90 protein-coding genes, 3 tRNA genes and 1 pseudogene are annotated in these 87,148 nt (G+C 35.7%); 69 read left to right on the plus strand and 25 right to left on the minus strand.

The annotated features are described in order from the left end of the window. Positions 1–302: 302 nt before the first annotated feature. Entirely contained in the window at positions 303–3,443 is a 3,141-nt protein-coding gene (locus Q0Y61_RS02550; RefSeq protein WP_297810870.1) for a galactosyltransferase-related protein, read from the plus strand. A 66-nt stretch (positions 3,444–3,509) separates the two neighbouring features. Here the strand turns inward: Q0Y61_RS02550 and dcd are convergent, their stop codons facing one another. Continuing rightward, the gene (dcd, locus tag Q0Y61_RS02555) at positions 3,510–4,070 is read right to left on the minus strand and encodes a dCTP deaminase (protein ID WP_297810873.1); all 561 of its coding nucleotides are present in this window, start codon (positions 4,068–4,070) and stop codon (positions 3,510–3,512) included. 119 nt (positions 4,071–4,189) lie between these two features. Here dcd and accB point away from each other — a divergent pair, with 119 nt between their 5' ends. The 17 genes from accB (at position 4,190) to Q0Y61_RS02640 (ending at position 20,165) form a co-directional block, all read left to right on the plus strand. Then, on the plus strand, positions 4,190–4,654 hold the full coding sequence (gene accB / locus Q0Y61_RS02560) for an acetyl-CoA carboxylase biotin carboxyl carrier protein (RefSeq protein ID WP_297810876.1): 465 nt from the start codon (positions 4,190–4,192) through the stop codon (positions 4,652–4,654). Continuing rightward, complete coding sequence (locus Q0Y61_RS02565) at positions 4,654–6,024, plus strand: acetyl-CoA carboxylase biotin carboxylase subunit (RefSeq protein ID WP_297810879.1); 1,371 nt, start codon at positions 4,654–4,656, stop codon at positions 6,022–6,024. The genes accB and Q0Y61_RS02565 overlap by 1 nt, the downstream gene beginning before the upstream one ends. A 71-nt stretch (positions 6,025–6,095) precedes the next feature. Then, positions 6,096–6,851 (plus strand): flagellin, encoded by a 756-nt coding sequence (locus Q0Y61_RS02570; RefSeq protein WP_297810882.1) that lies wholly within the window; start codon positions 6,096–6,098, stop codon positions 6,849–6,851. A 210-nt stretch (positions 6,852–7,061) separates the two neighbouring features. After that, entirely contained in the window at positions 7,062–7,805 is a 744-nt protein-coding gene (gene dapF, locus Q0Y61_RS02575; RefSeq protein ID WP_297810885.1) for a diaminopimelate epimerase, read from the plus strand. Between the two features lie 80 nt (positions 7,806–7,885). Further along, positions 7,886–8,923 carry a D-alanine--D-alanine ligase gene (locus tag Q0Y61_RS02580; RefSeq protein WP_297810888.1) on the plus strand — a complete coding sequence of 346 codons (1,038 nt, stop codon included), beginning with the start codon at positions 7,886–7,888 and terminating at the stop codon, positions 8,921–8,923. Next, the gene (locus Q0Y61_RS02585; protein WP_297810891.1) at positions 8,923–9,666 is read left to right on the plus strand and encodes an alpha/beta hydrolase; all 744 of its coding nucleotides are present in this window, start codon (positions 8,923–8,925) and stop codon (positions 9,664–9,666) included. The genes Q0Y61_RS02580 and Q0Y61_RS02585 overlap by 1 nt, the downstream gene beginning before the upstream one ends. Positions 9,667–9,720: 54 nt before the next feature. Then, positions 9,721–11,181: a UDP-N-acetylmuramoyl-tripeptide--D-alanyl-D-alanine ligase gene (gene murF, locus Q0Y61_RS02590; protein WP_297810894.1), complete on the plus strand. Its 1,461-nt coding sequence runs from the start codon at positions 9,721–9,723 to the stop codon at positions 11,179–11,181. A 27-nt stretch (positions 11,182–11,208) separates the two neighbouring features. After that, positions 11,209–11,799: an HIT domain-containing protein gene (locus tag Q0Y61_RS02595; RefSeq protein WP_297810896.1), complete on the plus strand. Its 591-nt coding sequence runs from the start codon at positions 11,209–11,211 to the stop codon at positions 11,797–11,799. Positions 11,800–11,933: 134 nt separating this feature from the next. Further along, positions 11,934–12,638: an SIMPL domain-containing protein gene (locus tag Q0Y61_RS02600; protein ID WP_297810900.1), complete on the plus strand. Its 705-nt coding sequence runs from the start codon at positions 11,934–11,936 to the stop codon at positions 12,636–12,638. Between the two features lie 59 nt (positions 12,639–12,697). Beyond that, positions 12,698–13,978 carry an amidohydrolase family protein gene (locus Q0Y61_RS02605; RefSeq protein WP_297810903.1) on the plus strand — a complete coding sequence of 427 codons (1,281 nt, stop codon included), beginning with the start codon at positions 12,698–12,700 and terminating at the stop codon, positions 13,976–13,978. Positions 13,979–14,000: 22 nt separating this feature from the next. Then, positions 14,001–14,834 (plus strand): mechanosensitive ion channel domain-containing protein, encoded by an 834-nt coding sequence (locus Q0Y61_RS02610; RefSeq protein ID WP_297810906.1) that lies wholly within the window; start codon positions 14,001–14,003, stop codon positions 14,832–14,834. Continuing rightward, positions 14,834–16,102 carry an aminofutalosine deaminase family hydrolase gene (locus Q0Y61_RS02615; RefSeq protein ID WP_297810909.1) on the plus strand — a complete coding sequence of 423 codons (1,269 nt, stop codon included), beginning with the start codon at positions 14,834–14,836 and terminating at the stop codon, positions 16,100–16,102. The genes Q0Y61_RS02610 and Q0Y61_RS02615 overlap by 1 nt, the downstream gene beginning before the upstream one ends. Further along, positions 16,080–17,504 (plus strand): phosphomannomutase/phosphoglucomutase, encoded by a 1,425-nt coding sequence (locus Q0Y61_RS02620; protein WP_297810912.1) that lies wholly within the window; start codon positions 16,080–16,082, stop codon positions 17,502–17,504. Before Q0Y61_RS02615 ends, Q0Y61_RS02620 begins: the two co-directional genes overlap by 23 nt. Continuing rightward, positions 17,504–18,508 (plus strand): dihydroorotase, encoded by a 1,005-nt coding sequence (pyrC, locus tag Q0Y61_RS02625; protein WP_297810915.1) that lies wholly within the window; start codon positions 17,504–17,506, stop codon positions 18,506–18,508. The genes Q0Y61_RS02620 and pyrC overlap by 1 nt, the downstream gene beginning before the upstream one ends. Further along, positions 18,508–19,023, plus strand: a complete 516-nt coding sequence (coaD, locus tag Q0Y61_RS02630; RefSeq protein ID WP_297810918.1) for a pantetheine-phosphate adenylyltransferase — start codon at positions 18,508–18,510, stop codon at positions 19,021–19,023. The genes pyrC and coaD overlap by 1 nt, the downstream gene beginning before the upstream one ends. Beyond that, entirely contained in the window at positions 19,024–19,593 is a 570-nt protein-coding gene (gene tmk, locus Q0Y61_RS02635) for a dTMP kinase (protein WP_297810921.1), read from the plus strand. It begins immediately after the preceding gene. Continuing rightward, positions 19,593–20,165 (plus strand): phosphoribosyltransferase family protein, encoded by a 573-nt coding sequence (locus tag Q0Y61_RS02640; RefSeq protein WP_297810924.1) that lies wholly within the window; start codon positions 19,593–19,595, stop codon positions 20,163–20,165. Before tmk ends, Q0Y61_RS02640 begins: the two co-directional genes overlap by 1 nt. Before the next feature lie 43 nt (positions 20,166–20,208). Here the strand turns inward: Q0Y61_RS02640 and Q0Y61_RS02645 are convergent, their stop codons facing one another. Then, positions 20,209–21,063 carry an HDOD domain-containing protein gene (locus Q0Y61_RS02645; protein ID WP_297810926.1) on the minus strand — a complete coding sequence of 285 codons (855 nt, stop codon included), beginning with the start codon at positions 21,061–21,063 and terminating at the stop codon, positions 20,209–20,211. Between the two features lie 153 nt (positions 21,064–21,216). Between Q0Y61_RS02645 and Q0Y61_RS02650 the strand changes: the two genes are divergently transcribed. The 6 genes from Q0Y61_RS02650 to Q0Y61_RS02675 all read left to right on the plus strand — a co-directional run bounded on the left by Q0Y61_RS02650 (position 21,217) and on the right by Q0Y61_RS02675 (position 25,206). Then, positions 21,217–21,960, plus strand: coding sequence for an MqnA/MqnD/SBP family protein (locus Q0Y61_RS02650; RefSeq protein ID WP_297810928.1), 744 nt, complete (start codon positions 21,217–21,219; stop codon positions 21,958–21,960). Between the two features lie 269 nt (positions 21,961–22,229). Further along, complete coding sequence (ndk, locus tag Q0Y61_RS02655; protein ID WP_297810931.1) at positions 22,230–22,643, plus strand: nucleoside-diphosphate kinase; 414 nt, start codon at positions 22,230–22,232, stop codon at positions 22,641–22,643. A gap of 3 nt (positions 22,644–22,646) precedes the next feature. Next, positions 22,647–23,012: a hypothetical protein gene (locus Q0Y61_RS02660; RefSeq protein WP_297810934.1), complete on the plus strand. Its 366-nt coding sequence runs from the start codon at positions 22,647–22,649 to the stop codon at positions 23,010–23,012. Positions 23,013–23,029: 17 nt separating this feature from the next. Next, on the plus strand, positions 23,030–23,185 hold the full coding sequence (rpmF, locus tag Q0Y61_RS02665) for a 50S ribosomal protein L32 (protein WP_115551219.1): 156 nt from the start codon (positions 23,030–23,032) through the stop codon (positions 23,183–23,185). Positions 23,186–23,199: 14 nt separating this feature from the next. Next, positions 23,200–24,186, plus strand: coding sequence for a phosphate acyltransferase PlsX (gene plsX / locus Q0Y61_RS02670; protein ID WP_297810937.1), 987 nt, complete (start codon positions 23,200–23,202; stop codon positions 24,184–24,186). Between the two features lie 15 nt (positions 24,187–24,201). Further along, complete coding sequence (locus tag Q0Y61_RS02675) at positions 24,202–25,206, plus strand: beta-ketoacyl-ACP synthase III (protein ID WP_297810940.1); 1,005 nt, start codon at positions 24,202–24,204, stop codon at positions 25,204–25,206. Between the two features lie 135 nt (positions 25,207–25,341). Here Q0Y61_RS02675 and Q0Y61_RS02680 read toward each other — a convergent pair whose 3' ends face one another. From Q0Y61_RS02680 to apt, 10 genes are all read right to left on the minus strand, one after another. Then, complete coding sequence (locus Q0Y61_RS02680) at positions 25,342–25,911, minus strand: methyltransferase domain-containing protein (protein WP_297810943.1); 570 nt, start codon at positions 25,909–25,911, stop codon at positions 25,342–25,344. Then, entirely contained in the window at positions 25,911–26,795 is an 885-nt protein-coding gene (locus Q0Y61_RS02685) for a carbon-nitrogen hydrolase (RefSeq protein ID WP_297810945.1), read from the minus strand. The genes Q0Y61_RS02680 and Q0Y61_RS02685 overlap by 1 nt, the downstream gene beginning before the upstream one ends. Before the next feature lie 9 nt (positions 26,796–26,804). Then, complete coding sequence (locus Q0Y61_RS02690; protein ID WP_297810947.1) at positions 26,805–26,960, minus strand: hypothetical protein; 156 nt, start codon at positions 26,958–26,960, stop codon at positions 26,805–26,807. Then, positions 26,960–27,640 carry a ThiF family adenylyltransferase gene (locus Q0Y61_RS02695; protein WP_297810950.1) on the minus strand — a complete coding sequence of 227 codons (681 nt, stop codon included), beginning with the start codon at positions 27,638–27,640 and terminating at the stop codon, positions 26,960–26,962. Before Q0Y61_RS02695 ends, Q0Y61_RS02690 begins: the two co-directional genes overlap by 1 nt. Further along, positions 27,640–28,431 carry a 5'/3'-nucleotidase SurE gene (gene surE, locus Q0Y61_RS02700; protein ID WP_297810953.1) on the minus strand — a complete coding sequence of 264 codons (792 nt, stop codon included), beginning with the start codon at positions 28,429–28,431 and terminating at the stop codon, positions 27,640–27,642. Before surE ends, Q0Y61_RS02695 begins: the two co-directional genes overlap by 1 nt. 11 nt (positions 28,432–28,442) lie before the next feature. Continuing rightward, positions 28,443–29,294 (minus strand): polyprenyl synthetase family protein, encoded by an 852-nt coding sequence (locus Q0Y61_RS02705; RefSeq protein ID WP_297810956.1) that lies wholly within the window; start codon positions 29,292–29,294, stop codon positions 28,443–28,445. Beyond that, positions 29,269–30,417 (minus strand): PDZ domain-containing protein, encoded by a 1,149-nt coding sequence (locus Q0Y61_RS02710; RefSeq protein WP_297810959.1) that lies wholly within the window; start codon positions 30,415–30,417, stop codon positions 29,269–29,271. The genes Q0Y61_RS02705 and Q0Y61_RS02710 overlap by 26 nt, the downstream gene beginning before the upstream one ends. Continuing rightward, entirely contained in the window at positions 30,417–30,728 is a 312-nt protein-coding gene (locus Q0Y61_RS02715) for a YbaB/EbfC family nucleoid-associated protein (protein WP_297810962.1), read from the minus strand. The genes Q0Y61_RS02710 and Q0Y61_RS02715 overlap by 1 nt, the downstream gene beginning before the upstream one ends. Beyond that, complete coding sequence (gene panD / locus Q0Y61_RS02720; RefSeq protein WP_297810965.1) at positions 30,721–31,089, minus strand: aspartate 1-decarboxylase; 369 nt, start codon at positions 31,087–31,089, stop codon at positions 30,721–30,723. Before panD ends, Q0Y61_RS02715 begins: the two co-directional genes overlap by 8 nt. A 113-nt stretch (positions 31,090–31,202) precedes the next feature. Further along, on the minus strand, positions 31,203–31,763 hold the full coding sequence (gene apt / locus Q0Y61_RS02725; RefSeq protein ID WP_297810969.1) for an adenine phosphoribosyltransferase: 561 nt from the start codon (positions 31,761–31,763) through the stop codon (positions 31,203–31,205). 176 nt (positions 31,764–31,939) lie between these two features. Here apt and Q0Y61_RS02730 point away from each other — a divergent pair, with 176 nt between their 5' ends. Further along, entirely contained in the window at positions 31,940–32,503 is a 564-nt protein-coding gene (locus Q0Y61_RS02730) for a thermonuclease family protein (protein ID WP_297810972.1), read from the plus strand. 75 nt (positions 32,504–32,578) lie between these two features. After that, positions 32,579–33,205, plus strand: a complete 627-nt coding sequence (locus tag Q0Y61_RS02735) for a trimeric intracellular cation channel family protein (RefSeq protein ID WP_297810974.1) — start codon at positions 32,579–32,581, stop codon at positions 33,203–33,205. Positions 33,206–33,361: 156 nt separating this feature from the next. On the opposite strand, the gene ubiE is transcribed toward Q0Y61_RS02735, so the two are convergent. From ubiE to hemJ, 3 genes are read right to left on the minus strand one after another with little or no spacing between them, the layout of a single operon-like run. Then, positions 33,362–34,081, minus strand: a complete 720-nt coding sequence (ubiE, locus tag Q0Y61_RS02740) for a bifunctional demethylmenaquinone methyltransferase/2-methoxy-6-polyprenyl-1,4-benzoquinol methylase UbiE (RefSeq protein ID WP_297810977.1) — start codon at positions 34,079–34,081, stop codon at positions 33,362–33,364. Then, positions 34,071–35,504, minus strand: a complete 1,434-nt coding sequence (gene argH / locus Q0Y61_RS02745) for an argininosuccinate lyase (protein WP_297810979.1) — start codon at positions 35,502–35,504, stop codon at positions 34,071–34,073. Before argH ends, ubiE begins: the two co-directional genes overlap by 11 nt. Before the next feature lie 10 nt (positions 35,505–35,514). Then, positions 35,515–35,943: a protoporphyrinogen oxidase HemJ gene (gene hemJ / locus Q0Y61_RS02750; RefSeq protein WP_297810982.1), complete on the minus strand. Its 429-nt coding sequence runs from the start codon at positions 35,941–35,943 to the stop codon at positions 35,515–35,517. 169 nt (positions 35,944–36,112) lie between these two features. Here hemJ and Q0Y61_RS02755 point away from each other — a divergent pair, with 169 nt between their 5' ends. From Q0Y61_RS02755 to corA, 8 genes are all read left to right on the plus strand, one after another. Beyond that, entirely contained in the window at positions 36,113–36,748 is a 636-nt protein-coding gene (locus Q0Y61_RS02755; RefSeq protein ID WP_297811126.1) for an amino acid ABC transporter permease, read from the plus strand. A gap of 8 nt (positions 36,749–36,756) precedes the next feature. Then, the gene (locus Q0Y61_RS02760) at positions 36,757–37,410 is read left to right on the plus strand and encodes an amino acid ABC transporter permease (RefSeq protein ID WP_297810985.1); all 654 of its coding nucleotides are present in this window, start codon (positions 36,757–36,759) and stop codon (positions 37,408–37,410) included. Positions 37,411–37,420: 10 nt separating this feature from the next. Beyond that, positions 37,421–38,164, plus strand: a complete 744-nt coding sequence (locus Q0Y61_RS02765; RefSeq protein WP_297810988.1) for an amino acid ABC transporter ATP-binding protein — start codon at positions 37,421–37,423, stop codon at positions 38,162–38,164. 351 nt (positions 38,165–38,515) lie between these two features. After that, positions 38,516–39,601, plus strand: a complete 1,086-nt coding sequence (locus Q0Y61_RS02770; RefSeq protein WP_297810991.1) for a flagellar basal body P-ring protein FlgI — start codon at positions 38,516–38,518, stop codon at positions 39,599–39,601. 12 nt (positions 39,602–39,613) lie between these two features. After that, entirely contained in the window at positions 39,614–39,940 is a 327-nt protein-coding gene (locus Q0Y61_RS02775; RefSeq protein ID WP_297810994.1) for a rod-binding protein, read from the plus strand. Further along, positions 39,937–40,956: a HAMP domain-containing sensor histidine kinase gene (locus Q0Y61_RS02780; protein ID WP_297810998.1), complete on the plus strand. Its 1,020-nt coding sequence runs from the start codon at positions 39,937–39,939 to the stop codon at positions 40,954–40,956. Before Q0Y61_RS02775 ends, Q0Y61_RS02780 begins: the two co-directional genes overlap by 4 nt. A gap of 132 nt (positions 40,957–41,088) precedes the next feature. Continuing rightward, entirely contained in the window at positions 41,089–42,297 is a 1,209-nt protein-coding gene (locus tag Q0Y61_RS02785) for a phosphoglycerate kinase (RefSeq protein WP_297811002.1), read from the plus strand. A gap of 79 nt (positions 42,298–42,376) precedes the next feature. Further along, entirely contained in the window at positions 42,377–43,333 is a 957-nt protein-coding gene (corA, locus tag Q0Y61_RS02790; RefSeq protein WP_297811005.1) for a magnesium/cobalt transporter CorA, read from the plus strand. Positions 43,334–43,465: 132 nt separating this feature from the next. Here corA and Q0Y61_RS02795 read toward each other — a convergent pair whose 3' ends face one another. Both Q0Y61_RS02795 and recO read right to left on the minus strand, forming a co-directional pair. Continuing rightward, on the minus strand, positions 43,466–44,062 hold the full coding sequence (locus Q0Y61_RS02795; protein WP_297811008.1) for a thioredoxin family protein: 597 nt from the start codon (positions 44,060–44,062) through the stop codon (positions 43,466–43,468). A gap of 50 nt (positions 44,063–44,112) precedes the next feature. After that, complete coding sequence (gene recO / locus Q0Y61_RS02800; protein WP_297811011.1) at positions 44,113–44,724, minus strand: recombination protein RecO; 612 nt, start codon at positions 44,722–44,724, stop codon at positions 44,113–44,115. A gap of 164 nt (positions 44,725–44,888) precedes the next feature. On the opposite strand from recO, the gene Q0Y61_RS02805 reads away from it, so the two are divergent. Both Q0Y61_RS02805 and Q0Y61_RS02810 read left to right on the plus strand, forming a co-directional pair. Then, positions 44,889–45,200 carry a hypothetical protein gene (locus Q0Y61_RS02805; protein ID WP_297811013.1) on the plus strand — a complete coding sequence of 104 codons (312 nt, stop codon included), beginning with the start codon at positions 44,889–44,891 and terminating at the stop codon, positions 45,198–45,200. Then, complete coding sequence (locus Q0Y61_RS02810; RefSeq protein ID WP_297811016.1) at positions 45,200–45,907, plus strand: hypothetical protein; 708 nt, start codon at positions 45,200–45,202, stop codon at positions 45,905–45,907. The genes Q0Y61_RS02805 and Q0Y61_RS02810 overlap by 1 nt, the downstream gene beginning before the upstream one ends. A 73-nt stretch (positions 45,908–45,980) precedes the next feature. Here the strand turns inward: Q0Y61_RS02810 and Q0Y61_RS02815 are convergent, their stop codons facing one another. The 3 genes from Q0Y61_RS02815 to Q0Y61_RS02825 are packed head-to-tail and all read right to left on the minus strand — an operon-like array spanning position 45,981 to position 48,826. Further along, complete coding sequence (locus tag Q0Y61_RS02815; protein ID WP_297811019.1) at positions 45,981–46,550, minus strand: manganese efflux pump; 570 nt, start codon at positions 46,548–46,550, stop codon at positions 45,981–45,983. A 3-nt stretch (positions 46,551–46,553) separates the two neighbouring features. After that, positions 46,554–47,354 (minus strand): thiazole synthase, encoded by an 801-nt coding sequence (locus Q0Y61_RS02820; protein ID WP_297811022.1) that lies wholly within the window; start codon positions 47,352–47,354, stop codon positions 46,554–46,556. 26 nt (positions 47,355–47,380) lie between these two features. Further along, a complete protein-coding gene (locus tag Q0Y61_RS02825; protein ID WP_297811024.1) occupies positions 47,381–48,826 on the minus strand; it encodes an NAD(P)H-hydrate dehydratase in 1,446 nt (481 codons plus the stop codon). A 99-nt stretch (positions 48,827–48,925) separates the two neighbouring features. Between Q0Y61_RS02825 and Q0Y61_RS02830 the strand changes: the two genes are divergently transcribed. The 9 genes from Q0Y61_RS02830 (at position 48,926) to trpB (ending at position 58,342) form a co-directional block, all read left to right on the plus strand. After that, positions 48,926–49,366 (plus strand): hypothetical protein, encoded by a 441-nt coding sequence (locus tag Q0Y61_RS02830; protein ID WP_297811027.1) that lies wholly within the window; start codon positions 48,926–48,928, stop codon positions 49,364–49,366. Between the two features lie 72 nt (positions 49,367–49,438). Continuing rightward, entirely contained in the window at positions 49,439–50,152 is a 714-nt protein-coding gene (gene pyrH, locus Q0Y61_RS02835; protein WP_297811030.1) for a UMP kinase, read from the plus strand. A 16-nt stretch (positions 50,153–50,168) separates the two neighbouring features. Beyond that, positions 50,169–50,387: a DNA-directed RNA polymerase subunit omega gene (locus Q0Y61_RS02840; RefSeq protein WP_297811033.1), complete on the plus strand. Its 219-nt coding sequence runs from the start codon at positions 50,169–50,171 to the stop codon at positions 50,385–50,387. Between the two features lie 64 nt (positions 50,388–50,451). Further along, on the plus strand, positions 50,452–52,599 hold the full coding sequence (locus tag Q0Y61_RS02845) for a RelA/SpoT family protein (protein ID WP_297811036.1): 2,148 nt from the start codon (positions 50,452–50,454) through the stop codon (positions 52,597–52,599). A gap of 15 nt (positions 52,600–52,614) precedes the next feature. Beyond that, positions 52,615–53,823 carry a tyrosine--tRNA ligase gene (gene tyrS, locus Q0Y61_RS02850; RefSeq protein WP_297811129.1) on the plus strand — a complete coding sequence of 403 codons (1,209 nt, stop codon included), beginning with the start codon at positions 52,615–52,617 and terminating at the stop codon, positions 53,821–53,823. 18 nt (positions 53,824–53,841) lie between these two features. After that, positions 53,842–54,930: a nitronate monooxygenase gene (locus Q0Y61_RS02855; protein ID WP_297811039.1), complete on the plus strand. Its 1,089-nt coding sequence runs from the start codon at positions 53,842–53,844 to the stop codon at positions 54,928–54,930. Beyond that, positions 54,927–56,114 carry an N-acetylmuramoyl-L-alanine amidase gene (locus tag Q0Y61_RS02860; RefSeq protein WP_297811042.1) on the plus strand — a complete coding sequence of 396 codons (1,188 nt, stop codon included), beginning with the start codon at positions 54,927–54,929 and terminating at the stop codon, positions 56,112–56,114. Before Q0Y61_RS02855 ends, Q0Y61_RS02860 begins: the two co-directional genes overlap by 4 nt. A gap of 9 nt (positions 56,115–56,123) precedes the next feature. Next, on the plus strand, positions 56,124–56,957 hold the full coding sequence (locus Q0Y61_RS02865; RefSeq protein WP_297811044.1) for a hypothetical protein: 834 nt from the start codon (positions 56,124–56,126) through the stop codon (positions 56,955–56,957). Positions 56,958–57,139: 182 nt separating this feature from the next. Then, positions 57,140–58,342, plus strand: a complete 1,203-nt coding sequence (gene trpB / locus Q0Y61_RS02870; protein ID WP_297811048.1) for a tryptophan synthase subunit beta — start codon at positions 57,140–57,142, stop codon at positions 58,340–58,342. 33 nt (positions 58,343–58,375) lie between these two features. Here trpB and Q0Y61_RS02875 read toward each other — a convergent pair whose 3' ends face one another. After that, positions 58,376–59,224 (minus strand): zinc ABC transporter substrate-binding protein, encoded by an 849-nt coding sequence (locus tag Q0Y61_RS02875; RefSeq protein ID WP_297811050.1) that lies wholly within the window; start codon positions 59,222–59,224, stop codon positions 58,376–58,378. Between the two features lie 65 nt (positions 59,225–59,289). Here Q0Y61_RS02875 and Q0Y61_RS02880 point away from each other — a divergent pair. The 23 genes and pseudogenes from Q0Y61_RS02880 to Q0Y61_RS02990 form a co-directional block, all read left to right on the plus strand. After that, positions 59,290–59,366 (plus strand) — tRNA-Arg (locus Q0Y61_RS02880). A 53-nt stretch (positions 59,367–59,419) separates the two neighbouring features. After that, positions 59,420–60,103 (plus strand): TIGR00730 family Rossman fold protein, encoded by a 684-nt coding sequence (locus Q0Y61_RS02885; protein WP_297811054.1) that lies wholly within the window; start codon positions 59,420–59,422, stop codon positions 60,101–60,103. A gap of 126 nt (positions 60,104–60,229) precedes the next feature. Beyond that, entirely contained in the window at positions 60,230–61,402 is a 1,173-nt protein-coding gene (locus tag Q0Y61_RS02890) for a replication-associated recombination protein A (protein WP_297811057.1), read from the plus strand. 11 nt (positions 61,403–61,413) lie between these two features. Beyond that, a complete protein-coding gene (locus Q0Y61_RS02895; RefSeq protein ID WP_297811060.1) occupies positions 61,414–62,112 on the plus strand; it encodes a 3-methyladenine DNA glycosylase in 699 nt (232 codons plus the stop codon). Next, entirely contained in the window at positions 62,099–63,475 is a 1,377-nt protein-coding gene (locus Q0Y61_RS02900) for a M20/M25/M40 family metallo-hydrolase (protein ID WP_297811063.1), read from the plus strand. Before Q0Y61_RS02895 ends, Q0Y61_RS02900 begins: the two co-directional genes overlap by 14 nt. A 55-nt stretch (positions 63,476–63,530) precedes the next feature. Next, entirely contained in the window at positions 63,531–64,400 is an 870-nt protein-coding gene (locus Q0Y61_RS02905; RefSeq protein ID WP_297811066.1) for a peptidylprolyl isomerase, read from the plus strand. A gap of 9 nt (positions 64,401–64,409) precedes the next feature. Continuing rightward, on the plus strand, positions 64,410–64,946 hold the full coding sequence (locus Q0Y61_RS02910; protein ID WP_297811069.1) for an META domain-containing protein: 537 nt from the start codon (positions 64,410–64,412) through the stop codon (positions 64,944–64,946). 75 nt (positions 64,947–65,021) lie between these two features. After that, a complete protein-coding gene (locus Q0Y61_RS02915; RefSeq protein WP_297811072.1) occupies positions 65,022–65,825 on the plus strand; it encodes a spermidine synthase in 804 nt (267 codons plus the stop codon). Next, on the plus strand, positions 65,822–66,433 hold the full coding sequence (coaE, locus tag Q0Y61_RS02920) for a dephospho-CoA kinase (RefSeq protein ID WP_297811075.1): 612 nt from the start codon (positions 65,822–65,824) through the stop codon (positions 66,431–66,433). The genes Q0Y61_RS02915 and coaE overlap by 4 nt, the downstream gene beginning before the upstream one ends. 40 nt (positions 66,434–66,473) lie before the next feature. Further along, a tRNA-Ala gene (locus Q0Y61_RS02925) sits at positions 66,474–66,549 on the plus strand. Between the two features lie 4 nt (positions 66,550–66,553). Further along, positions 66,554–66,630, plus strand: a tRNA-Arg gene (locus Q0Y61_RS02930). Between the two features lie 366 nt (positions 66,631–66,996). Then, positions 66,997–68,109: an efflux RND transporter periplasmic adaptor subunit gene (locus Q0Y61_RS02935; RefSeq protein WP_297811078.1), complete on the plus strand. Its 1,113-nt coding sequence runs from the start codon at positions 66,997–66,999 to the stop codon at positions 68,107–68,109. 11 nt (positions 68,110–68,120) lie between these two features. Continuing rightward, positions 68,121–71,246, plus strand: coding sequence for a multidrug efflux RND transporter permease subunit (locus tag Q0Y61_RS02940; RefSeq protein ID WP_297811081.1), 3,126 nt, complete (start codon positions 68,121–68,123; stop codon positions 71,244–71,246). Beyond that, positions 71,239–72,654: a TolC family protein gene (locus Q0Y61_RS02945; protein WP_297811084.1), complete on the plus strand. Its 1,416-nt coding sequence runs from the start codon at positions 71,239–71,241 to the stop codon at positions 72,652–72,654. The genes Q0Y61_RS02940 and Q0Y61_RS02945 overlap by 8 nt, the downstream gene beginning before the upstream one ends. A gap of 120 nt (positions 72,655–72,774) precedes the next feature. After that, a complete protein-coding gene (locus Q0Y61_RS02950) occupies positions 72,775–73,692 on the plus strand; it encodes a branched-chain amino acid transaminase (RefSeq protein ID WP_297811087.1) in 918 nt (305 codons plus the stop codon). 9 nt (positions 73,693–73,701) lie between these two features. Continuing rightward, positions 73,702–74,793: an SPFH domain-containing protein gene (locus tag Q0Y61_RS02955; protein ID WP_297811089.1), complete on the plus strand. Its 1,092-nt coding sequence runs from the start codon at positions 73,702–73,704 to the stop codon at positions 74,791–74,793. Between the two features lie 8 nt (positions 74,794–74,801). Next, a complete protein-coding gene (hisIE, locus tag Q0Y61_RS02960) occupies positions 74,802–75,497 on the plus strand; it encodes a bifunctional phosphoribosyl-AMP cyclohydrolase/phosphoribosyl-ATP diphosphatase HisIE (protein WP_297811092.1) in 696 nt (231 codons plus the stop codon). A 19-nt stretch (positions 75,498–75,516) separates the two neighbouring features. Further along, complete coding sequence (locus tag Q0Y61_RS02965; protein ID WP_297811096.1) at positions 75,517–76,050, plus strand: DUF2393 family protein; 534 nt, start codon at positions 75,517–75,519, stop codon at positions 76,048–76,050. A gap of 2 nt (positions 76,051–76,052) precedes the next feature. Beyond that, the gene (gene pdxA, locus Q0Y61_RS02970; RefSeq protein ID WP_297811099.1) at positions 76,053–76,988 is read left to right on the plus strand and encodes a 4-hydroxythreonine-4-phosphate dehydrogenase; all 936 of its coding nucleotides are present in this window, start codon (positions 76,053–76,055) and stop codon (positions 76,986–76,988) included. A 99-nt stretch (positions 76,989–77,087) separates the two neighbouring features. Then, positions 77,088–78,428, plus strand: a complete 1,341-nt coding sequence (gatA, locus tag Q0Y61_RS02975; protein ID WP_297811132.1) for an Asp-tRNA(Asn)/Glu-tRNA(Gln) amidotransferase subunit GatA — start codon at positions 77,088–77,090, stop codon at positions 78,426–78,428. A 10-nt stretch (positions 78,429–78,438) separates the two neighbouring features. Then, positions 78,439–79,890 carry an IMP dehydrogenase gene (gene guaB / locus Q0Y61_RS02980; RefSeq protein WP_297811102.1) on the plus strand — a complete coding sequence of 484 codons (1,452 nt, stop codon included), beginning with the start codon at positions 78,439–78,441 and terminating at the stop codon, positions 79,888–79,890. A 9-nt stretch (positions 79,891–79,899) separates the two neighbouring features. Then, positions 79,900–80,232, plus strand: a complete 333-nt coding sequence (locus Q0Y61_RS02985; RefSeq protein WP_297811106.1) for a hypothetical protein — start codon at positions 79,900–79,902, stop codon at positions 80,230–80,232. A 126-nt stretch (positions 80,233–80,358) separates the two neighbouring features. Next, positions 80,359–81,441 (plus strand): annotated as a pseudogene (locus tag Q0Y61_RS02990) (S16 family serine protease); the annotation flags it as partial. A gap of 43 nt (positions 81,442–81,484) precedes the next feature. On the opposite strand, the gene Q0Y61_RS02995 reads toward Q0Y61_RS02990, so the two are convergent. The 3 genes from Q0Y61_RS02995 to Q0Y61_RS03005 all read right to left on the minus strand — a co-directional run bounded on the left by Q0Y61_RS02995 (position 81,485) and on the right by Q0Y61_RS03005 (position 84,201). Then, positions 81,485–82,267 carry a hypothetical protein gene (locus tag Q0Y61_RS02995; RefSeq protein ID WP_297811109.1) on the minus strand — a complete coding sequence of 261 codons (783 nt, stop codon included), beginning with the start codon at positions 82,265–82,267 and terminating at the stop codon, positions 81,485–81,487. Between the two features lie 104 nt (positions 82,268–82,371). Beyond that, on the minus strand, positions 82,372–82,680 hold the full coding sequence (locus Q0Y61_RS03000) for a hypothetical protein (RefSeq protein ID WP_297811112.1): 309 nt from the start codon (positions 82,678–82,680) through the stop codon (positions 82,372–82,374). 147 nt (positions 82,681–82,827) lie between these two features. Beyond that, on the minus strand, positions 82,828–84,201 hold the full coding sequence (locus Q0Y61_RS03005; protein WP_297811115.1) for a BspA family leucine-rich repeat surface protein: 1,374 nt from the start codon (positions 84,199–84,201) through the stop codon (positions 82,828–82,830). 332 nt (positions 84,202–84,533) lie between these two features. On the opposite strand from Q0Y61_RS03005, the gene cysK reads away from it, so the two are divergent. After that, a complete protein-coding gene (cysK, locus tag Q0Y61_RS03010; protein ID WP_297811118.1) occupies positions 84,534–85,436 on the plus strand; it encodes a cysteine synthase A in 903 nt (300 codons plus the stop codon). Positions 85,437–85,510: 74 nt separating this feature from the next. Here the strand turns inward: cysK and ilvD are convergent. Continuing rightward, positions 85,511–87,148: dihydroxy-acid dehydratase (ilvD, locus tag Q0Y61_RS03015; RefSeq protein ID WP_297811122.1), on the minus strand; the 1,638-nt coding region annotated here is incomplete at its 5' end.

The following is an 87,148-nucleotide window of genomic DNA, read 5'->3' on the forward strand; positions in this document are numbered from 1 at the left end:
CCCCCCCCCCCCCCCCCCCCCCCCCCCCCCCCCCCCCCCCCCCCCCCCCCCCATTGCTATATTATTTGCCTGTCTCCAATTTTTTCAAGAAGTGCGTAAGCTAAAGAGAGAGTTTAAGGAGAAAAGGAAATGAGATTTTACTATATGCAACATTATAGATTCGCGCTAAAACTGGTGAATTTGCTAATACAAATGCACACTACAAAAATTTTACAAATTTTCTCACAATGACAGAATCCAAACCACCTTTTATTATATAATTACCCTTTCAATCTTTGAGAGAATTAAAGGCATTATCCTTGTTGAGCTTCATTATCCCCATATTTTATAAAAATTCCGATTCTTTTATCTACAAAAGATCTTTAGAATTAATGGAAAAATTTAAAGAAAAAGAATCTTTTGAAGTGATTTTCGCCGATTGCAGTAAAGATTCCTTACTCACAAGCTCCTATGCGAACATTAAAATCCTCCATTCACCCTCCAAAGAGCAGATTTTCTCTCCTGCGTATGCGAGAAATCAGGCAGTGAAATGTGCGACACGGAAATATTTGTTTTTTTATGATGTAGATATGGATTATTCTAGTGATTTTGAATCTTTGCTATTTCAAGAGATAGAATCTAAGTTAGAAAGCGGAAAGGAGCGTTTTATTTCGCTTCCATTTTTGTATCTCACGCGTGAGGGAACGAGGGTTTTTGAGGAGACACGAGATTTTGCTACGCTTAAAATGAGCTTTTTAAAGGGCGAAAATCACTTAGTAGAGAGCCTCTCTGCCAATAGCTCGGCAATTATCATAGAAAAGCAATATTTTGAAACCTTAGAAGGATTTAGGGAGGATTTTTTGGGACACGGGGGAGAGGATTTTGAATTTTTGCATAGACTTGCTGCACTCAATCCACACTCTCAAAAATCAAAGGATTACTATACCGATGTGCGACACCAATTTTTAGGAGATGCAAAGGGATTTAGAAAATATCTCAGCTTTTATTCTCTGCCTTATTTTTTTAAAGGCTTGGTTTTGCTTCATCGGTGGCATTCTCGTCCGCTTACGAATGCTTTTTATTTCAGACGCAAACCAAACGAACAGCTTTTATTGGAAAGTATGCGAAACTTTGATACCCAAAATGCAAGTTGTGTGTGGCAATCGCAAAAATCTGCTCAAAACTTAAAAGACTTCATTCTTTTTTTAATGAATCAAAATGGCTATAAATTAGAGGATTATCCCGGATTCTTTCAGTTTGGCAAAGGAGTGAAGCCTATCAAAAAACCCTTAAGTGGCAAGATAAGAAAACTACTCACAAGACCTAAAGAGTTTTTTGGCGATAGCGTATTGTTGAAAAAGGTAACCCATTTAAGGATTCCAACCTTTGTTTATCTTTGGGCTTTTTATGGATTTTTAAAGTCTAAAAAAGCCTATCCTAAAGAGCTTTTAGAGGATTGTTTGCCTATTTTCCCAACAAAATCAAAAATCACAAGAGATTCTATATTTTATGGTTGGGGACGCAAAAAAACCGGATTAAATGCCATAGCCTTAGCACAAAAATATCATTGTAGATTTATTTTGCTTGAAGATGGATTTATCCGTTCATTTGACTTAGGTGTTAAGGGTGCGCCTAGTTTCTCGCTGGTGCAAGATGAGGTTGGAATCTATTATGATGCAACACAGCCTAGTGCATTAGAAAATCTGCTAAATACTTATGATTTTAAAAGTGATTTTGCACTACTTCAAACAGCTAGAGAAGCGATAAAATGGATTGTCCAGCATAATATTTCTAAGTATAATTGCACAAAAGATATTCCACAAGATTATTTTAATACAGATTCTAAGGAACAAAGAATCTTAATTATCGCACAAACGAGCAAGGATTCTAGCTTATTGTATGGTTATGGAGAGAAGTTTAGCACAAGAGAAATGATAGAATCTGCTCACCTAGAAAATCTCAATGCTAAAATTTATTTAAAAATTCACCCTGATGTTTTAAGTGGTAAAAGGAAATCCGATATTGATTTTCGCGAGATTCCACCTTATTGTGAGGTAATAATAGAGGATTTTAATCCTCTTTCTTTACTGAAATATTTCAGTAAAGTCTATACTAAAACCTCTCAAATGGGTTTTGAAGCCTTACTTGTAGGCTGTGAATGTGTATGTTTTGGAATGCCTTTTTATGCAGGTTGGGGACTGACAAAGGATAAACAGACTTGTATAAGGCGGAATCGCAAATTAAGTTTGGAGGAAGTTTTTGCTGCAAGTTATATTCTCTATTCAAAATATTATAACCCTATTTACCAGCACAAAAGTGATATTTTAGATACCTTGCGCACCATCGTGCGTTATAAGTCTCTCTACCTTAAAACAAGCCATAGAGCTTATTTTTTTGGTTTTTCTTATTGGAAGCATCATTTTATGAAGCCTTTTTTTCCAAATTATTTGCCTCAAAACTTAATTTTTATTAATACAATTTCGGCTAGTCCTTTAGAATCTGCATTAAAAAATGGCTTAGATAGAGAAAGTGATATTTACATTTGGGGGCGCAAAAGATTTCCAGAAGTGGAATCGTATGCAAAGGTAAATGGCTTAAAAATCATTCGTGTAGAAGATGGGTTTATTCGTTCTATTGCACTTGGTTCGGACCTTACACGTCCATTTTCTCAAGTCTTTGATATTAAGGGGATTTACTTTGATTCCACACAAGTAAGTGCATTAGAAGAAATTTTACAATCTACACAATTTGATACAATATTACTTCAAGAATCCCGAGAACTAAAAGCAAAGATTTTAAAAAATAAGATTTCTAAATACAATATTAATGCTCACAAGCAATTACAGCTTCCAAAAGAGAAGTGCAAGATTCTAGTCATTGGTCAAGTAGAAGATGACGCTTCCATAGCTTATGGTGCGCCCGGTCAAACCAATCTCTCCTTACTGCAACAAGCAAGACAAGAAAACCCGCAAAGCTATATTCTCTACAAGCCTCACCCTGATGTGTTAAGTGGGAATCGCATAGGGCATATTGAGCCACAAACTGCATTAAAGTATTGTGATGAGATTTTAGATTTTGTGAGTTTATCTTCCGCCATAGAATCTGTAGATGAGGTGCATACGCTAACTTCACTTAGTGGATTTGAAGCTTTGCTCTATGGCAAAAAGGTTGTAACCTATGGAATGCCTTTTTATGCAGGTTGGGGACTGACAAAGGATAAACAGACTTGTATAAGGCGGAATCGCAAATTAAGTTTGGAGGAATTGTTTTGTGGGGCTTATATTCTTTATCCTCGTTATATTCACCCTAAAACATTTGAATTTTGCGCACCAAGTGTATTGGTGGAGGAGTTGGAAAAAGAGAGGCAAACAATCCAAAATAATAAATTTTATAAATTTAAAATCAGCTTTTATTCTTACTTCTCAAGAAAAACACAGAGAATCTTTAAGGCTACTTTTAAATAATAGGAAGTTATTTGGAAGTTAAAACCCTTTCCATTTTTTGTTGCCCTCTTAAATCTCACTGCAATATTATTTTAGGATTCTAGGTAGAGTAATACCCCTTTGCTTTTGGTATTTGCCCTTTTTATCCTTGTAACTTACCTCACAAGGGGCATCACCTTCTAAAAACAATACTTGCGCGATTCCCTCATTCGCATAAATTTTGGCAGGAAGTGGCGTAGTATTGCTGATTTCAATTGTAATATGCCCCTCAAACTCTGGTTCAAAAGGCGTAACATTTACAATAATTCCACAACGCGCATAAGTGCTTTTACCAAGACAGATGGCTAAAATATTGCGAGGAATCCTAAAGTATTCAATCGTTCGTGCCAACGCAAAAGAATTAGGTGGCACGATACACACATCACCTACGAAATCTACAACATTTGCAGAATCAAAATTTTTTGGATCTACCACCATTGCATTAATATTAGTGAAAATTTTAAACTCATTACTTACGCGAATGTCATAACCATAACTTGATAGTCCAAAACTCACCACACCTTGCCCCACTTGATTTTCGCAAAATGGCTCAATCATTGCTTGTTTTTGCGCCATTTCACGAATCCATCGGTCTTCTTTTAATCCCATTTGATTCCTTACTTAGTTTTTTAATTAAATTATGATATTATAACAGATTAAACAAGCAAAAAATCTTTGGAGATTCCAAAGGAGTTGCTTTAAGAATTTATTTTCAAAAAGGCTTTAAAATGAATTTTAAAGAAATAAAAGAGCTGATAGAAATCTTTGACGCAAGTCATTTGAATCGTTTAAGTATTTCACAAGAAAATTCAAAAATTAAACTTGAAAAAGGGAAAGATTGTGCTGTTGCGGTTGTAGAACCACAAGTTACACCTCTTAGCACTCCCCAAGTTTCACAAAGCCTTCCACAAATCGCACCGGTTGCTTCCGCGCCTACTGTATCACTTCCAGCAGGAGACACAATTAATTCTCCAATGGTTGGGACATTTTATCGTTGTCCTAGCCCAGATACCCCAGCTTATGTAAATGTAGGAGATAAGGTTAAAAAAGGGCAAACTTTAGGGATTATTGAAGCGATGAAAATTATGAATGAAATTGAAGCGGAGTTTGATTGTATTATTAAAGAGATTGTCCCAAGTGATGCGCAGCCTGTGGAATATAATTCACCCTTATTTGTGGTGGAGAAAATCTAATGCAAGAAAAACCAAAAGAAATCAACACCATTTTAATTGCTAATCGTGGTGAAATCGCTCTAAGAGCAATCCGCACAATTAAAGAAATGGGTAAAAAAGCGATTGCAGTGTATTCTACTGCGGATAAAGACACACATTATTTGGATTTGGCAGATGCAAAAGTTTGCATTGGTGGAGATAAATCTAGTGAAAGCTATCTTAATATCCCTGCAATTATTTCTGCTGCAGAGCTTTTTAATGCAGATGCGATTTTCCCCGGATATGGATTCTTGAGTGAAAATCAAAATTTTGTTGAAATTTGCAAATATCATAAGATTGAGTTTATAGGACCAAATTCTGATGTGATGGCTCTAATGAGTGATAAAAGTAAAGCAAAAGAAGTGATGAAAAATGCTGGTGTGCCTGTGATTCCGGGAAGTGATGGCGCAGTCCCTTCTAAAGAAGAAGCCTTAAAACTCGCAAAAGAAATTGGTTATCCTATTATTTTAAAAGCTGCCGCAGGTGGAGGTGGACGCGGTATGCGTATCGTAGAAAAAGAAGAAAATATGTTCAATGCCTATCTAGCAGCAGAGAGTGAAGCAATTAGTGCATTTGGCGACGGCACAATTTATATGGAAAAATTCATTGATAAGCCAAAACATATAGAAGTGCAGATTTTAGCAGATAAGCACGGTAATGTGCTACACGTAGGTGAGCGTGATTGTTCGTTGCAGAGACGGCACCAAAAACTCATTGAAGAATCCCCAGCTCCTACATTAGAATTAAAAACACGTGAAAAACTATTGCAAACAGCAATTACTGCGACAAAAGCAATTAAATATGTAGGTGCAGGCACTTATGAATTTTTATTAGATTCTAATCAAAACTTTTATTTTATGGAGATGAATACGCGTTTGCAGGTTGAACACCCTGTGAGTGAGTTGGTTAGTGGATTGGATATTATTGAGTGGATGATTAAGATTGCAGAGGGGCAAAGACTACCTGAACAAGAGGAGATTATTTTTAGAGGTTGTGCAATGGAGTGTAGAATTACCGCAGAAGACCCTCTGAAGTTTTATCCATCAGCGGGTAAAATTACAAAGTGGATTGCACCAGGTGGCAATAATGTGCGTTTAGATACTCACGCGTATGCAGGATATATCGTGCCGATATTTTATGATTCTATGATTGGAAAGTTGATTGTTTGGGGCAAGAATCGCAAAGAAACTATTGTTAGAATGTCTCGTGCTTTAGATGAGTTTTGCATAGAGGGAATTAAGACTACGATTGCATTCCATCAGGAAATGATGAAAAATGATGATTTTAAGAGAGGAGTGATTCATACGAAATATTTAGAGCAAAAAATGACAGATAATTTGTCTAGGAAGTAAAAAGTGGAACAAAAAATGCTTGTAATTTTTAAATATTGCAAGGAAGCAAATTCATTATTTAAGGAGATAAGATGAAAATTGGAAATACACAAAGTGCAAACGAAAGTTTGATTAGCTTAAATAAAGCAAAAGAGAGTGAAAAAGACGCGTTGAAGAAAATTGCTTCCCCACGTCCATTAGAAGCAACAGATGGTGCAAGTTTAGCTCTAGCAAATGCGCTTTTATCGCAAGCAAATTCAATGTCTCAAGGAATCCGTAATGCAAACGATGCATTGGGGGTTATGCAGATTGCTGATGCGACACTCTCAAATATAACAGATTCTGCAATTCGTATGAATGAACTTTCTGTCGCTTTGGGTAATCCCGCTCTAAATAGTGACCAAAGAGCAATGATTGAAAGTGAAGCGAATGCGCTGACTCAAGCAATGAGTGATGCAGCAAATCAAGCAGTCTTTAATGGAAAAAATGTCTTTAGTGGGCAAATGAGTTTTGTAACAGGCAATGGAACAGAAAGTATTAATATGCAAGCCCCAAATGTTGCAGGATTGAGCGTGAATAATCAACAAAGCATTTTGGATTTTATGAATAATGTAAATATGAGTCGCGCAAATATTGGTTCTGCAATGAATGGAATCCAATCAGGCATTAACGCAAGTATGAATACGGTCGTGAATCTAAAAGCTGCAGAGGGTGGGTTAATGAAAGATGATTTAGCTGAAAATTATAACCAACTCAATACAGCAAAACTAAAAGAAAATGCTTCACTTTATGCTGCTTCTTTTAACACACAATATTTACAAAATCGTTTAGATGCGTTGCTTGGTTAATTTTTTTATCTTTACAATTCTGTAAAATTCTGTTATTTCTTGTTTAGTTTAAAAAGAGATTCTCCTTTCTCTTTTTGAATTTTTTCTTTTATTCCAATAGTTAGCAAACATTTAAATCCCTTTGTTCTGACGAATCCTTGTATCGTTTTCCTATTTTGAATTTGTAGCTTTTATGGTAAGATTTTGGCTTAATTTTTACAAAGGATTTGTATGTTTTTTAGCAAATATTCTGCAAGTGGCAATGACTTTATTCTCACACATATTTTTGGCACACAAAAACACCTTTTTTCTCATCTTGCTCAAAAAATTTGCAATCGTCATAAAGGAGTAGGTGCAGATGGTTTAATTATTTTAAAGCCGCATTTAGAATATGATTTTGAATGGGAATTTTATAATTGTGATGGTAGTGTGGCGGAAATGTGTGGCAATGGAAGTCGTGCAGCAGCAATGTATGCGTATGATTTAGGAATCGCAGGTAAAGAACAGAGATTCTTAACGCTTGCAGGTGTAATTAATGCAACCATAGAAAATAATGAAGTAGAAAGTATATTAAGCACTGCCAAAATTTTACAAGAAAATATCCAAGAGTTTGGTAATACTTGGACATTGATTGATACAGGAGTGCCACATCTAGTTTGTGAAAAAAAGAGTGAATTAGGCAAGGAAGATTTACGCTTCTTGCGTCATAAATACAATGCAAATATAAATGTTGCCGAGATTTTGCAAGATAGAATCCTAGCACGCACTTTTGAAAGGGGAGTAGAAGATGAAACACTTGCGTGTGGGACAGGTATGGCAGCAATGTTTTATTGCTTATTTCATCAAGGCAAGATTCCAAATCCTTGCCTCTTTAATCCTGCAAGTCAAGAAGATTTATACTTAAAAGAAAAAGAGGGGCGACTTTATCTTAAAGGCAAAGTGCATAAAATTTGTGATTTTGTTTTTAAGGATTGATTAAAACAAGCTATTGGAATCTTTCGCGTTTTTTCTAAACTTTTGGTATGATTTTGAAAAATTTATTATAAGGAAATATTGTGAATTTTTGTATTTTATTTGGTGGAAAATCTTATGAACACGAAATTAGTATCGTTAGCGCTATTGCTTTAAAAAAGCTATTACCACAAATCAAATATTTTGTCTTTTTAGATGCCTCGCATAATTTTTATCTCATTCCAATACAGAATATGCAATCAAAGTTTTTTAGTTCTAGAGATTATTTAAAGGCACAAAAAATCTATCCTAAAAAAGATGGATTTTATACGCACACACTCTTTGGAGAAAAGCCTTTGCATTTGCCAATCTTGATTAATCTTATTCACGGAGGAGATGGGGAAGACGGAAGTGTAGCAAGCTTGTTGGACTTTTATGGGATTCCTTATATTGGTCCGCGTAATCCCGCGTGTGTGTTAAGCTTTGATAAGGAATTGACTAAACTCCTAGCCCAAAGTCGTGGTGTTTCAAGTCTTGAATATTATGTCATTTATCGTGATATGCCTTTACCTGAAAATTTGATTTTTCCACTCATTATTAAACCAGCTAGGCTTGGAAGCTCTATTGGGATTAATATTGTAGAATCTCAAGAGAAATTACAATATGCGTTAGAATCCGCTTTTGAATTTGATGAAAAAGTTATTATTGAGCCTTTTATTGAGGGTATCAAAGAATATAATTTGGCAGGTTTTAAGTCTCAAGAGGGTATGCAATTTTCTTTTATTGAAGAGCCAGAGAAAAAGAAATTTTTAGATTTTGAAAAAAAATATTTAGATTTTTCACGCACAAGCAATGCAAAAGAAGCAATCATTAGTGAAGACTTAAAGCATTCCTTGCAAACTAATTTTAGTAAGATTTATGAAAATTTATTTGAAGGCGCATTAATTCGTTGTGATTTTTTCATCAAAGAGAATCAATGTTATTTAAATGAGATTAATCCAATACCAGGAAGTCTTGCAAATTATCTATTTAAAGATTTCCAAAGTGCTTTAAGTCATCTTTGCAAAGCACTTCCAAAACCTAGAGAAATTAAAGTTGCCTATGAATTTTTGCATCAAATTCAATTTGCTAAAGGTAAATAGTGGCACAAAAAAGATTAGATTATAAAGGGCAGAACTTCTTTATCTCTTATGAAGTGAGGGAATCCACGAATCTTTCTGCACCAATGTTGGTAATTTTACACGGCTGGGGGGCGAATAAGGCTTTGATGAAACAAGCTTTTGGCACACTTTTTAGGGATTTTAAGCATTGCTATATTGATATGCCTGGGTTTGGAAACTCTCCTACTCCTCCCTTTGCTCTTAATACCTATGATTATGCGGAGATTTTGAAAATCTTTTTAAAGCAACTTTTGATAAAACCTTGTGAATGCGTAATTTTGGGGCATAGCTTTGGCGGTAAAGTGGCTACTTTATTAGAACCCAAAGAATTAATTTTGTTAAGTAGTGCAGGTATTAAAGTCCCAAAAAGTCTCAAAGTGCGTGTAAAAATAGCAATTGCTAAATCATTAAATAGATTAGCACCAAGAATCAATGCAGTCTTTAAACATTTATTGCGTTCAAAAGATGTAGAAAATATGAATGAGATTATGTATCAAACTTTTAAAAATGTTGTAGATGAGGATTTTTCAAATATTTTTGCTAATTTTAGGAATCCTTGTTACATTTTTTGGGGCGAAAGAGACCTTGCTACACCTTTAAAATCAGGCAAACAAATTCACGCATTAATGCCAAATTCTAAATTTTTTGTTTTAGAAAGCGACCATTTTTTCTTTTTAAAGGGTGCAAAAGAAATTGAAAAACTCTATTTAAAGGTCAAAGATTAATAAAATTTATCTAAAATTCGCTAAAATTGCGTAACTTTTATTTAAGGATTCTATTTGCAAAGTATTGATATTTTTATTATGGCGACTCGCTGGATTTTTCTTATTGCATTAGGGTATTATGCAATGATAAATCTTCAGTGGTATCATTATAAAGTTATGCGTGTATTGTTTAGGCATCATAAACAAAAATGGCATTTATTTTATTTTGTTCTGCCTATACTCTATTTTATTTTGATTCCAAATAATCTTTATTTTTATATCGGTTTATATCTTTATGTTATTTTATTAGGTGTATGGATTTTTCATCTTAATAAGCGATTAGTAGTAACAAGTAGAGTCTTGCGATTTTTTGGTTTGTATATTGTATTTATTTTATTTAACGAGCTATTGCTATTAAGGATTGTAGAACATTCAATTTTGGTTCAAATTGTCTATTTATTTCCACTTTTTATTTCTATTGCACTTTCTTCTTTGCTAGAAAAAATCTTGCTTAACCGCTATAAAAAATTGGCTTTAGATAAGCTAGATAGTATGCCAAATCTTACAATTATTGCAGTAACAGGAAGTTATGGCAAAACAAGTCTTAAAAATTTTTTATTACAAATTTTGCAAGAGAGTTTTAAGGTTTATGCGACACCAAGAAGTGTGAATACATTAACTGGAATTATTGCAGATGTTAATCAAAATCTTTCTCCCTTAACGGATATTTATATTGTGGAAGCTGGTGCAAGGGGAGCAGGGGATATTAAAGAGATTGTAGATTTGCTTTCCCCACAAGTTGCAGTAGTCGGGAAAATTGGTGAAGCTCATATAGAATATTTTAAAAGCATAGAAAATATTTATAGCGTAAAATATGAGATTTTAGAAAGCAAAGCATTAAGTCAAGCTTATATTTATCGTGGAAATATTCAACCAAATCATTGTTCTGCTAGAATTGTTAATTTTCCTCAAGAGATGAGTGGGGTTGTGGCAACTCTTGAGGGAACAAGTTTCACTCTTAAGGTGGGTAACAAAAAATTAGATTTTCAAACACGTATTTTGGGTGCATTTAATGTGATAAATATAAGTGCTGCGGTTGCAGTAGCAAAAGATTTAGGTGTTAGTGATGAACAATTAATAAAAAAAGTGCGTAAATTAGAGCCTATTAATCATCGTTTGAGTAAAATTGTTGTGAATGAGAAGATTATTTTAGATGATAGTTATAATGGAAACTTAGATGGAATGCTTGAAGCAATTCGTCTATCTTCTTTGCATAATGGTAAAAAGATTATCGTAACACCGGGTCTTGTAGAAAGCTCTAAAGAAGCTAATATCGCACTAGCTGAAGCAATTGATAAGGTTTTTGATTTGGCGATTATTACAGGTGAGTTAAATTCTAAGTTGTTACGCAAACATATCCATAAATCTCAAAAAATAATTCTTAAAGATAAAGCGCATATTGAACATATTTTAAAAACCACAACAGATAGTGGCAATTTAATCCTTTTTGCAAATGATGCACCAAGTTATATCTAAAGTAAATTGTATTTTAAGGAAAGCTCAATGAACTATCTTTATGCTCCGTGGCGTAGCGGTTATTTCATAAGCAAAAATGAAGAATGTGTATTTTGTGCGATTTCTCAAGGAATGGATTTAAATATAAAACTTAAAATGCAAACAAAATCAAAAGAAAGAAGTAAAGAACTAAAAGATTCTACATCAGAATCTACTTCTTGCAATCAAGATAAATTAATGCAAGCAGATATTAAGAATCGTGTATTTTATAGGGATAATGAAGTGTTTTGTGTGATGAATAAATTTCCTTATACGCCTGGGCATTTTTTAATTATTCCTCATACACATACACATTCTCCAGAAATTTTAGATGTGGAAGTTTGGCTGCAAATGCAAAAAATTGCTCAAAAAGGTGTGGCGCTTTTAAAAGAATTTGGCGCACAAGGAATCAATTTGGGAATGAATATTGAACGTGCAGGGGGTGCAGGTATTCCAGAACATTTACATTTGCACTTGATTCCTCGCTTTATTGGAGATACGAATTTTTTTACAACAATTGGTGATTCTCGTGCCTATGGAGTGGATTTTGATGAAATCTTTAATCGTATTTGCAAATTATCGCAGAAATATTTTTATTAAAGATTTAACACGGCTCAAGGAGAAAGATTAAAAATCTTAATAAGTTTTGTTTGGAATTCAGATAAATATATTTTAAGATATCTGTTTAAATTTTATCCTTTTTAGGATTTTAATTTATTTTTAAGGAATATGTGATGGATAGAATTGCAGCAATTGTTTTTGGTGTATGTTTGGTTGTATGTAGCATTGTATTTGGCATAAGTGCCAAATTAGCAGTTCAAGAGTTTCGTTCGGGTGAACGGAGTGTAGTTGTGAAAGGTTTAAGTGAAAAAGAAGTCTTTGCAGATGTGATGATTTTGCCTCTTAGATTTCGTCTTGCAAACAATGATTTGCACGCACTTTACACAGAAGCAGAACGCAATTCTAAAAAAATTGTGGAGTTTTTAGAAAAAATGGGCTTTGATAAAAGGGAGATTACTATAGGTTCGCCCAATATTACAGATAAGCTTAGTAATGATTATGCGGATGATAGAAGAGTAACTTATCGTTATTCTGGGAGTGGAGAGGTCATTTTATATACTAAACAAGTTGCACTTGGAAGAGAGATGTTTGGACGCATTACAGAGCTTGGACAAGAAGGAATTGCCATTAATATTAACGCTTATGATGTAGAGTATAGTTATACGGGATTAAATGCGATTAAGCCAGAAATGATTGAGGAATCCACTTTTAATGCCAGAGAAGCAGCGCAGAAATTTGCTAAAGATTCTAATAGCAAACTTGGTAGAATCAAGCGTGCGACACAAGGACAATTTAGCATTAGTAACCGCGACCAAAATACTCCTCATATTAAAAATGTGCGAGTAGTTTCTACAATAGAATATTATTTGGAAGATTAAAATTAATTTTTAGTTTAAATTTGCCATAATTTCCAAATTAATTTTATAAAGGGCGCGTAATGATAATCAAGGGTGCGATGGTTTGTGATGCCAATGGGGAACAGAAGGGTGATGTCCGGATTGAGAAAGGAAAAATTATCGCTGTAGAACGAAGTATTATGCCCAAAAATGGTGAAGAAATTTTGGAAGCAAACAATCTTGTGTTGCTTCCCGGAGCCATTGATTTAAACACGCGTGTTAGCAACTCCGTATTGAGCAAAGAAAATCTGCTGAAGCTTTCTTATAAGGCAGCACTTGGTGGGATTTCTCAAGCAATCTTGATTCCAGATTGTAAGCCCACTTCTAGTGGTGAATTAGGATTGGAACTGCTCAACGCGTTAAAAGATGATTTTAAGGCTCAAATCTTAGGAGTTTCAGATGTCGTTAATGCAGAGAATCCAAAATCTTTAAATGAAATTGCAACTCTACATAAAAAAGGTGCAAAAGGAATTTTTGCGAAGTCTAATACCGATGGCAATTTATTAAGACGTGCGTGTGAATTTGCGTTAATGTTTGATGTGCCAATGTTTTTTTCCTGTGAAGATGAATCTTTAAGTGCAAATGGCGTGATGAATGATGGGGAGCTTTCTTCAAAGCTTGGATTGCCTTCTATTCCAACCTTGAGTGAGACAAAAGAAGTCGCACAAATGAGTGAGGTTGCGAGGTTTATGGGGGTAAAAGCAGTTTTTTTAGCCCTTGCAGCAGAACGTAGTGTAGAAATAATTTGTGAGGCAAAAAATGCTGATTTTAAATCCAAACCTTTTAAAAATAAAACTCAAAATCTCTTTTTACAAACTTCTATTCACCACTTAATGTTAACAGAAGATTTATGTAATCATTATAATACAGCGGCTAAAATTAAACCTCCCTTGAAATCCGAAACTACACGCACCAAACTTTTAAATCGGGTTAAAAAGGGAGAAATTGAATTAATTACTTCATTGCAGTCTGCGAAATCTCAAGCACAGAAGGACTTAGCATTTGAAGAAGCTGCTTTTGGTATTGATATGATTGAATGTTTTGTCCCAATGTGTTATACGTTGTTTGTCAAAAATGAAAGAATGACATTAAGTGAGTTAAGCAGAATCTTAAGTTTTAATCCAGCAAACGCTTTAGGCTTTAGAGAAAAAGGGTTAATTCAAGAGGGTTATGATGCAGATTTAATTTTGATAGACCCTAAAGAAACTTGTGTGATGGATAATCCAGATTCACCTTATAATGATTGGATTTTTTATGGAATGGTAAAAGAGATGTTTGTTGATGGTAAACGATGTTTAGGACTCTATACGAAGAATCCTTAAAACAAAATTATAGGAGTTATTAATGGAAACAAGGTTATTTTTAATTTATCAAAGATTTGAAAATTGGTTTTTTAGTTTTTTGCCAAACTTTATCAGTGCGTTGGCTATTTTAGTCATTGGCTACTATCTTTCTAAGTTTTTGTCAAAATATATTTCAAAAATTGTTATTAAAACAACAAGTGATGAAACCTTAGGAGAGTTTTTAAAAAATGTTGTATTTGTAGGAGTTTTAATTCTGACCATTATTACTGCACTTTCAAATTTAGGTGTACAAACAACTTCTATCATTGCTGTTTTAGGAACAGCGGGTTTAGCGATTGCACTTTCTTTGAAAGATTCTTTGTCTAACTTGGCAAGTGGAATATTGCTAGTGGTTTTGCGTCATTTTAACAAAGGTGATACGATTTCTGTTGGTTCAGTTACAGGGAAAGTAGATTCTATTAATTTATTCCAAACTAAACTTACAACACCCGATAATCAGGTGGTAATTTTGCCAAATTCTAGTATCGTTAGTGCGCCAATTACTAATGTAAATGCGAATGCAACACGTCGAATGGATTTGATTTTTGGCATTGGTTATGCAAGTGATTTGCAAAAGGCAAAGCAAATTTTAGAGGAAATTTTAAAAGAAGATGAGTTTATCTTAGATGAGCCTGCGCCTGTTATAGGCGTGAATGCTCTTAATTCTAGTAGTGTGGATTTGATTGTGCGTTTTTGGGTAAAAAGTGAAGATTTTTTCAAATCCAATATCATTATACAGCAAAAGGTTAAAATGCGTTTTGATGAAGAAGGAATTGAGATTCCTTATAATAAATTAGACATTAACCTAAATCAAGCTTTAGGAAATAAGCAATAATGCAAATTATTGGTGCGGATTTTGTAGTTCTTTGTGATGCAGAATTTCGTATCCTCAAACAAGGGGGAATTTGTTTTAATACTCAAGAAATTTTGGCAGTGGATTCTTATCAAAACTTATGTGAGCAATATCAAGGGATTCCAGCCCAATACTTTGAATCTTGTGCAATTACACCAGCCCTAGCCAATTTACATTTGCATTTAGAGTTTAGTCAAAATGAGGGATTGCTTCATTTTGGGGAGTTTGGGAAGTGGCTTGATAGTGTGATTGAGAATCGTGAAGTGCTAATGCAAGAAAAATTAACAGGTGTTAGTCTAAAGACTGCAATGCAACAAGGAATTCAAGAATGTTTGCAAAGTGGAGTTGGATTTGTAGGGGCAGTTTCAAGCTATGGGTATGATTTGAACGTTTTAGCGGATTCTCCTTTGCGTGTGCTTTATTTTAACGAAGTGATTGGTTCAAAGGTAGAATCTTTAGATATTTTATTTCAAAACTTCTTGATGCGTTTAGAAGATTCTAAATCTATCCCAAGTAGGAACTTAATTCCAGCCATTGCAATCCATTCGCCTTATTCTGTCCATTCAAAATTATTAGAAAAAGTCCTGCAAATTGCAACAAAGGAAAAATTACCTTTAAGTGTGCATTTTTTGGAATCCTTTGAAGAAAAGGAATGGTTAGAATCTGGCAAAGGATACTTTCAAGAGTTTTTTAAAAAGTTTTTTGGGAATAAAGTAACACCTTTTTATACTATGCAAAGCTTTTTAGAATTTTTTAAAGATATACAAAATACCTATTTTGTGCATTGTTTGGAGGCAGATTCGTCAGTGTTAGAAAAAATTGCTAAATTACAAGGCAAAATCATTACTTGCCCAAAATCTAATCGTTTGTTAAACTCTAAATTTTTAAATATCAGTGCATTGAAAAAATATGGGATTCCATTTTGTTTAGGAACAGATGGCAAAAGCTCTAATAATACACTTTGCTTACTAGATGAGTTACGCATTGCTTTGTTTGCTTATCCTAGCGAGACATTGGAATCTTTGGCAAGAGAATTGTTGCTTAGTGTAACGCGTAACGCATTTTTAAATACTCCTTTCAAGCTTGGCACTTTACAAGTTGGAAACTTAGCAGATTTTGCCCTCTTTAAGATACCAAAGACAAAAGAGTTTTTAGCACAGAATTTGATATTATATGCAAAAGAAGCAATGGCGCTTTATATTAATGGAGTTGAGGTTTTAAAAAGAGATGCAAAAGTTAGCAATTTTTAGAGAATATGATATTCGTGGAATTTATAATGAGGATTTAACGCAAGAAAATGTTATTCGTATCGGCTATCTTTTAGGATTAGAGCTACAAAAGCGTGGAGGTAAAACTCTAGGAGTGGGATATGATGCACGTGTGCATTCAGAAGTTATTTTTGATTGGTTTTGTCAAGGGGTATTTGCAAGCGGAGCAGTCGCTTATAATCTAGGTATGATTCCAACACCTGTTGGCTATTTTGCTTTGTATAGTGAGTTTAAAATAGAATCCAAAACTTTGCAACTTGGTGGAAGTGTGATGATTACAGGCTCACACAATCCACCCAAGTATAATGGCTTTAAGATTACACTTTGCAAAAAGCCATTTTTTGGTGATGAAATTTATGCGTTAGAAAAAGATTTCTATGCTCTTTCTTTTGAGGAAGTTGCACATAAGATTCCAACTAATACCACACCACAAAGATTAAATGTATTAGATTTATATATTGATTATTTGACGAATGCGTTTGCGCATTTAAGAGGATTAGATTTACCAATCTCTATTGATTGTGGTAATGGAATCGCAGGGATTGGAATCGCAAGGATTTTGGAGGGTTTAGGGATTCCGTTTAAAGGCTTGTTTTTGAATCCAGATGGTAATTTCCCTAACCACCACCCAGACCCTAGCGAAGAAAAAAATCTACAAGACCTTAAAAAAGAAGTTGCCAAAGCGGGTGGGATTGGATTTGCTTTTGATGGAGATGGCGATAGATTGGCAGTGATTAAGCAAACACAAAATGGAGAAAAAGTTTATAAAGGCGATGAATTGGCAATTATTTTTGCGCATACGATTCCAAACCCCATTGTAATTGGTGAAGTGAAATGTTCGTTAAATATGTATGAAAGTATTGATAAAATCGGACAAAGCATTATGTATAAAACTGGGCATAGTAATCTTAAAATAAAGTTGAAAGAAAGTGGTGCGCATATGGCTTTTGAAGTGAGTGGGCATATCTTTTTTAATGATAGATATTTTGGGTTTGATGACGCAACTTATGCTGCATTGCGTGTGCTGGAATTGCTTAAAAAGAGTGGTTTAGCATTTGATAAAGTGCTGGAGTCTTTGCCTAAATTGTATTCTACAAATGAAATAAAGATTAAAACAAGTGAGGAAAAAAAATTTGTTTTGGTAGAAAGATTAAAAGAATATTTAAGTGATGTCTCTAAACTCCCTAGAAATTTCCCTAAAATCATTGAAATAATTACAATAGATGGGGTGCGTGTTGTTTTTGAAAATGGTTGGGGGCTTGTGCGTTCTAGTAACACTACACCCGTGCTAGTAACGCGTTTTGAAGCCAAAAGTGAGGAGGCTTGCAAGGCTTATCAAAGCGCACTTTTAGAATTACTAGATTCTATTTGCAAGGAGTCTTAATGGAACAAATTATCCTTAAATCCCCTTTGGATATGCACTTGCATTTGCGTGATGGGGAGATTTTAAAGAGTGTTGTAAAATATACTGCGCAAAGTTTTAGTGGTGCGCTTGTTATGCCAAACTTGAATCCACCCCTACTGAATGTAGATTCCGCACTTGCCTACCAAAAGAGAATTTTAGAAGTATGTGATGATAAAAGTTTTAATCCGATGATGTCCTTATATTTAACAGAGAGTTTAGATAGAGCAGAACTTCAAAAAGCAAAAGAAAGAGGAATTAGATTTATTAAACTTTATCCTAAAGGAGCGACAACAGGAAGTGAAAGCGGAGTGAGCGAAGTTCTGAATACAAAAATTTTAGAGATTTTGGAAATAGCGCAAGAGTTAGGATTGGTTTTAAGTATTCACGGGGAAAGTAATGGTTTCGTTTTGGAGCGCGAAGTGGAATTTCATATCATATTTGCAAAACTTGCGCAAACTTTTCCACATCTAAAAATTATTTTTGAACATTTGAGTGATTGTCGTTCTATTGACCTTGTAGAAAAATATCCCAATCTCTATGCTACGCTCACTTTACATCATATTAGTTTGAGTTTAGATGATGTGATTGGTGGCGCACTCAATCCACATACTTTTTGCAAACCAATTTTAAAAACTCCAAAAGATAGGGACGCACTATTGCAACTTGCTTTAAGTGCGCATAAAAAATTCTCTTTTGGGAGTGATTCTGCGCCACATTTACAAACAAGTAAAGAAAGTGCCAAAGGAGCAGCAGGAATTTTTAGTTCACCAATTCTTTTGCCTGCATTGGCAACTCTTTTTGATGCACACAAAAGGCTAGAGAATTTAGAACAATTTATAAGTGGCAATGCGCAAAGAATCTATGGAATAGAAGAGGCAAAAAAACAAGTTGTGCTTGTCAAGAAACCAATGGTTGTGCCACAAAATATAGAAGGTATTGTGCCGTTATATGCTGGGAAAACATTAAATTGGAGTTTGGCTTAATGTCAAAAGTTGCAGTATATCCTGGCACTTTTGACCCTATTACCAATGGACATTTGGATATTATTGAGCGTGCTTGTAAGCTTTTTGATGGATTGATTATTGCAGTTGCAAGGTCTAGTCGTAAAAATCCTTTGTTTTCGCTTGATGAACGTGTTAAAATGGTGCATTTAGCCATTAAGGAATCTCAAAATATTTCTTGTCAAGTTAAGGTTTATCCTTTTGAAAATTTGATTGCAGAGTTTGCAAAAGAGCAACAAGCAAAAATCCTTGTGCGCGGGCTTAGGGCTGTGAGTGATTTTGAATACGAATTACAAATGGGCTATGCCAATGCGTCTTTGAATCGTGAGTTAGAAACAATTTATCTTATGCCCTCACTTCAGAATGCTTTTATAAGCTCCACGGTGGTGCGTTCTATTCTGCTACACGGGGGGGAGATTGCGCATTTAGTACCTTTTTCTGTTAAAGATTATATTATGGAATCCAATGTTTGTGATTCTTTGCCTAAAGGCTTTTAAATGTATTGTGCCATAGAAGGGATTGATACAAGTGGAAAAAGCACACAAATTGCTTCTTTGAAAGAAGTTTTTAAAGAAGCAATTTTTACCTTTGAGCCCGGTGCAACAGAGATTGGTAAAGAGATTCGTAAAATCCTGCTTGAATGTGATTTAGCTTTGAATCCAAAAGCAGAGATGTTGTTGTTTCTTGCTGATAGGGCAGAACATAGTGAAAAAATCCTAAAGCCAAACAGACAACAATTGATTATTAGTGATAGAAGTTTGATTTCTGGAATTGCTTATGCGATAGAATTTGATATTGAAAGCTTGCTTGATTTTAATCTCTTTGCTACTAATGGGATTTTGCCAGATAAAGTAGTTTTGCTAGAAATTACGGAGGAGGTGTTGCAAAAAAGGTTAGCACAAAAGGGAGCAGATAAAATAGAAAAACGCGGAATCCCTTATCTTCTTAAACTTCAAGAACGTTTAAAACAAACGATTACAAGATTAGAGGTGGAATCTCTTATTCTACCAGCAGATTTACCGCAAACTGCAATTACCTCAAAAATTGTGGATTTTATTAAGCAATAATGCGTTGCTTACTTTGTGGAACTTGGACTTTTTCTACTCTTTGTAAAGATTGTTTCAATGCAATTAAGATTGCTCCAAAATGTAGAGAAATTAAACATTTTAAAATTTATAGTTTTTTTGCATTCAGTGAGATTGAATATTTGTTGCGTAGCAAATATCAAAGGATTGGTAGTAAAATCTATGGAATCTTGGCAAAAAAAGCAGCACAATATTTAAAAAAATCTTTGGAGATTCCATTAGAAGTCTATGGTGTGGGAGTTGATGATAAAGTCAGCGCACAAGGTTATGCCCACAATGCAATTTTTTTGTATCATTTAAAATATGTTGGACTAAAACCACTTTATCGGACATTATACGCTAGAAATATGGTGTCGTATGCAGGAAAAAGCCTAGAGTTTCGTCAATCTAATCCACGCAATTTTTATTTAAAACGCGAAGTAATGGGCAAAGAAATCATATTAATAGATGACATTGTAACCACAGGTTTAACACTAACAGAGGCAAAAGAATTCTTAGAATCCAAAGGAGCAAAAGTTTTAAATGCTTTTGTCCTAGCAGACGCTAGAAATTAGATAAATCTATATTTTGTATGCTAAGAATTTCATCAAAAGCTAATTAATCCGTATCTTTCATTAAATTGTCTTTAGCAACTTGAGGTAGTTTAGCCAAAAAGTTTCCCATATTAAAATCAACCCCCTGATTCGTTGCTTCAGTAACAAGAGCAATAGATTTTTTAGAATTAAAAGGGCTTAAAGGGTGATAAGGTTCAAAAAGACAATTTGTAACCGCCAAGGCATAAGCATTCTTTTTGATTTCTTGAGATGCGGCGTGTGGATTTTCAATATGGGTAATACTTTGAACTAAACGTTCATCAAACTTCCAATAATCAAATAAGAATCCCAAGAAAGACACGTGATCCACACCACAATATTGGTTTTCTAATTCAGATACATTTTGAAAATTCTGTGCTTTGTTTTTACTTAAAAACTCTTCCGCTTTACCCGATTTTAAAAGTATATTTGCAAGTAAAATCATTCCTAAGCGCAGTAACATTGCACAAGGCACAAGTTCATTTGAAAGTGCCTTATCTTCTTCTTGTAGCCAAGTGGAAATGAAATCTACTTCATTAGAACAATTCGCTAGAAAAAATCCTGTGTCTAGTCCATAAGGAGAAACATCAATAGAAAAATTGGATTTAATAGAGTTTGCTAAAATGACATTTTTAATGTTGCTTATTCCTAGTAAAGAAACCACCTGCTGAATGGTAGAAACTTGATGAGAAAATCCATAAAATGGAGAGTTTGCAAGGCGTAAAAGTTCACCAATTAATAAAGGGTCTTTAGAAATAATAGCTACGACTTTACTAATCTCTAAGTCTGCCCCACTAGAATCAACATATTCCTGTAGTTCCATCACGGTTTTAGGGAGTGGTGGGAGGTCGTTAATAGTCTCTAAAAGTAAAGGATTCATTGAAAACTTCCTAAGCATTAAGAATTTTTATAATAAACCCTTTATTCTATAGTATTTTTAGTAAAACATTACTTTATTAAAGAGATTAAATTTCAAAAATGAGATAAAATTATCAATAAATGGTAAAATAATGAGAAATTTTAAGGAGATTTTATGCGTTTTGGAAAAATTGATTATCTTAATCTTTTGCCTTTTGAAGCTTTTATACGCACATATCCAAAACCATCGTGTTTCCAATTATTTTATAATAAAAAAAAATCTTATCCTGTTAAATTAAATCACGAATTTTTATTTGGACGCATTGATGCAGGATTTGTATCCTCTATCACGGCACTTCGGGCAAGAAATGAACGGTTTAAACCCTCCAGGATTGGAATTGTAGCGCGAAAAGAAGTTTTAAGTGTAATTTGTCTCCCACAACAAAGAGGAGAAGATTATCAATCCGCAACTTCCAATGCACTTTTAAAAGTCTTAGGATTGAAAGGGCGTGTATTGATTGGAGATAGAGCTCTTGTAGAAGTCTTAAAGCAAAAAAGCGAAAATAAAAAAGATTATATAGATTTAGGAAAATTTTGGGTAAATAAGGAGCATTTACCTTTTGTTTTTGGAAGATTATGTGTAAAAAAGAATCATAGATTTTATGAGAAATTAGTTCAGGCTTTTTATAGAAAACGCGTCAAGATTCCATATTTTTTGTTAGACAATGCTGCATTAAAAAGTGGAATCTCAAAATATGAAATCTTAAAATATCTTGAGGTATTGTCCTATAAAATAGACAAAAAGGCAAATTTTGGAGTAGAAAGATTCTATCGGAGTTTAAGGATTTTAAGGATTAAAGCTCCACAAAGGTTTAAAAACAAGGATTTATGTTATAAATTGCCACAATTTCATCAGTAGAATTTGTAATAAGAGCGAATTGCCCAATAGATTGCAAGATAATGCAAACTAGCGAGGTTAATCCATAATCTTTGAATCTTTTTCTCTTATTCATCTTTACAAGCTTAATGAATTGAATCAATTAAAGAATTGTTGTTTAGATGCTATTTGATGAATAAAAAAATCTTTAAGCAAATGAAAATATGATTTAATAAAAAATGCAGGTTATTTTTACTATAATAATCCCTTTTATTTTAAATTTGCCCAAAAAGTGGGTTTTAGGAGTAGCGATGGAGCAAACATTGTCCATTATCAAGCCTGATGCGGTGAAGAAAAATGTAATTGGGAAAATTATTGACCGCTTTGAGAGCAATGGTTTAAAAATTGTAGCAATGAAAAAAGTCAGATTAAGCCGATGCGATGCAAAAGATTTCTATGCAGTGCATAAAGAGCGTCCTTTTTTTGGTGAGTTGGTAGATTTTATGGTAAGCGGACCCGTTGTAGTGATGGTGCTTGAGGGTTTGAATGCAGTAGCAAAAAACCGCGAATTAATGGGTTCAACTAATCCAAAAGAAGCAGCAGCTGGCACAATTCGTGCAGATTTTGCAGAGAGTATTGATGCTAATGCAGTGCATGGAAGTGATAGCTTGGAAAATGCAAAAAAGGAAATCGCATTTTTCTTTGCAACAAGAGAAATTTGCTAATTAATGTACCAAGTATCCTTTGCAAAAACTTTTCAAGCTTGCAAAAACGGAGAGAAATTTCCCTTTTGCATTGAAAAAGATCAAGTAAAATTAGAAGGCAGTTTATCCTATGATACATCTCATCCTAAGAGATTAAAGTTAAATGGAATCTTAAGCGGAAGTATGACTCTTGTTTGTGATTTAAGTGGAGAAGAGTATGAAAAGACCTTAGAAGAGGCTTTAGAGTTTTATTTAAGTGATGAGATAGTGCATTTAGATTGCTTTGAAGAATTGGTAGAATGCAAAGAGGGCAACATTGATTTTGAGGAAATTTTATATAGTGAATTAGAGATGATTCGCTGTGATTATCATACAAAAGAAGATAAATAATCTATAAGGAGTAAGAAATGGCAGTGCCAAAGAGACGTGTGAGTAAAACAAGAGCAGCAAAAAGAAGAACACATTATAAAATTACATTAGCAGTTCCTGTAAAAGATAAAGATGGCACTTGGAAAATGCCTCATCGTGTAAATAAATTTACTGGAAAATACAAAAATAATTAGTTGGAATTTTAAAAATGAAAATCGCCGTTGATGCAATGGGGGGAGATTTTGGCTCTTCCCCGCTTGTGCAAGGTGCTTTACAAGCATTGAAGGAACGCAGTTTTACTCTTGTGCTTGTAGGGGATAAGCAAGTCATTACGCCCTTAATTCCCTCTGAATATGAGCAAAAAGTAGAAATTGTGCATTGCACAGATTTTATTACAATGGAGGAGGGTGCAACTTCCGCACTAAAGCGTAAAGAAAGCTCCATTTATCTTGCAATAGAAATGCTTAAAAATAAGCAAGTTGATGCGGTGGTCTCTGCTGGACATAGTGGAGCGACAATGAGCCTTGCTACTTTAAAAATTGGACGTTTAGAGGGCATTTCACGTCCTGCTATTTGCACACTTATGCCACGAATAGACGCAAATAAAAGTTTAGTAGTAGATGCAGGAGCAAATGTAGATTGTAAGCCAGAAAATCTCTTTGAATTTGGGATTATGGGCTGTGAATACGCAACTACTATTTTAAATTATCCCAAAGCAAGAATTGGTTTGTTGGCAAATGGTGAGGAAGAGTGCAAGGGTAATGAAATCACAAAAGCAGCTTTTGATCTTTTGAAAAAACACCCCAATTTTATTGGGAATATAGAGGGTAATAATATTTTTGATGCGAATGTAGAAGTGATTGTATGTGATGGGTTTGTTGGTAATGTTGTATTAAAGACAAGTGAGGGAGTGGCGGATTCCATTATCTTTTTGTTAAAAAAATATATTAAATCTTCACCTATTGGAATCTTTGGAGCATTGTTTATGAAAAATGTCTTTAAAAAGCTTAAAAAACAAATTGACTATGCCGAATATGGCGGAGCACCACTTCTAGGTGTGAATGGCAATGTAATTATCTGCCACGGAAAAAGTAATGCAAAAGCGATGAAGAATGCAATATTCCAAGCAATCTTAGCGATTGAGAGCAATGTGAATCATAGAATCTTAAGTGCTTTAGAGCGATATAAAACCTAAAATGAAAGAAAAACGATGGATAAGCCAATTTATGCAACTTTAAATTCCATTAGTGCTTATGTTCCTAGTAAAGTCATTACGAATGAGGATTTGTCTAAAATCGTTGAAACGAGTGATGAATGGATAACTAAACGCACGGGTATTAAAGAAAGGCGGTTTGCAGCAAATAATGAAGCAACAAGTGATTTAGCGACTAAAGCAGCAAAAGTAGCAATAGAACGTGCCAAAATAGATATAGAATCCATAGATGCTGTCATCGTAGCAACTATTTCTCCAGATTTTTTTTGTATGCCTTCTACCGCGTGTGTAGTAGCAAACAATCTAGGGATCATTAATAAACCCGCCTTTGATATTTCAGCGGCTTGTAGCGGGTTTATTTATATCCTTTCTCTTGCTAAAGCTTTCATAGAATCTAAAACTTATAGAAATATTTTAATTATTGGAGCAGAGAAGCTTTCAAGTATTTTAGATATGCAAGACCGCAGCACTTGCGTTTTGTTTGGTGATGGAGCAGGAGCGGCAATTATTGGCACAACACAAGATAAAGACCTTAGTGTATTAGATGTGCAATGTGCATCAAATGGGCAGTATCAGGATTTATTAATGACACCAGGTTGTGGGAGTCGCTATCCTGCAAGTATTGAAGTATTACAAGAACGTTTGCAGTTTATGAAGATGAAAGGCAATGAAACTTTTAAGATTGCGGTTAAGACTTTGACAAAAGATGTGATAGAAATTTTGAAGAAGAACCACTTATCAAAAGAAGAAATTGATTTTTTTATTCCTCACCAAGCGAATTTACGTATTATCTCTGCAGTAGGAGAAGCGTTGGGATTCTCAAGTGAAAAAGTTGCAATTATTGTGCAAAAATATGGTAATACTTCTGCGGCTTCTATTCCTATGGCGATGAATGATTTGTATGAAAGTGGTCAAATCAAACAAGGTTCAAAACTTCTTTTGGACGCTTTTGGTGGTGGTCTGACTTGGGGTTCAGCAATTTTGACTTTTAATGGACAATAGAAAATTCAGTAAAGCCAATTTTCTATTGTCCATTAAAACTGCAAAAATGAAGCAACCATAGCATAGATTTCATTTATGAGATTGCATTGTGTTAATTTAAAGTATGTGTGAATGATTTTAGGCAAAGAATTAGGATTATGTTGCTTTGCCAACTAATCTAGCTACTAAAGCAAATGTAGAATCTTTGATATGCGGGATTAAAGTCTCTTCATAAAATAAAATTTCTAAATTTAAAAAGGCGTGTAAAAGTTCGTTTTTGTGCAATAAATGGTTGGAATCTTGCACAAAAGCATTGTAGGATTCTATCTCACTTCTAGCAAAAGTTTCAAACACTAAGATTCCACCTTTTTTAAGTCCCTCACGTATAAAGGGAAATAATCTACGCTCTAAAAAATAACTATTACAAATCAAATCATAGTGATGAGGTGGAATCTTAAAGGTATCCAAATCTTCGCAAAATGCGTGAATATTATGTTCATTTTGTAAAGAATGGATAGCAAAGTTTGAAATATCCACACTTTCTACATAGAATCCATAATCTCGCATAAAGCGCGAGTTGCGTCCCATTCCACAAGCAATATCTAAAGCCTTAAGGTTTTTTTGCGGTTGTATTCGCGTGATATATTGTTTTAAAAGATCTAAAGGCTGATTAGGAAAAGGATTTTCTTGGTAGCGAAGATTCCATTTGGTTTGGTCGCTTTGCATTAGTCACAATATCTCTTTAAAATTTCATTATAAGAATCAATGCGCCTATCGCGTAAAAAAGGCCAAATCCTGCGCACTTCTTCGCTTCTTTGTTTGTCCCATTCAAAGTATAAAACCTCTTCTTTTTCTACACTTCCAAGCGCAAGTAATTCGCCTTGTGCTCCATAGGCAAAGCTAGAACCCCAAAAGGTAATTCCCTCCATTATTCCACTACTATCACTCTCAAAGCCTACGCGATTAATAGTTGCAATAGGGATTCCATTTGCTACACTATGTCCGCGTTGCACAGCCATCCAAGCTTCTCTTTGCCGTTCCTTTTCATCAGGTTTATCGCTATTAAACCAACCAATTGCCGTAGGGTAGATTAGAATCTCTGCACCCTTTAACGCCATAATACGTGCTGCTTCAGGATACCATTGGTCCCAACATATTAGCACACCAAGTTTGCCTAAGCTTGTATGAATGGGGGTGAAATCTAAATCACCAGGTGTAAAATAAAATTTTTCATAGAATCCTGGGTCATCTGGAATGTGCATTTTGCGATATTTTCCAGCAACACTTCCATCGTTTTCAAACACTACGGCGGTATTGTGATAAAGACCAGCACTTCTGCGTTCAAAAAGTGAAGTTACTAGCACGATTTTATTATTTTTGGCAATTTGACTAAAATATTCGCAATCTGCTTCAAAACTCAATGCGTAATCAAAAAAATTGACATTTTCACTTTGGCAAAAATACTCATTCGTGTGAAGTTCTTGCAATAAAACTAATTGCGCTCCATTTTTAGCAGATTCTTTTATCATTCGCGCACTCGTTTGTTGTGTCGCGGGTTTGTTGCCTTTATAGGATTGTTGGATTAGGGCTACTTTAATTTTGGATTCCATTAAAACTCCTTAATACCCTTCGTCTTCGTAGTCGCTATCGCTACTATCATAATCATCTTCATCATAAAGAAATTTATCGCTATCTTCGTAATTTGAATCATAGCCATCATATTCTTCATCTTCAAAGTCTTCCTCGCTTTCAAAAGCTTTTGAAAAAATTTGCATTATTTGTCCTTTTTTAAAATGATTGTGATTGCCTCGCTTGCTAGACGCAATCCAAAACTAGCAGTTACTCCGCTGAAACTACCAAGTTCTTTGCATTTCGGATCTTCTGGGCTAAAAGCTACCATAAAATCTCCTTTAAATCCTTGTTTTTTTAACCCCTCACGAAATTTTCTCGCGAATTTATCTCCATAACTTTTCCAAATGGGTGCGAATTGGATTTGCGAGGGGTCTAGTTTTTTTGCACTTCCCATAGAAGAAAGTAAATAAGGTTTTGTAGAATCTTTTGGTTTGTTGGCTATTTTGAGTGCAAGTGCAATTTTTGCCTCTATATCATCAATCGCGTCTATGACAATATCATAAGCATTAAAGTTAAAATTATCAATAAACTCTTGTGTAATTTTAGAATCTAGCGCAAGAATACCTTTGTATTTATTGGCTAGAATTGCGACTTTTTTATGCCCAATGCCTTCAAATGATCCAATTTGGCGATTCTGATTGCTTTCTTCAAAACAATCATTATCTACAATACAGATTGTGCCAATTCCTGTGCGATAGAGACAATCTAGCGCAAAGCTTCCAACGCCTCCTACGCCAAGTAATAAAATTTTAGCATTTTGGAGTTTTTTGAATCCCTCTTCTTTAAATAAAGGCAAAGTTCTAGCAAAACGTTTTTGGTTCATTAATCTAAGTCTCCATTGATCCAATTTTCCAAAGTGCGCAAACGATTCCTTGCGGTAAAGTCTAAAGTGATAGGGCTAATAGAAACATAGCCTTTCATTATTGCATTAAAGTCCGAAGTTTCATTATTTGTGCGTTCTTGCCAAGCTAGGGGATGTAAGCCCAACCAATAATATTCTTCCCCACGTGGATTGCGATGCACGTGTGCATCATTCCCATAAGTGCGGATTCCAAGTTCTGTGATTTTGAAGCCTTTGCAATCTTTGGCAGGAATTTGTGGAATATTGACATTGAGAAATTCCCTTTCTTGCAAGGGATAATGGTTCTCTAGGATTCTTTTTGCAAGTCGAAAAATGCTTTGCTTTGCTAAAGCAAAATCAAATCCAAAGTAATTTTTATCCTGCAAAACTTGTGAAATTGCAATAGATGGAATTCCGTGCAACGCCCCTTCCATTGCTGCACTTGCTGTGCCAGAATAGCTCACATCCTCACCCATATTAGAGCCAATATTAATGCCACTTACAATTAAATCAGGCATAAATCCTTCTTGATAGAGTGCATTTAAAGAAAGATAAATGCAGTCTGTGGGGCTTCCGTCTTCTAATTTATAAAAGTCATCTTCTATCTTAATAAACCGCATAGGACGTGTGAGGGTCATACAATGCCCACAGGCAGATTTTTCGCTTGCAGGTGCTACAATCATAATGTGTCCAAGTGGGCTTAAGGCTTCTTTAAGTGCCAAAAGTCCGGGAGATTGATAGCCATCATCGTTAGTTAATAAAATGCGTTTCATTGAAAGAACCTTTAAAAATAATGACTTAAAAGCGTATTGAAGATTTTTTCTACTTTTAATGCCTTCAATTGTGCTTTAATAGAGTTTTCAAGGTTTTTTGCTTCTAGCTTTGCACCCTCTAAACCTAGTAGATTTACATAGCTATTTTTTATACTATCTTGGTGTGTAGGTTTGCCAGCTTCTTGCTCACTTTGTGTTGCATCAATAATGTCATCACGAATTTGGAAAAACAATCCTAAATCTAGCCCTAATGCATAAAGAATCTTACAAGTTTTTTTATCACACTCTGCAAGGATTCCGCCCATTTGCAAACTTGCTGCAATGAGCTTGGCTGTTTTGTTTAAATGAATGGTTTTTAATTGTTTAAGTGGGAGATTTTGACGTTCAAAGTGGCAATCTAATGCTTGTCCTAGCACCATACCATAGATTCCACCATTATAACTTAGAGATTGTATTAATTTGACTTTGATTTTTGGTTTTAATTTTGCTTTTGTTAAGAGATAAAATGCGTGAGTGTTTAATCCATCACCTACTAAAATTGCGCTTGTTTCATCGTATTTTGTGTGTAATGTTTGGCAACCTCTACGTAAGGTTGCATTATCCATCGCGGGCAAATCATCATGGATAAGCGAATAAGTGTGTAAAATTTCTATTGCAAGTGCAGGGGCAAAAGCCTTTTCTATCATTTTTGGTTTATAACTTGCTACAACACTTAAAAGCAATTTGGGTCGGAATCTTTTACCTCCATTTAAAACCATTTCCCATAAAGCGGTTTCAAAATAAGGGTGAAAACTAGCGACTTTAGGGACTTGCTTAATAAGATAGTGTTCAAATCTATCAAAGACTAAAGGCATTAGATTCATTTAAAAGTCCTTGTATAATGCTTTCTTGTGTTTGGATAGGTTGCTTCTGATTGACATTAATAAAAAACTGGAAATCATCACGCGAAATCAACCATTTTTGTGTCTTATCTGGGTATCTACCCAGTAAGTGAATAATTGCATCATAGCCTTTAGGAACGGCTTGTTGATTCACGCGTAAAACTTTATCACCCACTTTTAAACGTTCAAAGCCATTTTTGGCATAGGGTGCAACAGAGGTAATCACAAAATCGCTATTGATTTCAATTCCTACACGTCCTAAAAAATCTTCTTTTAAGAGCATTCCACCACGTCTTTTATCCACGCGCACTTGTAGTTCCATAACCGTTCCATTGCGTGATATACGCACAGGCACGATTTCTCTTTCTTTTAAATCAAAAACAACACGATTAAAATGCGCAACATTTGGAATCGCTTCTCCATTAATCATCATAATCTCATCTCCATAAACAAAAGGATTTGCTGGGAAAAAGGGGTCAATTAGATTCACTTCTACTTTGTCATCATTATTTTGAAACACACGCACACCAATATCACCATAATAGATAGAATCACTATGGATAAAACGTTCCAAATAATCTTTTTCAATAAATTCATTTTTACCAATCCCGATTCCATAAATATGGTCGCAAACCGTGCTAATAAGACTATTTGGAAAGGTTGGGGTATTAAGAGTTGCGTAATCAATAGGACTTTGCATGCGCGTTTGGATTTTGCCACTTACCCCCTCTAGTGGTAGGATACTTGCCATCTCATCTTCTAGGATTTCTTTATGAATTGCACGCAAAGAAATTGGCAATAATTCGCTTTTAGATTCCAATAAATACATACCTAAAAAAGGGTCATGTTTTAAAATTTTATAGCCTTTTGGTGCAGATTTTGGAGAATAGACGAATAAAGCAACTTTAGAAGGGGTTAAGGTTTCGGATTCTGTGGTATTTCCTAGTCGTTTTACCGCAATTCCATAAGTGTTATTTACCCGCTCCATTGAAAACATTGCCTTTTGCTTGCAAGCTTCAAAGTCATAGGCAAAAAGTATCCCATTTAACAACACGATTCCATATCCAAGCCAACAGAATTTTTTCAATCTAGTTAAACTTAACATTATATCCCTTTCAGTGGAAAATCTCCTAAGTTGCCTAGCATACCCATTGCCACCGTCTTGCGATTTGTATCTATACTTTTAAATATATCATTAAATGCGCTAATAAGAAGAATTTGCAGAGATTCTTTATCTTCTAATAAAGAATCATCAATGCTAATATCAATGATTTCACCTTCACCATTAGCACTGATACTCACTAACCCACCACCACTTTTTGCATTGAAAATCAAATTTTTGTTTTCTTCTTGCGCTTCTTTAAGCTTTTCTTGTAGATTGCCAAGTGTTTTGGCAAGTTCTTGTGGGTCAAACATTTTTCAACTCCTTTTTTATCGCAATAATTTGATTTTTTTCATCTACTAGCACGATTTTTGGTGTATAATCAAGAAGTTCTTGTTGATTATATTGTGCATAAGCCATTACAATAATTTTATCTCCCACTTGCACTTTGCGTGCTGCTGCACCATTTAAGCATATATCGCCTTTATTGCCCTCTATGACATAGGTTGAAAATCGCTCACCATTGTTAATATTAACAATATCTACCTTTTGCCCTTCTTGTAGTCCTGCGGCTTTGATGAGTTCAATATCAATCGTGATAGAACCGACATAATTCAAATTGGCATCACTCACGCTTGCGCGATGAATTTTGCTATATAACATCGTTAGATTCAATTCCCTGTCCTTAAAGAATTTTCAAAAATTCAAAAACCTTGTAAATTCTAAGAATTTTAACACATTTTGTTAAAATAAAAAACCTTAATTTTTAAAAGATTGGAAGTGTGGATTTATAAATCCAAAAGTGTATAAGTTGAAACAAGTTTTTGCACACTTTCTGCGCCTTTTAAGGATTCAAGATTCAAAATAAAACAAGATTCTACACATTTTGCTCCTGCTTGTTTGATAAGATTGACTGCGGCAATTGCGGTGCCACCTGTAGCGATTAAATCATCTATTAAAAGCACATTAGGATTAGGTTTATTAGAGGCTTTAAATGCGTCAATATGAATTTCAATTTCGCTGAAGCCATATTCTAAAGAGTATTTTTCAGAAATGGTTGTGTAGGGTAATTTGCCTTTTTTACGAATAGGGACAAATCCAATTCCTAGTGTATAGGCTAAAGCAGCACCAAAAATAAAGCCACGACTTTCAATTCCTGCTATAAAATCAATCTTTAAAGATTCATAACGCACTTTTAAATGGTCAATAACGATTTCAAAAGCTTGCGGATTGTTTAAAAGGGTTGTGATGTCATAAAACAAGATTCCTGGTTGTGGATAATCTGGAATCGTGCGGATAGAATCAAGTAAAAACCTCTTTTGTTTGTTGTCTAGTGCGGTTGTTTGCATATTTTCCCTTTAACCTTTTAGTTTAAATTTTGCATATTTTGCGGAATCTTAACGCGTTTTGTGCTATTGTGTCAAGATTTTAGTTTTTATTATAGAAAGAAAGTTTTAAGAATAATGTAGAAGTTTGCTACAATTTCAAATAATACAAAGGTTTTTTATCAAAGGTAGAATCGTCAATGCAAAGGACAAAAAAACTTAAAAATATTTTAATGATTACTTTGGGTGTATGTTTGATAGGTTTGAATCTTTTTGCCTTTGCAACTCCACCTATTAGTATGCAGGTGTTGTTAAAATCTATTTATGCACCTACACTTTTTAGCGTGTATAATAAGAGATATGGTATGCTTTATTGTCAGCTTTATGGAATAGCTGGGGTTAGCAAAAGTTTCCAAAATGATACTTGCGAAGTGAATCAACAAGCAGTGAAAGAAATGCGACATTTTGCGATGCAATATACGCGCAATAAAGTTTTTTTAGAAGAACAATATCGTTTGGGTTATAAAAATGGTTGGTGTTTTTTGCAAAATGGAGGGAATCTCTTTAATGCAGAGCTTGTGCGTGATGGTTATGCAGTTGTGCAGTATTTTGACCTAACAGAATCTGCAATATTGGCAGATTTAGAGGTGTTAGAAAATATTGCTAGAAGCGAAAAGCGCGGGTTGTGGAAAGAATGGAGCAAGGAAATGGAATGTTTAAAACGAACCTTGCAAGAAATTGCTAAAGAGGTTTTAAGTGAGTGAAATTTCATTATCATTTAAAACTCTTGAATTTTAGTTATAATGCAAAATGAATAAAATCTCTATTTTAGGATAAAAATGCTTTTGACAAGTTTGTATATTGTAGGGATTACCGCAGAGGGAATGAGTGGGGCATTAGCGGCTGGAAGACATAATATGGATTGGTTTGGAGTGGTTTTTATTGCTTGTGTAACGGCAATTGGTGGAGGCTCTATCCGTGATGTGCTTTTTGGGCATTATCCGCTGACTTGGGTCGCTCACCCAGAATATTTGCTTATTGTGTGTTTTGCGGCAATTTTAACCACAAGAATCCCTTATTTTGTCGCTAGATTTGAACGTGCCTTTTTGGTATTAGATGCTATGGGTCTTGCCGTTTTTAGTGTGATTGGCGCACGTGTTGGGATTGATTTACACCCAAGTGGAGCAATGGCAGTAACAGGTGCAGTCATTACTGGTGTGTTTGGTGGAATCTTGCGGGACATTTTTTGTGCAAGGATTCCGCTTGTGTTTCAAAAAGAGCTTTATGCTAGTATTTCTTTGCTTGTTGGTAGCTTATATGTCATTTGTGAATTTGTTAGCACAAAATATTTTGCAATCCATCAAAATTTGATAATTATTGCTTGTTTATCTATCGGATTTATCGCACGCCTGATTGCAATTCGTTATCATTTAGGTTTGCCTACATTTAAATATAATCCTAAGTAATAGCTGAAGTCAAGAGCGGGTTATGGATTGCCACGAAAATCTAAAGATTTTCTCACAATGACAAGTTGGCTTCGCGTCATTGAGGCACACGAAGTGCAATGAAACAATTTATATACAGAATCGCCAACATCAATAAAGGCTACAAATTACTACGAATTAAAGTTTTTTTGCAATAAACAGAGTGCAAACATTTGCAGAAAATGCTTTTGTATAAATTGGGGCAAAGCCTACTTCTTGTAATTCCGTGTTTAGTTTTTCTGCAGTTAAAAATTCTTCAATGGAATCAGGTAAATAACGATAAGCACGATAATTTTTAGAGACAATTCCACCAATGTATGGCAAGATATTTTTCGTGTAAATTCCCATAAGTCTTTCTAAAAGTGTTGGGTTTTCGCATTTAGTAAATTCTAAAATTACCAAGATTCCATTTTTTTTAACCACTCTTGCAAATTCCGCTAAGGCGCGTTTTCTCTCTACGACATTTCGGATTCCATAGGCAATACTCACAATGTCTTTGCTTGCACTCTTTAACGGAAGTTCTATTGCTTCGCATTGCACAAATTCTACATTGGGAAGTTTTTTGCGTGCGACACTTAGCATTCCCTCGCTTGGGTCAAGTCCTATGATACTTTGGATTTGCACATTTTCTTCTTTGGCATTTTTGTCCCAATGACTTATCATATCACCTGTCCCGCACGCGACATCAGCAATATGAAGCGAAGATAAGGATTCTAGTGGTAAGTTTTTAAAAGCAAGTTTGCAGGCTTTTTGTCTCCAAGCAATGTCTATCCCACAACTCATCACGCGGTTTGCTAAATCATAGCTTCCTGCTATATCATCAAACATTGCAATGATTTCTTGCTGTTTATTTTGCATAAGATTCCTTGTTAGCTAAATTTTGTAAATCTTTTTGGGCGAGTTGTAGCCAAGCCTCCAAGCTTTCAATTTGTGTTAAAGTTGCTTTTGTAGAAGTGCCGCCATAAGAGTTTCTACTATTCATAGAAGCCATTAAATCTAAGCTTTTGTGCGCATTTGGTGGAATGCTAGAATCCACACTGCATAATTCCTCTACACTTAATTCACTTAAATCTTTGCCAAGAGATTCGGCATAAGCGACTGCTTTACCCGTGATATGGTGCGCTTCACGGAATGGAATCCCACAAGTTTGCACAAGGAAATCTGCTAAATCTGTTGCGCTTAAATGTCCATTTTTACAAGCTTTTAGCATAGAGTCTGTATTGATTGTCATTGTTTTTAGAGTTTCTTTTAAGATTCTTAAGGAAATATCTAAAGTCTCAAAACTATCAAAAACTCCCTCCTTATCTTCTTGCGTATCTTTATTATAAGCTAGTGGCAAGCCTTTCATCACGACTAAAAGTGAAAGAAGATTGCCATAGATACGTCCGCTTTTACCGCGTAGAAGTTCTGGGACATCGGGATTCTTTTTTTGTGGCATTATGGAGCTTCCCGTAGAATACGCATCACTTAGAGTGATGAATCTAAACTCATAACTGCTCCATAGCACAAGTTCCTCTGCAAGTCTTGAAATGTGCATAGCAATCATAGAGCAATCATAAAGAAAATCTAGCGCAAAATCTCTATCACTGACAGAATCTGTGGCGTTTAAGGTAGGTGCGCTAAACCCTAAAGCCTTTGCGCTAAAGAATCTATTGGTAAGATAAGGTGTGCCAGCAAGTGCTGCTGCTCCTAGAGGACAGAAGTTGTTGCGTTTATAAGAGGATTCTAATCGCTCAAAATCTCGGACAAACATACTCATATATGCACACATTAAAAAGCCAAAATTTATGGGTTGAGCGTGTTGTAAATGTGTCATACCTGGTAGAATAGTTTGTGTGTGGGATTTAGCGATTTCTAATAAGGTTGCAATTAAGTCCAAAAGAAGAGACATAATCGTGCGGTTAGATTCTAGCACAAAGAGTCTAAAATCTAATGCAACTTGGTCATTGCGACTGCGTGCAGTGTGGAGTTTCTTGCCCACCTCCCCGATGATTTGTGTCAGTCGCTTTTCAATCGCCATATGAATGTCTTCATCACTAAGCACAAATTCAAAAGCTCCTTGCTCTATTTCTTCTCTGATTTGCTCTAAGCCTTTGCAAATTTCTGTTACTTCCTTTTTGCTTAGGATTCCACAATTTGCTAACATTTTGGCGTGTGTTTGTGAGCCTAAAATATCTTGTTTATAGAGTTTTTTATCAAAGGGTAAAGAGGCATTAAATGCATCTAAAATTTCTGCTGCACGGACGCTAAATCGCCCACCCCAAAGTTTTTTGTTTTCCATTTTTTTGCCTTTAAAAAGGTTTAAGGATTACTAAAATGGTAATAAAAATAATAGCAAGTGTCGGCACTTCATTATAGGCACGGAAAAATTTGCCACTTTTAAAACAGCGGTTTTCTCTAAAAGCAACTAAAAAGCGATATAAACTATAATGATAAGCAATTAAAAGCACGATAATTAGAATCTTAGCGTGCATCCAACCCCCACTTAGCCAAGTTGGCTCTAAGAGGAGTAACCACACGCCAGAAATCAGTGTGCAAAGAAGTGCGGGATAACCGATAAAGTTAAAGAGCTTTTCTTCTTGAATCTTAACTACTTCTACAAACCCCGCGTTATTTAAATGCTCCGCGTGATAGACATAAAGTCTAGGTAGATAAAATAGCATCGCCATCCACGATACAAACGCTACAATATGAAAAATCTTTACATATAAATAGGTCATAGATTGCTCCCTTTTTGAACTAAAAGTCAAAATTGTAGCAAAACAGACTTAAAGTCAAGCGAAAAATTAATGATGTTTTTTGTATAATCTACCACAAATTGCCATTGATTTAAAAATTTATAGAGGATTTTATTTGCACGAGTTATTTTTAAATCTTGATTTTGTTTTTATGAAAAATGCGATTCGAATTTTTGCTAAAGCTTTATGGCTTACCTTGCATTTATCGTTTTTTGGCATTTTATTTTCTATTCTTTTGGGATTCTTAATTGCTTTGGTGCAATATTATAAATTACGCTTTTTAACCACCATTACACAAGCTTACATTGAGCTTTCGCGTAATACGCCTTTACTAATTCAACTTTTTTTTCTATATTATGGATTGACACAAATTGGATTTAAACTTAGTGGATATATCTGTGCTCTTATAGGCGTTGTGTTTTTGGGTGGGAGCTATATGGCGGAATCTTTTCGTGCAGGGCTAGAATCTGTGGGCAAGATTCAGCTAGAATCTGGACGCAGTTTGGGGCTTAGTGAAATGCAACTTGTCGCTTTTGTAGTGCTGCCACAAAGTCTGATGGTGAGTTTGCCCTACATTGCTGCAAATGCGATTTTTTTACTTAAAGAGACTTCGGTAGTTAGTGCGATTGCGCTTGCAGATGTGTTGTATGTAACCAAAGATTTGATTGGGAGTTATTATAAAACAAGTGAGACTTTGTTGCTTCTTGTGCTTTGTTATTTAGTTGTGTTATTACCTCTATCCATTGTTTTTTCACTCTTAGAACGTCATTATAAGCGGTTTGTTTAGAGATTCTTATGGAATTGCTTTTTTTACCTCAAAACATTTTAAGAATCGCACAAGGTGTTTTAGTAACGCTTCAAATTGCACTCCTTGCGATTCTATTTTCTTGTATTTTTGGCTTTATTTTGGGGTATTTGATGACTTTGCAATCTAGGATTTTACGCGGTGTTTGCCGATTGTATTTGGAATCTATCCGCATTATTCCGATTTTAGCTTGGTTGTTTATTGTTTATTTTGGCTTTTCTAGCTTTTTGAATCTAAGCGGAATCGTCGCGTGTATTTTGGTATTTAGCCTTTGGGGAATCGCAGAAATGGGGGATTTAGTGCGCGGAGCAATCTCAAGTTTGCCTCTACACCAAAGTGAGAGTGCGAGGGCTTTGGGTTTAAGCGAATTTGCAGTGCAGTATTATATTATCTTTCCGCAAGGTTTTAAGCGGCTTTTGCCAAGCCTAGTTAATCTCTTTACTAGAATGATAAAAACAACCTCTCTAGCGGCACTCATTGGCGTAAGTGATATGCTAAAAGTCGGACAGCAAATCATTGAAGTGAATCTTCTTGCTTATCCAACCGCTAGCTTTTGGGTCTATGGCGGAATCTTTATGATATATTTTGCTTTGTGTTATCCTCTTTCGTTGTGGAGCAGAAGTTTAGAGAAAAAATTAATATAAGGTTAAGGCGATGAATCCTGTTCTTTTAAGATTAGAAAATATCACAAAAAAATATGGGGACAATTTGGTGCTAGATTCTGTGAGCTTGGAAATCAAAAAGGGAGAAGTTTGCGCTATTTTGGGACCAAGTGGTTGTGGCAAAAGCACATTTTTGCGTTGCATTAATGGGCTAGAATCCACTCAAGGGGGTAAGATTTTTTTTAAAGAAGCACAAATTGTGGGAGAAAATGCAAAAGTGCAGTGGAAAAAGGTGCGTCAAAAGATTGGTATGGTGTTTCAAAATTACGAGCTTTTTCCACATTTGAGTGTATTGGAAAATATTATTTTAGCCCCGATGAAAGTAGAAAATCGTAAAAAAGATGAAGTTGTTACAGAGGCTCTTAAGCTATTAAGGAGGGTAGGTTTAGAGCAAAAAAAAGATGAATACCCAAAAAGCTTAAGTGGTGGGCAAAAACAACGCGTAGCTATCGTGCGTGCTCTTTGTATGAATCCAGAGATAATGCTTTTTGATGAGGTTACTGCTTCGTTAGACCCTGAAATGGTTAAAGAAGTGCTAGATGTGATTAAAGAGCTAGCAAGTGAAGGAATGACAATGCTGCTTGTAACTCACGAAATGAAGTTTGCTCAAAATGTAGCAGATAGAATTGTGTTTTTTGACAAGGGAAAAATAGCTGAAATCGCAACTCCGCAAGAGTTTTTTAGAAATCCTGCAAGTGAGCGGGCTAAGAGATTTTTAAGTGTTTTTGAGTTTTAGTCTTTTAAATTACATAAAAATTAGTAATAATTTGCGAAAAAGTTTGTATAATTTTAAGATTTTAATTAAGGAGAGCAAATGAAAAAAGTTTTAGTTATATTGGGGATTTTAGGTGTAATATTTATAATGAATGGTTGCAAAGGTAATGATTATCAACACCCTTCCCACCGCAGTGGAGCGACAAAATAACTTAAGCGTTTGAATCCTGTATGGATTACAGGATTCTTTGGTTTTTTAAAATTTAAATCTTTTTAGTTTTTAAAGTTGAAAATTCAATAATCTGCTAAAGCAATTTGGAACAAAACTTGCTTTACCTTTTTGTAGAGTAAGCTAGAAAAGGATATTCAAGCAATGAGACAACTTTACAAGATTCCAACAATTTTATTAATCTTAGCGTTCTTTATTATTCCATCTTTTGGTGCGAAAGTGGGTGATTTAGTCAATGTAGTTGGTGTGCGTGATAACCAATTAATCGGTTATGGTTTGGTCGTGGGGTTAAATGGGACAGGAGATAAAACAACTTCAACTTTTACAATGCAATCTATTTCAAATATGTTAGAAAGCGTCAATGTCAAAGTGGATGCTAATGATATAAGTTCTAAGAATGCAGCTGCGGTAATGGTTACTGCAAAATTACCAGCCTTTGCAAGACAGGGCGATAAAATTGATATTGTGGTTTCAAGTATTGGAGATGCGAAGTCGCTAGAGGGAGGAACTCTTTTGCTAACACCATTGAGTGGTTTAGATGGTAGAATCTATGCTGTGGCACAAGGTGCAGTAGGCATTGGCGGTAAAAGTGAGCGAGGAGGTAGCGCAAACCACCCTTTAGCAGGGATGTTACCAAATGGTGCAACGGTGGAGCGTGAAGTCAGTTATGATCTTTATAATAAATTAAATGCAACTTTGAGCTTAAAAGAATCTAATTTCCAAAATGCTGTACGTATTCAAGCACGTATTAATGCGGCTTTTCCTAATTCACAAAATACGCAAGAATCTCCAACAACACCTATTGCAACCGCCGTAGATCCTCGCACGATTAAATTACAACGCCCACAAGAAATGAGTATGGTAGAGTTTTTGGCTCGTGTGCAAGATATTGAAGTTGATGCGATTAAAGAAGATAAAATTATTATTAATGAAAGAACTGGAACGATTATTGCTGGTATGGGTGTAGAAGTTTCTCCTGTGGTTGTAACACACAATAACATTACGATTAAGGTGAGCAATGAGCCAAACAAAGACCCAGAGGCTGTGGATATGGGTAATGGAGCGACCTTTAGCGCACAAGGCGCAATGGTAACAAGCGCAAACAACCCAACAATTTCAAGTGTAACGCGTGCTTTGCAGCGTATGGGAGCAACACCTAAAGATGTCATTGCGATTTTAGAAACAATGAAAAAAGCAGGCGCATTTAATGCAGATTTAGAGATTATTTAAGGAGAATGCAAAATGGTTGATTTTAATGGAATAGGTGGGTATTCTAAGGAATTATTAGACGCAATCAAGCCCACACCAGAGATTATAAAAACTGATGATGATTCAAGATTACGAGAGCAAACGGATGCTTTTGAAGCACTGATTATCAAAAATATGTTAGATACAGCATTAAAAATGGACGAATCTCTTTTCCCAAAAGCTCCCGGACACGACATTTATGAATCTATGTATCGTGATACTTTGGCGGATAGTTTAAGTGGTGGTTTTGGCTTTAGTGATTTGCTTTATGATTATTTGAAAGACTTGCAAGGCAAACAAGGTTTTAAAGGTGAAATGTGATAGACCAAAACTTGCTAGAGTCTCTAAGTAGTAGCGATAAAGAATCTTTTGCAAGGGGATTAAAAGAGTTAATTACACAGACTTATGAAGTGGAAAAAGAGTTTGTGGAGTTAAAGGCGCTTTTTGAAGAAGTGTTGGATATTTTACCAACTGCAGTTTGGGTGTTAGAGCAGGGTGGGGAGATTTTTTATCAAAATAGCCTTGCTAGTGAGATTCCGGAATTATTAGAAAAACTCCATTTATCACAAAACAATCGGCAGGAGATTGAGTCAGAGACTTCTGGCGAAACAAAAGTTTATTTGGTGCAAACCAATCAAAAATTAAATAAACTCATTATTTCTGCGACAGATATTACAAGTGAAAAGCGGCGTGAAAGACTTGCTTCAATGGGACAGATTTCCGCACATTTAGCTCACGAGATAAGGAATCCTGTGGGTTCGGTTGCTTTACTTGCTTCTACGCTTGCAAATCGTGTAGATATTAAAAATAAGACACTTGTGCTAGAAATTAAAAAATCTATTTGGAGAGTAGAACGTATTGTCAAAGCAACTTTACTTTTTTCTAAAGGGGTACATTGTAGTAAAGTCCAAATTAATCCCCAAAATCTTGAAGAGGAGCTTAATGAATCATTAAACTATTATACTTATTCTAAAAATATCCATTTTATATTCCAATTTGAATGCGATTCTTTAGAGGCAGATTTTGATTTACTCTGCATTGTATTGCAAAATTTCTTGTTTAATGCAATTGATGCGATAGAAGAGAGCGAGGAAGAAAAAGGAATCGTAGAGATTTATTGCACTAGGGATTCTAAAAATGCAATTTTTAAAATTTATGATAATGGAAAGCCGATTGAAAATCCAGAAATTCTTTTTGAACCTTTTAAAAGCACGAAGTTAAAAGGAAATGGTTTAGGATTAGCACTTTCCTTGCAAATCATAGAAGCCCACAATGGAGAAATTTCTCTAATGAAAGAAGAAAGAAAAGGATTTGAAATCACGATTCCACAATTTTGAATTTTTCATAAACGCGTAAATTTTGCACATTTTGTATTAAAAATAAATTTTATGCTACTTTTGCCATAAGATATAATAGGAATTAAGGCATTTTGAGTTAGAATTTTTAATCACATCAGTAAAAGGGCAAGAATGAGTGGTAATATTCAAAAAATGCAAAATGTAAAAAGTCTTCGGGAAGTTAATATTAAAGACAAACGTGTTTTAATTCGTGTAGATTTTAATGTGCCAATGGATAGTGAATTAAACATTAGTGATGACACAAGGATTAGAGAGGCAATTCCTACGATTAATTATTGTATAGATAATGGAGCAAAATCTATTATTTTAGTCAGCCATTTAGGGCGTCCACAAGGTAAGAGTAATGAATTTTCTTTAAAGCATATTTTGAAACGATTGGAGAGGCTTTTATCTAAAGATGTTGTATTTGTAGATAATTTAGATAATGCGCAAGTTACTTTAAATACTTTAATAGATGGTAGCATTGTCTTGCTAGAAAATATCCGATTCTATGAAGGTGAAGAGAAAAACGACCCTGTATTATCTCAAAAACTTGCTAATCTTTGTGATATTTATGTGAATGATGCCTTTGGAACAGCACACCGCAAGCATTCTTCTACTTATGGAGTTGCAAGTTATGCAAAAGAAAAAGTAGCCGGTTTGCTACTTAAAAAAGAAATTGATTCTTTTGCGATTGCGCTTTCTAATCCTCTACGCCCATTATTGCTTATTGTTGGTGGTTCAAAAGTTTCTTCAAAGCTTACGCTTTTAAAATCTATTTTAGATGTGGTGGATAAAATTATCATTGGTGGTGCGATGAGTAATACCTTTTTGGAAGCTGTGGGCTATGATATGAAAAACTCTTTGATTGAAGAAAATTTGCTAGAAGAAGCACGTAATATCTTAAGAAATGCAAAAGAGAAGGGCGTGAAGATTTATTTGCCTGTAGATGTTGTTGCAACTGATGATTTAAAAGAGCCTAAGGATATAAAAATTAGCCCTGCACAAGACATTCAAGAGGGTTTAATGGCGGTAGATATTGGACCTGCAACGGTGAAACTCTTTAACGAAGTGATTCGGGATAGCGAAACAATCATTTGGAATGGACCACTTGGTGTCTATGAGAATCAGAAATTTTCTCGCGGGACTTTTAGTATCTCACATACTATTGCAGATACTTACTCGTATAGTGTAATTGGTGGAGGTGATACTGCTGATGCGGTGGATAAAGCAGGCAATAGAGATGGTATGAGCTTCACATCAACTGGTGGTGGTGCAAGTTTGGAATTACTTGAAGGTGCAGTATTGCCAGCATTTGAAGTATTAGATGAGAGGGTATAAAATGGGAGAACCCCCTACGAAACAAAGCACTAAAGGAGAATCTATCAATCTCCTTTAGTTTTGAAATTAAAGGCAGATTATGTTGAATCTTTTTATTAAACGCAATGGTATGGTAGTAAGAGAGAGTGTGCAAGCAGTAGAAGCAGTGCAAGTAGATGCCGATGTGCTTTGGATTGATTTATTGCACCCCACAGCACAAGAAATTGCTTATATTTCTAAAACTTATTTATTGGATATTCCAACAAAAGAAGAACGTGAAGAGATTGAAGAATCCTCTCGCTATTGGGAGAATAGTGAGACGGTAACGATTAATACTTACTTTCTTACGCGTCCAAGCGAAGGGAATCTTTTACATAACGAAACCATTACTTTTTTGCTGACACATAATATTCTTTTCACGGTGCGATATAGTGAGTTTAAGGTATTTGATGAAATCCAACAACGTGTGCTTGCAAGTCCAAAAAACTTTGAAGATGGCTTTGATTTAATTTCCAAAATTTTTGAATTACGTGTAGAAAAAGATGCGGATATGCTAGAAAGTATTGCAAAACAAACGCGTCTTTTGCGCCGCTCTGTTGTATTTGATAAGAAACTTGGTGATGAGATTTTAGAAAATCTCTCTGTCTTGCAAGAAATGCACTTGAGTTTGCGTGATAGTTTGTTTGATAAAAGGCTTGCAATTGCAGCGTTGCTGCGCACGAAAAAAACAGATATGGAAGTGAAAAAGGATTTGGGTATTATTTTAAAGGACATCAACTCGCTTGTAGAGTTTGCCAATGTAAATATGAATATTTTGGATAACATTCAAACGCTTTTTTCAAACCAAATTAATATTGAGCAAAATAAAATTATCAAAATTTTTACAATGGTTACGGTGGCGATGATGCCCCCGACTTTAATTGCTACGATTTATGGAATGAACTTTACAAATATGCCAGAGCTTCAATGGGCTTATGCTTATCCTGTTGCATTGGGTGTGATGGTTGTCTCAACTATTCTTCCTATTCTTTACTTTAAAAAGAAAAAGTGGATGTAACACAATGTGACTCCTAGAATCCTTATTGGAACAGAAGCATAGTATAAATGAAGGGGCTTTGTGGCTTGTGTGTGCCAAAAATTGGCAATCCAATTCAAAGTAATACCAAGAATCTTTTATGTAGCTTGTTTCTCACACTCCTTTTTCTTGAAAATAAAGTTGTAATTCTTTGGCAATTGTTTGGGAATCTTTTTCTGCTAATGTTGGATTTGATAAAAATTTTAAGGTTGCTAAAAAGCGATTCTTTGGCATAAATCCGGGATAGATAAATAATTCTTTACCTTCTTCACTTAAGAAAACAAGCGTAGGAGTGGGTTTGATATGATACTTTTGTGCTAAATCTGCAGTGCTTAAAGTTTGGTTTAAAAAGGAGATTTCGTGCGTTTTGGTATAGCTAAGATTGATATAATAGGGTGCATAATTGGCTATCAAAAACTCTTTAATATCAGAATTCTCTTTGATGAGGGTTTTTAGTCTATCACAATATGCGCAACCATTAGCTGAAAATACCAATAAAAAGGGGAGATGATTGCTTGTAATTTTGCTTGTTTCTTTAAAAACATCGGCAACTTCCACATAAGAATTGCGGTCTATGTTTTCCATAGCTAATAATTGCTCTTGGGTATTTTTTGTGCCACTTGATACAATGTTTTCGTCAATTTTTTCTTGGCACGCACTCAAGAGACAAGTTAATATCACGCCCATTAAAAAATAAACTTGTTTCATCATTTATAAAATCCTTGATAAATTGTGCCATTATAGCAAAATATACACTTCATTTAAATGCCCAGCATTAAAAGATTCCATAGATTATCTACTTCTATTTCTTCTAAAAACTCTCCTTGCAAAGAGAGCCAATGAGCAATATGCGCTTGATTAAACACTGCACCTTGCATACAAGAGGGGTGTCCAGAGATTAATCCTCTGCCTAAAATTATTTCATCTTGTAAGGGTTGTTCGCAAATAAGACAGGTTTGCAAGGTATTTCCTCTGCCTTCAAAGCGCAGGAGCTTGGCATATAAATTGAGAATTGCGCGTTTGGGGTTCTCTTTTTCTAATCGTTTTGCCCCTTGCTCTAAATGTTCAAAATAAAAGGAATCTAAGGTTGAAATATCTCTTAAATGCGTGTTTAAGAGGTTGAGGTATTGTTGCCAAAAATAGCGTTTTTGCGTGTCCCGCTCCCAAATGAAACCTAAATGGATTGGCTCTCTTAGTTTGCCAATTTCACGCAAGTCTTGTTCTATAGAAAAGTCAATCTTGTGTCCTAAATGCACGATACTATGACGCGCACCATAGAATCTATAAAGGGTGTGCAACTGGGTTTGCGTCAAGATTCTAACGAGCAAATCTTCCTCACGCACACGCAAAGTGTGTAGAATATAGCCTTGCAAAATTTTCCTTTTTTAGCGGGATTGTAGCATAATCTTAAAGGTTTCTTTTAGTTTTAAAAATTTTTAAATTCCTTTTAAGCTTTGGAATCTCAAGCACTCTTTTTGCAGAAGTAGATTTCATCGCTCTTGCAACCAATGGAGAGTTTAACAAACAAAGTGAGGGTGTGAAAGTCTTAAATGATGAGGAGATGAAGCAGGTTGTAGGGGAATTTACGAAAGGAAGTCTTATTAAACAATACGGCATCACGAATAATTCTGGGCAAAAGATTTATACAACGACTTACTATCGTGTCAATTTTGATTATGGTGATTCGCCTTATTTTAATCTGTTGCCAAATGAAATAGCAGGGATTGAAGAAATTTACAATCATCAAACACGCAAAACACAGAGAAATATCGTTGCCATAGATACAAGAAATTACACCTATATGCGGAATCTTGATTCAAGCCTTTTAAACAGATACAAGGTGCGATAATGATTGTTGAATCTAGGCGGATAACAGATGTAAATTGGTCTCCCACTTATGTGGGAACGATTTACCACGAGGAGATAAAAAACAAAGCAAAATTAGAGGCTAAAGAGTTTGATATGAGTCAAGCAACCAGCAGAGAGGAAGAGCAGCAAAACCTGCTTAATTTCTTAAAGCAATCTCCAAAAGGTAATAATAAGGAACAGACACAAGCATTTCTATATCACTTAACAGGAGACACTTTTAAGGCAGAAGAACATATAGAAGAAATGTTTAATAGGAGTAAAGAAGACATCGGATTACTCGGTAAATACGCAGGAGCAAATCTTGATTTAGAAATGTTTTTAGAATCTTTCTTTAGATTAGCCAAATTCTTTGGTGCGATTCCAGAATCTAGTAAGGTTAAGATTCAAGATTCTTTACAAATAGCCCAAAGATATTTGTATAATCAAAGCGGAAATATTGATAATTCTTTTAAAGTGGGAGATTATGTTATCTCATTTGAGGACGACCCCTCCTTTACTGACCCATTTTTATATGGAGGTAACTTTTCTATTTCCTATCAAAAGCCTGACGAACTTCTAACCTCTCTTGCCTCCAACTTTGATTCCACACAAAGTTTTTTTGATATTTTAGATAAAAGAGAGCAATTAGAAAAGCAAAATCAAGAGTTACACAACAAGCAATCTTTCAATGGAATCTATATAAGATAGATTCCACAAGTGATTCTATAATACAAACCTTTGTAGAAGAGGTTCTAAGGTTTCAGATTGACACTCAAATGCTTTAGTCAATTAAAGTGTGTTCTATTAATACTTTAAGCCCTAATGCAATCAAAATACAGCCCGCACTGATTTCAAGAATGCGTGTAGGGATTTTGGTAAGGGTTTTACTAAGAGAGTAGGCAAGAATTACACATAAAAAGGTAATACCTCCAATCAAAGAAGCACTTAAAAATAAAGGTGCATTTTGTGAAAAAATGAGCATACCCGCAGCAAGTGCGTCTATGCTCGTAGCGATTCCAATGAGGAGTAAAATCCGTAATGAAAGGACTTTTGGGGATTCTTCCTCTTCGTTTGTATAGGAATCTTTAATGATTTTTAATCCTAAGACTAAAAAGACAAGAAAAGTAATCCAATGGTCAAAAGAATCGGCAATTTGCGAGAGTCTATCACTCGCAAACTTTATCATAATCCAACCAAAAATGGGCATAAGTGCTTGGAAAAATGCGGTTACTAATGCAATTTTTAATCCGTTTTGTATGTGCCACTTTTCATACAATCCATAAGAAAATGCTACAATAGACGCATCTACTGCTAAAATGATTCCAAGTAAGATAATTTCTAAATATTCCATAATTTATAAAGAGAAATTGACTAATCCTTCTGCAGGAGAGCTTGCGGTAGCATAAGGTTTTTTGGGGATTCTACCTGCTAGATAGCTTGCCCTACCTGCTCGCACTGCATCACGCATAGCTTGTGCCATTAGAATGGGGTTTTGTGCTTGAGCAATAGCAGTGTTTGTTAGCACCGCATCTGCGCCAATCTCCATAGCAACTGCCGCATCAGAAGCGCAACCCACGCCTGCATCTACGATAAGTGGCACTTTAATAGCTTCTTTGATAAAAGCAATATTGTAGCGATTCTGTATGCCAAGTCCGCTACCAATCGGTGCTGCAAGAGGCATAACCGCACTTGCTCCAGCATTTTCTAGTCGCTTTGCCATTACCGGGTCATCGTTGCTATATGCAAGCACGCAAAAGCCATCTTTTGCTAGAATTTCACAAGCTTTGAGCGTCTCTAAGACATCGGGATAAAGTGTTTTTTGTGTGTCGCCAATAATTTCTAGCTTAATAAAGTCAATGTCCGTGGCTTCTCGTGTTAGGCGAAAGAGAGTAATGGCTTCCTCTGCATTCACACAACCAGCGGAATTTGGTAGAAATTGAATCGCACTCCCTTTGAAATAATCTAGTAGATTCTCTTCATCGGGGTTTGTGATATTCACACGCCGAATCGCAACGGTTATTATTTCTGCTTCTGAAGCAAGGGTTGCGTCAAGAGTTGTTTGAAAATCCTTGTATTTTCCACTACCTACAATCAACCGACTTTTGAAAGTTTTGTTGCCTATTGTTAAAGTTTCATTTGTAATGTTGTTTTGCATAAAATTCCTTTAATGTAATTTTGTCTTTAAATGTAGCGGATTTGCTCTATTAAATCAAGAGGGTTAAGTGAAAAATTATTATAAGATTTCACATAAAGTTCCGCACAAAAGCTATGAAGCAAAACGCCACAAATAGCAGAATCTAAAGGAGTTTTTCCTTGAGCTAAATACGCACCAATCATACCAGAAAGCACATCTCCACTCCCTCCTTTTGCTAGGACATTGTTACCAAAGGGATTAATATACACTTCCTCTCCCTTACAGATTAACGAATTTGCTCCTTTTAGCACAAGTGTTGCATTGGGATAATGTTTGCAAAACAAAAGCGCGTAAGTGATTTTGTCTCTTTGTAATTCTTGCGTAGAAATTGTTGCAATATTTAAGATTTTTAAAATTTGCACAAATTCCTTGGGGTGGGGAGTTAGGACGATATTTTTGGCTTTTAGCAATTCTTTAAAAGCGCAATGATAGAAAATATCTGCATCAAGCAGTAAGGGGTAGCTTTGAAGTTGTTTTAAGTTGGGCAAAGGTGTATTGATACCAAAGCCCATTCCAAGTGCAATGGTAGTTGTATTTTGTGGAATCTCTTTTGGATTCATCAGACTAAAGGGCAAGTTTGGGATTCTATCTGTGCTGATAACGCTTACAAGCCCTGCTCCATTTCTAAGTCCAGATAGTGCGCTTAAAACTCCTGCACCCACTTTTTCTCCTGCATAGACGCATAGGTGTCCAAAATCGCCTTTGTTAGTGTTTTGTGCGATTCTATGGGGTGGTTTAAAATCACTTCTTTCTAGTAGCTTTAAATGAGAACTTGGCGCGAAAACTTCCTCGCTAATGCCTAAGTTTATCAAATGCACTTCGCCTACAAAATCTTTTGCCAAATCTGAAAAAAGGGCTACTTTGAGCGCACCCATTGTCAGTGTAAAATCTGCTTGAAAGGCTATTTCCCCACCTAGTGTGCCACTTTGTGTAATTCCACTTGGAATATCACAAGCAATTTTTATTGCATCATATTCGTTTAAAATCTGCAAAATTTTAATAGTCTTTGAATCTAATTTTCCTTTGAATCCTGCTCCAAAGATTCCATCAATAATAAGGTCAAATTTTTCTTTTGCCTTTAAAGATTGCAAAAATTTAAAATTTATTTTGGAATTTGATTGTAATGTTTCTAGTCTTTTTAATTGTAGGGTGCATAATGGGCTTTTTACACCTTGAGGTAAAAAGACATTCACTTCACAGATTCCACAAAGCATTCGTGCCAACGCCAAACAATCCGCACCATTATTCCCCCTTCCACAGACAATCAAGATTTTTAATTTTTTAAATGTTGGATTGGTAGAATCTAAAAACTGGTTTTTTAAAAAATAATACATTCCACTTGCAGCATTTTCCATTAACAATTCTGAAGACAAATTGAAGTTTTTTGTCGCATTGACATCTAGCGCATTTGTGTTTAAAAATAAATTTTTCATTTTAGGATTCCTTAATTCAAGGATTGCAAAATTTTTTGGAATCTTAACAAAATATGTTATAAATTCACTCTAAAAAAGTTATTTTTATAAAGAATTTTTATGGCATTGAAAAAGATTATTTTGAATTTGTTTTTAACGTTTCTTATGTTTTGTTATTTTGCAGGTTGCAATGAAGAAAAACGAGCAAGTAAAGAGGATAATAAAACTTCAGAGAATAATGCAACAGGTATTTTAAAACAAAAAACAAAAGAAGAGAATTTACAAGAGACACCTTTGCAAAAACAATTAAAGAAGAATCTTAAAAACCACTTAGACGAATTAAGTCAAAAGCTACAAGAGAAAAATTTAAACCATTTGCAGTTAGAGCAAAACACAGGAATACAAAAGCATATAGAATATTTTGAGAGCTTACACGGACGCAAGGATATTCCTAAAAACTCTTCACACGAGAATTTAAATCAAAAAATACAAAAAGCCTATGAATTTCAAGAAGAGAGAATTGAAAATTTGCGTCAAAAAAATGATGAAATGAGCAAATAATACGAGATTTACTAAATTATTAAGTAAGTTTTGATTAGAATTAGAAATTTTGAAACAAAGTTAGGGGCTAGAATGGCAAAACGTGTTTTAGTTAAGTATTCAGGTGAGGCGTTATCTGGTGAGAGTGGCTTTGGGATTGAGAGGGAGATTTTAGATTATCTCTCAAGAGAGCTTAAAACTCTTGTAGAAGCTGGGATTGAAGTTGGAATTGTCATTGGTGGGGGAAATTTTATCCGTGGAGTTAGTGCGTCTAAAGGTGGCTTGATTCGGCGCACGAGTGGGGATTATATGGGAATGCTTGCAACGGTGATTAATGGGGTTGCTATGCAAGAGGCGTTGGAGTATTATGGCTTAGATGTCCGTGTGCAAAGTGCAATCGAAATTAAAGAAGTATGTGAGACTTATATCAATCGGCGTGCGATTCGTCATTTAGAGAAGGGACGTGTAGTGATTTTTGTCGCTGGAACAGGAAACCCCTTTTTTACCACAGATACGGCTGCAACTTTACGCGCAGTAGAAATTGGTGCAGAGATGATTATTAAAGCAACAAAAGTTGATGGAGTGTTTGATAAGGACCCAGCAAAATTTAATGACGCAATGATGTTGCAACATATTGGTTATGATCAAGCTTTAAAGGATAATATCAAAGTGATGGACGATACGGCTATTGCTCTTGCGAAAGACAATGCGCTTCCTATAATTGTTTGCAATATGCTACGTGAGGGAAATTTACTGAAAACTATCCAAGGTCAATCTAGCGCAGTATATTCTAAAGTGTCTAATTAATTTATTAAGGAATGAAATGAGAATTGAAGAAATTGCATCAAAAGCATTAGAACAAGTTAATGGCGATAGATATTTGCTATCTAATATTTTATTTATGAGAATTGATGAGTTAAGTCGTGGAGCTAAACCACTTGTTAATAGAGATGTTAAAGTAGATAAACTTTCAGATATTGCTTTACTTGAAGTAGCAGAGGGCAAAATCGGCTTAGACAAAATTGAAGAATCACAAAATTAATTTCGTATTCTTAATTATTTATAGATAAAACAAAGCCTAAAGTACTGAAGCAAGAAGGTAGAATTTGGAATTTTTAAAACAAGTTGCAGAGATTACAACTCCCAAAGCGGCATTAGAGCTATTGTATTCTACAATAAAGGAGACTCCAAATATCCAAAACGCAGTGGCTTTTGCTACTCAGGCTCATAAGGAGCAGAAGCGAAGAAGCGGTGAACCTTATATCGTGCATCCTTTACTTGTAGCCTGCATTGTGGCGTATTTTGGCGGAGATGAAGTAATGGTAAGTGCTGCACTTTTGCACGATGTAGTAGAAGATACAGAATGGACATTGGCAGATATTACGCGAGATTATGGAGAGGATATTGCTTCACTTGTAGATGGTATGACAAAAATTGTTGCAATTCGTGCAGAGGAATTGCCTGCTTCTCATTCTAATGAAAAACTTGTTGTAGCGGCTTTGAGCTTCCGTAAAATGCTCATTACTTCAGTTAAAGATGTGCGTGTGCTTGTTGTAAAACTTTGTGATAGATTGCATAATATGTTAACGCTTGGAGCCTTACCACCTAATAAACAGAGGAGAATTTCAGAGGAAACCTTAGTTGTTTATGCGCCTATTGCACACAGACTTGGAATCTCCTCTTTAAAAAATGAATTAGAAGACCGCAGTTTTTATTATATTTTTCCTCAAGAATACCGCAAGATAGAGGAGTATTTTTTAAATCATAAGCAAATGATTCAATTAAAACTAAATGCCTTTATCCAAAAAGTAAAAAAGAGCCTTGTGCAAGAAGGTGTTCCAGAAAGTGAGTTTAGCATTGCAAGTCGGATTAAACGACATTATTCTATCTATCTTAAAATGCAACGCAAAGGGATTTCCATTGATGAGGTTTTGGATTTATTAGCTATTCGTGTGATTGTGAAGACATCTTTAGATTGTTATAAAATATTGGGTATCTTGCATTTAAAATTTAAGCCTATAATGTCGCGCTTCAAAGATTACATTGCTCTACCTAAAGAAAATGGCTATCAGACGATTCATAGCACTTTGTTTGATGATTCTGCGATTTTTGAAGTGCAGATTCGCACAGAAGATATGCACAGAAGTGCAGAATATGGAATCGCAGCACATTGGAAATATAAAACTGGTGGTAATAGCGGTCCTAGTTTGGATTGGTTAAATAAATTACAATTCCAAAACAATTCTATTGAGGAATTTTATGAGCTTGTAAAAAATGATTTGTATCGTGAGGATATTGTTGTCTTTTCTCCTGATGGTGATAATTATTCTTTGCCTATTGGGGCGGTGGTGCTAGATTTTGCTTATGCGGTGCATACTGAAATAGGGAATCGTGCAAAAGAAGCTTATGTAAATAATCAAAAATCCTCTTTGCTTACAACCTTGAAGAGTGGAGATATTGTAAAAATCATTACAGCAAAAGATACGATTTTGCGTTGTTCTTGGATTGATGCAGTAAAAACCTCTCGTGCAAAAAGTCAGATTAAAATGAATTGTGCCACTCGTATTAAAGAGATTGAGCGTAAAAGCGCAATTAATATTATCGCAACGATTTTTGGCAAAGGTGCAGAAGAAATTGAGCAATATATAGAGCAGAACGATTTAGAGGATACGATTTATCGTGCAAGCACAGATGTTGGATTTTTAAAAGATATTAAAAATCGTATTAAAAATTCTTACAAACAAAATGCAGGATTCTTAGAACAAATTAAAATTAGAATCTTAAAACTCAAAGAATTGCATTTTGATAACCTTGTGATTGAAACAAACCACACGATTAATCAAGCAGTGTTTGATTATTGTTGTCACCCAAAATTTGGAGATTCCATTATTGCGTTTAAAAGCGGTTCTAAAGCATTTGTGCATCATAAACTTTGCGAGCGAGCTTATTTGGAGATTCAAAAAGGCGTAAAAATGCTTTATGTTGATTGGCTGGAAGATAAGTTGCAAACCTATAAATTAATTGTTGCATTGGAGAATCAAAAGGGTGTATTGGCAAATTTTTTGACCTTTTTGGCAAAACACGATATTAATATTTTGGGTGTAGAATTAGGTTCTCAAAAAAGCACTTATGCAACGCATTGTGAATTACGTTTTGAATCAAGCATTGCAGATATAAAAGAGATTAAAAGTTTATTTGGCAGTAATTATAAAATTATTGAAGTGCAAGCATTAAAAGATGCGTATGCGGACTAAGGAGTATGTATGGGTGTGGAATCGCAAATTAACATTGCTTTAGAAGAAATTAAACGTGGCACACAAGAGATTATTGGATTTGAAACGATTAAGGATTTAGTCAGTGCCTATTTCAAAGAGGGGAAGACCTTTAGTGTTAAGGCAGGTTTTGACCCAACTGCACCTGATTTGCACTTAGGACATACTGTTCTTTTGCAAAAACTTGCTACTTTTCAAAAATATGGTGCAAAGGTTTATTTTTTAATTGGTGATTTTACAGGAATGATTGGCGACCCAAGCGGTAAAAGTGAAACAAGAAAGCCTTTAAGCAAAGAACAGGTGTTAGTAAATGCCAAAACTTACCAACAGCAAGTAACAAAAGTCTTAGACTCAAGTCAAATGGAAATTGTTTTTAATTCTTTGTGGCTTGATAAGCTTGGTGCTCGTGGAATGATTGAATTAGCTGCGAAGTTTTCAGTGGCTAGAATGCTAGAACGTGATGATTTTGAAAAAAGATTCAAAAACCAGAATCCCATTAGTATTGTAGAATTTTTTTATCCACTTTTACAAGGTTACGATTCTGTGGCTTTAAATTGTGATATTGAGTTTGGTGGAACAGACCAAAAGTTTAATTTGTTAATGGGCAGGCATTTACAGCGTGCTTATGGTTTGCAAAAAGAACAATCTGTTGTGATGGTGCCGTTGCTTGAAGGGTTAGATGGTGTGCATAAAATGAGTAAAAGTTTGGGTAATTATGTTGGAATTACACAAGAACCAAAAGAAATGTTTGGACGACTTTTAAGCATTTCAGATGAATTAATGTGGAGATATTATGAGTTGCTTAGCTCCAAAAGTTTGCAAGAAATAGAATCTCTGAAGCAAGGAGTAGAGCAGGGAAGTTTACACCCAAAAGCAGTGAAAGAAGATTTAGCCGTGGAGATTATCACGCGTTATTATGATAGGGATTGTGCATTAAGAGCAAAAGAAGAATTTGCAAGAATTTTTACTAAAGAGGAATTACCAAGTGATATACTGGAGTTTAATAAGCCTTGTGGCATTTGGATTGCTCAACTTTTGAGTGAATGCAATCTTTGTGTTTCAAATTCTGAAGCTTTGCGGCTGATTAAACAAGGAGGAGTGAAATTAAATGGCAAGAAAGTGGAAGATTCTAAGTTAAATTTAAGCAAAGGTGAATATATTTTGCAAGTCGGTAAGCGCAAATTCGCTAAAATTATGATTCAATAAATTTCAAAAGGAAAAACTATGCCACACACATTAAAAGCACTTAAAATTGGAAAATATACCATTCCCGTGCCTATTATTCAAGGTGGAATGGGAGTTGGAATTAGTTGGGATAATCTCGCAGGTAATGTTTCTAAGTATGGTGCGCTTGGGATTATTTCGTGTGTGGGAACAGGATATTACAAAAAGAGTGCATTTGTAAAAAAAACCATTAAACATCGTCCCTTTGATACTCTAAATTTTTACTCTAAAGAATCTTTAATAGAGATTTTTAAAAATGCACGTAAAATTTGTGGTGAAAACCCTTTAGGCGCAAATATCCTTTATGCTATTAATGAATATGGACGAGTTGTTAAAGACGCTTGTGAAGCGGGTGCTAATATGATTATCACTGGTGCAGGGTTACCTACAAATATGCCAGAATTTACAAGTAATTTCCCTAATGTCGCTTTGATACCAATTGTTTCTTCGGCAAAGGCTTTAAAGATTCTATGCAAACGATGGGAGGGACGTTATAAACGAATCCCGGATGCAGTAGTTGTTGAAGGACCACTTAGTGGAGGGCATCAAGGAGTGAGTTATGAGGATTGTTTTAAGCCTGAATATCAGCTTGAAGTAATTGTGCCTGAAGTGATTGAGGAAAGTAAAAAATGGGGCGAGATTCCAGTGATTGCTGCAGGTGGTATTTGGGATAGAAAAGACATTGATAAAATGCTAGATTTAGGTGCAAGTGGTGTGCAAATGGGAACGCGATTTCTAGGGGCTAAAGAATGCGATGCCAAGTATTATAATGAACTTATGTTAATGGTTAAGAAGAAAGATATTGAATTAATAAAATCTCCTGTTGGTTATCCCGCACGTGCTGTAATTACAGGTGTTATTAAAGAATTGCGCGAAGGACGCCCACCCAAAGTTAATTGTGTGAGTAATTGTGTAACTCCTTGTCATCGTGGGACGGAAGCCAAAAAAGTAGGATATTGTATTGCCGATGGATTAGGAGATGGTCATTTAGGAGACCCAATAAATGGGTTATATTTTACAGGTGCTAATGGTTATCGGATTGATAAAATCCAAAGTGTGCAAGAAATTTTAGATGAATTAAGCCAATGATTCGTTTTTTAATTGTATTTTGCCTCTTTTGTGTTGGATTATTAGCAGAGATTAAAATTAATTCAGTCCAGCAATTACAAAATGGCATTGTATTAAATTTTAATAAAAATATTAAAAAGATAGATTTTAAAAATTTTTTATTACAAGATAAAAAAGAATTGCGTTATGTGTATGATGTAGAATCTCAATTACAAGGAAGTGCTAGAGTTTTTGAATTCCAAGATAATGTGCAGATTAAAGTGGCACAAAATTCTCAAGAAAAAGTGCGTCTAGTTATCACAAGCCCTAAAAAATTAAATATTGATTTAAAAGTGAATAAAAAGCAAGCAACTTTTATAATCCCTAACACTAAATTAACCGAAAGCAATTTTTCTATTGCTTCACTTTTTGAACCTCAAACAATAAATAAAAAATCCCAATTAAAATCTGACAATAAACAGACTCCTAAGAAAACAACCATCAAGGAAGAAAAGACAGCTGTTAAAAATATCCCTAATACAAAAAACAATAAAAACAAGATAATTGTGATTGACCCAGGACACGGAGGAAAAGATTGTGGTGCAATGGGAGTAGATAGAGTGTGTGAAAAGAAAGTCGTGTTAAGCATTGGGAAGTATTTGCGTGATGAGTTAAAAAAACGTGGCTATAAAACTTATATGACGCGTGATAGAGATGTATTTATCAGCCTTAGGACGCGCACAAATTTTGCTAATAATAAAAATGCTAATTTGTTTATTTCAATTCATACCAATGCGATTCCAGAAAATAAGGCGAAGTTTGAAGGAGTTGAGAGTTATTTCTTATCAACTGCAAGAAGTGAGCGTTCTAAAAAAGTCGCTGCATTAGAAAACAAAGATGATACAGAAGGAATGAATTATTTTTCTAAGCAATCTTTTTTGAATACTCTTAATACACAACGAATCGTGGCATCTAATCGTTTGGCTATTGATATTCAATATGGTATGTTGCAGTCTTTACGCTCTAAATATAAAGCAATAGATGGTGGTGTGCGCGAAGGTCCATTTTGGGTGCTTGTGGGCGCAGTGATGCCTTCTGTTTTACTTGAAGTTGGTTATATTACCCACCCAAAAGAGGGTAAGCAATTAAACCAAGCGGCTTTTCAAAAAATGATTGCTAAAGGCATTGCCGATGGCGTTGATGGCTATTTTCAAAAGAATCCTTAAAGGTTAATAATGCGAAAAATTACAATTCCTCATTTGATATTTTCTTCTTTATATTTTATTTTAGCGCTTTTCACGATTTTAATGTTAGCCTTAACAAGTTTTGCCCCAGATTTTCAACATATGTTTAGATTAACCACGCAACCCTTTGGAGTTTATTTTGGAATTAGTGCAATTTTACTTACTTGCGGTGTGATTGTGAGTCTTTTTAATATTGTGCGCATTTATTCTAGCCATTTACCAAAATTTTATAGTCTCGTGATTGGTTTAGCACTTTGCGTATTTTTATTTTTGCTCTATTACGAACTCTTTATAACGCGTAGAACTTATTTTGAACCTTTTTCTTTTGAAGATTCTTTGAGGCTTGTGCAAGAAAATGCTTTTTCTAAAAATACATATCAAATATTAGTAGATTATCTTTGCTATATTCTTTTTGTGATTTGCCCTGCAATCTTTTATCTTTTTAATTTTTCTTTTGATAAAAGTATGAATTTAGGCAAACTTTTGCAACTCATTAAGCCAAGTTTTAATGTAATGTTGGGTGTTTTATTTGGTTTCTCTATTTCGCCCTTTTTTAAAAGTGGAATCGTAGGTTATTTTGATTTAGTTTTATTGGCTTTTGGACTTGGATTGGTATTGTATTTATGTGTTAAGGGAAAGAGAACTCTTGATTCTTATGAGATGTTTAATTTATGTTTATTGATTGTGATGTGTGTAGTTATGATGATTTCTTCATATAGTTTTGTAGATGGTGAATCGTATTTTGAAGTGCGTAAAGCATTTTATGTGCTGGTATTATTTGGTTGGTGTAATACGTGGATGATGAAGCTGACAACAAAGCGTTAAGTTTGTTTTAAAATTTCTTTGTTAGAATAGGTCATATAGAAAGAGGAGGATAATTATGGATAAATTGAATCAAAATCTGGACATTATCCCCTTTTTGCTTTTGCTACTTTATGGGGCAATTGCCCCCTAGTTTTCTACTTTTCTTAAGCTTTTATTTTATATTTTAACAAAAGGAATAGATAATGGATAAACCATATTTAAAACAATTTCCAAATGAATTGGGATTTTTTGGAAAATTTGGAGGAAGTTTTGTGCCAGATTCCATTAAACAAGCAATGAATGAAATTAACACCGCTTATAATTTGATTGCACAAAATAGTGATTTTATCGCAGAATTAAGAAAAATTCGCAAACACTTTCAAGGGCGTCCAACACCAATTTATTTTGCGCATAACTTAACGAGAAAATATGGTGGGGCTGGAATTTATTTAAAACGAGAGGATTTAAATCATACAGGGGCGCATAAGTTAAACCATTGTATGGGTGAAGCATTATTGGCAAAATTTATGGGTAAAAAGAGGTTGATTGCAGAAACAGGAGCAGGACAACACGGCGTTGCTATCGCAACTGCAGCCGCTTATTTTGGATTGGAATGTGAAATCCATATGGGTGAAGTGGATATTAAGAAAGAATATCCTAATGTGGTGCGTATGAAAATTTTGGGAGCAAAAGTGATTCCTGTGACCTTTGGAGCAAAGACACTTAAAGAAGCTGTAGATTCTGCCTTTGAATCCTATCTGAAAGATACTAAATATTCTATGTATGCCATAGGTTCTGTGGTAGGTCCCCATCCTTTCCCTAGAATGGTAAGGGATTTTCAGGCTATCATTGGGATAGAATCTAGGGAGCAGTTTTTAGAAATGACTGAAGAATTACCAGATATAGTCTGTGCGTGTGTAGGAGGGGGGAGTAATGCGATGGGTATTTTTAGTGGATTCCTTGAAGAAGCGGTAGAACTCATAGGGATTGAACCTCTAGGAAAAGGAAGTGCATTGGGTGAGAATGCGGCAAGTTTAAGCTATGGAAGTGAAGGTGTTATGCACGGATTTAATTCTATAATGTTAAAGGACAAAGAAGAGCAACCAGCACCCGTATATAGCGTGGCAAGTGGTTTAGATTATCCAAGTGTAGGACCAGAACACGCCTATTTGCATAGTATTGGACGCACAAAAGTCGCTGCAATTAATGATAAAGAAGCAATTGAAGCATTTTTTACATTAAGCAAAAACGAAGGAATTATTCCAGCAATTGAATCTAGCCACGCCGTTGCATACGCACTAAAGATTGCTCCAGAACTTAAAGGCAAGAAGATTCTTGTGAATCTTAGTGGAAGAGGGGATAAAGATATTGATTTTGTTGTAGAAAAATTTGGCTATGGGGAGTAAAATGACAATTTTCTTACAAATTAGCCCAATGTTTTATTTCAATGTATAGTTTCTTAATGTTTTAGCAAACTTTAAAAGGCTTTCGCTCCAAGGGGTTTGGAGTGGAGAGAAGAAGCCAAGTTGCGCACCACTTTCTTTGGCAATAAATTCTGCGGCTTTGGTGGAAAATTCCGGTTGGGCGAAAATGATTTTAAGATTATTGTTTTTAATCGTCTCTATGACACTTATCATTTCTTGTATTTTTGGGCTTTTTCCTTCAATTTCAATCGCAACTTCTTCTAAATGATAATCTCTAGCAAAGTATCCAAGCATTGGGTGAAAAACAACGAATTTTTGATGCTCGGGTAAAGAGTTTAAGATTTTTTTTAATTGCGTATCTGTTTGATTAATTTCTGCAAGGAGGGCTTGATAGGTATCTGTATAATCTTGATTCGGGTTTAATTCTTTGAGGGCATTATAAATATTGGTTGCAATTTGTTTTGCGTTTTGAGGAGAAAGCCAAATATGTGTATCCCCTTCTTCGTGCATATGTTTTGGATTATTTTCTTGATGAGAGTGTGCAAAATTAATTTTTGTGATTCCTAAACTATTATCATAAATTTTCATTGTTTTATTTTGTGCTTTAAATCGTTCTAGCCATATTGTTTCAAATTCAATGCCAATACAAAAATAGGCTGAAGCATCATTAAGCTTTTTAATATCTGAAAACTTTGGTTCAAAATCGTGTGGATTGATACCAGGTTTTACAAGTGAGATGACTTCATATTGGCTACCTACGATTTTTTGCATAAATTCTTGTTGCATAGGAATACTAACTATAATAATTTCACGACAGAATGCGATTTGGCTTAAAATTAGTAGAATCCAAAATGTCTTTTTCATTACCATTCCTTTTAAGTGAGTATTAATTTTTTTGAGATATTATTTTACCTTAAAAATTTAAAAATGCGTTCATAGCTCAATTGGATAGAGCATCAGACTTCGGATCTGAGGGTTGGGGGTTCGACTCCCTCTGAGCGTACCACTTTATCTGACTTTCTTAACACTCATCAAATTAGATAATATAAAAGGCTAAATATGGATTTAGAGGCATTAGAAATAGAAATCAAAAAAGGATTAAAAACTTTAGAAAACTTAGAGGATATTGTCACAATTTTTGGTGGAGCGCGTGTTGGTCGCAAGAGTGAGGCTTATTATTCTATTATGAAGTTGGCAAGGAAGCTTGCAAAAAATGGTTATTCTATTATGACAGGTGGAGGACCTGGTATTATGGAAGCAGCAAATCGTGGGCTTGTGGAATATAAAAGAGGTTGGAACAAAGATAATAAGAAGCAACCCAAAACCTTAGAATGTTTAAAACCAATTTTAAAGAGTGATTCTATCGTATCTATTGGTTTAAATATTCGTCTCCCAAATGAACAAGAAATGAATCCATATGTGGAAGTGCCACTAGAGTTTCAAAATTTCTTTAGCCGAAAATTGGTTTTTAATTATAACTCGACAGCATTTATTGTTGCACTTGGTGGATTTGGCACTTTAGATGAATTAAGTGAAGTGCTAGTGCAGATTGCCATAGGAAAACATAAAAAAATACCAATTATTTTATACGATAAAAGTTATTGGAGAGGGTTTATGAAGTGGCTCAAATGCACGATGCTAGAAGCAGGTGCAATTTCTAAAGAGGAATTGAAATTAATCCAAGTTGCAAGTAGCCCTAAAAAGGTGTTAAAAATTTTACAACAATCAAAGGATAAGGGTTAATCCTATGTTAAAATATAGGATTGCCTGTGCCATACATCATAAAAAGCACCATAAAGGCAGCGAAAAATCCTAGCAATAAAGGAATAAACTTTGTCATACTTTTCCTTGTGGTTATAAAGAGTAAAAATGAAAAATTTAGCATACAATAAAAGACCTAAAAGTTTTCAAGACTTTATAGGACAATCGCATATTTTTGGAGAGAATGCACCTTTTATGCGATTAATTTTAGCACGCAAGATTCCCCATAGCTTTTTTTTTGGACCTCCTGGAAGTGGTAAAACGAGTGCAGCAATTCTGATTGCAAAAGCAATGGATTATCCCTTTTATTCTCTGAATGCAACAAATTTTAAAGCAGAAGATTTGCGTGGAATCCTAAAAAACTATCAAAATACCTTGCAAAAGCCATTAATTTTTATAGATGAAGTGCATCGTTTAAGCAAAACACAACAAGAAATGCTTTTGCCTATTATGGAAAATTACCAAGCCTTACTTTTAGGTGCTTCCACGGAAAACCCTTATTTTGCCCTTACTCAAGCAATTCGTTCTCGTTCTATGGTTTTTGAATTTTATCCTTTAAATCAAAAAAATTTGGAGCAGATTTTGGAACCTTATGCGCTAGAAGCAAAAGTGAAGGAGTTTTTGATTCAAACAAGTGGTGGAGATGCAAGGGCAATGTTAAACTTACTTGATTGTGCTTTAAGTTCAGAGTTGCCTTTAAATGTAGAGCTTTTAGAATCTTTTCGCAAAACCTCACTCAATGGAACAAGTGAGCTAGATACACATTATAACCTCATCTCCGCAATGATTAAAAGTATTCGTGGAAGTGATGAAAATGCAGCAATTTATTATCTTGCGCGTTTGATTGTCGGAGGAGAGAATCCAGAGTTTATCGCACGTCGTCTTGTGATTTTAGCAAGTGAGGATATTGGAAATGCGAATCCAAATGCTTTGAATTTGGCAAATTCTACAATGCAAAGTGTGGCTAGGATTGGCTATCCAGAAGCTAGGATTATTCTAGCACAATGTGTGATTTATCTTAGTGCTTCTCCTAAATCTAATAGCGCATATTGTGCGATTGATAAGGCAATTTCTTATGTTGAAAAATCTCCTAATGAACCGATTCCACCACATATTTTGCAATTTCATAAAGATTATCTTTATCCCCACGATTTTGGTGGCTTTGTAGAGCAAAAATATCTGAATAAAGAATTGAAGTTTGTAGAATGGTTGCCTAAGGGCTTTGAAAAAACCCTTAAAGAATGGCTTAATAAAATCAAAGGCGAAGAGAATCAAGAATGATGAGGGGTAAAATGAGAATCACCAATAGTTATGAGTTGTTGGAATTTCTTAAATTTCAAAGTTTATTGCCTAGTATTCCTCAAGGTATTTCTATAGTGGAAATGGAATCTGAAAAAAGCTTTTGGTGGTGGCCTAATGCATTAAGTTTTGAAGTAATCATTGGAGCAATTTTAGTCCAAAATACGCGTTGGGAACAAGTTTCTATCGTGCTAGAGAAGTTAAGAAACAAAGGAATATTGAATTTAGAACTTTTAAGTGAGATTTCCTTATCTATTTTGCAAGATTTAATACAAAAGGTAGGATTCTATCGTCAAAAATCAATGAGAATCCAAAAACTATGCCAAAATATTTTGCAAGACTTTGGCGATTATACAAATTTCTGTATTCAAGTTTCACGCGAATGGCTCTTGTCTCAAAAAGGAATTGGAATGGAAACTTGTGATGCGATTTTGTGTTATGGCTTGGGGCGCGAAGTGATGGTAGCAGACACTTACACTTATAGGTTATTGCAGTCTTATGGCTATACTTTGGAATCCTATCAGGATTTACAAGATTGGCTTATGGGTGGAATAAATGAAAATTATGATAAAGTTTGCACACTTTATGGATTTGAAATTCCTACGAATCTGTTATTTGCAAGGTTTCACGCAAAAATTGTAGAATATTGTAAAATCCACAAGAATATGAGGAAGAATGATGCAAGAATATGAAAATTTTGAACCTTTAAAAGTATTTTTAGAAATTTGTGCGATTCCGCATCCGAGCTTTAAAACACAGGTTTTAAAAGAATGGATTATCAACGAAGCAACAAAGACTGGGGCGAAAGTGCAGTGCGATACAATAGGAAATGTGCTATGTGCTAAAGGCATTCCTAAACTTTGCCTACAAGGACACTATGATATGGTTTATGTGGGAGAATCTGCAAAGTTTCAAGTGAAACCAAAATTTACAAGGCGCGGAAATAAAGCATTTTTATGTGCAGAAAATTCTAGTTTAGGAGCGGATAATGGAGCAGCTTTGGCTTGTATGTTACTTGCTTTAAGGGATTTTGCGAATATAGAATGCCTCTTTAGTATTGATGAGGAAGTGGGAATGCTAGGTGCAAGAGATATTGCATTGCCTTTGCACTCCTCTTATATGTTAAATTGCGATAGTGAAGAGATTGATGAAGTGGTTTGTTCGTGTGCTGGAGGTTATGATTTAGAATGCAAAGTAAGTATAGAATCTTTTGCCATTCCGCAAGATTGTGAGTTAGTAGAGATTCGCACACAAGGATTTGTTGGCGGACATAGTGGGATTGAAATCCATAAAAATATCCCCAATGCGATTTTAGAATTAGCCAAAATCGCTAAGCCTTTAGTAGATTACGGGGCTTTAATTGTGGAGTTTAGCGGTGGGGAGAAGAGAAATTCTATCCCTGTTAATGCAATGTTACAAATTGCGATTCCACAAGCAAAGCATACACAATGTAAAAGAATTTTAGAGGAAATTTCACAAAAGCCTTTGAAAGATTCTGCTCATTTTGTTTTATCAACTTTTGATGCAAAAGATAAAAGATGTTTTAATGCAAGTAAAGTGATAGAAGCAATTTTGAATTTACAAAATGGTGTGATGGCTACTTCTGATAACGAGCCTATTCTCTCTAGTAATCTTGGGATTTTGCGACAAACGATGGGAGATAAGGAGGTGCAAATACATTTTATCGCAATGGGACGCGGAAACCAAGAATCCTTAATGCAAGAAAATATCACACAAGAAAAAGATAGGCTAGAAGCATTGGGCTTTGCTGTGGAGTTGTCAGATTATTATGCGCCTTGGGAAAAAGAAGAAAGTGAGTTGTTAAATATTGTATGGGAAGTGATGCAGGTAAAAAATCCCAAAGTAAAGTTAAAAAGCATTCACGCAGGGCTTGAATGTGGAATCTTAAAGCAAAAATATCCAAAAGTTTGCTTTGTTTCTATTGGTCCAAGTATTTCTCATCCACATTCAATTTATGAGGAGCTGGATTTAGAGAGTTTTGTGCAGTTTAATGGAATCTTAAGAGAAGTTCTTAAAAGATTTCAAGCAATTTAGCAAAATACTAAAGAGATTCTGCTAAAATTGCGCAAATTTAGATTTAGGAATTATAATGACAAATAATAAAAGAAATGCAAAGTTTCTTTGGTGTTTTATAGGTTTTGGTGCTTTATGGGCTCATTCTTTGTTTGCTGCCCCCTCTCTCGTGAATGGAATCGCATTTTTCGTCAATGATTATCCTGTTACTTTAATGGAAGTTTATAAAATACAGCAACGCGACAAAGTTTCGCAACAGATTGCGATAGACTCGCTCATTAATGACCGCTTACATAAAGAGGAAATAGATAAAAGAAAAATTATTGTCAATGAGATAGAGATTCAAGATGAGATTGCACGAATCGCAAAGCAAAAAAAGGCAACATTGGAGCAAGTGAAAAGCTACATTCAAAATAATGGTGGAAATTGGGAGCATTACAAAGAAGGAATTAAGCACAATTTGCAAAAAAGAAAGCTTTATCAGTCTATTGCACAAGAAGGCTTAAGAATGGTAGATGAAAAAGAGCTTGAAAGTTATTATAATACACATAGACAGGAATTTTCTATTCCTCAAAGCATTGATGTTGTGAAGTATTTTAGCCAAGATGGTAAGGCGCTTGAAAAAGTTGTCCAAAGTGGAGGAAAAGTGATTCCAAATAGTGTAAAAAAGACGAATGAAGTCTTGCAAACAATTGAACTACATCCACAAATTGTGAATGCTTTTACGCAAGGGTCAGTGGGCGGATTTACGCCAATTTTCCCAGTGGGTGATGAATTGGTTGTATTTTTAATTAAAGCAAAAAATAATCCTACGCTTTTGCCTTATGAAAATGTTCGCAATGTTGTAATGCAAAAAATGATGGAGCAAAAAGAGGATTATTTAATTTATGAGTATTTTGAAAAGTTGCGTTCTAATGCAAAAGTGAATATTGTGCGTTTAAAATAAAGGATAAAAATGCTAACTATAATAAAAAAATTCAAGTCTAGTGTATATTTAATATTAATCAGTTCGGTAGCTGGTGTGTCGGTCGGTTGTGGTGGGACAGGGGTAATTACGCCTAATGCTCCACAATTTTCTAAATGTTATAATGAGGAGACAAAAACGGCTAAAAATTGCGAAGATATAGATTACAAGAAACTTTTAGAATCTAAAAAAGAGTGGAAAATAATTTCTTATCATTTCAAAGGCAAAACGATTGCTTTAAAACAGAGTGCAGAAAGCCATTTTGTCTTGCAATTTAAAGACAATCAAATTAATGGCTCATTAGGTTGTAATCGTTTCTTTGGTGATTATTGGATTGAGGGCAATATGCTAAAGCTCGGTAATGCAGGAATGACGCGTAAAATGTGTGAGCCAGAAGTGATGACTCACGAGGATATTATGGTGCAAAACTTTTTGAATGTTTCTACAAAAATTGTTGTCGTAGAAGAAACAAAAGGAATGAGTAAAATTTTCTTTATAGGAAAAGAATTTTATTTGGTACTAAACTAAAAGGATAAGTTTAAAGATAATTTTACCAAAATTACAATAGGCTTTAAATTTATAAGTTTAATTAAAAGGTAAAATATGTGGGTTACAAAATCCTATAATGACAAATTTCAACAAGAATATAAAATAGAGCGGAAATTACACGAGATCAAGGGTGAAAGGCATACATTAGAGCTTTTTAATTCCAAAGCTTTTGGTGAAATTGCTTTGTTGGATGAGGGAATGTTACTTCAGAATCTTTTGTATGTGCAAAGTGAATTTTTAGCGCATATTTTAGCTTGTTCGCATAAATCACCCAAACGTGTGCTAATTGAGGGAAGTTTTAACCTAGAAATTGCTTTTGAATTTTTGCGTTATGAGAGTTTGTGTGTGGATTTCTTGCAATTTGATTTGAAAGTATTAGAGTCATTGGTTAGCTTTTTACCCCATTACAAAGAAGTAATGGAATCTCCACATTTCACATTGATTCCACAACAAAGCAAAGAATTTTTGGCGCAAAATGCACAAGAGAGCAAAGCAAGTTATGATATTATCGTGTTATTGGATTCTAAACAGAGTCCTCAAAATTACCAATCTTTGTTAAATGAAGATGGAATTTTGATGATAAAATCACCACAGATTTTGTTAGAAACTTTAGAAGTGAAACAATTATTAGAATCTTTAGAAAGCTTTAGGGTAAAAATGCCTTGTTTTGCACCTTTATCACTTTTACAAGATTGCTATATTTTTGCATCTAAAGTCTATCATCCCACAGCAGATATTCAATTACAACGCGCAGATATGTTAGAGGGGCTAAGTTATTATAATGCAAATTTGCATTTAAGTGCGTTTGTTTTGCCCCAATTTGTCAAAACAACACTTGTTGGAGCGGCAAGAAATTGAATTTTTCTTATGCTATTGCGCTAAGTGGTGGAATTGCAAGTGGGAAAAGCACAGTAGCTTCGCTACTTAGGCTTTATGGTTATTATGTGATTTGTGCAGATGAAATCTCACATCAAATATTAGAATCAAGCGCAAAAGAGGTAATTGAAGTTTTTGGTAAAGAAATCTTAAAAGAGGATTTGGAAGATTCTGCTTTAAAGATTGACCGCCAGAAATTAGGTGCAATTGTATTTTCTAATAAAGAAGCAAGAATGAAATTAGAGTCTATTTTGCACCCCAAAATTAAAGATGAAATTACATCTCAAGCGTGGGTACAAGAGCGTAAAGGGATTACATATTTTATTGATATTCCTTTGTTTTTTGAGACAAATCATTATACCATTAAACATTCTTTGTTGGTTTATACGACTAAAGATTTACAAATTGAACGTTTAAAGATTCGCAATGGATTGAATGAAGAAGACGCATTGAAACGAATAGAGGCACAAATGCCATTAGAGCATAAACGCACTTTAGCTAGTGATGTGATTGAAAATTCAGGTACTTTAGAGGAGTTGCAAAGCGCAGTAGAAAGCTATTTAAATGGCTTACAAAAACTTAAAATTTAATTTAAGCTTTGTTTGCTATAATTTCGCCCTTTAAAGTGTAGGGGTGTTAGCTCAGCTGGGAGAGCGCAACGCTGGCAGCGTTGAGGTCAGGAGTTCGATCCTCCTACACTCCACCATTATGCGTCCGTAGCTCAGCTGGATAGAGCAACAGGTTGCGGTCCTGTAGGTCGGGGATTCGAATTCCTCCGGGCGTACCATTTGCTATATTTCATTTTTGTAGATATAGTGTTCTCCAAAGATTAAATTTAAGTTAGTCTTAAAGATGCTTAGAAATTCTATTGAGCTTGGAAAATTTGATTTATTTTGGTGGATTCAAAACGCCATAATAGAGGTTTTTCAAGCATATTAGTCTCCTTTCTTTATGCCAAAATAGACAAAATTATATTAATTCTATAAAATATTTAGAGTTTTTATTTTTTCTAAAGATTCTTTCCTTATAATTACACTTCTTATTTAGTGTAATTGATATTACATTTATAATATCAAGCTGTCAAATAAGCAATTCAAATAAATATAAGGTGAGATTCTATACTTTGGAATTCAATTTAAATTAAAGAGGAAAAATGGAAAATTATCTTAAAACATATTCCAAGTTATTTTTAAGCGTGCTTTGTAGTGTAATATTGTTACTAGGTTGCTCTAAAGGAGATAAAAACAAAGCACAGCAACAAAATATGGCAGTGTCTGTAAATACTTATAGCGTGAAGAAGCAAGATGTGCCAGTTAGTTTTGAGTATCCATCTAAGCTCACAAGTTTGCAAAGCGTAGGAATCTATGCGCGTGTAGAGGGAGTTTTATTAGAACAACATTTTGTCGAGGGGGGATTGGTTAAAAAGGGTGATAAACTCTTTAAGATTGAACCTGAAAAATATCAAGCGGCAGTTAATATGGCGCGAGCAGCTTTTAAAGCTGCACAACGCGATTGGGTGAGAGCGCAAAAACTTTTCAAAAAAAATGCACTTAGCCCAAAGGAATATGATTCTGCGCAATCTGCGTATGAAAATGCACGTGCAAACTTAGATACTGCAATGATTAATTTAAATTATACAGATGTAATGGCAACTGCAAGTGGTAAAATTGGTATGAAACGTTATGATATTGGGGATTTAGTAGGTAAGGCAGGTGTGGATAATGTGCTAACAACTATTACGCAATTAGACCCTATTCACGCGGAATTTTCTATCCCTAGCAATGATTATTATTTTGTGCGCACTTTGGATTATCAGAATGTAAAGGTGATTTATCTTTTGCCCGATGGCACACCTTTTAATAGAGAGGGCAAGCTAGATTTCATTGATAGTGTCTTAGAAGCAAGCACGGCAACTATTAAAGCACGTGCAATTGTAGAAAATCCAGAACATTTATTGGTTCCAGGGGAATTTTCTCGTATTCGCTTAGAGGGAATTGTGGCAAAAGATTCTATTGCGATTCCACAAATGGCTTTGATGCAAGATGCAAAAGGAAGTTATGTATTTAGGGTCGTAGAGGGCAAAGCTCAGCCAACACCCGTAGTTTTAGGGTATAATGTAGGAAATAATGTCATTATTAAAAGTGGTTTAAACGATGGCGATGTGGTTATCACAAGTCAGTTGATTAAGCTTCGTCCCGGTGTCCCTGTAACTGCAATCAATTCAGCACCTGCTAATCAGGCTTCACAACCTGCTCCTAAGCCTTAAAAAGGATTTTGATGTTTTCTAAGTTTTTTATCGAACGCCCTGTTTTGGCGATGGTAATGTCTATTATCATTGTCATTTCGGGGGCTTTGTCTGCCTTTTCTTTAGCGGTAGAGGAATACCCTCAAGTAACGCCACCGGAGGTGGTTGTAAATGCGACTTATCCGGGTGCGAGTGCGGAAGTTATTTCTAGTAGTGTTGCAAGTGTATTGGAGAATAGTATTAATGGGGTGGAGAATATGATTTATATGCAAAGCTCCTCCACCTCTACGGGTTCTTTGAGTATTAATGTGTATTTTACCCAAGAAACCGACCCAGACCAAGCAACGATTAATGTCAATAACCGCGTCCAGCAGGTATTAAGTAAGCTACCTCAAGAGGTGCAAAGATATGGGGTTACGGTAGAGAAACAAAGCTCCACGATTCTTTCTGTTTATGCTTTGTTTTCTGATATGCCAAACCAAAATGAGATTTATATTGCAAACTATGCTTCTATCAATATCTTAGATGAGTTAAAGCGCGTTCCGGGTGTGGGAAATGCGACTTTGTTTGGTTTGCAAGAATATTCTATGCGCGTTTGGCTCTCTCCAGATAAATTGACAAAATACAATCTCACGCCCTCTGAAGTCATTGCGCTAATCCAAGAGCAAAACTCACAATTTGCCGCAGGATTCTTTGGGCAAGAGCCTACGAAAAACAATTTGGAATTTACTTATAGCGTTACCACCAAAGGACGTTTTAGCGATGCAAAAGAGTTTGAAGAGATTTTGATTAAAACCAACGAGGACGGCTCTGCTTTGCGCTTAAAAGACATTGCAAGGATTGAGCTTGGAGCGGAGGATTATAGCCTAAGCGAAAAATATAAGGGCAAACCCGCCATTGCGTTTGGTGTGTTCTTGCAACCCGGCGCAAATGCGCTAAATGTCGCCGATGGTGTAGCTCAAAGACTAGAGGAGCTTTCAAAAGATTTTCCCGATGGCTTAGAATATGCGGTTGCGTATGATACGACAGAATTTGTTAAAGTCTCTATTGGAGAGGTTATCAAAACTTTCATAGAGGCGATTCTCCTTGTTGTGATTGTTATTTATTTCTTTTTGCAAAATTTCCGCGCTACAATTATTCCAGTCATTGCCGTGCCGGTCTCTATCATCGGTTCTTTTGCGGGAATGTATCTGCTAGGATTCTCTATCAACTTGCTTACCTTGTTTGGATTGATTTTAGCGATTGGAATCGTTGTAGATGATGCGATTATCGTCATTGAAAATGTGGAGCGGTTGATTCACTCCGAAAAGCTAGGAGTCAAAGATGCCACAATTAAGGCTATGGAGGAGATTCAAAGTCCCGTAATTGCTATCGTGCTAGTGCTTTCTGCGGTATTTATCCCGGTGGCTTTCATCGGCGGATTTAGTGGAGAGATTTATAAACAATTTGCGGTAACCATTGTTATTTCGGTAATTATCTCGGGATTCGTTGCCTTGACACTCACCCCCGCACTTTGTGTATCAATCCTTAAGACAAAAGAGCCTAAACCCTTTTATATTGTTAGGAAATTCAATAATTTCTTTGATTGGCTAACCCATAAATTTACCGATAAAGTCGCACATACGATTAGACGTGGAAGCTTGTATGTGATTCTTTTTGTTGGGTTGCTTGTTATTACAATGGGGCTTTTTACGCGTGTGCCAACCGGGCTTGTGCCATCAGAGGATAAGGGGACATTGCTAGTCTCAATGCAACTACCACCTGCAACTGCATTAAGCAAAACCACGCAAATGACAGATTTTGCAACAAAAGTGGCATTGGATAACCCCAATATAGAAGCCATTATGGCATTAGCAGGTTATGACCTCCTCTCTAGTGCTGTGCGAAGTAATGCGGGGACTGCGTTTATTAAGCTTAAGGATTGGAAAGAAAGGAAGAATCCCGAGCAGCACTCTCAATCTTTGGCAGGTGCAATGACAGGGCAACTTATGCAATACCCTAGTGCGATTATGTTTGCGCTCAATCCCCCGCCGATTATGGGACTTAGCTTGACAGACGGGTTTGAAATGTATATCCAAGACCGCACGGGAGGTTCTATGGAGGAGTTGCAGAAAAATACGCAACTCGTGCTAGAGGCAGCGGCGAAGCGTCCGGAACTCACAGGGTTAAGAACGACTTTGAGCGTGAATGTGCCACAATACCATTTGGATTTAGACCGCGCAAAGGCAAAGGCAATGGGAGTGAATATCAATGATGTCTTTACGACACTTCAAGCGACCTTTGGTTCTTATTATGTCAATGATTTTAATCTTTTTGGGCGCACCTATAAGGTAAATGTGCAGTCCGAAAGCCCATTTAGAGAGAAGCCAGAGGATTTGCGCAATGTTTTTGTGCGCTCCAACACAGGGGAGCTTGTGCCTATTAGCGCACTTGTGAAATATGAACGTGTGATTGGACCAGATATTTTGGAGCGATTCAATCTTTTTCCAGCGGCACAAATTTCAGGGGATTCAAAGGCGGGATATTCTTCAGGAGATGCTCTCTTAGCGATTGAGGAAGTAGCAAACGAAGTCTTGCCAGAGGGTTATACGGTATCGTTTTCAGGAAGCTCTTATCAAGAAAAGGCGAGTAGCGGAACGGGTGCGGTTGCCTTTATCTTTGGGCTTGTGTTTGTTTTCTTGATTCTAGCGGCTCAATATGAACGATGGCTTATGCCTCTAGCAGTCGTTACTGCCGTGCCTTTTGCGGTGTTTGGAGCAATTTTTGCTACTTGGCTTAGAGGGTTAAATAATGATATTTATTTTCAAGTTGGATTAATCACACTGATTGCTTTAGCGGCAAAAAATGCAATTTTGATTATTGAGTTTGCAATGCAAGCAAGAGAAAAGGAAGGTAAGAATATCTATGATTCCGCAGTAGAGGCTGCGCGTTTGCGATTCCGCCCGATTGTAATGACTTCTCTTGCTTTTACGATTGGAGTTTTTCCTCTTGCAATTAGTAGTGGAGCAGGAGCAGCTAGTCGCCACGCTATTGGAACAGGGGTAATTGGTGGAATGCTTGCGGCAACTTTTATTGCAACTTTTTTTATCCCATTATTTTATACATATTTTGCAAAGTTTAGCGAGTTTATTGCAACTTTTAGGAGCAAACATGATTAAGGTTTCTAAGTTTTATTGTTATGTGGCTTTGCTTGCTCTTTTAGGGGGTGGTTGTTCGCTTTCACCTAAATATGTACAACCGCAAACAAACTTACCAGATTCTAAAGAAGTAATAGAAGCAGCAAAGGAAATAGAAATTTCACAAAAATGGTGGGAAGATTTTGGAGATTTTACTTTAAATGGCTTTGTAGAAGAGGCATTAAGGAATAATTATGATTTGTTGGTTGCAATGCAAAGGATTGAGCAAGCACGCAGTCAATGGAGTTATGCACGAAGCGACCGCTATCCAAACATTAAGGCTCAAGGTGAAGGTTTAAAAAATCGTAAAAATCTAGCCCAAAATCAACTAGAGAATTATAATAATTTCTCTTTAAGTGCAATCTTGAGTTTTGAACTTGATTTATGGGGACGTGCAAGAGACGCAGATAGAAGAGCCTTAGCGCAATTATTTGCACTAAAAGCCAATCGTGATATGGTGCGTTTAAGTCTTATTGCAAGTGTTGCAGAAAGTTATTTCGGAATCCTAACATTAAATAATCAAGTTCAACTTTCTAAAGATACTCTAAAAAGTCGTGAAGAGAATTATGAATATCGTAAAAAAGAGTTTGAAGCAGGTAAAATTTCAGAGATTGATATGCAACAAGCAAAATCAGAAATGGCAAGTGTGCGAGCGCAGTTGCAGAAGATTTTGATGGAGCAAAATTCAGCTCAAAGCGCATTTTTGATTCTACTTGGACGTGATGGAGCAGGTGTGTTTGCCAATGAGATTCCAACAACACCACAGGTATTGCCTAATTCCCCTAGTATCGAAGCGGGTTTGCCCTCAACGATTTTAGAGAAAAGACCAGATATTGAAGCAGCAGAACAGAATCTAAAAGCAGCAAATTTTAATATTGGTATTGCTAGAAGTGCTTATTTTCCGACTATTTCTCTAACGGGGCTTTTTGGTTATGCTAGTCCGCAACTCAATGAATTAATTAGCACTTCTAATTCTACTTGGAATTTTGGAGGGAATTTTATTGGAAACTTGCTTGATTTTGGGCGCACAAGCGCAAGTGTGGATTTAGCCAAATCTCAATATGAAGAAATGATTTTGAACTATGGGCAGACTTTACGCACAGCATTTGGTGAGGTCCGGGAAAGTTTGTTTAATTATCAAATGGCGGGAGAGAGATTAGGTAGTTTAGATGAGCAAGTTATGGCGTTAAAACGCACATTGGAGATTGCAAATTTGCGTTATGAAGAGGGTTATACAAATTATCTTGAAGTGCTTAATACACAGAGTTCGCTTTTTAGTGCAGAGTTGAATCAGCAGAGCGCAAAACTAGAAACCTTAAGTGCCGCAATCAGTCTTTATAAAGCATTTGGTGGTGGTTGGGATAAGCAAAGTTATCAAGAAATAGAATAATTTAAATGTTGAATATCTTAACTTTAAACAAAAAATTATTATACTTTCAATTTTTAAGAATCTTAAGGCTTTGGATTTAAAACTAGCTTAGACATTTTAGTTTATCAAAGGAGTTTAATAATGAAAGAAGCAAAATCCATTTGGATGGATGGAAAATTAGTGGATTGGAAAGATGCGAAAGTTCATATCCTCACACACACATTACACTATGGAAATGGTGTATTTGAAGGCACTAGAGCCTATAAGACGGATAAGGGTATGGCAATTTTTCGTCTTCAAGAACACGCAAAGCGATTGATAAATTCTGCTAAAATTGTCGCAATTTGCCCAACATTTACTCAAGAGGAAATTGAAAGGGCACATATAGAACTCTTAAAGGATAATCAGTTTAATAGCAATGTTTATTTACGTGCAATTATTTATCTAGGATATGGTGTGATGGGGGTATATCATAAAAATGCGCCTGTGCAAACGAGCATTGCTGCGTGGGAGTGGGGAGCATATTTAGGTGATGAGGGTTTGGAAAAAGGGATTCGTGTCAAAACCTCCTCTATTGTTAGAAACTCTACCAAATCACTTTTTGGTAAGGCAAAAGCAGTGGGTAATTATCTCAATTCGCAAATGGCAAAATTTGAAGCCATTGAATGTGGTTATGAGGAAGCTTTGTTATTAGATGATAATGGAATGATTGCAGAGGGCAGTGGAGAGTGCTTTTTTATTGTGCGTAATGGAGTTTTAATCACTCCACCAAGTGATAGTGTATTAGAATCTATTACACAAGATTCTGTGATACAGATTGCAAAAGACTTGGGGATTCCATTAGAGCGTAGAAATATTACACGTGATGAAGTTTATATTGCTGATGAAGCATTTTTTGTCGGAACTGCGGCAGAAGTTACCCCTATTTATGAGTTGGATTCGCGTGTAATTGGCAGTGGCAGACGAGGCGAAGTGACGCATAAGCTACAAAATGCGTTTTTTGATGTAGTCTATGGACGCAATGAAAGATTTGCCCATTGGCTAACTTATATTAAATAAAGGTTGTGTATGCCGATTGACTTAAACGAACATTTGAGACAAAAAAATAAAAATTATAATAATTCTAATGAAAGCAATGATTCAAATCATAATGGCGGTGGAAATAGTGGGAGCAATAAGAATCGTGGATTTCAAGCACCTAAAATGCCAAACTTTAGTATGCCAAATGGCAAGAAGATGGCTGGTTTGTATGTTGTAGTGATTTTCGTGATTCTACTTTTTTTATTAAAGCCTTTTACTATTATTAATAGTGGCGAAGTAGGTGTAAAGATTACCACAGGGGAATTTAGCCCAACACCTTTACAGCCGGGCATTCATTTTTATATTCCGGGCATTCAAAAAATTATTCCGGTGAATACAAAAGTTAGAATTGCGGAATTTACAAGTGTAGAAACTTCAAGTTATCGGAATCGTGATGAGGGAAGTTTAAGAAATCAAGCAATTAGCGTATTGGATTCTAGGGGTTTGTCTGTATCCGTAGAACTTGCAGTGCAATATCGTCTAGATCCTTTAAGTGTGCCTCAAACGATTGCAACTTGGGGACAAAATTGGGAAGAGCGTATCATTACGCCTGTGATTCGTGAAATCGTGCGGAATGTTGTAGGAAGTTTTCCAGCAGAGGAACTCCCCACTAAACGCAATGAAATTGCAACTTTAATTGACCAAAAATTCCGTGAAAATATCAATGGGCTTGAAAATCGCCCTGTGGAGTTAGTTTCTATTCAATTAACAGAAATTGTATTGCCTATTGCAATTAAAGAGCAAATTGAACGTGTGCAAGTTGCACGTCAAGAAGCAGAACGTGCAAGATATGAAGTAGAGCGAGCGAAGCAAGAAGCAGAAAAAAAGGCTGCCCTTGCTAAAGGTGTTGCAGACGCGACAATTATTGAAGCTGATGCGCAAGCTAAGGCAAATCGTTTAATTAGTCAAAGCCTTAATTCGCCACTTTTACAGCTACGTCAAATTGAAGTGCAGGGGAAGTTTAATGAGGCTTTACAAAATAATCGTGATGCAAAGATTTTCTTAACACCCGGTGGGGCGACACCTAATATTTGGCTAGATTCTAAAGATAATCAACGTGCAAGTTCTATAAGTAACTAAGGGCTACTATGCAAACGATTCTCAAACAAATTGCGTGGGAGAAACTTAATGGTTTAGTTCCTGTTATCGCACAAGATTTTAAAACGCAAGAAGTTTTAATGCTTGCTTTTATGAATCAAGAAGCTTTGGAATTAAGTTTGCAAAGTGGTTTTGCACATTATTTTTCGCGCTCCAAACAACGTATTTGGAAAAAGGGCGAACAAAGTGGGCATACACAAAAAATTTGTGAAATTTTACTAGATTGTGATAAGGATAGTTTGCTTTTGAAAGTAGAACAAAAAGGCGTTGCGTGTCATAGTGGTGCAAAAAGTTGCTTTTTTCACCTTATTAACCAAGAGGGAATCTTGGAGGATACTTTAGAATCCAAAGATATGAGTGAAGTTTATGGGGTGATAGATTCTCTTTATCATACTTTGCAAGAGCGTAAAGGCGCAGATTCTCAGACTTCTTATACAGCTTTACTTTATAGTAGGGGTGAAAATACGATTGCTAAAAAAATCGTGGAGGAAGCCGCAGAGCTTGGGTTTGCTATTAAAGATAAGGATTCTAAAGAGATTATTTATGAAGCAGCGGATTTACTTTATCATTCGCTAGTTGGGCTTAGCTTTTGTAATATCGCGCCGGATTTAGTGAAGCAAGAAATTATGCGCCGTTTTGGTTTAAGTGGAATTACAGAAAAAGAATCACGTCAGGAAAATAACTAAAGGATTATGAAGCTAGATAATGAATGAAGTAAAAGATTATTTAATGACTTTGTTAAATACGATAAATTACTTTTCTCTACCAGATTATTTGGTCCTTAGTTGCATTTTTTTGCTTGTTTTATTATTCTTTTTACTAAGCGTAACTTTCCGTTTTAATGCTATTCTTGCGACTCTTACCTTTGTGATTAGCATTGTTTTACTTCTCACTTCACCTCTTATTTACCAAAAGATTATGGAATCCTACCTTAAGCAAATAGACCTTACACTTTTACATAATGAGCAATTACATTATGATAGTGTGTATTATATTGAAGGGCAATTTACAAATGTAGGAGTGCTAGACTTTAGAGGGTGTGTGTTGAGTGTGAATTTTATTCCTGCTGGGTTGAAAAAGATTAAGCAACTTAAATATAAAATTAAACCCCAATTTCTCCATATAGAAACTTATAAAGTTCCACTTAAAAAGTTAGAATCTATGGAATTTAAACTCATTGTTCCTTCTCCAAAACCTAATACGAATTTCACTTTAGAAACAAAAGGAGCCTGTTATTAAAAATGAAAATTGCAATCAGTGTTGGGGATTCTAATGGTGTAGGGCTAGAGATTCTCCTTAAGAGCCACAAAGCAATTTCTAAACTCTGCACCCCAATTTATTGTGTAGATAAGGTGCTATTAAAAGAAGTAGCTAAAAGACTCAATATTCCAATGCCCAAACATTTAAAATATATCACACCCAATGCAAAGATTCCTCCTATTATTCCTGCAAAGATTGCTAAAGAGAGTGGTGCTTATTCTTATGCTAGTTTTTTGAGCGCACTCAATTTAACATTACAGGGTAAAACGAAAGCATTGGTTACATTGCCAATCCATAAAAAAGCTTGGCAATTAGCTAAGATTCCTTATGCTGGTCATACAGAGGCATTGAGAGATTTGTTGAAGATGAATCAAAAGCCAAGTCAAGTGATAATGGTTCTAGGCTCACCTAAACTCTATGTGGCACTTTTTACAGACCATATTCCACTTCAATCTGTTGCACAATCTATCCAAGTAGAATCCCTCAAGGCTTTTTTACTCAATCTTGCACCTCATATTACAAAAGCACCTTGTGGAGTGCTTGGGTTAAATCCACACGCTGGGGATTTTGGGGTGTTAGGTGGGGAGGAAAAAGCAATCACTCAAGCAATTAAAGAAGTCAATCAAACATTAAAGAAGCCAATTTTTATAGGACCACTTGTGCCAGATACCGCGTTTATTGGTAAGCATTTGCGTTATTATGTCGCAATGTATCACGACCAAGGATTGATTCCACTGAAAACCTTATATTTCAAAGAAAGCATTAATTTAACTCTCAATTTACCCATTATTCGCACTTCTGTCGATCACGGCACAGCTTTTGATATTGCTTATCAAAACAAAGCAGATTCTACAAGTTATCTAAACGCAGTGCGTGAAGCCGTTTTTCGTTTTAAAAATACAAAACTCAGTCTGTAATGGAATTTGCATTTAAGATTTTAAATTGAATTACTTTTTCAGCAAAACTTACCTATAATTGCAAAATCTTTACAATCCACTTTGGAGAATCCAATGAGTATCCCAACACTACAAGATGCGTTAAAACTTGATATTGATGGTATTCAAGCACTTAAAAGCATATTACAAGAAAAAATAAAGGCAAGCTCTTTAAATGCTTATATCGGAGAAGTGCAAGATTATGATAGCACACTTTTACCAATTGCAATTAAAGATAACATTAATGTAAAGGGGTGGGAAATTACTTGTGGAAGTAATATTTTGCAAGGCTATATTGCACCTTATAATGCCACAGCAATAGAAAATTTGCTAAAGCATAAATTCGCACCTTTTGGGCGCACAAATATGGACGAGTTTGCGATGGGAAGCACAACTGGAAGTAGCTTTTATGGCAAAACATTCAATCCAAAAAATCCTAATAAAGTCCCTGGTGGAAGTAGTGGTGGAAGTGCAGCAGCAGTTGCGGGTGGAATCGCACTTGCTGCACTTGGAAGTGATACAGGAGGAAGTATTCGCCAACCCGCTAGTTTTTGTGGTTGTGTAGGGTTAAAGCCTACTTATGGGAGGGTTAGTCGCTATGGATTAGTTGCATATAGTTCTAGTTTAGACCAAATTGGACCTATTACGCAGAATGTTACAGATTGTGCAATTTTGTATGACGCGATTGCAGGTTATGATAAAATGGATTCTACAAGCGCTAATATAGAATCTCAAAGCACCTTTTCTAGCTTAAACCCAAAGGTTAGAGGAACGATTGCGATTTTGCCGAGTCTTTTAAAAGATGCGGATACAAATATCCAAAATGCTTATCAAAAGACAATAGATATTTTAAGTAAAAATGGACATAAAATTGTTGAAAAAGAAATGCTAGATACAAGTTATATGATTTCTGCTTATTATGTGATTTGCACAGCTGAAGCTAGTTCAAACCTTGCCCGTTTTGATGGTGTGCGTTATGGCAATCGTGCAAAAGATATCAGTAATTTAAAGGAATTGTATTTGCAAACACGCTCACAAGGCTTTGGTGATGAAGTGAAGCGTAGAATCTTACTTGGTTCTTTCGTACTAAGTAGTGGATATTACGATGCATATTATATTAAAGCGCAAAAAGTGCGCACACTCATTGCGCGACAATACGGAGCAATTTTGCAAGATTGTGATGCGATTTTATCTCCGGTTGCGCCAAGCGTAGCCTTTGGCTTTGAAGATTGTAAAACCCCCTTGCAAATGTATTTAGAAGATGTTTATACGATAGGGATTAATCTAGCGGGACTTCCAGCACTTTCACTTCCAGTTGATGAGGACGAAGGATTGCCAATAGGTATGCAGCTAATTGGTAAGGCATTTAATGAGCAAACCTTGCTTGATTTGGCATTGAATTTAGAAAATACATTGCAATAAAGGAATAATGATGAGAATTAGGATGCGTGCCTTAACATTTGAAGATGTTTTATTAGTTCCCGCTTATTCAGAGATTTTACCTAAAGAGGTTTGTTTAAAGACAAAATTTTCTCGTAATATTGTCTTAAACGCTCCGTTAGTTTCTGCTGCAATGGATACCGTTACAGAACACAGCACGGCGATTGCAATGGCAAGGCTTGGAGGGATTGGAATTATTCATAAGAATATGGACGAAAATTCCCAAGTTATTCAAATTAAAAAAGTCAAGAAAAGCGAGAGTGGGGTCATCATTGACCCTATTTATATTAGCCCAGATTCTACTTTATTCCAAGCAAAAGCTATCACAGATAATTATAAAATTTCTGGTGTTCCCGTAGTAGATGATAAAGGGAATTTGATTGGAATCTTAACCAATCGCGATATGCGTTTTGAGACAGATTTAAGCCGTCAAGTTAAAGAGGTAATGACCAAAGCGCCCTTAATTACAGCTGGAGTTGGCACGAGTTTAGAAGAAGCGCGCAATATTATGAATAAACATAAAATTGAAAAATTACCCATTGTTAATGAAAAAGGAATCCTTAAAGGGCTGATTACGATTAAAGATATTCAAAAACGGATTGAATATCCAAATTCTAGTAAAGATGATTTTGGGCGTTTGCACGTAGGGGCAGCTATTGGTGTTTTTCAATATGAGCGCGCTAAAGCTCTTGTAGATGCTGGTGTAGATGTGTTGGTGTTAGATTCTGCACACGGACATAGTAAGGGCATTATAGAAACGGTTAAAGAGATTAAAAAGCATTTAGCCGTAGATATTGTTGCAGGAAATGTGGCGACAAGTGAGGGAGCGCAGGCACTCATTGATGCAGGAGCTGATGGTGTGAAAGTGGGCATTGGACCTGGAAGTATTTGCACGACTAGGATTGTTGCAGGCGTGGGTGTGCCACAAATTACTGCGATTGAGGAGGTGGCAAAAGTTTGCCAAAAGGCAGGGATTCCTGTAATTGCTGATGGTGGGATCAAATATTCCGGAGATATTGCTAAAGCTCTAGCAGCAGGGGCTTCTAGCGTAATGATTGGTAGTTTATTAGCAGGGACTGAAGAATCTCCCGGAGAAACGATCATTTATCAAGGGAGACAATACAAAAGCTATCGTGGTATGGGGAGTTTGGGGGCGATGAATAAGGGAAGTGCAGATAGGTATTTCCAAGAAGGGACAGCACAAGAAAAACTTGTGCCAGAAGGGATTGAGGGACGTGTGCCTTATAGGGGAAAGATTGCAGATGTGATTCATCAAATGATAGGTGGTTTGCGCTCCTCTATGGGCTATTTGGGTTCAAAAGACATTGAAACATTATGGGAAAAGGCGGAATTTGTTGAAATTACTCAAAGTGGCATTAGAGAATCACACGTGCACGATGTAACGATTACTAGGGAAGCACCGAATTATCATATTAGCTATTAGGAATACTAGATGGCAAAATTGCTCTTTGGTTATAGCCTCTATCACGCAAGCACGCAAGATTATGAGAGAATTTTGATTAAATTACGTACGGAGTTTAGTGTAAATAAACCAGATATTTATTTGAATAATCCAGAATATTTGCTTTTTGTTACTACGAGTGTAGAGTGGCAAAAAGAGATTGTGGGTTTGATTGCAAGACTGAAGGAATTTGTCAATACAGAGATAGAAAATTTGCGCGATCAAGGTAGCAATGCACACATTGTGTATCGTTTTGGAATCTTAGAAATGGAGAGCGCATTGTTTCAATTCCCACCGGATTTGAAAGATGACGATGAGGAATAGTTGTAAGAATGTTGGTAAAAGGCTCTGCTTTGTCAAATTGGCTTTGTGGGTTTGTTTCTTGCGAAGAATACACTATAGCACAAGCATTAAATATTAAACAACAAATCCACATAATTTATTCCTCTTCCCGTCATTGTGCTTGATGAAATTGATAAAGTTGGTAGAAGTTATAGGGGCGACCCTACAAGTGTGTTGCTTGAGATTCTAGACCCAGAGCAAAACCACGCTTTTAGGGATTATTACACAAATTTTGATATTGACCTCTCACAAGTTATTTTTATTGCCACTGCAAATGATATTTCTACTATTCCCGCACCATTGCGCGATAGAATGGAATTTATTGCCGTATCTTCCTACACGCCGCAGGAAAAATTTGAAATCGCCAAAAAATATTTGATTCCTCAAGAATTAAAAAAACACGGCTTAAAACCCGAAGAGCTCAAAATTTCTACACCTACGCTTAAACTTATTATTGAAAAATACACGCGCGAAGCAGGAGTGCGCAATCTACGTCATAAAATCGCACAAATTATGCGCAAAGTTGCAACTATTATTTTAAAAGGTGAAAAATCTATCACACTCACACCACAGAATCTAGGGCAATTTCTTGATAAAATTGTATTTGAAATTTCACCCACAGATAAAAAAAATATGGTTGGCATTGTCAATGGGTTAGCTTGGACAAGTGTAGGCGGCGATGTGCTTAAGATTGAAGCAGTGAAAATTAAAGGCAAAGGCATACTTACGCTTACAGGGAGTTTAGGCGATGTAATGAAAGAATCTGCACACATTGCACACTCCGTGGTAAAAGTCTTGCTTGATAAAAAAATATTAAAACACAGCGCAAAAGCGCCCATTTATCAGCATTATGATATTCATCTTCACGTCCCAGAAGGTGCAACACCAAAAGATGGACCAAGTGCGGGTATTGCTATGGCGTGCGTTATTGCCTCAATCCTTACAGATTCTAAAATTGATACAAGTGTGGCGATGACAGGCGAACTCACATTAAGAGACAATGTTCTACCTATCGGTGGTTTGCGCGAGAAACTCATTGCTGCACATAAAGCTGGCATTAAAACTGCGCTTATTCCACAAAAAAATTATGAACGCGATTTAAAAGATATTCCCCAAGAAGTGCTTAAAAAGCTTAAAATCATTGGTGTGAGTGATATTAAAGAAGTGCTTGATATGGCTCTTGTGAAATAAGATATTTTGAGGTAGTTTTGCCCAAATGCACTCGATTTTCTACTTATTCTACTTTGATGTCAAGTTTATGGAGTAGATTCTTTAAGCACTTTAAATTATAATTTAAATGCCATTTTTGTGCTGCCCTATGACTCTCTTGCTTGTATTTATCAATATCTGTAATTTTAAGTTTTAAAAGCATTTGTGCAATATCGTAGCTTTGAAAACCTTGTGTTATAGCACCGCAACTATGTGTTTGCACAAAATTTCTCACATCATAAAGCGGTGTAGAGACGATTGCTAATCGTGCTTGGAGGTATTCAAAAAGCTTATTTGGCATACAATGAGCGAGATTAAAGGTAGTAGGCTTAAAAGGAATAATTCCTATATCATATTGTGTGCTTTTTGGGATAATCTCCTCTAGGCAAACAGGTGGCACAATTTCAAGTGATGGAATCTCATAAGCATTAGTGCAAAAAGATTCTAAAAAACCCTTTTGGTTACTCAAAACCATAGCACAAAGTGTATAAGGCGTATTAATAAGCAAACGTGCTAACTCTAAAAGCTCCATAGAGCTTCTATCAGGGCTTATAAATCCGTGATACAAAATCTTGATTTCTTGCTTTAAAGTGGGCTTAGGCTTATAATCAAAAAATGGTGGCAGGGAATAAAAAAGCTCGCAAGTAATGCCAAAATCACTTTTATACCGCTCACACAACCCCTCACTCACGCTTATTGCCATATCTACATAAGGCAAATATGTTTCACACAAATATGCAAAAAATCGCCCTAATCCTTGTAGCCATTTTTCATCATTTTCATATTCAAGCGGATAAAACTCACGCAAATCAATGAGAATCTTACAAGTTTTATGTGTATTTTTATATGCGCACGCAAAAGGAAGAAGTGTAATATCTTCTACAATTAATACATCTTGAGGTGGCAGAGAATCTAAAAGATTAGGAATACACTTGCGATTTGGTGTAAAAATAAGCGATTCAAAATTGCCACTTTGACAATGAGATAAAATAGTATCATTTTCTTGTTGAGTGCGCTCTTTGCTTGATTTATCATTGCCAAAACAAAAAAGTGAGATTCTATGCCTAAAGCATTAAATTCGCGTGTATCACAGGCTTTAGAAATAACGCTAAGACTTAGTTTAGCTCCCTCTTGCTTTATCTTATCTAAAAGCTGTAACATACGGCTTGAGCGGGGTTTTTTCGTGATATTATGATCGCAAAGCAAACTTATATATTTCATTTTTTTCCTTTTTTAGAATCTTAAAAGCTATTTTACTCTTTAGGAAATCTTTTTAGCAACTCTAAAAAATAGAGAATCTTTACTATACAAGATTCTATAAAACTTTAAGGAAAATATTTAGTTTGAATGTCAATTCTTTCTTAATCCTCAGTACCAACTCGGGAGTGTTTCAAGGCTTAAAGCATCATCAAACATATAAGCTGTGTTTGCAATTTTTGATACCTGCCAAGATTCTAAAGAGGCATTGAAAAAATAGGCATTTTCAAAACAGCTTGTAAAGTCCTCGACTTGTGAGACATTCCACTTTTCTATCCCGCTAAAATCCCTCCTACAAGAGCGGTAAAATAAATATTTCATACTTGTTACCTTGCTTGTATCAAGCTGACTTAATGGAATCTCCTCTATTCTGGCAAACATTTTCAAGGTCTCATTATCTACTTCAATGACTTCTCCCCTCTTGATAGAATCTAAGCTACTCATAAATCTTTGCAAAGCTTTAAAATACGCTAACGCTTCTTCATCCTCTTTAAATATACTCCCATAGGCATTGCCCTTTGTAGTTAATATAATGTATTCCTCAATCTTTTTTTGTAAAAAGCTCTCAAAGTCCTCTCCTTTGTCGTTTTTCCTGCCCTTATGCAGTCCAAGAAAAAGGGCATATTCTAAAACTTCATAAGTTGTATCCTCAAACATCGCAAAGACAAAAGGCACGATTCTTTGAGTTTTTGGCTGTGTATGTACAGAGTCAGTATCTAGCAAGTCTACCCCCTCCTTGCCTAAAAAAGCGAGATTTATTCCACCTTGTGGTGCTAATCCTGAAAAGCTAGAATCTAGCACTTCTATATCAAAGAGCTTATTTCTTAAGGCATAAATAAAGGCTTGCTGGGATTCCCTACCGCTTCGTCTGCAACGCTCTATCCCGTCATAAAACGTAATGCCTGTGGAGTAGATTGCATCCACACTAAAGCCCTGCGCAATAAGTAGCTCCCACATTATCCTTAGCATTTCATCTTTTTTGCACTTAAAGCCCAAAGCATCAGCAAAATGCACTTCAATATTAAACATATTATCCCAATCATATCTTAAGTCATTGAGATGTTCTTGCGTAAAGGCTATACCATTTTTCACTAGCACTGCAGCAATATCACTCCTACCCGCACTGATAGCATATTTTAAAAAGTCTAGTCTGCTTTGCTGCATACCTAACACGACACTTTTGTCTTTGGCATTGTCAATGAGAAATTCCACAAGCTCCAAAGGCAGGAAAGTTGATACTTCTATGCGTTGGCTATAAGATTCTCCTCTAATCTCTATCTTTGCACTCCAGCTACCTTTTTTTAAGCAGATTTTAAAGACTTTGTATAAATCTTTATCGCTGATTTTCCTGCCTTTTTTTGCAATAAGGATATTTTGTAGTGCTTCTAGTGCTTTTTGGTAAATCCCCACATAGTAAGCTATCTCTCTATCACTCTCTGCGTCCTCGATAAAGGCACAAATTGACTTAATGTCTGTAAGTTCCATTATTATTCCTCCTATGACAAATCCTTTGTATCCGCGCATTATATTGTTTTTTTTGTAAATGCAATATTGTATATTCAATCATAATAAATTGTATTAGCTCAAAGTGTTAAATTCATCATTTAATCTTTTTAGATATTCATTTTTTGCACTTCAATATCTTGATTTTTAGAATCTGCTGCTTGAAGCGGAGTAAAGAATTGATATATCACATAAATAACAAAAAAATAAGAGAAGAAAATTTGCATTATTTTCCTTGATTTTTTTATAAAAAATTGCTATATTCTAAGCTTTAAATACCAAATTCACGCTTAAATGCGCACAAAGGATTTTCAATGATAGCTCAAAATATTACCGAACTCATTGGCAACACTCCGATTTTACAACTTCAGCAATTTGCTCCAAATCTTTATGGCAAATGCGAGTTTTTAAACCCAAGCCATTCTGTTAAAGACCGCCCTGCATATGCAATGATAGATGAGGCTCTAAAGACAGGCAAAATCACAAAAGATACAACTATTGTAGAATGCACAAGCGGCAATATGGGCATATCTCTCGCTATGATTTGTGCTTCTCTTGGATTAAAAATCATCATCACTATGCCAGAATCTATGAGCATAGAAAGACGCAAGATGATAGCTTTGTTTGGTGCGAATCTTGTGCTTACTCCTGCAAGTGAGGGTATGCAAGGTGCGCTCAATAAGGCTCAAGAAATTTTAGATTCCACACCAAACTCATTTATGCCAAGTCAATTTGATAATCTCGCTAACAAAGAAATGCACAAACACACTACTGCACTAGAGATTTATAAAAGCTTTGAGGGAAGTTTGGATTATTTTGTGGCAGGATTTGGCACAGGTGGGACAATTAGCGGTGTAGGCGAAGTGCTTAAAGAGAAGATTCCATCTATTAAAATTATTGGTGTAGAGCCTGCTGCTTCACCACTGCTTAGCAAAGGACAAGCGGGACCACATAAGATTCAAGGCATTGGCGCGAACTTTATCCCTAAAATCCTTAATCGCGATGTGATAGATTCTATTGAAGTTGTAGAAAATGAAGTCGCTATTAAAATGGCTCAAAATTTAGGCAAAATCGGCGTAATGGTTGGAATTTCTAGTGGCGCAAATGTCGCAGCTGCGCTTGAAATTGCCAAAAACAATCCAAATAAAAAAGTGCTTACTATGCTTAATGACACAGCGGAGCGATACCTTTCAACGGATTTGTTTAATACGCTTTAAACCTTGAATGCTACTAAAAAATGTTTGCTTGATACAAGCAAAGTAATAAGAGCTTGAAAACTGCATTCTCACTCTCATATCTCCGTCTTTAAAACCGCGCCATTTGCGGCGTTGCTCACAAGCAAAGAGTATCTTTTAAGCCATTTGCTTTTTATCTCTTTTTTTATAGGCTTCCATTGCGTGCGGCGAGATTCTATAATCTTAGAATCCACAAGCAATTCCAATGTGCCTTTTGAAACTGAAATTGCGATTTTGTCTCCGTCCTCAATGAGCGCGATTAATCCTCCTTCTGCTGCTTCTGGGCTTATGTGCCCGATACAGCCTCCCCTTGTCGCACCACTAAAGCGCCCATCGGTAATGAGTGCGACAGATTCACCAAGTCCCATTCCCATAATGAGGCTTGTGGGAGTGAGCATTTCTTGCATTCCCGGTCCCCCTTTGGGTCCCTCATAGCGGATTACTACGACATTTCCCGCCTTTACCTTGCCTCCCGCAATGCCTTTAGTCGCTTCCTCTTGCGAATTAAAGCACACCGCACTTCCCTCAAATTCTTTCATAGATTCTGCCACTGCGGCGACTTTGAGCACCGCGCCTTCACGCGCTAAATTGCCATAAAGAATCTTTAGCCCACCTACCGGCGAATACGCGTTTTCATTGTGGCGAATAACGCTAGAATCTACAATCTGTGCGTTTTTAATGCGCTCGCCCAAAGTCTCGCCTGTAATTGTGAGTGCGTCTAAATAGAGAATAGAATCTTGCGTTGCATTTCTTTTTGCAACTTCATTCATTACTGCCGACACGCCCCCTGCGCGATTGATATCTTCCATATGGATTGTGCTTAATGCCGGAGCAATTTTAGCGATATGCGCTACTTGAGAGGCAATGGCATTGATAGAATCTAAGTTGAAATCCACCTCCGCTTCTTTAGCAATAGCTAACATATGCAAAATTGTGTTTGTGCTACCACCCATTGCCATATCCACGACAAAGGCATTATGCACAGCCTTTTTATTGAGGATATTGCGGAATCTAAACTGCTCGGTTTTGCGCTCATCTAGGGCAATTTCTACAATTCTGCGCGCCGCTTTGCGTAAAAGCTCCTCACGCTCCTTGCTTAAGGCTAAAATCGTGCCATTTCCTGGCAGTGCAACCCCCATTGCCTCACAAAGCGTATTCATAGAGTTTGCAGTAAACATTCCACTACAGCTCCCACCGCCCGGACACGCATTGCATTCTATCTCGTGTAGCCTTTTTTCATCAATCTTGCCCTCTGCGAACGCTCCCACCGCTTCAAAAGCAGAATTTAAATCCAAAATTGTGCCGTCCTCTAGCTTCCCGGCTTTCATAGGACCACCACTCACAAAAATCGTTGGCACATTCACGCGCAACGCACCCATAAGCATTCCGGGCACGATTTTATCGCAATTTGGGATACAAATCATCGCATCTAGCGAGTGCGCATTCATCATTGTTTCAATGGAATCTGCAATTAGCTCACGACTAGGCAAAGAGTAGAGCATACCGCTATGCCCCATTGCGATGCCATCATCTACGCCAATGGTATTAAATTCAAAAGGCACGCCCCCAGCAGCGCGAATCTCCTCTTTGATAATCTGCGCATAGCGGTTTAAGAAAAAATGCCCGGGAATAATGTCAATATAACTATTTGCAATGCCGATAAAGGGTTTATTGAAATCTTCATCTTTTAGCCC

Origin of the sequence: uncultured Helicobacter sp. (genome assembly GCF_947367035.1) — a bacterium.
Classification (GTDB): domain Bacteria; phylum Campylobacterota; class Campylobacteria; order Campylobacterales; family Helicobacteraceae; genus Helicobacter_D.

What these genes read in the sequence shown, in the direction of transcription:
- dcd (WP_297810873.1), bottom strand. Translation starts at nt 4,070, where the DNA reads ATGGGATTAAAAGAAGACCGATGGATTCGTGAAATGGCGCAAAAACAA.
- accB (WP_297810876.1), top strand. Translation starts at nt 4,190, where the DNA reads ATGAATTTTAAAGAAATAAAAGAGCTGATAGAAATCTTTGACGCAAGT.
- Q0Y61_RS02565 (WP_297810879.1), top strand. Translation starts at nt 4,654, where the DNA reads ATGCAAGAAAAACCAAAAGAAATCAACACCATTTTAATTGCTAATCGT.
- Q0Y61_RS02570 (WP_297810882.1), top strand. Translation starts at nt 6,096, where the DNA reads ATGAAAATTGGAAATACACAAAGTGCAAACGAAAGTTTGATTAGCTTA.
- dapF (WP_297810885.1), top strand. Translation starts at nt 7,062, where the DNA reads ATGTTTTTTAGCAAATATTCTGCAAGTGGCAATGACTTTATTCTCACA.
- Q0Y61_RS02595 (WP_297810896.1), top strand. Translation starts at nt 11,209, where the DNA reads ATGAACTATCTTTATGCTCCGTGGCGTAGCGGTTATTTCATAAGCAAA.
- Q0Y61_RS02600 (WP_297810900.1), top strand. Translation starts at nt 11,934, where the DNA reads ATGGATAGAATTGCAGCAATTGTTTTTGGTGTATGTTTGGTTGTATGT.
- Q0Y61_RS02605 (WP_297810903.1), top strand. Translation starts at nt 12,698, where the DNA reads ATGATAATCAAGGGTGCGATGGTTTGTGATGCCAATGGGGAACAGAAG.
- Q0Y61_RS02610 (WP_297810906.1), top strand. Translation starts at nt 14,001, where the DNA reads ATGGAAACAAGGTTATTTTTAATTTATCAAAGATTTGAAAATTGGTTT.
- Q0Y61_RS02615 (WP_297810909.1), top strand. Translation starts at nt 14,834, where the DNA reads ATGCAAATTATTGGTGCGGATTTTGTAGTTCTTTGTGATGCAGAATTT.
- Q0Y61_RS02620 (WP_297810912.1), top strand. Translation starts at nt 16,080, where the DNA reads ATGCAAAAGTTAGCAATTTTTAGAGAATATGATATTCGTGGAATTTAT.
- pyrC (WP_297810915.1), top strand. Translation starts at nt 17,504, where the DNA reads ATGGAACAAATTATCCTTAAATCCCCTTTGGATATGCACTTGCATTTG.
- coaD (WP_297810918.1), top strand. Translation starts at nt 18,508, where the DNA reads ATGTCAAAAGTTGCAGTATATCCTGGCACTTTTGACCCTATTACCAAT.
- tmk (WP_297810921.1), top strand. Translation starts at nt 19,024, where the DNA reads ATGTATTGTGCCATAGAAGGGATTGATACAAGTGGAAAAAGCACACAA.
- Q0Y61_RS02640 (WP_297810924.1), top strand. Translation starts at nt 19,593, where the DNA reads ATGCGTTGCTTACTTTGTGGAACTTGGACTTTTTCTACTCTTTGTAAA.
- Q0Y61_RS02645 (WP_297810926.1), bottom strand. Translation starts at nt 21,063, where the DNA reads ATGAATCCTTTACTTTTAGAGACTATTAACGACCTCCCACCACTCCCT.
- Q0Y61_RS02650 (WP_297810928.1), top strand. Translation starts at nt 21,217, where the DNA reads ATGCGTTTTGGAAAAATTGATTATCTTAATCTTTTGCCTTTTGAAGCT.
- ndk (WP_297810931.1), top strand. Translation starts at nt 22,230, where the DNA reads ATGGAGCAAACATTGTCCATTATCAAGCCTGATGCGGTGAAGAAAAAT.
- Q0Y61_RS02660 (WP_297810934.1), top strand. Translation starts at nt 22,647, where the DNA reads ATGTACCAAGTATCCTTTGCAAAAACTTTTCAAGCTTGCAAAAACGGA.
- rpmF (WP_115551219.1), top strand. Translation starts at nt 23,030, where the DNA reads ATGGCAGTGCCAAAGAGACGTGTGAGTAAAACAAGAGCAGCAAAAAGA.
- plsX (WP_297810937.1), top strand. Translation starts at nt 23,200, where the DNA reads ATGAAAATCGCCGTTGATGCAATGGGGGGAGATTTTGGCTCTTCCCCG.
- Q0Y61_RS02675 (WP_297810940.1), top strand. Translation starts at nt 24,202, where the DNA reads ATGGATAAGCCAATTTATGCAACTTTAAATTCCATTAGTGCTTATGTT.
- Q0Y61_RS02680 (WP_297810943.1), bottom strand. Translation starts at nt 25,911, where the DNA reads ATGCAAAGCGACCAAACCAAATGGAATCTTCGCTACCAAGAAAATCCT.
- Q0Y61_RS02685 (WP_297810945.1), bottom strand. Translation starts at nt 26,795, where the DNA reads ATGGAATCCAAAATTAAAGTAGCCCTAATCCAACAATCCTATAAAGGC.
- Q0Y61_RS02690 (WP_297810947.1), bottom strand. Translation starts at nt 26,960, where the DNA reads ATGCAAATTTTTTCAAAAGCTTTTGAAAGCGAGGAAGACTTTGAAGAT.
- Q0Y61_RS02695 (WP_297810950.1), bottom strand. Translation starts at nt 27,640, where the DNA reads ATGAACCAAAAACGTTTTGCTAGAACTTTGCCTTTATTTAAAGAAGAG.
- surE (WP_297810953.1), bottom strand. Translation starts at nt 28,431, where the DNA reads ATGAAACGCATTTTATTAACTAACGATGATGGCTATCAATCTCCCGGA.
- Q0Y61_RS02705 (WP_297810956.1), bottom strand. Translation starts at nt 29,294, where the DNA reads ATGAATCTAATGCCTTTAGTCTTTGATAGATTTGAACACTATCTTATT.
- Q0Y61_RS02710 (WP_297810959.1), bottom strand. Translation starts at nt 30,417, where the DNA reads ATGTTAAGTTTAACTAGATTGAAAAAATTCTGTTGGCTTGGATATGGA.
- Q0Y61_RS02715 (WP_297810962.1), bottom strand. Translation starts at nt 30,728, where the DNA reads ATGTTTGACCCACAAGAACTTGCCAAAACACTTGGCAATCTACAAGAA.
- apt (WP_297810969.1), bottom strand. Translation starts at nt 31,763, where the DNA reads ATGCAAACAACCGCACTAGACAACAAACAAAAGAGGTTTTTACTTGAT.
- Q0Y61_RS02730 (WP_297810972.1), top strand. Translation starts at nt 31,940, where the DNA reads ATGCAAAGGACAAAAAAACTTAAAAATATTTTAATGATTACTTTGGGT.
- Q0Y61_RS02735 (WP_297810974.1), top strand. Translation starts at nt 32,579, where the DNA reads ATGCTTTTGACAAGTTTGTATATTGTAGGGATTACCGCAGAGGGAATG.
- ubiE (WP_297810977.1), bottom strand. Translation starts at nt 34,081, where the DNA reads ATGCAAAATAAACAGCAAGAAATCATTGCAATGTTTGATGATATAGCA.
- argH (WP_297810979.1), bottom strand. Translation starts at nt 35,504, where the DNA reads ATGGAAAACAAAAAACTTTGGGGTGGGCGATTTAGCGTCCGTGCAGCA.
- hemJ (WP_297810982.1), bottom strand. Translation starts at nt 35,943, where the DNA reads ATGACCTATTTATATGTAAAGATTTTTCATATTGTAGCGTTTGTATCG.
- Q0Y61_RS02755 (WP_297811126.1), top strand. Translation starts at nt 36,113, where the DNA reads ATGAAAAATGCGATTCGAATTTTTGCTAAAGCTTTATGGCTTACCTTG.
- Q0Y61_RS02760 (WP_297810985.1), top strand. Translation starts at nt 36,757, where the DNA reads ATGGAATTGCTTTTTTTACCTCAAAACATTTTAAGAATCGCACAAGGT.
- Q0Y61_RS02765 (WP_297810988.1), top strand. Translation starts at nt 37,421, where the DNA reads ATGAATCCTGTTCTTTTAAGATTAGAAAATATCACAAAAAAATATGGG.
- Q0Y61_RS02770 (WP_297810991.1), top strand. Translation starts at nt 38,516, where the DNA reads ATGAGACAACTTTACAAGATTCCAACAATTTTATTAATCTTAGCGTTC.
- Q0Y61_RS02775 (WP_297810994.1), top strand. Translation starts at nt 39,614, where the DNA reads ATGGTTGATTTTAATGGAATAGGTGGGTATTCTAAGGAATTATTAGAC.
- Q0Y61_RS02785 (WP_297811002.1), top strand. Translation starts at nt 41,089, where the DNA reads ATGAGTGGTAATATTCAAAAAATGCAAAATGTAAAAAGTCTTCGGGAA.
- corA (WP_297811005.1), top strand. Translation starts at nt 42,377, where the DNA reads ATGTTGAATCTTTTTATTAAACGCAATGGTATGGTAGTAAGAGAGAGT.
- Q0Y61_RS02795 (WP_297811008.1), bottom strand. Translation starts at nt 44,062, where the DNA reads ATGATGAAACAAGTTTATTTTTTAATGGGCGTGATATTAACTTGTCTC.
- Q0Y61_RS02810 (WP_297811016.1), top strand. Translation starts at nt 45,200, where the DNA reads ATGATTGTTGAATCTAGGCGGATAACAGATGTAAATTGGTCTCCCACT.
- Q0Y61_RS02815 (WP_297811019.1), bottom strand. Translation starts at nt 46,550, where the DNA reads ATGGAATATTTAGAAATTATCTTACTTGGAATCATTTTAGCAGTAGAT.
- Q0Y61_RS02820 (WP_297811022.1), bottom strand. Translation starts at nt 47,354, where the DNA reads ATGCAAAACAACATTACAAATGAAACTTTAACAATAGGCAACAAAACT.
- Q0Y61_RS02825 (WP_297811024.1), bottom strand. Translation starts at nt 48,826, where the DNA reads ATGAAAAATTTATTTTTAAACACAAATGCGCTAGATGTCAATGCGACA.
- Q0Y61_RS02830 (WP_297811027.1), top strand. Translation starts at nt 48,926, where the DNA reads ATGGCATTGAAAAAGATTATTTTGAATTTGTTTTTAACGTTTCTTATG.
- pyrH (WP_297811030.1), top strand. Translation starts at nt 49,439, where the DNA reads ATGGCAAAACGTGTTTTAGTTAAGTATTCAGGTGAGGCGTTATCTGGT.
- Q0Y61_RS02840 (WP_297811033.1), top strand. Translation starts at nt 50,169, where the DNA reads ATGAGAATTGAAGAAATTGCATCAAAAGCATTAGAACAAGTTAATGGC.
- Q0Y61_RS02855 (WP_297811039.1), top strand. Translation starts at nt 53,842, where the DNA reads ATGCCACACACATTAAAAGCACTTAAAATTGGAAAATATACCATTCCC.
- Q0Y61_RS02860 (WP_297811042.1), top strand. Translation starts at nt 54,927, where the DNA reads ATGATTCGTTTTTTAATTGTATTTTGCCTCTTTTGTGTTGGATTATTA.
- Q0Y61_RS02865 (WP_297811044.1), top strand. Translation starts at nt 56,124, where the DNA reads ATGCGAAAAATTACAATTCCTCATTTGATATTTTCTTCTTTATATTTT.
- trpB (WP_297811048.1), top strand. Translation starts at nt 57,140, where the DNA reads ATGGATAAACCATATTTAAAACAATTTCCAAATGAATTGGGATTTTTT.
- Q0Y61_RS02875 (WP_297811050.1), bottom strand. Translation starts at nt 59,224, where the DNA reads ATGAAAAAGACATTTTGGATTCTACTAATTTTAAGCCAAATCGCATTC.
- Q0Y61_RS02885 (WP_297811054.1), top strand. Translation starts at nt 59,420, where the DNA reads ATGGATTTAGAGGCATTAGAAATAGAAATCAAAAAAGGATTAAAAACT.
- Q0Y61_RS02890 (WP_297811057.1), top strand. Translation starts at nt 60,230, where the DNA reads ATGAAAAATTTAGCATACAATAAAAGACCTAAAAGTTTTCAAGACTTT.
- Q0Y61_RS02895 (WP_297811060.1), top strand. Translation starts at nt 61,414, where the DNA reads ATGAGAATCACCAATAGTTATGAGTTGTTGGAATTTCTTAAATTTCAA.
- Q0Y61_RS02900 (WP_297811063.1), top strand. Translation starts at nt 62,099, where the DNA reads ATGCAAGAATATGAAAATTTTGAACCTTTAAAAGTATTTTTAGAAATT.
- Q0Y61_RS02905 (WP_297811066.1), top strand. Translation starts at nt 63,531, where the DNA reads ATGACAAATAATAAAAGAAATGCAAAGTTTCTTTGGTGTTTTATAGGT.
- Q0Y61_RS02910 (WP_297811069.1), top strand. Translation starts at nt 64,410, where the DNA reads ATGCTAACTATAATAAAAAAATTCAAGTCTAGTGTATATTTAATATTA.
- Q0Y61_RS02915 (WP_297811072.1), top strand. Translation starts at nt 65,022, where the DNA reads ATGTGGGTTACAAAATCCTATAATGACAAATTTCAACAAGAATATAAA.
- Q0Y61_RS02935 (WP_297811078.1), top strand. Translation starts at nt 66,997, where the DNA reads ATGGAAAATTATCTTAAAACATATTCCAAGTTATTTTTAAGCGTGCTT.
- Q0Y61_RS02940 (WP_297811081.1), top strand. Translation starts at nt 68,121, where the DNA reads ATGTTTTCTAAGTTTTTTATCGAACGCCCTGTTTTGGCGATGGTAATG.
- Q0Y61_RS02945 (WP_297811084.1), top strand. Translation starts at nt 71,239, where the DNA reads ATGATTAAGGTTTCTAAGTTTTATTGTTATGTGGCTTTGCTTGCTCTT.
- Q0Y61_RS02950 (WP_297811087.1), top strand. Translation starts at nt 72,775, where the DNA reads ATGAAAGAAGCAAAATCCATTTGGATGGATGGAAAATTAGTGGATTGG.
- Q0Y61_RS02955 (WP_297811089.1), top strand. Translation starts at nt 73,702, where the DNA reads ATGCCGATTGACTTAAACGAACATTTGAGACAAAAAAATAAAAATTAT.
- hisIE (WP_297811092.1), top strand. Translation starts at nt 74,802, where the DNA reads ATGCAAACGATTCTCAAACAAATTGCGTGGGAGAAACTTAATGGTTTA.
- Q0Y61_RS02965 (WP_297811096.1), top strand. Translation starts at nt 75,517, where the DNA reads ATGAATGAAGTAAAAGATTATTTAATGACTTTGTTAAATACGATAAAT.
- pdxA (WP_297811099.1), top strand. Translation starts at nt 76,053, where the DNA reads ATGAAAATTGCAATCAGTGTTGGGGATTCTAATGGTGTAGGGCTAGAG.
- guaB (WP_297811102.1), top strand. Translation starts at nt 78,439, where the DNA reads ATGAGAATTAGGATGCGTGCCTTAACATTTGAAGATGTTTTATTAGTT.
- Q0Y61_RS02985 (WP_297811106.1), top strand. Translation starts at nt 79,900, where the DNA reads ATGGCAAAATTGCTCTTTGGTTATAGCCTCTATCACGCAAGCACGCAA.
- Q0Y61_RS03000 (WP_297811112.1), bottom strand. Translation starts at nt 82,680, where the DNA reads ATGAAATATATAAGTTTGCTTTGCGATCATAATATCACGAAAAAACCC.
- Q0Y61_RS03005 (WP_297811115.1), bottom strand. Translation starts at nt 84,201, where the DNA reads ATGGAACTTACAGACATTAAGTCAATTTGTGCCTTTATCGAGGACGCA.
- cysK (WP_297811118.1), top strand. Translation starts at nt 84,534, where the DNA reads ATGATAGCTCAAAATATTACCGAACTCATTGGCAACACTCCGATTTTA.